The sequence below is a fragment of the Acinetobacter pullicarnis genome, assembly GCF_006352475.1.
Classification (GTDB): Bacteria; Pseudomonadota; Gammaproteobacteria; order Pseudomonadales; family Moraxellaceae; genus Acinetobacter; species Acinetobacter pullicarnis.
In genome coordinates this window covers 980415-1095757 of record NZ_VCMZ01000001.1, presented here as the reverse complement: position 1 = coordinate 1095757, position 115343 = coordinate 980415, and the positions used below count along the sequence as shown (strand labels likewise).

Here is a 115343-nt window from a genome sequence, read left to right as displayed (position 1 = left end):
TTAAAGCTAAAATTTCGCCTGCATGAACTTGCAGACTCATTTTGTTATTTGCGACCAAGCCACCAAATTTTTTGGTCACCTCTTTTGCGGCCAATACCACTTCACCTTTTGATGGCATGGCATGCACAGCTAACTTTTCAGTTGTGTCCGTAATTTGAATATGACGATCTTTGGGTTTTAAGTTTTTAGGCATGATTTTCATCAGCATTGGCCATAAACCTGTAGGAGCTTTTTGCATCAATGCCACGATCAGTAAACCAAATACAATCGTTTCATATTGTCCTTGGCTGCCAAAAATAATCGGTAAATAATCTTGTAGCCATTGGCGCATCATGGTGAAAATGCCCGAGCCGAGTATTGCGCCCCAAACACTGCCCACACCGCCAAGTAATGCCATAAAGAGATAATCAATCCCCATTTGCAGACTAAATGGCGTCGGATTAATAAAGGTTTGATTATGGGCGTACAACCAACCTGAAATCGAAGCAAAAACAGATGCAATAATAAATACTGCCATTTTCGATCTAAAGGTATTTACCCCCATCGATTCAGCCATGACTTGCCCACCTTTTAAGGCACGAATGGCGCGACCTTCTCTGGAGTTCAACAAGTTTTTAGTCAGTACAATGGCGATTAAAACGATGAACCATATGAGGTAATACATTTTATTACCGGTATCAAGACCGTATCCAAATATCGAAATACTCGGAATATTGGCGATCCCGGAATGCCCGCCTAAACTCTCTAAAGTCGAGAAGAAATAATATAGTGAGATTCCCCAAGCAATGGTTCCCAGCGGTAAATAATGCCCAGACAGTTTTAGGGTTAAACCACCGACAATGAATGCCGACACGACGGTAATCACAATACCTACCAATAAGGCAATCCAAGCAGAGCCATCGATGAGGGTCAAATAACTTGGCAGTTGATCCGTCGCGGTTAAATAAGCCGTGGTATAAGCGCCAATCCCCACCAATGCGGCTTGACCAAAACTGGTCATGCCACCGACACCGGTTAATAGAATCAGCCCTAAAACCACCAAGGCATTTAAACCAATATAGTTAAATAAAGTGACTTGGTATTCTGGTAAGAACATCGGGCAAATAAAAACAATCACGGCGAAAATAAAGAAATAATGGATGCTTTTCATTCGCTTTCATCCTCCGTTTGGCGGGTGGTCAGTGATTTCCACAACAGGAATGGAATGATTAATGTGAATACAATAATTTCTTTATAATCACTGGCCCAAAACATGGAGAAGGCCTCAACCAACCCCACCACAACCGAACCGAGTGCAGCCACAGGAAAACTCACTAAGCCGCCAATAATTGCACCGACAAAACCTTTTAAACTAATTAAAAAACCAGAGTCATAATATAAAGTAGTGATTGGTGCGATTAAAATACCGGACAATGCACCCACAAATGCAGCAAAGGCAAAGGTGATTTTCCCTGCAAAAACAGGCGAAATACCCATTAATCTGGCACCAACGCGATTAATCGCAGTGGCTCTTAATGCCTTGCCATATAGGGTCTTACTAAAGAAATATGAAAATGAAATCATCAACACAACAAATGCAAATAAAATCCAGAGCGTTTGGCTGTTAATACTCAACACCCCCACTTCAAAAAACTTATCAGTAAATGCCGTGGTTTGCGCACCATTTGGCCCGAAAATCAGCAACGCTGTACCCACCAATGAAACGTGTACCGCAATCGAAACGATTAATAAAACTAAAGAGGGTGCAGCAACAAGGGGTTGGAAAAACGTTCTATAAATTTGTGGACCCAATGGCGTAATAATCGCGAGTGTCAAAATAATTTTACTGAACAGTGACAAGTCTGAAAGTGGTAAGAAATAAACCGCAGCAACCATCAATAAGGCATAGAGCAGCATCGCCAAATGTTTTTTCCCATTCAAGCCGTGGCGTGTTTTTATTTGCTGATAAACATCCAGAAAAAAGTTAAATATCACCAGCCCCAATAGCAGCCAAACGATCTTGGTCGGTTGCCCTTCTTCAATCGCAGCCATGGTTAAAGCGCCATAAACTGTAAACTCACCAATTGGAATCAGTAAAATCCGTGTGACGGTAAAAACCAATAAAATACAAAGCGCTAATAACGCATAGATTGCACCACTGGTAATACCGTCTTGACCTAGGATTAAAGCAGTAGCCAAATCCATAGAACCCACCTCCTGTCTTTGAAGACAAAAATCCCTTAGATGCGATGCTTTCGCATCGCATGCACATTGAGTTATTTAGCGTTCTACACTAAAAGTATGTTTTATTTAAGCAACGTCCATTTGCCATTTTTAACGGTAATCATGACGCGGCCACGACTATCAAAACCACTGTGATTGTCTGGCGTCATGTTATAAACCCCTTGCGTTCCTGCAAGATTTTTGGTGTTTTCCAAGGCAGTACGTAATGCCACTCTAAACTGAGGGGTACCTGGTTTTGCGGTTTTTAATGCAACAGGCACTGCGCTTTGTAGTAGCAAACCTGCGTCATACACGTTGGCGCCAAAAGTTGCGGGGAATTGACCATTTAGTTTTTTATAATTATTCATATAAGTGCTGGCAACAGCCTTAGAAGGATGGCTCGCTGGAACTTCATTAATCACCAACATTAAGCTTGCAGCCAAAATTGTATTTTCTACTTTCTTACCACCAAGTTTTAAAAACTCATCTAATGCTGCGCCATGCGTTTGATAAACCTGACCTTTATAACCACGATCAAATAACGCAACTTGTGGTGTTACCGCAGAACTACCTGGTGCTGCAACCAAAATTGCTTGCGGTTTTTTAGCCACCAATTTCAGTGCTTGTCCCGTTAAAGAGGTATCTTGTCTTTGAAAACTTTCTTTAGCGACCAGGGTAATGCCCTTTTTACTGGCTAAACTTGAAAATACTTTGTACCAGTTTTCACCATATGGATCTGCTGTTCCAATAAACCCAACGGTTTTAAAACCACGTTTAACCATGTCATCAATCAATGCCGATGCAATTAAGTCATCATTTTGTGTGGTCTTAAATACCCATTTTTTTTGTGCATCCATCGGTACAACCACCGATGCTGTTCCCACAGGCGCCAATAATGGTACGCCTGCTTTTGCGGCAATCCCAATCACTGCCATGGCATTTGGAGAACCCGATGGACCAATAATGGCATCGACTTTATTTTCAGTAATCAGTTTATTGACTGCTTTGACTGCAGCAGTTGGATCACTGGCATCATCCAATGAATAATAGGTAACCGATTGGCCAGCAATGGTTTTAGGTAATAATGCAATTGAGTTTTTTTGTGGAATACCGACCATTGCAATCGGGCCAGATGATGAGGTCACCACACCAATTTTAATTTCCGCATTTGCATAGCTGGTCAATCCACTAAATGCAGCAACAAATACAAGCTTTTTAATATCCATTAAACTTTTCCTTATTCCATGATAGGGCGGCAAAGTGCTCCGCAAGGTTGCATGCGAAGCCCTGCCATTTCCACGTTGTTTAAAATAATTCCATTTATGACGAAATGTCTTTTCTATGCAAAAAGACGTTGCATGTTCAATTAAAATTTATAGGTATAAGTGGTAATAAATCTATTTTCGATAAAATCAGCGCCTGGGGTATATCCCGCACCATATTTTGTGGTGGTACGAATATGTCTCCATTCTAGACCGAGCCCTTTTAAGCGACCTTCTGGCACCAAATAACTTAAAATAAAGTTAGCCTCGGTTTCCTCATTGTCTTTTAAACCTGGGCGCGCAATTCCACTCCCGTTTAAATAACGAACTGTCATTTTTAAACCATCATAGCCATAGCTTTTAAAGTCGTGGCTATAGAGAAAATGCCAAGTCAACTCTTCCGGTTTAATAAAACCTAAGGTTGACCACGTATGTAAAAATGGCTGTGGTGCATAACCTGCCAAGGTTGGGAAGGTACTGTCTCCTTTATTTTTTTGTACACCCGCAACCAAGGTATGCGGACCATTATTCAATGTGCTTTGCACACCAAAAGTTTGGCTATCAATTTTTCCATAATATGCATCACCAGCTTCTGAGTTATTGAAATAGCGTGCATCTAATTTAAGTTTGGTCTTATCAATTTGGGTACTGTAAGCCGCATTTAAATAATGCTGTTGATAAATATCTTCGAGCTGACCATACCAATATGAACCGAATACTTTGGGCGTAAAGTTATAATCAAAGCCGATAAAATTTAAGCCATCGCTTTCATAACGAGGTGCGTTACCAGCAGATAAACTCAGTTTTCTGAAACGGTCATCTGCCCGGCCATTAATATGTGTGATTCGACCAGCTGAAAACTTGAGGTTTTCAACTGCCTTGCTTTCAAATAAGGCACCCGCATAGGTGGTCACTAGCTGTCTAGAATCATCTATCGATGCGATAGGTAATCGCGGATAGAGTTCACCAATTTTTAATTCTGAATCTTTATATTTAAGTTTTAGCGTTGCTCCGAGCTTGGTATAGTCACGGACTTGCTTGTGATCATCTTTATCATAGGGAATCACCGCATCTAAACGCGATGCATTGTGATCCGATAAACGTATTGCATACTGCATGCCCAGATCCAAACCCACTTGAACTGGCGTGTCGGTATAACCTGATTCAAATCGTCCCGATATGCCCTGCGTCCAACTTCCAATATCTGGATTAGGCACATGTGAGAAATCTCGCTCCATATAAAAATTACGTAGATAAAGCGAGCTTTTACTGTCTTGAATAAAATCTGCATAAACTGGGCTGATACAAGCGGCGCCCAAAAATGTACAGAGATAGGCTTTCTTAAATGAAACGAGGTGGTTTAAAACTTTCATGGAATTCCTTTCCTTAAAGTATTTAATTTTTTGAGCGCAGTTTCGATACTGAGTCAGCTTTTTTACAGCATAAAAATAGAAACTTGCTCCCTGCTGCTGTATGACGAAAATGTTTGAATGTTGACCATTTTCTAACGGTTATTGTTCACGTTGAGCACAACCACATTGATCCCCTTTTTCAATGTTCTGCTCAAGCTTAAAACGATTATTGTTTTTTTAAATGTAATTTTCCATGACTTTATAGGTATAACTTTATACCTTATATAAACAAATAATCACGTCCACTTTACAATCATGTCCAAATGAGTCGACTAAAAAAAGCATATGGGAAGCCTGTGGCCTCCCATAATATCTGCAACAATTGACGACTTTTCCGTCCAAACTACTTTCGATCTAAAGCATTGTTATAAATCAATTAATATCGAATCATCACCGACTTTAATTCGGTATAATCATCAATAAAAGCATCTGAAAACTCACGCCCTATTCCCGAAGCTTTCATTCCACCAAATGGCACCGCCGGATCCAAGAAAGTATGCATATTAATCCAAAGCGTTCCAGCTTCGATTTGCGGAATCATTCTTAAGGCTTTAGATAAGTCATTGGTCCAAAGACTGGCCGTTAGACCAAAGCGCGAATGGTTCATCATGCTTATCAGTTCTTCTTCATCATCAAATGCAATCACATCCACGACGGGTCCAAAGGTTTCCTCAATGAATAAAGGATCTTCAGTTCCAGTGACGCTCAGTAAGGTGGGCTCAACAAAATAACCAGTGCCTTCCAATACCCGACCACCCGCAATCACTTGATTGTTTTGCTTGGCCAAATCTAAATAATGCTTCACTTTTTCAAAATGCACTTGATTGGATAATGGTCCAAACATACTGCTTTCATCCAGTGGTGAACCAACTTTAATCTGTTGTAATGCAGCCGTAATTTTCTCAATAAACTCCGCATACTTAGAGCGATGTACAAAGAAGCGTTCTGGTGCAGCACAGACCTGGCCTTGGTGTACAAAGGTCGCTTGCAATAAGGTCGGTAACACTTGATCAAGGTCTGCATCAGCCAAAATTGCTGCGGCATTTTTCCCCCCAAGCTCTAAGCTGACCCGGGTTAAATCACAACTCATGGCCAATTTACCAATCGCCATCCCTGTTGGCACCGAACCGGTGAAAGAAACTTTTTTAACCAGTGGCGATTCAATTAAGTGCTGCCCCGTTTCACCTTTGCCTGTCACCACATTAATCACGCCTTTAGGAATACCTGCCTCAATTGCAAGCTCAGCCAAACGTAATAATGATAAAGTGGTAAATTCACTTGGCTTCAGTACGATGCTACAGCCTGTGGTCAACGCAGAACCGATTTTCCAGACCCCAATCATCAAGGAGAAATTCCATGGCACAATTCCGCCAACCACCCCAATCGGTTGCCGTAAAGTGAAGGCTGTATATTTTTCTCCCTGCATCGATGGAATTGATGGTTGCATGGTTTGACCATTAATCTTGGTAGACCAACTGGCAAAATAACGAAGAAAAATTACGGACTGCGCCACTTCTAAATGTCTAGCAAGATTAATCAGCTTGCCTGTGGTTAAGGTCTCAAGCTGAGCCAGTTCTTCCCCATGCTGTTCAATCAGGTCAGCCAGTTTATTCAGTTTTAAACCGCGCTCATAGGGAGAGGTCTGCGCCCAAGCCCCTATAAATGCCTGATGCGCGCTTTGCACGGCATGCTCAACATCCGTTTGATTACCAATCGCAATATGTGCAATCACTTGCTCTGTGGTTGGATTGACAATTTCGACTTGAGCTCGCCCCACGGATGCGCACATTTCACCATCAATAAAATGACCATGTTGACGTTTTAAAAATGCGTTTACACGCTGTAAAATTTGAACTTCACTCATTTTAATTTCTCTATTTAAAGCATTAACTTGTATTACGTCTTATGCCACATCATTTAAAATAAATGCTGCACCACGCTCAGCAATCATGATCGCCACTGCATTGGTATTGCCACTGGGCACTTGTGGACAAATTGAGCAATCAACCACTCTTAGCCGCTCAATCCCATGTACTTTTAATTGTTGATCTGTAACTGAATCCTGAGCAGAGTCACCCATTTTGCAAGATCCCGCAGGGTGATAGACCGTTTTAATGTTCTGACGCATCCAGCGATCGATCGCGGCATCATCATCTAGATCAATGTTGGCAGGTTCAGTGACTTCTTTCACAATGGCTTGTAATGCGGGCTGTTTTAACAATTTAAGCCCTGCTTTCACCGCTCGGATATTGGCATCGATATCGTCTTGATGACCCAAATAATTGGGATCAATGATCGGTAAGTCACTTGGGTTTTTACTGCGTAGACGCAACACACCGCGAGCTTTCGGCTGTAAATGCCCAACCTTAATGGTTAAGCCATGTTCTTGTGCCACGGCTTTTTCACCGGGGGTATTATCGAAATTATCCAGTACTGGCAAAAAGTGGAACTGCACATCAGGCCGTCCCAAGTTATGCGTGTCAATAAAACCCGCACCTTCTAAAATATTTGAGGTCAACAAACCTGAACGGGTGAAATACCATTGCAGCCCATGTTTTAGTGCTTTAAACCCTTTATCTTCACCCAAGAAGCTATTGTTGGTGGTGACCGTTGCATTAATCGACATATGTAAATGATCATGGAAATTTTCACCAACAGGAAGATCTTGCTGACATACAATATCTAATTCTTCTAGATGCGATTTAGGACCAATCCCCGACAATAACAACACTTTAGGACTACCAATGGTGCCTGCACTAACAATAATTTCTTTACGAGCTTGTATTGAAACAAGCTCTTGCGCCTGTCCTAAACTATATTGCACACCAACTGCAACATTGTTTTCTAGCTCAACTTTATGCACCAAAGCATCGGTAATCACACACAGATTTGGATTGGTTTCGACCGATTTTAAATAGGTTTTTGAGGTACTGGCACGTTCCCCATTTTTAGTGGTGGTTTGATAAAAGCCGACACCATCTTGGTCCCATCCATTGATATCATTGACATATTTCATTCCCATCTGCTGACCTGCTTGTATACATGCAAGGGTCAGTGGATGACGGAATCGATTTTCACTGACTGGCAATACGCCATTCTGACTGTGAAACTCGTCTGCAAGGCTTTCATTATTTTCAGCTTTTTTAAAGAAAGGCAATACCGCTTGATAAGACCAATTTGAACAGCCCCATTCCGATGCCCATAAATCATAATCGTGTCTTTGACCACGACAATAAATCATGCCGTTCACAGCACTACCGCCACCAAGCACTTTACCTTGCGCTAAAATCATTTCACGCTGATTGCAATGTTGCTGTGGCGTAGTCATGTAAGCCCATGACTTCTGTTGAAATACTTTAACCACTGTGGCGGGAATCTTATGCAAAATACTGCTGTCTTTGCCACCTGCTTCAAGTAATAATACGCTGCCTGCTTTTGCTTCAAGCAAACGCATCGCAACAACACAACCGGCTGATCCTGCCCCGATGATAATATAGTCATATTCTTGTTTCATCATAAACCTCGTCCTGAAATCTATTGCCTAATCTGTTTGATTTGATCATTTTTCCCCAAATGCAACTTGTCTCTATATGACATCTCATCAGTCTCGGAATGACATTTATTTTTGTTTTTAACCGCTTTATTTGAGAAACCGCATCAGCTTCACAAATTTCAATCAAACAAGCTGAATTTCATGTTTTAGGCCGACTCCGCTTTGGCTTTCACGACTACTAACGTCCCCAGTAACCTCCTTCAAAAAAAATCAGCACGATCATAAGATTGCACGTGCTGATTGTAATACCTAAACCATTTGAGCCAAGATCATGCTGTTCTAAGCAACTCAATGCGGGGCTTAAAGCTAGATCTGCTAACGATGCTGAATAGAATTAAACCTAGTAGGTGTACTGCAATAACAATTGGCTATAGGTATTGAGCTTATTATTGGGCATTTGATTGCCACCATCACTTAAATCATGTTTTGGTTTATAAAAACCAAACAATGGAATAATGTTAATGTTTTTATTCACTGACCAAACCGAATAAATATCAATTTCAAAAGCATTTAAATCGATAGGCTGCTTTTTCAAACTGTCAAACTTATAGACCAATGCGCCAAACATGAGGTTTTCTCTTGGACTCATACTCAGCGAAATCTGATGGATATTGGCATTACTGTTAAAAGGCCCTGCATAATTTCCAGCCACCTCACCTTGGAACCAGGTACCAAAACCAACCGTATTGCCATAGAACATTGGATCATAATGTTCAGAAAAACGACTATAACGATAACCAACACTAGGTTTATAGGCGAGATCACTAAAGTTATAACTAAGTCCTAAATATCCTGCATGCTCCGTGGCGTTTGCTTGATCTTGAATCACATATTCACTCTTAAATTCGAGCGCTGGATTAACACTATAATTAAAACGCAAGGCATAGTTTTTTAAGTTTTGACGATTAGAAACATGCTCTTCGTCATCTAAACTTAAAACATCTAAGTAGGTAAAACCAACACCGATTTTGTCTTGCTGATATTTCAAATCGGTCACAAATAATTCTGGTGAAAATTGTGCTTTATTATTTGATTTTAAATAGGCAAATTCAGTGCTAAGTTGCTCCCAAGGTCTAAACTTCAACACCGTAGTAAAATCAAAACTTTTTCTTGCCGCCAAATAATAAGCACCACCACGATTTAACTGGCCATCTGCTGGTGGTTCACCAAGATTCAGTGCATCGCCTGCCACAAAGAAGCCATCACCGATCACCACATTCTGGCGTCCAACACTGAAATCATATTTTGAATATGCTTCTTTGCCATGGGTGTCTTTAATCCCCAAAGTCCATTCACCGATATTGGTTTTCCGCTCATGACCATTGGTATTGTCGGCGGCATCTCCATCACCAAAGGTGGCTGAACTGACTCCAATCAAGCTACCATAAACACTGGCTTGACTAAGTTCTATAGTCCCTTTTACCCCATATTGAGCACTAAGCTCCTGCCAGGTTTTTTTAGATCCATCCTCAGGATTGGCATAACTTTTCTGGCTGTTGAATATCCCATAAGTGACATCTACAAAAGGTTCTATTTTATAATCCAAATCCGCGGCATGTATCAGACTTGCACTTGCTGAGAGTGATACAAACACTACGGTTGATACTTTTAATCTTTTATTCATACCCCATCCTTGTATTTTAAAAATCATTACTGGCGCTCAATATCCTATTCGCCCCATTCTTCAATTTAATATTAGCGATGTCCGTGTTTTTCTTTTCCAGTGTCGATATTCAACGTTGGCGTACTGTCAAAGAAGTTCCAAGGCTTTAACAAGGTATTTACCCATTCAGTCGGCATAATTGGCCATTCTTCAGCACGTGCAACATGAGTGGTTCCTGTCGTTAACCAAACCACCAAGTCTTTATTTTGAATATTCTGATCATTTTGAATAAATTGCCCTAACCCCGTATCACTGGTTGAACGATTTGAATATTTACCTTCTGGATAACGTTCATTAGGATTGTATTGAGTCACCCAAATTTGTTTATCCATAAAATTGAGTCGCTTAAATAACCATTCATCTTCAGCAAAATTAGCACCTTTGGCAATTGGATGCGTTCCGCCTGCAAATGGAATCAACTGATAAGAAACGGGATTACCCATTTTATTTTCTTTGTTTAAGTTGCTGATTAAACGAATGGTAGAAGGGTCAAATTTCTCTGCTGCATTTTTCTCACTATCGAGCACTTTGCTATTAATTTGCATGGTACTAGTACGTACACCACCATTTTCGTTTGGTTTTACCACGGGATCCATATGTACAAAACTATTGGCACCACCATCGATATCAAAATCTAAGCGGTAGTTATAAATATGTTGATGTGTGGTTCCCACAATATTATGGTCAATTAAAGTGCCATATTTAGTATCATCTTTGGCCGTTTTATCATGCATAGTTTTGGTTTTAACACCTTTCACGGCTTCAATACCGGTTGCACCCGCATTAATACCAATCACACCATTTTGAGAAAATACCCAGTCAAATATATAATCATAGTTTCCAACCGTGCTAATCCAACGTACCACCAATTCACGACGTGCTTCTGATGCATTTTGATCGCCAAAAATCTCTTGATGTTTATATTCAGGTCCTGCATAACGCTCAAAAATAGCAATTGCATTGGGGATCACTTGTGGCTGACCTTTATAATCTGCAATCACCGCATCTAAAATAACGGCATTATCTGGTGCATCTGTTCCAGGATGAATAGATGAGGTTAAAGTCCCCATTCCATATTCCCCTGAGTCTAAATACGATTTGAAATACCAACCCATATCTGGATCACCATATGGCACCACCATTCCACCTAAGCTGCCTTCATATAAAATTTTGCGCTTCACATCTTGATCTTTATAGGTCACAGTCGAGAGCTGTAAACCAACACGTGAATCGAGTGAAACATGCATGCACCAGTTACCCCAATGGATGGTTTGACCGGTAATTTCAAAGTTTTTACCTTCGGGCTCAACAATATTTAGTGGTTTAACCGCTGCTTTGGTATTTTTACTTACATATGGGGTATGCGCCATTGGTACTGGAATCAAAGAACCCTCTTCAATCCGAATAACTTTCTTTTTATCTAAATCAACAATGGCAACTAAATTTTCAATTGGATGCGCCCAATAATTACCATCCCCCGTATCTAAATAAGAAACTACTTTTAGTACATTGAGTTCTTTTTCTAAACCATCTTTTCCACCGAAATAACCCACCGTCAATGGATTGGCAATCACTTTTTTAACATCGGGAATGCCGCGTTTTTTCAGGGCTCTAATATATTCAGGACTAGCTTCAATTGCCTTTTGTACTGTTTCAAAATCATCTAATAAAATCATACCGTGGGTATTGTCTAAAACACGCCACTCGGTAACGCTATTATTTTGGAGATTCACTTCCCCTTCGATCACTTGTTTACCCTTTAACAGAATAAAACTCACAATACGATCTTCTTTATAAGCTTTATGATTTAAAAAAAAGTCCCAGACTTTTTCTTTATCAGGTGCTTTAAGTTTTAACTCCGCGAAACGCATATTCTCATAACCATACTGAGATTGAGCAATAATATCGTAGGCCTTTTTAATCTCAGCTGTGTTCATACTGTTCAGCGGGTGCGCATCACTTTCTACTCGAAAAGTTTGGTCTAAACCGGATTGAAAAACTTCATTAATAAAGGTTTTGCTAATCACTGGCTGACCATCTTTTTCTATAAGCGGAACACTCAGCTTTAATGGTTTACCATTAACCAAAACTGAATCTGAATTTGGTTTTGCTCGAACGGTTAATGACCCTTTTGAAATAATATAACTGTTGGTGAATTCATCTTTTTTAACATTCGCGCCAAAATCACTCATATTCTGATATAAGGGCACTAATTCAGCCGCTTGGCTATGTGCATAAACCTGCTGAGTGGCACCTACCAATGCCAAAGCACTGATCGCAGTTAAATTCACCCCAATGACTTGCTTGATTGCTTGCAATAATTTATTTGTTTTCATCATCCACATCCTGTTTTATATGATCCATTGATTAGACTTTTTCATAAATATTCACACCCACTTTTTTCTTTCTTAGCAAGAAATAAAAAGGAATTTATGAAAGAGTGCTATTCATTGTTTGTTTTTAAACTACATTTGATCTGCATTTAAAAACAAACAATCATGCTCAAATTCGCAATATAGGTTCAGTCTGGAATATGCTCATATTTATTGCCTAGGATACCCAAACTAAAATACCTTGTTGCTTATATTGATTTGATCATGTTTATGCGAAACTGACTTGTCTGTGTATGACGTCAGCGATGTGTAAAAATGACATCAAGTCAATATGCTTTGGCAGAAAGCAAAGAATGGATTAAATGGGAGATTAAAGTAAGAAATTTAGAAGAGAGAACAAAAGCCTAAACGACCTAATGAGCTACGTGTTTATTTTTCCTACTTCTGCTATTTATTTTAATATGCCACGCTATGGATATTCCCCAACTGTCTCTCTAAACGCTCTCGGTGAAATACCATAGGTCTTTTTAAATATTTTAGAAAAATGTGCACTGTCCCAAAACCCCCACTTCAAGGCAATATGAGTAATTGATAACTTACTATTTTTTAAATCTTTCAGTTCACGTTGAATTTCTTCTAATCTTTTAAACTGTATATATTTATTGATCGATTGTTTTTCATCAATAAATAAGCGATACAAATGCCGCAGTGAAATCCCAACATGGTCGGCAATCAATTGTGGTGAAAGATTCGGTTGTGCCAAGTTTTCAATAATAAAACGTTCGGCTTTGGCTCTTAACCGATCAAAAGATTGAATGCTTTTATAATTAATGGTCGGTTTAATCAGTGCAATTAATGCCTCTTCAAATGCATTACCATCTTCTTCCGAATACCACAGATGGATATTTTCGGGTGACATGGCTTTCAACATATTCTTGAGTAAATGACCACTCATATTATTGGTCATCAACTTACCAAAATGTTCATGACTAATCCCATGTTTAAAAAGTTTCTCTCGAGAAAGATGCACGGAAATATGACTAAACAAGCCATGTGGAAACATACTAATCGTTTCTTCAGGATCAAGTAAAATAATATCGCCTTCACAGAGCGTGAGTGATTCATCCGTATATTCGATTGAAATTTTTCCAGTGTGCTGCAAGATTAAAAAGCAAAAGCGATCTTTTACTCGATCTGGTACACCTTTTTTTCGAACAATGACATTGGCATTACTTTTAATAAAAGCAACTTCGGTCTGACCCAACAAATAGGATTCGACCTCACCAATAAACAGTGAATCTTGTCCATCAAAAGAGGTTTCAAAGACCCCACACACATTTTGTAGATGCTGTGTCCATTCCATGACTTCTTTTTTTACATATTTGAGCATACTCACCTCATTATTCAACTTCCTGTCGAATATAAGCATCGAAACTTTTATTATTTGCTTGCTGGCTAAGCATATAAGTCGCAAATAATAAAATAGCTTATGCCAGAGAACTCACAATTTCATCATCCTTAAGGACAATTTAAATGCAATTCGCCCAAATAACGTGATCTCCGTTATTCAGGCGCTTTAAACATCACATCGACATGTCATAGAGACATCTCGTATAAAAACCAACGTCAAATATAAACAAATAAAAGTGTAAAAAAACAAGATTCACTATTCAATGTCTTTTTACACTATTTGCTTAAATTTTTTAATTAGGCACTAAGCTTTCCCACATGATGATAGCTGCGATTAAAATAAATCAAACCTGAGTGCTCACCTTCAGTATTGGTTTGAATGGCTTGAACTTCACAATAAAAAATCGTATGGGTTCCGACTTCATTCATTTGCTTTACTTGGCAATCAAAACTTACTAAAGCATCTTTTAAGACTGGCGAACCTGTCGCAAGCGTGATCCACTCACCAAAGTTAAAGCGCTCATCCATCGAAATTTTAGAGGAAAATGCTTGGGAAACATCTTGCTGTTGTGCCCCCAAAACATTCACCGTTAAAATTTCATTGTCTTTAAAATGGCAATGTGAGCTTGAAGAACGATTCATACACACCAACAGGGTTGGTGGTGTATCGGTTACGCTACATACGGCTGAAGCAGTAAAACCAAAACGGCCAGATGCACCCGCAGTGGTAATCACATTCACTGCACCGCTTAACAATGACATTCCATTTCTAAAATCTGTTATATCGACCATGACTTATCCCCTGTCATTAAATATCTAAAACTAATCGGGCTGATTTAGAACGCGAGCAACACACAAGAATCTGTTCATTGCTGGCTTTTTCTTCATCTGTAAAATACACATCGCGATGGTCTGGTTCCCCTTCAATCACATCGCACATACAGGTTCCACACACCCCTTGTTCACACGACATTTCAATTTCAATGCCTGCTTTGGCCAATGCTTGTAAAATGGTTTCTTCTGCATTGACCATAATAATTTTACCGCTGCGCTCAGCAACAATTTCAAAGGCATCCCCCGAAGTTTCCACTTCGACTTGGAAATACTCTTTATGAATCTGGTTTTCTGGAAAGTGCTGAGTTTGGGCTAAATTAATCACCCAATCCATAAAACCCACTGGACCACAGGTATAAATATGACTTTCTGGTTTTATATATTGAATCGCACTTTCAAAGAACTGACGATGACTCGCCCCTTCCGATTTAAAATGGAACTGGGTAAATTCGGCCAATAATCCATTTTTTATTTCATCAACAAAGGCACATTGTTCTGGGCTGCTGCCACAATAATGCAATTCAAAAGAAGCACACTCATTTGCAAGCTGATAGGCCATGGTAATCAAAGGGGTAATTCCAATCCCGCCACCAATCAGTACCGTATGCTCGGCCTGTACCAGTGGAAACAGATTACGTGGTTCACTGACCTGTAACTGCTGCCCCACTTGAATATCATCAAAAGCTGAGACTGAACCACCACGTGATGCTGGATCTTTTAAAACACCCAATCTAAAAATGCCATGTTGATTTGGATCTTGGCAAAGTGAGTATTGGCGGATCATCCCATTTGGCAAATGCACATCAATATGTGCACCCGCAGCAATGTTCGGTAATGGTGTTGCCGTTGCAGATTCAAATGCGATGACTGCAATATTCGCACCTTCTACATGTCTATTTTTCACTACAACATCATATTGTGCTGTCATTCTAAGCTCCCTCGCAATGCATTAAGCGCAAGGCTTAACGCATAAACAATCCACCATTAATATCCCAAGTTGCACCCGTTACAAAGTTTGCATTTGGACTCGCAAGCAGTGCACAAGTTTCAGCAATAAATTCCATGCTGCCCAAGGCTTTTACCGGAATATTTTGGATGAATTGATCCATTTTTTCATCGGATACAACGCTATGTACAATCGGTGATTCCATCGGACCTGGTGCAACAGCATTCACCGTAACACCTTTCGCTGCAAATTCTTTGGCAAAAATTTTGGTAAGCGTCACAATCGCACCCTTGGTCGCCGCATAATGTGCGCCAGTTGCCGTGCCACCATTTTGTCCAGCCAATGATGCCATATTAATAATCCGTCCATAGCCTTTGCTTGCCATGTATTGACCAATAATTTGACAAGATTGGAAAGTACCACGTTGATTCACTTGCATAATCCAATCAAAATCACTCGCAGTGATTTCTAACACAGGCGTTGCTTTAGTCACCGTCGCATTATTAATTAATACATCCAGCTTAGAAAACTGCTGTTCAATGACCTGAACCGCATTGTGAAAATCAGCTTCAACCGAAATATCCAACTTCAGCGCAAACATATTTGCGGCATGTGGGCTGTTCTGCTTAGCATTTTCTGCTTTCTCTAAGCTACTCGCAGATAAAATGACTTGATGCCCAAGTGCTGCAAAATACTCTGCAATCACATTGCCTAAACCCGATGCTGCGCCTGTTACTAAAACAACCTGTGTCATGCAGTCTCTCCTAAAGAATATAGCTAATACCCGCCAAGGTATCGGTCGAGTTGACTAAATTGATGATCTTACGCTTAATCTTCAACTCACCCGGTGCTTGGCGTTCTAAGTGATAAGTCACATCAGCGGTATAATGTTTTAGGTTTTCCTTACGGAATTCACGTAAATTTTGCGCACAACGTAAGATGATTTCATTGTCTTGTTCTTGAATCACGCGCACCCGTGAAATACTGCGCACGGTATTGGCTTTGGGTGCAGTGGAAATCGCTTCCCCATTTTCCAAACGCTGTACCCGAAGGTTACGCATATGATGGTTGTCATAGGCATAATTCAAACTGTTTTCATAATCAGTTTGGGTTGGATCGATTGGGATAATATACACCCCAGCTTCATTCCATAAACCCAACCAATCTTGATATTCAGCATGGTCGAGCATGTCTGCCTCTGCCCAAATAAATGCAGTGACTTCATTGAGTAAATTTAAATTAATTTTCATTGCTCGCTCCTTAAGCCGTCATCATCTTTTTCCACTGCTGATATGCCGAACGCATACCCGTTTCTGCACTGACATCACTTTTTAGACCATCTTCGGTTGCCACTTCACCCGGCAAACCGCGGTTCAACATAATCCATAAGTCATTGCCAGCATTGGCACCGTGCTGTACCCGTTCCCATGCTTCGGCATCGTCTGGCGTCCCAAAACCGAACGGGCCTTGGAAATGTTCATGTAAACGTAAGCGATATTGGTTCGCTACTTGTGGTCCGCCATCCATAGTAATAACAGAATGGTGAATTTCAGTTTCATTGACCGACAAGGGTTGCATCACGCGGAAGAACGCCATTGAACAAGCAATGTTCGGGAACATATTTAAGTTAAAGCCAGAGCCTCCAACGGCACGCACAATTCGACGAACTTGTAATTCTTCATGACCTTCGTCACGTAAGGCTTGTGCCAATTCTTCAAAACGTTCCTGAATCGGACGTTCCATCAAGTCTTCTTCAAGATCAATTAGCTCTGGAATCATCACCATCACACTGTGGCCATTGCCGAGGTCTTCAACAAAGCCTGGTTGATTCTCAAAGTTAAACAGTTCTTCGGTTTTTTCATCGACTGAACTTAAGAATGACTTATGCACCAATGGAAAATGATAGGCATCAGTAGTGTTTTCCAACTGAATTTTCCAGTTACCTGGGAAAGTAAAACGATGTTCACCGAGGACTTTGATTGGATAACCGGCCCCTTGTTTCATGAACAAATCAATCCACTTTTTCGCAGGCCCTAAGAAGTCTTCAAGCGGTTGAATATCTTCTTTAAACGACGCGAAGATCATGCCGTTATATTCTTCAACGCGTAAGCTGATCAATGGATATTCAGATTTTTCTAAGCATTCGCCATAACTTTCAGGTGAAGGTACGCCACGTAAGGTGCCATCGAGTGCATAGCTCCAACCATGGTATGGACAAACGAAACTGTTGGTTTTGCCTTTTTTCTGTTCACACAGGGTTGCCGCGCGGTGACGACAGCGATTGAGCAACACATGGACTTTCTTTTTACGGTCACGCACCACCACCACAGGCTGTTTACCAATCTTCATGGTTTTATAGCTACCTGCATCAGGGATTTCACTGGCATGTGCCACCCACACCCAAGTGCTATAAAAGATTTTTTCCATTTCATCGTCAAAGATTTTTTCATCTTTATACAAAGAGGTATGTACGCGGTCACTTTGTACCAGTGCGTTATAATCCACGTCGATATTTTGCATTGGAATAATACTATTCATCTTAATCATCCTGTTCATACGGCCGGTTCAGGTATCAACCTACTGAGGCTTGGTCCTTTAGGGCATCTGTTTTAGGCACTGGCAATTCATCTGTACTATGCCAATGTGTTACTGGGCGGCTAAAAATATTTTCAGTTTGGAAATGTTTGATTTTCCATCCACCATCACTTTGTTTTTTAAAGGTCACACGCAGCTTGGCTGCATTTAAATGACTGGCTTCCGATTGGAAAGTCGAGCATTGCAACATCATCCATGTGCCAAGTGCTTCTTCCCCATCCTGATTACTATAAATTTGAATTTGTTCAGAATTTACAAAGTGCGCATTCATGACAAAATGAGATTGTGCTTGGGTATAGCCTTGAAACATGTCATGGATGGCTTGCCATGAAGCATAACGACCAAAGGACTTGGCATATTTTTCACCAACGCCTTCCCAAATGCTGTCTTGATCAAACAAATCCATCAACGCATTCAGATCGGTGTTGGCATCTAAATCATCGCAAATTTGCATATAGCGATTCATACAATTGCGAATCGCGTTATGCGCTTCCAAATGTTCCAACCGTTTTAAAATCAAGCTCAAATCCATTTTGTCATTCCTATCAAATGCGCTTAGCGTTGAATAATTAATTCACGACCAACACGTGCTTCAACTTTGCAATATTTCCAAAGTTTATACGGACCTTCACCGACCACCGTGGTTCTAAATAAATTACATGCCGCATGTACCGTTTCAATATTCGGCACATCCGCAAGTAAATAAGTGGTCCATGGTGCGCCTGTACTTGGGCCAACCATACTTTGATCATCATCCATATTGCCAAAAACGGTTACACCTGGCAGATCATGAATCCCATTCCACATCTCACCAAATGCCGCCCAAACTGCTTTTGCTTCAGCAGGCTCGGCATCAAAGAAGTTTTGGTTAATTCCCATGCAGAATAAAACACGTAGCGTTTTTGCAGTTTCCATACTCATGTCCCTTTAAGACCATAATAAAAAATTGTTAAAACCGAACTTTAAAACCCAATTGAAACCCATACACCTATAAATAGCCTGGTGTTGGATTGAGCCCAAAGCTCATCGCACCGGCATTTTGCAAAGTGGCATCGCCCATAAAGGCATGTTGAGTCACCACATTGGTGTCATTGACAAAACGGCTAAATGGATTGTTGGTATAAATCGCAGTCATACCCGCCAGCATTTGCATTTTGCGTGCAACGCGTGCTGATACCCGAGCAGCATGAGTGCTGGATAAACGCATGGCACTGATGTCTGCTGCACTTGGGGTACGCCCTGCAATAATTTCTTGCCAGACCACGTCCATGGTTTGATAGAACCAAGTCCGCGCTGCTAAAAACTCAGCTTCAACTTGCGCAAACTCATATTGGGTTACAGGGCGATTGGCAATTTCAGCACCACCAGTAATGGATGCTTTGCCAGGTGCCAACAACTTAAATTCTGCTAATGCTGCTGCCGCAACCCCAATGCCCACCACGGTGAGTACTTGTGTTGCTAAAGACAACGATGGATATTTAAAAAAGGGCTCAGGCAGTTTAGACGCTTCACCGCGAACAAAAGTCCATTCATTGGCGACTTCTACATTTTCAACCACCAAATCATGGCTACCCGTGCCTTTTAAGCCAACGGTATCCCAAGTCATTTCAATTTTGGCTTTATTTGCAGGCATCACCGCCAAGCGTGGTAAGCCCTGCACTTCATTGTCTTTACGTGGTGCAATCCCAACGCCAATAATATCTGCGCCCATACAACCACTTGAGAATTTCCAACGACCTTTGACGACCACGCCTTGCTCAGTAATTTCAGCAGGTTGTGGTGGGAAAATCCCTGCGGCAAAAACGATGTCAGGGCCATTTTTATACAGTTCATTTAAGGTCGTTTCTGGCAAACTGCCCAAATAAGCGGGGCTCATACCAAAGCTTGCCACCCAACCCACAGAGCCATCGGCCATCGATAATTTTTCAATCAGTTCACAAAATGCACGCGGGCTGACTTCATCACCACCAAAACGTTTTGGCAGTAATGCACGATACACACCGATCTGTTTTAATTTATCAATAATGTCTTGGCTTACAAATGCTTGTTGGTCAAACTCCCCCGTACATGCACGCTCACGAATTTCACGACACAATGCTTCTAATTCGACTTTCTGTGTTTCCTTCGCAGGTGAAGCCATCTCTACTTCCGTTGTCATCGAACTGTTCATTCGCTATTTCCTTATTCATTTATCTTTTTTGGTTTATTGCGCTGCGTTCACGACATAATCTGCGATTGCACATAACAGCGCGTCGGCATCTTGCTTTGCGATCATCTGTAACCCAACTGGAAATCCTGTTTCCATTTCTAAAGGAATGCTAATCGCGGGATGACCAGATAAATTAAATGGTCGAACCAATGCGGTTAAATTTAAAAATGCAACAGTATGCTCGGCATCACTTACTTTGGGTGGGATTTGCGGTAAGGTCGGTAACACCAAGGCATCATAGTTTTCTAACAGTGCATCAATTTCTTGCTTAAATTTGACTCTTATTTTCTCAGCCTGCTGCACTTGTGTGAACGTGGTTTCCGCTGATTTTAATAAGCGATTATTCACGTCAGGACTGACTTTTCCTGTTTTGGTCAGTTCAGCATAGGCTTGCCAATTTTCAAAATTGATAATTTGCATGCCCGCAGCAAAAGCGTCTTCAAAGCTGTTAACAGCAACTTCATCAAGCTGTAAATTGGCTTGGTTGAAGTAATGCTGAATGCAATCCCAAATCATCGGATCGGCATCAACCTTTAAAAATGCCAACTTTGGTGCAGCCTGCAAAGCATCTATTTTTTGATAGCTTGGATCAATAATTTGCATTGCGGTTTCAATCATCGCAACCGATGCGGCAAAAGGCCCAACACAATCTAAACTACTCTGTTCAGGCTTTACCCCAACCCGACTGACGCGGCCATAACTCGGCTTTAAACCAAATACGCCACAACAGGCGGCAGGCATACGAATCGAACCACCGGTGTCGGTGCCTAAACTAAAGTCAGCCAATCCCGCAGCAATCGCAGCAGCAGAACCACTCGATGAACCACCAGGAATCAATTCTGGATATTTAGAGTTGATTGGCGTCCCGAAGTTTTTATTAATGCCTGTGATGCCAAAAGCCAACTCATGTAAATTGGTTTTTGCGGTAATTGTGCAATCAGCTGCAACAATTAAATCAATAACTTTTGCATTGCTGGTTGCAGCGGCTTGATCCTGCAATGCTTTGCATCCAGCTATTGTTTTCATTCCTTGAATATCAATAGAGTCCTTTACCATTACTTTCAATGTGCCAGTACCCAGTGAGACTTCTTGAGCGACTATATTCATGCACTTTTCCATGTATTTTTATCCTTAGGTCTAATATCTGAAAAAGCCATGTATTTGTCAAGAAGTTTTTCAATATCTTAATTAAGTATCTGTTTCAATTCTTTGTATAATGGGTCACCCCCTTTTCTCAATTGCTGCCACGCTATGCTTAATCGACTAGATCAGTTCCTCCCCAACAATGAGCCGAAGAGCCTGCAAAACTTTCCTTTTTTCTGGATTTCTCAGGTCAATGGTAAGTATGGGCAACTTATTGAAAAATCGATAAAAAAACTTGGTATAGACAATACCAGAAGAAAGATTATTTTAAGCACCAATGCCTTGGGTGAGGCCAGTATTACTGAAATCGCAAACTTAGCGACCTTGAAGCTTACCACTGCAACCAAAGCGGTTTATCGCTTAGTCGAAGATGAAATAGTTGAAGTTTTTTCTTCTGAACATGATGAACGTATATCGATGGTTAAATTAACCGATAAAGGCTTGAAACTGGTTGAGCAGATTAATTCGATTAGTGCGGTCACGCTCGCAGGTATTTTAAATGCCTTTGATGAAGATGAGTTAAATGCCTTGAATGCACAATTAAAAAAACTATTTGATTTAATGCCGTCGAATTAATACACCGCATCCATCATTATCAACATCCTCTTTTATTTATTCTTTTTCTCAAGGGAGAAAACAAAGAGGATGTAAAATCAAATAAGTACTGCCCAATAAAAAAACACCGAACCCATTTAATATAAGTAAGGTGTTTTTATTGTGTGACTAGATTTCTTGATCCTCAACGGTTCACAACATCAAATACTGGCTTTAGATTCGACATTTCTATTCGATTCGAAAAGGCTTTTAAAACACCAAGTTTATAAGCATCAATATCCATATCGACATAATTATAAAAGCCTTGTTTTTCACGGAGGCCATTACGATTATTCTGCATATTTTCACTAATAATCTTTGGTGCGCTATAACGCGAACCTAATTCTTTTTCCAAATATTGTGAGGCATAAAATAAAATATCACCGCCCCCCCAATCAATAAATTCCAATAAACCTAAAACTGAAAAGCGTAAACCAAAGCCAGTCCGTATCGCGATATCAATATCTTCAGCTGAAGCAACTCCTTCCTCAACCATTCTTGCAGCTTCATTCATTGCCAAGGCTTGTATGCGTGGCACAATATAGCCTGCACGTGCATTACATACGACTGGTACTTTTCCAATTTTCTTTAAGAAGGCTTTTAAGCACTCAACGGCATCATCTGAAGTAGTTTCCATCCGACTTAATTCTACCAACGGAATTAAATAAGCAGGATTGAGCCAATGTGCATTCACCACCCGTTCTGGATGGCTGAGCATCTCGGCAATATCCGACACCAAAAAAGTAGATGTGGTTGAAGCAACAATACAATCCGCAGCAATATATTGATCCAACCAAGCAAAGATTTCCTGTTTAGCCTGTAGCTGCTCAGGTACTCCCTCCATAATCAGATCACAAGTTTGCAGAAATGCATGTGACTGTTCTCTTGCTAGTACCTCAATTCGCTGCACAACTTGCTCGATCTGTGCGGGCTGCATAAAATCAACTTTTTCCAGCAACATGAGGTCTTGGCGAATATCCTCAAATACCTTGCTTTGATAGGTAGAGAAATCATCAGCATGCCGCGTTTTTGCATCAATCAGTTTTACATTCAAGCCTGCGTAAGCAAAGGCAATCGCGATGGCTTTACCCATACGACCTGCTCCAACAACTCCAATCTGTTGAATTTGGCGCATATTACACTCCTTGTTGAAGGATTTCGTTGAGTTCAGCTTTGGTCTTTTGCGCAAGGCCTAGTTTTTCAAAACTACGCCCTGTCTCATATAAGTTATTGCCCGTTACCGCCGACGCAATATTTAACAGACCTTCAGCGACTGGGGTTGCGACACCTGCCCAACGCCCCACAGAAACCAAGAAAGAAAGTCCTAAGCGCGTATCTTCTAGCATATAACGATGTGTTGTAAGGTTAATGTCTTCACGCCAATCACCACTGTCGGTCAGCTTGCCATGTGCGCCGCGACCATACATCCATTCGTCGCCTTCGCCATCTTTGTTGTAATGATCTGCCAAAGGAAAATGCGGTGCGCCATAGCCCAATGCTTCACGGACTTGCATACGCTCCAAATCCAATTGATTGGTTACACGACGAATCGCTGGCTGGGTGCCTTCATTATGAATATCCCATGATTCAAAATGCTCTAATGGACCGGCATTCATCAAAATCAAAGGTGGATGAATAATCGGGCCAGCATTCATTAAAGCACCACTTAAGCCATCTTCAATCGCTTCAACACTTGGATAGGCTTGCTTTAAAATCGCGAAGGCATGTTCTGAAAGCGAACTTGGGAAAACCCCTGTTGGTAGACGCGTTGCATAGCCACTCACTACAATATTATTTACGCCATGTTTACGGACTAAATACGGCAATGTCCCAGTTTCTGCAAATGCAACTTTTGCTGTATTACCAACCAATTTCATTGCACTGGCAAAAATATAACTGCCAAATGTACCAGGCGGTAAGAACACCACTTGGCCTTCTTTAAAATGGGCTGCGGCTTGTTGTGCTAAATCTTCATGTGTGGTTGCAGGCAACGGAATAACGACTAGATCTGCAAATTGAATCGCTTGTTCTAGATCTGATACTAAATTAATTTGGCTATTTTCAAAACCAACAGTGACTGAGCGTGTACCTTGATAGTCTTTAATTTCGATATGCCCTGCAGCGCTTAATTCCTGCAACGCTTGTGTATCACGGCGCCATAACACAACCTCATGTTTTTTTTCTGCCATTTCAACAGCTGCAGCATAACATCCGTGACCACCACCCAATACTGTAATTTTCATTTTGAATCTTCCTGATCAATTGAGTATTGATAGTGCAGGATCTATTCAAAATCTACGTATCAAAATACGAATTGATATCCCCATTTGCGAAGAAAAATCTCGTCAAAGAATCAATGCATTTTTAAAGTTTGTGAGGGAACACAGCCATAACGTTTTTTATAAATCTTGGAAAAATGGCCAAAACTATTAATGCCATTTCTTAGCATAATATCCGTCACAGTTTCATCACTAGAACCGAGTTGCAATTGCAAATGAATCAGTTCTAAGCGCTGATCGCGAATAAACTCGATTGGGGTTTGATTAAAGTACTGGTTAAAACCCTTTTGTAAGGTTCGTACCGAAACGCCACAGCGTTCACTCAGCTCGCTCAGAGTGATATTCATCTTTAAATTCTGAGCAATATAGTGCTTGGCTTTTTTCATATAATGCGGCAACACCAATTGTGATTTTGCATTGAGCTTCTGACTATAGTTATTCGGTACTTTAAGTAAAATTAATTGGATTAAATAATCAGTAAAACTCTCTGAAGTGAGCTGCCAGTTTTGAATCTTGTAATAGGCATGACAAAGATAATCGATGGTTTCAATAATGGAAGTCATTCCATCAGAGCTGCAAGGCAAATAAGGATCAAATAATAACGGTGCTGATGATGAGTATCCCAGCATTTTAGCCAGTTGTGTCTCAACATCTGTTTTGGTTAATTTTAAAATAATATTGCGACAATGATGATTGGTGGTAATACGATGCTGACTATTGGGATGCGAAACGGTCATCACCCCTGGCGATTGATGAAACTGATGTTGTTCTTGCCAGATGTCGCACTGCCCTTCAATACTGATTCTAAACAAATAACTCTCAGAATCCTTATTCATCACGATTTCTACAGGCGCACTATATTTTAAGTCATACAATGCAGATGAGCCAAACTTAAAACCATTCAGCCTGACATCTAGTTTTTTTGGTGTCTCCACCTCAAACTGATGCGGGCATAAATAATGGCTAATCTGTTGTTTGATCGTTTCATAATCTTTAGAGTTAAATAATAAAAACTCATCTAAATACTGCAAATATTTTAAGGAAGAAGATTGAAGCATGACTCAGTACTCTTCTAGCAATAGTGTGAAAGACAAATAGCCCATTAAAATAATAGGCTATTTTTCATACGACTGGGTAATTAACTCGGATATTCTTCGTTCATACTGTCAACAAAGGCTTTGCAACCTTTTTTCAGTAAAATAAAGGAGAGCACACAAGATAAACCACCAACAATTGAAATTGACATACCTACCATTAACGGATTGCCAAAAACCTTATCGGTAATTAATGCAACCAAGGTTGTACCTATCCCCAGTGCAATCAAATTACTAATCAATAAGAACATCGCTGAAATCTGAGCACGTAATTGATTTGGTGCCAGCATTTGCATTGCAGTGGTCGAAATAGGTAATGGAAAGGATGCAAAGAACATCGCTGGAACCAATAAAGTCACCGATAACCACAACTCAGAAACTTGAGTAAATGCAATCATTGGAATAATTAAACCAATAATACCAATTACACCAGTAATCATCGGTGCATCTTTACGACCTTTTTGGATAAACCAATCATTTAACCAACCAGCACAGAAGACCCCTAATGTATTTGCAACCAATAATACCGTACCCAACATATAACCTGTCTCTGTTGGGGTTAAACCAAACTTACGCATAAAAAATGCAGGTGTCCAACTGGTTAAGCAAAACAACGCCATTGCATAGAAAGTAAAACCTAAATAATGACAGGTAAAAGTTTTGCGATGTTTAGAAAGAAATTTAAAACTCGCGTTAAAGCTTACTTTTTCAACTTCTCCTTGTGCATTTAAACGTTGCCCTTTACGTTTCGGATCTCTAACAGTCAAAAGCACCAGCAAGCCAATAAATACGCCAGGTAAACCAACCAATATAAAAGCAACTTGCCAAGATTTCAGCATGCCAAACAGCGGTACACTCATCAGGGTCATATCTTTTAATAGGCTAATCACATAACCGCCAACTAAAAATGCAACACCACCGCCAACAAAGGAACCAATCGAGTAAACCGCAACAGCACGCCCCAGTTTCTCTTTGCTAAACATATCACTAAACATTGAATATGCGGCTGGTGATAATGCAGCCTCTCCTACACCAACCCCCATACGACTCAAGAATAACTGAAAGAAGTTTTTACTTAAGCCACAAAGAGCGGTCGCAATACTCCAAAAAACAATACCGATCGCAATCAGTTTTGGTCGTGAAAAACGGTCTGCGATATAGGCCAGTGGCAATCCCATAAATGCATAAAAAAGTGAAAAAGCTAATCCATGTAATAAACTAAATTGTGTATCAGAAAGACTTAAATCGGCTTTAATTGGCTCAATCATCAATGCCAATATTTGTCGATCAATAAAGGAGAAAATATAAGCCAACATGCAGAGTAATACGACATACCAGGCATATGCCCCAGATTTTGTTTGCGACTGTTCCGTATGATTTTTAAAATCACTCATCGACTTGCATCCTTGTAAGTGTACTCATTAAAAGAAATTAATTTTGAGTAACGTTGAATGAATGACCTGATCTATATTTGGCTAGTGTTATAAATAAAAATAAAATCCACTTTATAATTCATCTACCTACAGCACAAAGTATTCGGACATTCCTGCGACCTTAATTATTTTTATCACTTTGATATGTAATTTTCCATTACTTTTTAAGTTTAATTTTATACTTTTAAAGTCTTAACACACTAAACTTGCTTAACAAAAATTAAATAAATAAACAAATAATTTATTCTATAAGCAGTAAACAAATATACCAATAGCAGCCCCTGTCTATTCTAAAATGGGATGAATCAAGGCCGTATTTTTTGAGGTTATTTAGTTGTTACTCAGCATAAATCACAAGTAGTTTATTTTAAAATACCTTTCATTTTTTAATATGCATCATTTTTTAATTATTCGAACTACAGCCCAATCAGTGCTACAGTCATCGTGGCTTGTAAGTACTTTTTTATAAACAAACAGACTAAAAAATAAGCCTGTTCAATTAAAATGAGGGAAACAATGTTTAATAAAATACTTTGCTTGGCTGTTATTGCTGGGCTTTCTGGTTGTAGCACGTTATCAGGTCAATACGAATTACAAGCTTATAATGCAAATGGACAAGTAGATACTGGTCTACGCATGTTAACCACAGGCCCTGGCCTCTCTCGCAGTAAAAACATGCTGTGCAATATTTCTCCGCAGGCACGCTTAAAAGTAATGAATACGGCAACTGGTGCTGAAGTGCCAAGTGAAGCTAGAAACTGTGGCGGTAAAGCAAATGTCATTAGCTTTACTCCTCCAGAAACTTTTGATTTTGATGGTCAAAAATATAAACTTGCCCACCAACAAAGCGCAGGCAATAAATCTAGATTTGAATATACGGTCGCCAATGAGAATATTCAAAATTGGCAGCAGCTGATCACCTTAGACTATTCAAAAAACACCAAATTGACGCCAGAACAATGGAAAGCTGCTCAAATGCAGAGCTTAAAACAGCAAGGTGCCTATCAAAATGTAGTGTTCGCAACTGAAGGACAAGTCTCTTATTTTTCGGTAACTTACCTTCCAGTTGATACCAAGTTACCCAATCCAATGCTGTCCATGTATGAAGTAAACGTACAAAAAAGCTTTTTCCAATGTACTGACTTTATTAGCTTAGCAGCCGCTCAACGCTTTTCAGCCACCACTAAAAACTTAGCCAGCGTGTTAAAACAAACGACGGATAAACTCAAACTTGAATTACAGCAGAACACTTGGCAGCCAAACTGTCGCTAAACTGATTAGTAATGTCATCATGCTAAAACCCAATCCACATAGCACCATAAAAACAGCCCGAAATGCAGTGCATTTCGGGCTGTTTAAAATCGGGAATATTGCCCCGAATAATTGAGCGACTCAACTATTTCGCTGGCAGATCATGCTTGCCAGATTCATTCTGCGTCAAACTCGGGGTTTGATCAAAGAAATTCCATGGTTTAAGCAACACGTTGACCCACTCTGTTGGCATCATTGGCCATTCTTCCGAACGCGCCACATGCGTGGTTCCTGTGGTGAGCCATACCACCAAGTCTTCATTTTTAATGTTTTCATTGTTGCCCGCAAACTGGCCTAGCCCTGTGTCATGGGTTGAACGGTTTGGATAATCGCCATCGGTATACAATTCATTTGGATCATATTTGGTCACCCAAATCTGTTTATCCATAAAGTTTAACCGTTTAAACAACCATTCATCAGCTGAGAAGTTCGCGCCTTTGGCAATCGGATGGGTTCCGCCTGCAAATGGAATCATTTGATAAGACACAGGATTACCCATCGCATTTTCGACATTGTAATTACTGATTAAACGAATAGTACTTGGATCAAAGCGCTCACTGGCAGCACTTTCGCTGTCTACCACTGAGGTTTCAATCTCCATCGCACTCTTACGTATGCCTTTTTGATTTGGATTCACCACAGGATTCATGCGGGTAAAGCTATTTTTCTCGCCATCGACATCCATATCTAAACGGAAGTTATAAATATGTTGATGAGTAGTGCCGACAATATTGTGGTCGATCAAGGTGCCATAACGGGTGTCTGCTGCCGCAGTCGCATCGTGCATGGTTTTGGCTTTCACGCCTTTAACTGCTTCAATTCCAGATGCGCCAGCGTTAATCCCAATGGTGCCATTTTCAGCCAAGACCCAGTCAAAAATATAATCATAGTTCCCAATATTACTCACCCAACGCACCACCAATTCACGACGCGCAACACTGACATTCGGTTGCCCCATTTCCTGATGCTTATAGTCCGGATTGGCATAGCGTTCAAAAATGGCAAAGGCGTTTGGAATGGTCATCGGATTGCCTTGGAAGTCTGGAATCACTGCATCAAACATCACTGCATTTTCAGGCACATCGGTACCACGATCTAGCGATGCGGTTAAAGTACCCATGCCATAGTCACCCGAGTCGAGATACGACTTAAAGTACCAGCCCAAATCTGGATCACCATAAGGCACAATCATCCCACCCAAGTTACCGGCATACATGATTTTACGTTTTTTGCCTTGGTCTTTATAGGTCATGGTTGAAAGCTGAATACCTACGCGTGAGTCCAATGCCACGTGGAAACACCAATTGTTCCAATGTACATATTGACCCGACACAGTAAAGTTTTTGCCTTCTGGTTCTGTGATTCTTAAAGGTTTTTTGCTGTTGGCTTTTTTATCACGACCATCATAAGGACGTGCTGCCATTGGAATTGGGACAATCTCCCCATCTTCCACTTTCACCACTTTTCTTTGACTTAAATCGACAATCGCCACAATATTTTCAATCGGATGCGCCCAATAGTTGCCATCACCAACATCTAAATAAGAAACAACTTTTAGATAATTCAGCTCTTTGCTTAGACCATCTTCACCGCCGAAGTAGCCCACCGTCAGTGGCGTGGCAACCACTTTGCTCATATCGTTAATGCCACGTTTTTTCATGGCTGCAGCCAGTTCTGGACTTTCTTTAATGACCTTTTGCACCAACTCAAAATCATCAAGCAGCACCATGCCGTGCGCATCTTTCACCACTTTCCATGTGACGATTTTCTTGGTCTTTAAGTTGACCACACCTTCAATAATCTGGTTACCATTTAAAATGGCAAAATTGGCTTCACGCTCAGTTTTTAAAACGGAATCGGTGAGTACTGCATTCCAAACTTTGGTTTTATCGGGGGCTTTAAGTGCTAAACGGCTAAATCTGAGTTCTTTCGGAGCACGGCGATCTGCTGCAATAATCGAACGCGCCAGTGTAATTTCTTGCGCAGATAAGCTGTTGAGTGGATGCACCACGCTTTCAGTGACAAAGGTTTGATCGAGGCCAGATTGGAATATTTCATTGGCCAAGGTGCTCGAAGCATAGGCTTGACCATTTTTTTCAATCACCGGTACGGTTATTTTTAGGCTTTTCCCATTGACTAAAATGGTTTCTGCATTGGGTTTAATTTTGACATAAGTTGAGTTTTTACTCACGGTATACACATCGGTATAAGCATCATGCTCAACATTGGCACCCGCTGCTTGCATCGCTTGTGTAAGCGGAAGCATTTCTGCGGCCTGCCCATGCGCCATGGCCTGTTGTCCCATAAATAACATCGGCAGCGTCATTAACCACGCTTTTAAATGCAGATTGGATTTGATTCCTTGGCTTATTTTGCTTAACTTCATTGTTAAAATTACCTATAGATCCATCATATTTAAATCTAAAGTAGCCAATCTATGCACAAAAAAAATCATCCCTAGGGATGATTTTAATAGATGCATCTGACCCTACACTCGATTAAGTTGCAGCAATTTAGATAAAAGCTGATGTTTATTTTGCACCTGAAGTTTCTGAAAGATGTGCTGAATATGGGTCTTCACCGTAGACTGACTAATATATAAGCCGGCTGCAATCTGTGGGTTATCCATACCTCGGCAAATCAAATCGATCACCTCAAGCTCTTTTTTAGTCATTTCAAACTGTTCAAGATGCTTAACTTGCATCTGTGCCTGTACGGTCTGATGCTGATTAATATAAAAATCAGCCAAGTGATAAAAGCTTTTTAAGCGAATTAAATCATCATCAACAAATTGCCCATGCTGCGCAGAACGAATCAGGCTAATCCCTCGAATGGGAACGTGCTGGTATTTAAAATACAGCTCCAAATTATCCCCAATCTGTTGTTCTTGTAAAAAGGTATGATACTGATCTGGAATTACCTGTTGTGATAACAACAACATTTCACCCAAATCACCATTATGGTTTTTAAAAAACAACGGATCATAAGGCTGTTTCTCAGTTAAATACTGCTGCATCGCCTGTGCTGGAAGATTCCGATAATGATGTTGTGAGGTTTCTAGATTAGCTTCAATTTTATAACTATAAAATGCATCCACTTCTACTGTGCTCATCATCGCCGCAATAAAACGATCGACAAAAGCGGACCAGGTCTGAAAATCCATTTTTCTCCCCTTTTAATTCGGGCATAAACACATGAATAAGCTTGTGTTCACACACCATTTTTCATTTTAATACAGGCCAGCATCCAATATGCCTATTCGGGCATCATGTCAGAATTCGCGATGACTTGATGCTGTTCTACTTCATCCTCAATTGTTATTTTACTTTTACTGTCCAATCTTCCTGATTGAAACAATATAAACACTCCCTGTCAAAAAATTAATTTCCTATATTTTATTCAGCTCTTCATCGATCAGTATCTATTCATTTAAGCCCACTTATCTCAACTGCCAAAACTCCGTGATTACTTCGGCTTAATTTGATGAGTGGATTGAAAGTCTTTATAGGTCTTACGCATGGCGAACTGCTCGGTCAATGGTGCGACTTCAACCAAACTGTGGATACTGCGCTTGGTCAATGTAATATATTCATCTGTGCCTTGGTTTTTCCAATGCAACTCTTGCTCAGATAGGTTTCGACTGACTTTGGCTGGACTGCCCATTGCCAAAACATTGGCGGGAATAATATCCTTGGTCTTAACCAAACTATTGGCACCGATAATGCTGTTTTCACCAATATCTGCCAAGTCCAAAATCACGCTATTCATGCCAATCAAGGCATTTTTTCCAACTCGACAACCATGTAAAATCGCGCCATGTCCCACATGACCGCGCTCTTCAATGAGCGTCACACAGTTGGGAAAGCCATGCACAATACAGCCATCTTGGATATTGGCATCTTGCATCACATGAATCCGACCAAAATCGGCACGTAGTGACGCCAGTGGTCCAATATAAACACCCGTCTCGATGATCACATCACCAATCAGCACCGCAGTCGGATGCACATAGGCCTCTGGGCTAACCACTGGAATCACTCCATCAATTGCATAACACGGCATCATCACTCCTTGGGTAGCTACGCTACTTGTCCTTTCATCTGTTATTGTTAAATTTTCAGCGTTTTAACTGATTGCTGGAATATCTTTAGTTCTCGAAGCAATCCCTCCCTTGCGCCATATATGGCTCATCTTTTCCAAAGAGGGGAATTTCCATTGAATACCATACTGAGTTTGATACACAACGCTCCTTCCTTTGAAAAAGGAAGGTTGGGATGGATTTTTTCGAATCACAAAGCTCCTAGTGATCAGCAATTTAACTGAGTCACACCGCACAACAGTGTAACTAGATAAAATCTCCCCCTTGCGCTATATATGGCTCCTCTTTTCCAAAGAGGGGAATTTCTTTGAAACTGATACCGAATATATGCTACACAACAAAAATCTCCCCTAGCCCCTCTTTTCCAAAGAGGGGAATTTCCATTGAATACCATACTGAGTTTGATACACAACGCTCCTTCCTTTGAAAAAGGAAGGTTGGGATGGATTTCTTTGACTGTAAAACATCTTTGAAACCAATACCTAACCTATACCACACAACAAAAATCTCTCCCTTGCGCCATATATGGCTCATCTTTTCCAAAGAGGGGAATTTCCATTGAATACCATACTGAGTTTGATACACAACGCTTTCTCTAACCCAACGCTTCCATTTTTAAGCCACCAAAGCGTTTGAAAAACTGTGGGTGTGCGGGTGGCATGGAGCCTTCGGAAGTGCGGGCAATTTCAAAGAAAAACTCATCGCCAATCGCACACACTGCTTGATAGATATTACTGCTGAGATTACGCGCTGTAAGCGACAGCCAATTCGGTGGCAACAATTCAAACGGTAGATTGGGATCTTTTAATAAAATACGACGGTATTGATGAATTAATAAAATCCTCACCTGAAATGCCTGTACCGCATCAAGCTGCTCATCGGCTTCAATTAAGTTGAGAATTTCTCTGAAATCACCAATAAATGTTTCATAACGTGCATGTAAGTCTTGGATTGGCCAATTAATTTCAACCATTCGTTGAATGGTGGCATAGGAATCTTGCCAAAACTGCAGCGTTTCCGCTTTGAAAATGACCACTTGATCAGTCATTTGTAGATTGAATAATAAGTTTTGCAATTTGACCTGGTCACAGCCTGGATAGGCCATCACATTGGTGGCGATATTGGCAAAGCCCAACCATTCCAATTCTTTTTTCAAGCTAATTTTATTTTCAAGCTCGGCAGAACTCAGTAAGACCAAGTCCCATTTTTTATTCCATTCCGACTGACTCAAGCTATAAATTTTATAGTCGGCTTGCACAAAACGCTGGCGGCTATTTTCAGTAATTCGATAATAACTGGTACGTCCGATTTTCTCTGAACTGAGCCAACCATTTTGCACCAAACGAAAGACCGCGGTACGTACTGAACGCTCATTAAATCCAAACACATCCATCAATTGAATCAAACTGGCCAAACTGATAATGCCACCCCGGTGAAAAATACAGTCACCAAAAATGGTCATGATCAGTGACGTGCCACTGAGTGATTCATGTTGAACAAAATCGTCAATAACTTGCTTAAGCTTCGCGTTCATTACGTTTAATTTATACCTTATGAAGCAAGAAGATTGACCTTTTGATCAATCTTCTCAAGGAGTTCTATGCGGACTGTCGAAGATCAAAAACACGTTGTGCTTTGCCTTCTGAGCGCGGGAGTGAACCAGCACCCAACACCTCGACAGAAACACTAATACCCACCATGGTTTTAATACGGGTTTTCAATTGTTGCGCCAATTGCGGGCCCATAGTTGCAGGCATATTTTGCTGCATTTCTGTGCGAATATGCAATGCATCCATATGCCCTTTCTTGCAAATATGAATCTGATAATTTGGAATCAGCCCCGGAACGGTTAAAATCTGTTCTTCCAATTGAGATGGGAACACATTTACACCACGGATAATCATCATATCATCACTGCGGCCCATGATCTTGTCCATACGGCGCATCGTACGTGCAGTGCCTGGCAATAAACGGGTTAAATCACGGGTACGATAACGAATCACCGGCATGCCTTCTTTGGTAATCGTGGTAAATACCAATTCACCCAACTCACCATCCGCCAAAACTTCACCTGTATCTGGATTGATAATTTCAGGATAGAAATGATCTTCCCAAATGGTTGGACCGTCTTTGCTTTCCAGACATTCCATCGCCACACCGGGGCCCATCACTTCAGACAAACCATAAATATCTAAAGCATCAATACCCATACGCTCTTCAATTTCACGGCGCATTTCATTGGTCCACGGCTCTGCACCAAACACACCGGTTTTAATCGAACAGTCTTTGGCTGTGCCAAACTTTTCTTCTAAAGCTTCAATAATATTAAAGCAATAGGATGGCGTCACCATCAATGCAGTCGGTTTAAAGTCATGAATCAACTGTGCTTGACGGTCGGTTTGTCCACCTGACATCGGAATCACCGTTGCACCAAGACGCTCTACCCCATAATGCGCCCCCAAGCCACCGGTAAATAAACCGTAGCCATAGGAAACTTGGATAATATCTTTGTTGGTCAAACCCGCTGCACGCAATGAACGCGCCACCATATCCGCCCAAGTATCGATGTCTTTTTGGGTGTAACCCACCACAGTCGGCTGACCTGTGGTGCCCGAAGATGCATGAACCCGCACGATTTTTTCTTGCGGTACTGCAAACATATTAAAGGGGTAGTTATCTCTTAAATCACTTTTGGTGGTGAATGGAAACTTCGCTAAATCATCCAAAGATTTTAAATCTTCAGGATGTACTCCTGCGTCATCAAATTTCTTTTTATAGACTGGGCTATTTTGATAAGCATGTTGCAGCGTTTGCTTCATACGTTGTAATTGCAGGCTACGTAGCTCGTCTATCGATGCTTTTTCAATGCTTTCTAATGCATTATTATTCATGTTCTCAACTCCTTGAACAGTCGTCCTGACTGTTAAATCAACTACAGACTATGCTCAGCCCACATTTTCTAAAATTAGTGCAACACCTTGTCCAACACCTACACACATGGTGCAGAGCGCGTATTTCCCATTGTTTCTTTTTAATTCATGCATGGCAGTGATCACCAAACGCGTCCCACTCATACCTAAAGGATGACCTAAGGCAATCGCACCGCCATTGGGATTCACCCGTGGGTCATCATCTTTTAAACCTAAACCACGCATTACTGCAAGTGACTGTGCTGCAAAAGCTTCATTTAATTCAATAACATCGATTTGATCGAGGCTGAGGCCTGTCTGCGCCAAAACTTTTTCCACCGCAGGCACTGGTCCAATGCCCATATACTTGGCTTCAACACCCGCACTGGCAATGCCCAAGATTTTGGCCATTGGGGTTAAACCCTGTTCAGCCACAAAGGCAGCATTGGCCAGCATTACACAGGCTGCGGCATCATTGACACCCGAAGCATTGCCTGCGGTAACACTGCCCCCTTCACGACGGAACGGTGTTTTTAAGGCTGAAAGGGCTGCCAAAGTGGTATCTGCACGTGGATGTTCATCTTGATCAAAAATACGCGTGGTTTTTTTCGGTCCTGCGACCTCAACGGGCATAATTTCAATATCAAAAATGCCATTTTGCTGGGCTTGTGCGGTTTTTTGTTGACTGCGATAGGCGAATAAATCTTGATCAGCACGGTTAATCTGATATTTTTCAGCAACATGTTCAGCCGTTTCTGGCATGCTGTCCACCCCAAAATTGGCTTTGAATTTTGGATTGATAAAACGCCAACCTATGGTGGTATCAAAAATTTCTGGTGCGCGTGAAAAAGCACTGGTCGGCTTGGACTGCACATAGGGTGCGCGGCTCATCGACTCAACCCCACCAGCCAAAACAAACTGTGCTTCACCCGCTTTAATACTACGTGCGGCAAAACCAATGGCATCAAGCCCTGAAGCACACAGTCGATTTAAAGTAATCGCAGGTACAGATTCGGGTAGCCCAGCCAGCAAAGTTGCCATACGCGCAACATTACGGTTGTCTTCACCGGCTTGGTTAGCACAACCGAAAATCACTTCATCTAGCTGATCCCACGCTAAATCGGGATGTTTATTTTTTAAATATTGTATCGGCAAGGCAGCCAAATCATCAGGACGAATCCCGCTGAGTGCACCGGCATAACGGCCGATTGGCGTACGAATTGCATCACAAATAAAAACCTGTTCCATGTTCTTCATCCTTGGCTTGCCTGCTGCGCCTGCAAGCTTTGCAGTGCGATGTTTTGTGAAGCCATACCCTGCTCAAGTGCGGCTTGTTTCTGTAGATATAAACTCGGGCGATAACGTTCTTCCGCATAGATGCGATACAAGTTATTCAATACGGTTAAAATCGTGGCATACCCCAATTGATCTGCCCACTGGAATGGCCCTTTGGGATAGTTCACGCCATATTTCATCGCCAAATCAATGTCTTCGGCTGTGGCAATTTGATGCAACACCGCCTCACTGGCTTCATTGACCAACATTGCAATGCTGCGCATGGCATATAAGCCCGGATGGTCTTGAGTCCAAATGACGACCACATTGAGGGCTTGAAACACACTGTTCACTTTTGCGCAGTCTGCATCATTACAAGCCACCGATGCTACCAACACTACGGCTTTGGCTTGCTGCCAATCACCATGCCAGTCCATCAACACCACTTTGGCTTGATTGTGATCCAGATCGACTGAATCCCCTTGAGTTAAACGTAAGTCAATATCATCAATACGGATTTGATTTGTTATCAGCGTATTCGTTGCATGCTTGTCTGCATGGTCGGAAGCCGTCGCAGAGGACGCAATGCTGTCTGTACTTAACTGTGCCACCAAAGCAGGACAGTCCAAAATACGTTGCTTTAATCCCTGTAAACAGTCTGAGAGTCCAGAGATATCAAGCTGTAATTGAGCAAGGTTCAGCACTTCAACCGCTTCAACGCTTTCTAGCTGATACTCAGGTTGACGCACCGCAGTGCTATAGTCATAAAAACCTTGACCCGATTTACGGCCGAGGCTGCCTGCATCGACCAACTCTTTTTGTACCAGTGATGGACGATAGCGCGGCTCATAAAAAAATTCTTGGTAAACACTTTGCGTCACTGAGAAATTGATATCTTGACCAATTAAATCGGTGAGTTCACATGGTCCCATGGCAAAGCGACCACATTCACGCAGAATAAAATCAAGTTCTGCGGTCTGGGTGGCATGTTCCTGTAGCGCACGAAAAGCTTCGGCATAATAGGGACGCGCGACCCGATTCACAATAAAACCAGGGGTCGATTTGGCCAGTACTGCCACTTTATTCCAGCCCTGCATCAAGCTTAACAAACCTTGTGCAATCGCATCACTCGACTTTAATCCACGAATAATTTCCACCAGCTTCATCACTGGTGCTGGATTAAAGAAATGCAGGCCGATCACCCGTTCAGGCTGTGGCACTTCCGCAGCAATCGCGGTAATTGAAATCGAAGAGGTATTCGATGCAAATACACAGTTGCTCGCGCATATTGCTGCCAATTGCTGAAACAGTTGCTGCTTCACCGCTTTATTTTCAACAATCGCTTCAACGATCAGATCACGATCTGCCAATTGCTGAATGTCAGCTGTGATGCTCAAATTCGCCAAAGTCAGATCACGCAGTTCCGCCGTCATTTTACCGGCAGCGACGCGTTTGGCTAACTGCTCGGTCAACTGGGCCACGGCTTGTTCAGACTTGCTGCGATCTAAATCGAATAATGCGGTGGCATGCCCATGCATGGCTGCCAATTGCGCAATGCCAATGCCCATGGTGCCTGCACCGATCACCGCCACTTTGGCCTGTGAAAAGTCGATTGCTTGCATGCTTAACATCCTGTGTATTCAGGGGTACGTTTTTGCATAAAGGCTTGTACACCTTCACGATAATCACTGGAACGACCCGCTAAACGCTGTAGATCACGCTCCAGTATTAATTGTTCATCTAAGCTATTGTCTGCTGCGGCATGAATGGCTTTTTTAATCAAAGACAACCCATAAGTCGGTTGCTTAGCCAAATGCTCTGCCAACTTTTCAGCTTCGGTGCTCAATTGATCATCTTCGACCACTTGCCAAATCATACCCAATTGCACCGCACGCTCTGCGGGAATTTTATCGCCCAACATTGCCAAGCCCATCGCCTGCGCACGACCAACCAAACGCGGTAAAATCCAGGTCCCACCAGAGTCTGGCACCAAACCCAAACGACAAAAGGCTTGGATAAAACTGGCTGACTTGGCTGCAATCACGATGTCACAGGCCAAGGCAATGTTGGCACCTGCACCTGCGGCAACACCATTCACTGCGCAGATCACAGGCTTTGGCATTTCGGTGATCATTTTGATCATCGGGTTATAATATTTTTCAATCGATAGACCCAAGTCTGGTGAGGCTGAGTTTGGATCAACCACACGATCATTTAGGTCTTGTCCTGCACAGAAACCACGGCCTTCACCGCTAATCACCACCGCACGAATCGCAGGGTCTTTAGACCACGCTTTTAAGGTCTGTGCCACAGCTTGATGCATGATTTCATTAAAACTATTGAGTTGTTTCGGACGGTTAAAAGTCAAGTATCCGACTGCATTGCGAACATCTACACGTATGGTTTGGTCGTCCATTACACACCTCTAAATTGCGGTTTTCTTTTTTCTAAAAAAGCTTGAATGCCTTCGTTACGGTCTTGTGTGGCGGCCAACCAGACAAAATGCTGACGCTCCATTTTTAGGCCTTGGCTGAGCGTGACTTCATGAATACTTTTTAAGGATTGTTTGATGGCACGAATGGCCAGTGGCGCTTGCTTGGCAATACTGTTTGCCAAATCTTGCGCATATTGTACGGTTAAATCGCTCGGACAGACTTGACTGACAATGCCATGCTGCAATGCCACGCGCGCTGAAATCATTTGCCCGGTCATCGCCCAACGCATACACAGTTGTGTGCCCACCAAGCGGGCTAAACGCTGCGTTCCGCCTGCGCCCGGTAACATGCCCAAGCCAATTTCAGGCAAGGCAAACTGTGCATTTTCACCACAAAGCACGATATCGGCATGCAGTGCCAGTTCGAAGCCAGCTCCCAAAGCATAGCCATTGACAGCCATGATCAATGGTTTGGAAAATTCATCGATGCGTTTCCACAACAATGGACGCGGATCTTGTTGCAAGCTGACCGCATCCATTTGCGCCAATTCATTTAAATCGGCACCGGCCGCAAAACATTGCACATTTCCAGTTAATACCACGACGCGTAATGCAGGGTCTTGCTCAATCTCACTCAGCAAATCCGCCAATTGTTTTAAGGTGGCATTGTTGAGTGCATTGCGCTTTTCGGGGCGATTTAATTCAATCAACACCACGCCTGCATCGTTGCTACTGCTGCGTATATAGTCCATCTGCATCGTCCTTGTGACTCAAGTCATCCTTATGACTTATGGTTTTACAGTTATGTTACTGCTCTCTTACTCTTCTCTTACGACGCTCTTACTGTTCGCTTACGGGTCTGTTACTGCTACTCATCAAAACTTAAACGAACATTGGCGGTGACTGGGCGTGCTTGGCAGCTCAACACATAGCCTTTGGCCAATTCTTCGGCTTCTAAACTGTAGTTGATCGCCATTTCCACTTCACCTTCAAGCACCTTACATTTACAAGTCGCACATACCCCACCTTTACAGGCATAAGGCAAATCCGCACCTGCACGTAAAGCGGCATCTAAAATGCTGTCATCTTCTTTTGAGACTTCAACCAAAAGTTCACGACCATCAAGCAGTACATGCACCAACTCATCCGAACGTTGCGCAATTTGCGCAGCAGTGGCTTTAACCACAGGCCCAGTATTGAAGCGTTCCGTGTGAATTTTATGACGTTCAATCCCCAGTGCGGGCAATACCGTTTCAACTGCTTCCATCATTTCTTCTGGACCACAGGCAAAACAATGATCGATGTCTTGGGTAATCAAACCATTTTGATAAAGCAACTGGAGTTTCTCGGCATCAATACGGCCATTAAACAATGGGCTGTCATTCATTTCACGCGAGAATACATTGATCAGTTGAAAACGCTCTTTAAAGCGATCTTTTAAATCCATGATCTGTTCAGCGAACATGGTTTGCTTCCATGTGCGATTGCCATAAATCAAAGTAAAACGCGCATCATCTTGTTGTAAGAGCACCGATTTTACAATCGATAAAATTGGGGTAATGCCACTGCCTGCCGCAAAACCTAAATAACTTTTACCACCGGTTTTGGCGGCTTTTTGAAAGAACACACCTTGTGGTGGCATTACTTCAAGCACATCACCCGCTTTTAGGTTGTCATTGGCCCAAGTTGAAAACTGACCTTGCTCAATTTGCTTAATCGCAATACTCATGTCTTCTTGCACATCGCTGCAAATTGAATAGCAACGACGCAATTCTTCGCCTGCGCTGATATGGCGAATGGTCAAATGCTGGCCTGGCTGATATGCAAAGCTTGAACGCTGTTCTGGTGCCAGCTCAAAGGCGATACAAATGGCACGATCGGTCTGGGCACTGATTGATTTTATGGTTAATGGTACAAATTGACTCATGTGAAATTCCTTTTTTCGATTGCTCAAATGCGGTTTAAATACATTTGAAATAATCGAATGGCTCTAAACAGTCGCGGCATTGATATAAAGCTTTACAGGCTGTAGAACTAAATTCGCTTAATAGTTTGGTGTCGGTACTGTGGCAGTGTGGACAGGCAATGCCATCAACCAAAGCCACATGGGTACCGCAGTTATGTGCTTCACCTTGTGGTGGTGCAATGCCATATTGTTGTAACTTAACTTTGCCTGCAGCACTCATCCAGTCCGTGGTCCATGCTTCAGACAGATCCACCACCACTTTCACTGGGCTAAAGCCTTTGGCTTCTAGGGCTTGAGTGATTTCTGTGGTTAATAGGTCTGTGGCTGGACAGCCGCTATAGGTTGGCGTGAGACGCACAATCAGTTCGTCATTTTCATTTAAATCCACACCGCGAATCATGCCCAAGTCGAGCACAGACAAAACTGGGATTTCTGGATCAGACACGTCTGCCAAAATATCCCAACATTCATCTAAACAATGTCGAATTAATTTCATGCTGCCCACTCCCTGTGATGCTGCTTAGGATTGAATTACCACGTCATATTGGGGTATGAACGTTGGATATACTGAAGCTCTGCCAAAATAAAGCCCAAATGCTCGGTATGCAGCCCTTGTTTGGCACCACTGCGATAAGCACCAAGTGCTGGAATAGTCAACTCAAAACGGCTGAGTTCCGCTTCAACATTGCTGCTCCATGTTGCTTTCAGCGCTTCCACATCGGGAATCACGCCTTCAGCCACCAATTGTTTTTCAGCATCGGTCAAGGCAAACAGCTCTTGGGTATAGCGCCATAAGTTATCTAGACCTTGTTGCATTTTCTGATGGGCTTCTTCGCTACCAAGGCTTAAACGCTCCATCCATGCCGTTGAAAAACGAATATGGTATTTGACTTCTTTCAGCGATTTGGTCGCAAATGCTGCCACTGCTTTGTGTTGACTACCCGTCAATGCGTCTAATAACAAAGCATGATAATGATCCATCAACCATTGACGCACGATGGTTTGCGCAAAATCACCATTCGGTTGTTCACATAACAACAGGTTAAAATATTCACGCTCGCCACGGAAATAAGCCAATTGGTCTTCATCACGGCCCAAGCCTTCAAGCTCACCCGCCAAGGTCAAGGCATTACGTGCCTGGCCCAACAAATCAAGACCAATATTGGCAACTGCGATATCGAGTTCAAGCTCAGGTGCGTGACCACACCATTCAGACAAACGATGCGACAAAATTAATTGACTATCGCCAATATGTAATAGGAACTGTGCTAATACTTGCTGATTCATGATGCCGTCCCCTTACATGTGCTCAATGCCATCTGGAATATGATAAAAAGTTGGATGGCGATAAACCTTGTCTAAAGACGGCTCAAAAAACTCTTCTTTTTCATCTGGTTGAGATGAAGTAATCAATTCAGATTTAATCACCCAAATACTGATGCCTTCATTACGACGGGTATAAACATCACGTGCATTTTGCAATGCAATTTCTTCATCTGGCGCACGTAAGCTACCGACATGACGGTGACTGAGGCCTTGTTTGCTGCGTACAAAAATTTCATACAGCGACCAATTGTTTTTATTTTCCATGCCTTTCATCCTTCCCTATTTCAAATCTTAATTAAATCTTGGCTTGCTTAAGCAACTTTTTGATCTTGCTTGGCTTGCTGTTTACGCGCATAGATTGCAGCAGAATCACGGACCCATTTACCGCCTTCCCATGCTTTGCGACGTGCATCAATACGTTCTTGATTACATGGCCCTTTACCCGCGATCACATCGAAGAACTCCGCCCAGTTAATTTCACCAAACTGATAATGACCGGTGCTTTCATCCAATTTTAAATCTGGATCAGGCACCGTTAATCCAAGCTGCCATACTTGAGAAACGGTGTTATCGACAAATTTCTGACGCAATTCATCATTGCTAAAGCGTTTCACTTTCCACGCAATACTCTGTGCACTGTTTGGTGAATTGTCATCATTTGGCCCAAACATCATCAAAGCTGGCCACCAAAAACGATTGACTGCATCTTGCGCCATTTGTTTTTGTGCTGCTGTGCCATTGGCAAGCACCATCATGGCTTCAAAACCTTGACGTTGATGGAAGCTTTCTTCTTTACAGATTCGCACCATGGCACGGGCATATGGGCCATAAGAGGTCCGGCACAGCGCCACCTGATTGACAATCGCAGCACCATCAACCAACCAGCCAATCGCTGCAACATCCGCCCAACTTAAGGTTGGATAGTTGAAAATCGACGAATACTTCATGCGACCCGCAATCAGTTTATCCATCATGTCATCACGGTCTGCACCCAAGGTTTCAGCTGCGCTGTATAAGTACAAACCATGTCCCGCTTCATCTTGAACTTTGGCCAATAACACGGCTTTACGTTTCAAGGTTGGGGCACGGGTAATCCAATTCCCTTCAGGCAACATCCCGACGACTTCCGAGTGCGCATGTTGTCCAATTTGACGAATTAATGTTTTACGGTAAGCCTCTGGCATCCAGTTTTTCGGCTCAATGGAAACATCCTGTTCAATAGCGCGATCGAAATCTTCCGCACGATTTGTCATTTTTCCCTCACTTATCCCAAGTGTCTATGCTTATAAATCTATACGATACACAGTTAAAATCAATATCTATTTTTAGGTATCATATTTATTTTCCAATCAAAATAATATAAGTTTATGATTTTGAACGTTTTTAAATTTAATATTTTTTTATATAAAACTTTAACCCAACAAATATGATTGACTTCCTCTGTATTTTTCTCCAAATTATGAAACAATATTTAATATATTTATTTAAAAACGTATCGTAAAAGGAGTTTTAGGATGCTTGTTACTGAAAACAAGGAATCGAATGCACAACACAGCGCTCAGCCCAGTGATCAAATCACCCGTTTAAGCTCATTGGTCTGTGGACAGGAATATTATGCTGATCAAGACTTAAGGACGGTCTATCACGCCATTACAGGCGAAGCAGTTTATCAAGTCAGCAGTTATGGAATCGACACCCAAGCCATTGTAAATTATGCAAAAACCAAAGGCGCAAGCATTGCACAGTGGACTTTCCATCAACGTGCCAATGCCTTAAAACAAGTTGCGCAATACTTATTGGAACGCAAGGAAGACTATTACACCTTGGCCAAAGCCACAGGCTGTACCCGCAAAGATGCATGGATTGATATTGAAGGCGGAATCGGGACCTTATTTGCCTATTCAAGCTTGGTTCGTCGTGAACTCAGTGATGAAACTGCATGGGTTGAAGATGCATGGTTGCCTTTGTCCAAGCAAGGTAACTTTGGCGCCAAGCATATTTTGACTCCAAAGCCGGGGGTTGCATTACATATTGATGCCTTTAACTTCCCGATCTGGGGCATGCTGGAAAAAATTGCACCCACCCTATTGGCAGGTGTGCCGTGTATTGTCAAACCTGCCACTGAAGGTGCGGAACTAACCCATGCTGTGGTCAAAGCCATTCATGCATCGGGCTTCCTCCCTGAAGGTTCACTGCAATTAATCTGCGGTCAAACCTATGATTTATTTGAACAACTTGGCCCACAAGACACCGTAACCTTCACAGGTTCTGCCTCGACTGGTCAAAAGCTACGTGCCCATCCCCACCTCAATCAATATTCAATTCCATTCACCATGGAAGCCGATTCAGTCAACAGCGCGATCCTCACCGAAGACGCCAGTGACGAAACCATTGATTTGTTTGTACGTGAAGTATTCCGTGAATTGAGCACCAAAGCGGGACAGAAATGTACTGCAATCCGCCGTGCCTTTGTGCCTACTGCACTGATCGATACCGTGCAAAGCCGCCTCATTGCCAAGCTTGATAAAATCGTGGTCGGTGACCCTGAACGCGAAGGCGTAACCATGGGTGCATTGGCCAGTGTCAAACAAAAACATGATGTCGCAGCACGAGTTGAGTTGCTCAGCCAAGAAGCACAAATTGTCTATGGCGGACACCTCAATGCAGGCAAAGCAATTGATGCTGCCCACCCAGAAAAAGGGGCCTTCTACCCACCAACGTTGTTGCGCTGTGATCAACCGAGTCAAGCACCGTTGTTACATCAAGTTGAAGCCTTTGGCCCAGTCTGCACACTGATGCCTTATGAAAATCTAGCTGAATTGTCTGACTTGGTTGCACGTGGCGAAGGTAGCTTGGTCGCGTCGATCGTACGCAATGTTGAGCAAAACATTGAAGCGCTGGTCAGTAAAATTGCCCCATGGCATGGTCGTTTGCACATCCTCGATCGTGACAGCGCCAAAGAAAGTACTGGACACGGTTCACCGCTGCCTTATTTGGTCCACGGTGGCCCTGGTCGTGCTGGTGGTGGTGAAGAACTCGGTGGCTTACGCGCAGTCAAACACTATATGCAACGAACTGCGATTCAAGGCTCGCCAAACGTAATGACCCAAGTAGGTCATAGCTGGACGGCAGGCGCACAGGTATTTGAAGACCGCGTTCATCCATTTAAAAAATCATTTGATGAATTGCGTATCGGTGAGCGTTTACTGACTGCCCGTCGTACCATTTCTGAAGCAGATGTGGTGAGCTTTGCAGGCCTCAGCGGTGATTTCTTCTACGCGCATATGGACAAAATTGCAGCAGCAGAATCCCTGTTTGGTGAACGTGTGGCACATGGTTACTTTGTGGTTTCAGCCGCAGCGGGGCTGTTTGTGGATGCCGCACAAGGCCCTGTAATTGCCAACTACGGTATGGACAACTTACGTTTTGTCGAGCCAGTAAAAATTGGCGACACCATTCAGGTCGAACTGACCTGTAAGCAAAAGACTCCGAAAATCTTACGTGACCCAACCCAAAAACCGCATGGCGTGGTGGTTTGGGACATCAAGGTGAAAAACCAACATCAAGAACTGGTCGCAACCTATGACATTTTAACCTTGGTTGAACGTGGCGAATAAACCCTCGTCTTCGATCTAAGCCCAAAACAGAAAAGGAATCCAAGAGATTCCTTTTTTGTTTTCTTGTTTTCTAGTTTTCTGGTCAAAGCACTGCAACGAGACTTTCTCAATGAAAGCCCCTCTCCACTTTGGGCATAGTTATCGACACAAATATTTAAGAAATATATGTAGTCGAAATATGTAATCTATTTGAGCTTAATACAAGGTATTTAAGTCCTCTTTAGATTTGGAATTTAGGGCTGAATGCAAATTTCATTGAATTTTCAGCCCCCCCCCAATCTCCCCTAGCCCCTCTTTTCCAAAGAGGGGAATTTCCATTGAATATCATACTGAGTTTGATACACAACGCTCCTCCCTTTGAAAAAGGGAGGTCGGGAGGGATTGTCTTGAAAAGCGAAGCAGTGGCACAAGACTGCGTAAGAATCCATCCTCATAATCGATACACAACCATTAAACCCTTTAAAAATTAATAATTTTGATTGACGAATAGCCTGCGACCTTTTACAGTGCGACAAGACGATACATCAATTAAAAATATATTAAAATTTGAGTATCATATTATTTCACTAATCATGACAGGAAGTTCAATGATGAATGATGAATCTTTAGCCGTGGCCAAAGTGGATGGGAATAACTTGGAACACGCCGCTCCAGAGCCTAGCAATCCACAAAATACCGCATCTACTCCAAACACACCGGAGCCACCGGCTTACACCAGCCGCTATCAATGGTATGTGGTGGTGATTTGTATGGTCGCCTACATCATGTCCTTCGTAGACCGCCAAATCTTATCCTTAATGATTGAACCGATTAAGCAAGACTTGATGCTCAGTGACACCCAATTCAGTTTATTACAAGGACTGGCTTTTTCTTTGTTCTATGCCTTTATGGGCGTACCAATTGCAGCATTAGCCGATAAAAAATCTCGAATTAAAATTATTGCCGTTGGCATCGCCTTTTGGAGTTTGGCGACTGCAGCCTGTGGTTTGAGTAAAAACTTTATTCAAATGTTCTTGGCCCGTCTCAGTGTGGGTGCAGGTGAAGCGGCACTCTCCCCTGCTTTTTACTCGATCGTGGCAGATTTATTTCCGAAAGAGAAAATTGGTCGTGCCTTGGGGGTATTTGCAATTGGTGCCTTTATCGGATCTGGCCTAGCGTTTCTGATTGGTGGTTATGTCATTGGTCTATTAAAAGATTTTGATAGCATCGTGCTTCCTGTAATTGGTCAAGTCAGAACTTGGCAATTGACCTTCTTTATCGTTGGTCTACCTGGTGTACTGTTGGCTTTAGCCATGATTTTGACCTTAAAAGAACCACATCGTAAGGGCTTAAAAGTCGGTGCGGATGGTCAAGTCATGAAAGCTTCATTCAAAAACTCTGTCGCTTTTATTCGCACCCATAGAAAAACGTTCTTCTGTCATTTCATTGGTTTTTCTTTTTATACCATGATGCTGTATTCACTTTTAGGCTGGGCACCCGCATTTTATATGCGCCACTTCGGTTTAACCGCCAGTGAAACAGGCTATGCCTTGGGCAGTATTATTCTCATCGCCAATACCTCAGGTGCATTATTCTGTGGTTGGCTGATCGACTTCTTCTCAAAACGTGGCTACAGTGATGCCGCCATGCGTGCTGGTATGATTGGTTGTGCCGCCCTAATCGTTCCAAGTGTGTTGTTTACCCAAGTCGATAATATCTATCTGTCTTTTGGCTTAATTTTTGTGGCGATGTTCTTCTCGACCTTCCCAATTCCTGCGTCTGCTGCTGCAACGCAAATCCTCACCCCCAATCAACTCCGTGCTCAAGTTTCAGCCAAGTTCTTGCTGATTTCAAATTTGATTGCCTTGGGTGTTGGTACTACGGCAGTGGCTTTAATTACCGATCGTTATTATGAAAATACCTTACTTGTGGGTAATTCAATTTCGATTGTAAATACCGTTGCAGGCATTATTGGCGTGTTCTTATTGTACAAGGGCTGTGGTTATTACCGCGAAAGTATCAATAAAGAAAAACTGCATGATTAAGGCTTAAAGCTTAAGTGCAAATCCCCCCCTAAACACCTTTAGTTTTAGGGGGATATTGCCAACCTTCGATCTCTATTGCTTTACCAGCTCTACCAATTCCAAACGTTGCACCCCGAATCATTGCTACACGATTTTTTCGTTATCGATCATTTTCATCTTTTAAACGGATGAGGTGATCTGTTCAGCTTGCATAGAGCGCTGTATCGCGGGGTCAACCACAGCGAATTTAACCCAGATAATTTTCTCTTAAAACTTGGCTTTAAATACGAAAGAGGCAAAATCTCGATCATCTAATACACTAAAATCGTTCGAGCCAAAAAAAGTGTTGTAGGCCAGTTCAGCTGTATATTTTTTTTGATAAGTTGCTGACAATCCTACTGCAACGCCCATTTGTCCTTCTTGAAAGTTTGGACCATAACCATGCACATCATGACGGAACATCAAACTTGGCGTGATCACCGTTGAAGGAACTAAGTCGTTATAACTCAATGCTGCATGCACACGATAGCCGAGAGACCAGTCGCTATAAAAACCCTTTCGATTACAGTAAAGCTCATTAATGCGATCAACTTCTTCATTGCTCAGGCTGCCCGATCCATAAGTCGTACATTGAAATTCGTGGGTTTCAGGATTATAAGCCCCTGTCGAGAGTTCACTCCGCCCAAAAGCCCCACTGCGACCAATACGATGATTGCCAATATTCGCAATATGATTGACCCCAAGTTCGGCATGTAAACTCATGCTTTCTGCACCGAGTACATTGCTAAAACGATCCGTTGCTGCAATCGAAAACTGAGTTACGGGTAAGCGCACATAGCCATTCACCAGCTCATTAAACCCAAGTTGTTGCTCCGGTGGGGTAAATGGTGTGTCATCAAATCGAACTTGCGAATAGACCATATCGGTACTGTTAAAATGCAAGGGCATATTTGGCTTATGATTTAACTCAGCAGAAATCATAGTGCTGCCGACTTTGCCACTCAAACTCATCCCATACATTTTAATGTCTTCGGGATAAACCGAAAAAATAGTCGCGGTATTAAAGTTCGCAGGCCCCGGTGCAGTCACGCTGGTGCCATCAAAATGCGAAAGGCGGCTGTGGTAGTTCGCAAAGTAAACACCCCATTCGGCATTGTTTAACCAAGGCAACGTCTGTTTTAACGCAATCCCATACTCACCACCATTTTTGGCTTTCTGGCTGGCCGTTCGTGGTAAAAAACTGTTGCGCTCTATGGCTGCATCGGATGAACCAGCGCCTGCAACCAACAGTGGACCGCAGTTCTCCGGGAAAATATCCGAAATCGCAAAGAAGGTGCCACAACCATCCAATACCGATGGTCTCGCTTTAAATTGATAAAAAGCTTCAACTTTTAACTTGTCATTAATACCCGCAGAAAATGAGAGCATCTCAACGGGAATGATTCTTTCCCGAACATCACCCCCCGGTCTATTCATTGCCGCAAAATCAAATGCACTGACCGAGTTAAGCCCATTTTGGAAAAACTGAGATTTGCCCCAATTTAGGCTGTGCTTCCCGAATTTAGCATTTAAAGTTTGCCCATTACTCAGCGCAAAATCCTTCCAAATATAGGCATCCCACAAATCAATCCCTTTAAATTTTGCCAGTCTTGGCCAAGCAGCATCATCAAATGTTTTTAAATCACCATTTCCAGTCTCATAAGCATGGTCATACCAATACTTGCTACTCAGTACCGCACCTTGCGCTACCCCATTTAATTTAATTTCGGTAAAACCTTTGATAATTTGTGAGATGCGATCATGTTTTGCAAAGTTCATCCGACCATCGTCACCATTCACATCAATGCCATTGCCAGATCGACCTATTTTGTCAGCATCCGGTTTAAACATTAATGCCGCGGACGGATCTTGCATACTCCAACTCGCACCTAAACTTAGGCTGGTATTGGTTTCCAGTTTCCAATCTGAATTCACCTCAAAACTGACGGCATGTCCTTTTGTCATTGCACAGACCAAGCCACATGCAACACTGAGGTGTTGCATGGTTTGTAAATTCAGTTTTGTGCTTTTGACCGTGGTTCCATTAACGTAAATCGCTTTATTGACCATACCAGCTCCATTTAGATATGATTTATTTGGCTCAAAAACCAGCCGTTTTATTTAAAAGCACAGCCATGAATCACTTCATGTGTTTGCTTTAAATATCCATATTTGTTGTTGTAACTTGCCGCTAAAAGAATTTTTTTATTGCATCTGTTCTAGCGTCGCATGATCTACAAAGATCAAAGGAAGCCGTGGTACACCCTGTACCCGCAGGCTTCGCAATACCGCTTTACATCACTTTTATTGTTTGAATAACCACGCTGTCCGCCACTTAGCTCAGCGCAATTCCAGCCTCGATCAAGCTTTGCGCTCAACCTTCAACTGAGGTTGCTCGCCCCTGATCCAGCTGATGAATAAACTGTTCAGCTTGCGGCCAAGGACCAAAACCAGCGGCAGGATTGAGATGCCCAACTTCCCCCAAGTTCACCAACTGGCTGCCCCAGGTATTTGCCATATCCGTCACTGCGGCTAAACTGGCTAAGGGGTCATTGGTACTGGCGACAACAATGCTTGGAAATGGCAAGATTTGATTGGGTAGAGGATCCCAACCTTCAAGTCGAAGCGTATCTGAGCTTGGATATTTTGCAGGCCAACGGATGTTTAAATCTGGTGGTGTCACCAGCAATGCACCTTGAATTGCATGCTGATGCTTGGTTGCCCAATGCACGGTCATTAACACACCAGCACTGTGTGCAACCAAAATAACCGGGCCTTCAATACTAGCCAATTGTGCTTGAATCGCAGCAACGCGTTGCGCACAATTGAGCTTGTTGGTTTGCACAGGCGGTACAGAACGCACCTTAACCAAACAAGCTTCAAGTATGGTTTGCCAATGTTCGGTCACGTGATCACGCAAGCCCGAAATAATAAGTACGGTTGCCTTGGTCTGTATTTTTTCCATCTCGATTCCTTCGAACTCACTCGCGAGTAAGTGCAACAAATGTTATAAATTTGATATCCACAATAGAGACTCGGCTAGTCAAATAATGTACATTCAATGCCACTCACTTATCATTTGATGACAGCCACTTTAAAAGCTTCGTTAAAGCAGCAAAATCCTCTCAAATCAGTGCAATAAGTTATAAAATCGAAAAATACCCAGTCATAGTTTTGTGATGTCGTGGGTTACGACTTCCCCAGACGTGGCAAGTTGGATATAAATAAGTTCTGACCAGGTAAGGTTAATTAAAAAATAAGGAGATGATGAGTGATTCCTCTAGCGCATAGAGCAGTGCTGACAAATTATTTGGACGTTACCCAACGATTGGACCTTAACGCATACCATTTACTGTCTAGTGTCGGTCTCAATCAATCGCAACTAAATGACAGCAAACAGCGCATCCCTGTAGACAAGGCGATTGCGTTATTGGAACAATCCGCGCAACTCAGTGGCTGCGAAATGTTCGGATTACAGATGGCAGAAAACCGCCAACTTTCCGATCTTGGTGAAATTAGTTTATTGCTCAATTATCAGCACACGTTGCGTGACGCACTGCAAACCATGATTCGTTATCGCAACGTTCTCAATAATGCCTTGGCGATTTATATCGAAGAGGATGGCAATACCGTGATTATTCGACAAGAAGTCGTCACCAATGCCTCGATGTATAGCCGCCAGTCGACAGAACTGGCGCTCGGGGTGATGCATCGTCTCTGTGCATCATTGTTGTTTCAAAAATGGCAACCATTAAGCATCCACTTTACCCACAGTGCACCGAATGACCTCTCTGTGCATCGTCGAGTTTTTGGTTGTTCATTAAAGTTTGGCAGTGAGTTTAATGGGATTGTCTGTACCGCAGCTGAACTTGATTCGGCCAATCCGCAAGCCAATACCGCCATGGCAGATCATGCCCAGCGCTATCTCGACCTCCTCCAAACCGAAAGCCCATCTTCGATTATTTTTGATATCCGTAAAAGCATCTACTTACTGCTGCCAATGGGCCGTGCCACCTTAGACCAAATCGCGCAAACACATGGCATTAATGTACGGACCCTACAACGTCGATTAGAAGCAGCACAGACCAGTTTTAGCGATTTAATTAATGATGTACGGCGCAACTTGGTGTTTCGTTATTTGAGAAATATCAATTATTCACTGAGTCATGTTTCTGATATTTTGGGTTACTCAACCCCAAGTTCGTTTACCCGTTGGTTTATCAATCAATTTGGAATCGCACCCACTGCGTGGCGCGATAGTAATAAAGCACTACTGGCCTAATTTCCCAAGACCTTGAGCTTAAATAGGCTTTGCTTTGTGTTGATGAATCTCCGTCAAAGCCCATTTTAAGCTGAGATCAAGCTCAGAAGAACCAGTGCATCAATAGCAATACCAGCAATACCAGAAATACGCTTTCGCCCAACATCAATAGAATCGGTTTGATCCCCACAGCAGCCAAGGCTTTTAACTGGGTTTTCATCCCCAAGGCACTAATCGCAATCACCAAACACCAGCGAGATAAATCGTTTAACCCAGCTTGAATCACCACCGGTACCCAGCCCGTACTGTTAATGCAGACACACACGATAAAACCAACCGCAAACATCGGCAATAACGGTGGACGTTTCCCCGTTGAACCCGCACCTTGCATCCGAGTAATCATTGCCGCACAAACAATCACGGGCAATAACATTGCAACACGCATTAGTTTGACCACGGTGGCAGTATCACCTGTTTCAGTCGACATGCTATACCCTGCACCCACGACCTGTGCCACATCATGAATGGTGGCACCTAAAAATACCCCAGCAGCAATCGGTGATAATTCAAGCCCATTGGCAATCATCGGATAGACAATCATGGCAATGGTTGAAAATGCGGACACCACAATGACGGTAAATAACGTCGCTTGCTCTTTTTGTTTATGACTTGGCAACGCGGCCGACAATGCCAACGCTGCCGAAGCGCCACAAATTGCAGTCGCCCCACCGGTCAACATGCCAAAGATTCCTTTAAAGCCCAACACTTTTGCCGCAGCCATCGAAACCAAAATGGTCACGACCACCGAGGTGATCACCAAGGCAGTCATCCCCCAACCAAGTGAGGCGATCTGCTCCAAGGTGATTCGCATCCCCAACAAGGCAATCCCAAAACGTAAGATGGTGCGTGAAGTAAACTCGATTCCGGCAGTACATTTGCTGTCTGTCGATAAAAAATTTAGTCCCATGCCGAGCAACAATGCAAATAACATCACGGGAGCACCATAATGCTCCGATAAAAAAGTGGCAGCAGCGGCAACGACCAAACTCACCAAAAAACCGGGGAGTAATTCGCCTATACGCTGACGCAAATTTATAAGCGTTGCATTATTCATGTCGCGCTCCAGCATCGATCACAATAAATACTTGCTCGCTCACCACTTCTACTGGATAAGTTGCAACTTTAAGCTGGGTAGAATTCAACAGATAACCACTGGCGACATCAAAACGTAAACCATGCGCACAACATTGGATGGAACGCCCCTGTAATTGGCCTGTGTATAGTGACGCGCCCTGATGTGGGCAGCTGTCATCAATCGCATAAAATTGCGTATCGATATTAAACAGGACAATCGTTTTATCGCCAATTTTCAGAAATGTACGCATACCCGACTTCGGCACTTTTTCTAATGGCACTTGAAAATGGCTGCTCATATTGACTGTCCTTGTGTTGCCAGTGCTTCAAGCATTGCGTGGTACAGTACATTGGCAGGCTGAGCACCTGCCATAGCCAAACGACCATCAAAAATAAAGTAAGGCACCCCATTTCCATTTGTATTTGCAGAAATAAAAGCGTCATCCAACGGGCTCAAAATATAGTGAAGCGCCTCACCAGAGAAACCACAAAATGCAGCAATCTTCAGGAGATCTGCACGATCGCCAATATTTTTGCCATGATGAAAATATGCGGCAAATAACTGTTCAAGCAGCATATCGCATTGCGCAGCCGTTCCAACGCTTAAGGCACGTTCAAATAAATGATGTACCTTTGCGGTATTTGGCATCCGCTGAATGCGATCAAAATTAATCTCAAGACCAACTGTATGTGCAGATTGACGAACTTGTTCCTGTCGCATCTGTACTGCGGTGATACTGCCTAATCTTTGTAGATAAAACGTCTTAAAAGCAACCCCATCAACGGGTATATCGGGTATTAACTGAACGCCACGCCAAACCAAGTTCACATCAACATTCGGATCATGCTGATGCAATTGTATGATGGCGGCCTGTAACTGACGCTTTCCAATCAAGCACCATGGGCAAATAAAGTCAAAAAACACCTCTATCTGTAGTTGACGGGTCATAATTTTTCATCCACGTTATGTTCAAATTTGTTCATCACACGATCCATTGGGCTGCTGCATATACCGCCCATTTAATTGCTCCACATCTGCTTGATAATGGCGTCTAGCGTAAAAGAACATGGCTGCAGCGGCGATGCTCATCAATGGCATGATTTGAAATGCAGCATGTAAACCGATCACATCAGACAATCGCCCAATCAGCATCGGTCCAAGCGCCAGCCCTAAAAAGTTATTGGCTAAGGTTAATGCGGCAAAAGCGGTACTATGCACCGCGTAATGGGTTAAATTGGCAACCATGGCAATGGTTGGCCCATTGGTCCCAATCACAATGAATGCTCCAAGGCAAATCATGATCAACTGCGCACGGCCTGCGGGTAAAGCAAAGGCAATCGAAAGCAAAACACAACTTCCAAGGCAAAAAGCAATGGCTAAACTGACTTTACGATCTGGACGAGTACGCCCAAGACGATCACAAAGTATGCCGCATAAAACCGCCCCAACGGCACTACACAGCACAATCACCGCGGCAACACCGCCAGCAGTATCCGTACTCATGCCGTAATAGCGGTTGAGATAACTCGGAATCCATACGATCACCGTACCCGCAACAAACAGTTGTAAGCCACTGGCAATATAGGTTGCAATGACAGAACGACTTGAATACAAAGTTTTCAGCGGTGACTTAATTTGAGCGAGCTTCTCTCCTGTCGGAGTCATTAAGTTGGGCGAAACAATTTTCTTTTCTTTGACAATCAGCGGATATAGCGTCGCCAAAACTAAGCCGAATAGCGCCATGCCACCGAAGGCCCAGCGCCAACCATAATGTTCGGCCAACATCCCACCTAATGCCATGCCAAGAAATGAGCCGACCATGCCACCGGCCATAAAAGCACTGGCAAGCGTTGCTCGCATCTCTTTAGGAAACACAGCCACGACCACAGCAATACCCACACTGCCATAAGCCGCCTCACCCACGCCCACCATAAAACGGGCAACAAACATTTGCTGATAACTTTCGGCAAGCGCACAGCCAAGCGTGGCTAGGCTCCACAACACCGCCATGATGGTTAAGCTTTTGACACGACCAAAACGGTCAGCCAATAATGACAAAGGTAAAGTCAGTAAACCGACCATTAAAGCCACAATGCCACTTAGTAAGCCGAGTTGACTATCACTGAGTACCCACTCGCTTTTAATTAAAGGAAATACTGCATTTAATACTTGCCGTGACATGTAATCTGAAAGCAGCAAACCAAATGTGAGGGCAAAAACCAGCCAAGCATAACGGCGAGAAATACCCATCGAGGTATCTACATTCATTCGCTGGGCAGTAGGCTGTTTGGCATTCATACGGACTCCTTGTATTTTTATCGTCGCAACTGCGCTCACCTTGTTCAGATCAGCCAACGACGCCTATGCGTTGTGTATGTATGGGCATCCATCGCCCGCCTTATATTTCTTATAATTTATATTGACTTAACGACGACTACATAAGCGTTTGGCAATGTAGTCATCGTCTTAGTTGACTCACTTCAGTCTAACTGCTGACTGACCTAGATCATTTACGTTGCGGTACACCTTTTTGCCCAGGCTGGCGATTTGGCGCCATGCCGTTGGCAAGTAAGGTTTCTTCGATGGTGTCGTACTGCACACCAATACGATAAATTTCACGCGCTTCTTTACCGGTTGCAATCTCACGACCTAACTCATGTGCGATGCGTACGGTTTGCTCAATTTGCTGTACAGATGAGAAACGCTTGCCTTGATGATCAATGATCGTATCTTCATTACCCACACGCGCATGCAGACCCATTGCCATAGAGATCGTATTGATTGGCAATACATTTTTCAGCAAAGATTCTGAGGTTAAGGTACAACCATCAGGTACACGATGAATAAAATTGAAGAAGTTAAATGGATTTGGACCATCAAAACCACCACCAATCCCGATCCAAGTCAAATTCAATGGGCCTTTATACAGGCCTTTACGTACCATACGCTCTAGCGTTTCAAGACCATGCATCCCGGTTAATTGGAAATGCGGTTGAATACCATTTTGGCATAGACGTTTAAGATGCTCTGTCAACCAGCCCGGACCTGCTGGCACAGTCATTTCAGCATAAGCGGCTTGAATGCCAGGATGTTCCAATGAGGTGCCAGCCAAATATTCAGGATAGAGTAACTCCATGATATTCATTTGAGTGGTATTTACGGCAACGGTAACTTGGTCTGGTTTTGGGGTTAATTCAGCCAACATATGTCGGGTATCATCACTTAGCCACAGTGCTGCTTCGCCTTCACTTTCAGGTGCAAATGAAATCGAACCACCCACCTGAATAATCATCTCAGGTACAGCTTCACGCACACCAGCAATCAATTCATTAAACTTAGATAGACGTTTAGAACCTTTACCATCTAGCTCACGGACGTGTAAATGCAAGACGGTCGCACCGGCTTCATAACACTCTACTGCTTTTTGAATTTGCTCATCCATCGTGACAGGAATGTCTTCTGGAAAGTCTTCTGGCATCCACTCTGGCCCATAAGGCGCAACGGTAATAACCACTTTATCCATATTTTCTGGGTGCAAAGAATCATCAAAGAATTGCATCGCTCTTTCCTTTATATTGACTTGAGTTGTTAATTAAATTGTTTGATTTAACCTAGCGTCTCAGTAGGTTGCATCACCAACAATGCCTGCTCGTTCCATTTTTCGATGGCAGGCGGGATAATCCATTACCGCATAATGCTGGGTACTGCGATTATCCCAAATCGCAATACTATTCGGCTTCCAGCTCCAACGGACTTGGAACTCTGGAATTTGCGCTTGGGTAATCAAATAACGTAATAGATCTGCTGCACCAGGATTGGCATCTTGCCCAAAACGTACGCGCTCTTTGGTATGGAAGTTACTAAAATGGGTCGCAAAGGAATTGACGAATAGAATTTTCTCGCCCGTTTCAGGATGGATACGCACCACTGGATGTTCAGCATCTGGAAACTTGGCCTTGAGTTCTAAGCGTTTTTCGATTGGCATTGCGGCACCAAAACTGGCTTCAATACTGTGATATGCACGCAAGTCAGCAATTTTGAGTTTGATTTCTTCAGGCAATTTGTCATACGCCAACACCATATTGGTCCACATGGTATCGCCACCAACCGTTGGGCATTCCACACAACGGAGGACCGCACCCATCGGTGGGATCTTGCGCCAGCTTGCATCGCTGTGCCACGCATTCTCATAACGGTCAATCGGACTATCAGGATCTTTATAGATCTGCACCAATCCGGGGTGATCAGGATGACTTCCCACAGCGGGATGATCTTCTAATGGCCCGAGACGTTCTGCAAATGCGACATGTTCGGCACGTGTCAACTGTTGATCACGTAAGAATAAAACCCGATGTTGCAGCAGTTGTGAGCGAATTTCAGCAAACAAATCATCATCATGAATCGCATCTGCCAAACGTACACCATGCAGCGCTGCACCAATATTGCAAGTTAACTGTTCAATTTGCATAAGAAGTCCCTTCAAATTACAAAGATTGATGATCCTATTGTTTTACGTGCTTCCAAATCACGATGGGCTTGTACAGCATCTTCTAAACGGTAGCGCTGATTAATTTCAATTTTGATTCGGCCACTGCTGACGTGATCAAATAATTCTTGTGCCAGTTCAGCTTTTTCCGCTGGATCAGCAATATAATCGGCCAAGGCTGGACGTGTGATATACAGCGAGCCTTTCATGGCCAACAACACGGGATCAAAAGCAGGAATCGGCCCAGAAGCAGTGCCCACGCAGACCAATAATCCACGGCGTTTTAATGCATCGAGTGAACCCATAAAGGTGTCTTTGCCAACGCTGTCAAACACCACATTGACGCCAACCCCGTTGGTTAATTCGCGAACGCGCTCAGCCACATTTTCATGACTGTAATTAATCACATGGTCACAACCATGCGCACGTGCAACAGCCGCCTTCTCTTCTGAAGAGGTGGTACCAATCACGGTCAAGCCCAGTAATTTGGCCCACTGTGAAACGATTAAACCCACACCACCTGCAGCGGCATGCAGTAAAATCGTATCGCCCGCTTTAAAGTCATAAATACGGCGCATTAAATAAGCCGCAGTTAAACCACGCATGGTCATTGCCGCAGCCGTTTCACATGAGATTGCATCAGGAAGTTTAATCAATGCATTCGCAACGATTAGACGCTCGCTACTATAAGCACCCAACGTATTTAAAAATCCGGTATATGTCACGCGATCACCGACCGCAAACTGAGTTACACCTTCACCAACTGCCTCAATCACACCAGATGCTTCAACGCCCATGCCATTTGGCACTGGAATTGGATAAGTTCCATTTCTAAAATAAGTATCTGCGTAATTCAAACCAACAGCGACATGGCGTAAGCGTACTTCTCCCGATCCAGGATTACCTACTTCCACATCTTCGTAGCGCAGCACTTCTGGAGTTCCTGCTTCATAGAAACGTATTGCTTTAGTCATCGTCATTTTCAAATCCATTTTCTAGTTTTTTACGCAATAACCAAAATTACAATACTTTATCGTTCGCCCCATGACTTAAGACGACGCGGACTTATCTTTTTACGACACGCGCTTTTTTCAGCTGTCTAAAGCTTACGGACGAGCATAACTTCCCGCATTCCACTGCTTCGTGGTGGAGCACCAAAGTGATCAGTCATTTATAAGTATTAGAATTCCAGCGCACAGTGGTGGAATTAGAAAAAAATCAAGCTGTCATAAAATTGAGTATTTGGCATACAAAACCACCCAACTGCGAAAGGAATAAGAGAAAGTAAATCTTTATTATTAATCGTTTTTTATGATCGAATTTCATCTTATTCTTCTTTATAATTAAACATAGGCAACAAAAAATAATGATGTTCAATTCCTACATATAAAAATAGACCTGAACTGGATTGCGTCACTTTTTCTATTGAATGAGCCGACTTTATAAAACAACCGAAAAGGATAATAAAGATGCAATGGGTCCAGCAGTTTTTAGATGAATTCCCAATAAATTCGACATTTGTTTTTTGGGGAATACTTATTTTATTGAGTAGCTCAGCATATGCTGGAAAGTATTTTTTTAAAAACCATCATACGAAAATCAATGACGATCAAGCCAAGATTGTACTCGGTGCAATTTTATCGTTATTAGGTTTACTGATCGGCTTTGTACTTTCAATTTCGATTGGTGGCTATAATGATCGGCAAAAAACAGAAGAAAATGAAATGATCGTGATTGGTACAGCGATGCAACGTACTCAGCTTTTGGCGCCAGATCAACAGGAAAATGCAGAAAATTTATTAGGTGAATATTTAGACGCTAGAATTGAGTTTTTTAAATCGCAAAATCAACTTGAAAACAAAAAATGGCGAATCATTTCAGTAGAGAAACAAAATAAACTATGGGAAATTGCAACGCTTGAAGCCAAAAAAACACCTAATCCTGTAATAACTTCGGTACTTACCGCATATAGTGATTTATATACTTCTCAAGAAAAAACAACCGTGAGTTGGCGTGATCAGATTCCCAATATCGTTTGGTATCTCCTTATTTTCTTTGCAATCGTTTCTAATTTCCTGATTGGGTACAATGCACGCAAAGAACAAGGCATGAACCTTTTAATTCTAATTTTACCTTTTCTAATTACTTTGGCACTATTTATTATTTATGAAATCGACATCCCAGGAAAAGGCGTAATTCATGTCACCCCTGATGATCTAGTCTCGCTAAAAGAAACGATAAACTATCAAATAAAAAGATAAACTTCACCGGAATTATTTAAAACAGCTTAGTGAGATTTATCTCTATTCACTAAGCTCTCGCGGTTAAATATTTTTAAGTATCCTTAGGAAGTGTGTTGAACATACTTTTCTTGTTTTCTGATCGATGATAATCCGTATTGCTATTTTAATGAGGAATGATTTCGGTTGTTGATTAATTATAGAAATATTTATTTAGCGTATTGCCAAACATCAGGGTCAACATAGCTTTCATCGATACGATAACCTTGAGCAATCGCATCCTTTTCCTCCGTTTCTCTTAACCTCTTATATCTTTCTAAATTACTTTTAAATTTTTGTTCTAATTGTTGAGCTGTCATTTCAGATGAATCTGAAATTAAATTTCGTTGATTATAACGAGCTGTTTGGAACGCATAACGAACCATATATTGCTCTCTACCATCTTTATTTTTTTCAGTTCGATTTAAGCTAATACCCAAAATAATGCCATTCGCATATAGACGATAACCGATTGAGTTCGTCGTAAGAGAATTTATTATTTTTTCCCATTCCTCATCATTAAATATATAACTCAGATCAATTACATCATGCCCTTCCATCAAATATCGAATATTGTCTTCCTTCGCTATTCTAGGATCATACCTGACAACATAGTTTTTCCATCCAGCCTGATTTAATCGTTTCATTAACTCGACATAACCTTGATAGGCTTGCTTAGGGCTAACAAACTCCTCCTTATTTAAGCCTGCATTTATAGAAAGTTTTTGAATACCATCATCCTTAGAAAAAGATGTCCCTAATACGGAAAAAACATGGTCAATCACCAAACTGTTTGTACTATTTTCAACTTTAATTTGACCTAAGTTAGGTGGCGTAAAATCCAACTCTCTAAAGTCTGCACCAGAAGGGTGGCTATCTGTACGACCTAGATTGTATTGAGCAAAATCCTTAAATCCCTGTTGACCAAAATGTAAAATATAAGGCTGTTGATTCATTGCGCTATTCTCTATGTTTTTTGTGTTTGGTTGACATGCAGAGAGTAGCCACCCAAAAATTAAAAGGATGATGAAATAAACAATACGATTAAATTTTTCCATCATTGCTGTCCTTGCCGGTTTTAAAGTCCGCCTTGCTATTGCCCCATCCTGCAATAATCTTCAGTTCTTTTTCTAAAAAAGAACGCCCTTTTTCGTCTAACATTAATTCATGATATTTTTCTGACGCTTTTTGAATCCACTCCCTACGACTATCATAATTTTCAACTTTAGTTTTTGCTAAAGGCTCGCTATAAACTGTTGTAGGTAACTGTTCCAACACCCCAGCATGGCGCCCTTCATATATTTTTTCCATGCCCTTCATGTTGTAAGCACTCGGTAAAATACGCTGTGATTTTCTTACAGGTTTAACTGCATCAACAAAATAATCACTTGAAAGCACTAAGGTACTATCGGGTAATCTTGTAACTCGTTGTACAGTCGCTTGCGCATCAACTTTCCAATCGTTCCAAACTAATTCTTGTAAAATATTTCGTTGCTCTTGTACTGCGATTGCTTTCAAGTGATCGAAAAGGTTTTGTTGTGAATCATCAAAATTTTCTTTCCTTGTTTTTCCTTTTCTTTTAAAAATAGCTTCAATTTTTAGTAAATATCCAAAAGCCTTTGTAATCTCTGGCGTACTTTGTAAATGTTTAATAATAGGTAAGCAATTTGACCAAGGTAAGTTGCTGACTTCTTCTTTAATGTGGGTGTATTTTGAAACATCACGTTGAGTTTGACATTGATTAAATGATGCTGATGACATGCTCCAAGCATAATGCCAAGGTGCAATATCCATAAATAACCATAAGTTCCCTTTAGCAAATGAATGTACAGGATCTCGAACGACGCTCAGTGGAACCCATTTATACCCCCATGCTGTAAGTCCGTGTTTAAAAATCGCTGCCACTGTTTTTGAAGCGAATGCACCGAAGCCCATCCAATAGTAGCGACCAACAAATTGTTTATTTCCATGATTTTCTTGTTCTAAATAGATGTTTGCATATACAGATGCAACTCTTCTCGCTCTCGCCTCATATCCTGGTTCTAATTTATATCGATTTTTTTTTGCATCTTTTAAATTAGAAACTCGTTTCATTGCCTCTTGTTGGTGTATTTCCCAAAAAGTTAAGCAATTACACTGTAAGTGTTTTACAGCTATTTTCTTCTGTATTTGTATTTCCTTCCCAATCTAATCCCCCCATGATTATTGATCTCCTTCATCTTCTTTTTCCAAAGAAATCCAATGTAAATCAACTTTTAAATTTTTCTCAGAATCTGTATTTACACGTTTTGAAAGACCTTTACGATCTGTAATTGCGATGAAACTTTGATCAGCATTCGAAATTTTATAACCAACATGAGACATTACTTCCCCCGAAGGTGAAAGCATTTGAAATTTTTCATTATATGATTCATAAGAAGGAAGCCCTCTTAAATTAACTCCCACTTCAACTGCTTTTTCAAACTTATGCTGTCCTGCTTTAAATATAACTTTTCCATTTGTTGTAATTATTATTCCTTGATTATTAATAACTATTTGTGATCCACCTGCCATAATTATTGCTCTTTTTGTGAAATTATTATTTTTTCAAAATACCACAAAACCACTAATTTTTGAACAATCTAATTATAACGATGATCCTCTCAATCCATTGGGGAGACTGCATTGTTATTGCAGCAGATAAACGCTCAATGATATGCAATATAGAAACAGGAACATTAAGACTTCATACCGATCAAGAACAAACAAAAATCCCGCAGGTTCAGACACAGCGGGATTTTTTATTTAGGCGATTTGAACCGATTTAAACAGCTTAGCGATAGACAATACCGCCATCGGTTAAAATCGATTGACCAGTAATATAGTCCGAATCTTCACTGGCGAGGAAGGCCACCAAAGCCGCGACATCTTCTGGGGTTTGTGCTCGACCTAAAGCAATGCCATCCACATATTTCTTGTAGGTTTCGCCCTCAGGTGCACCGGTGATTTCCGCAAAGCGTTTATCTATTTCCACCCACATATCGGTACCGACAATCCCCGGACAATAGCCATTTACGGTAATCCCGTGACTGGCATACTCTTTGGCAGCAGATTGGGTTAAGGCACGGACTGCAAATTTAGTCGCGGAATAAACACCTAACAAAGCAAAACCATCATGACCTGCAATTGAGCAAGCATTGATAATTTTACCCTTTTGCTTTCTTTCAATAAATTTCTTCGCTGCCGCTTGGATACCCCAAAGTACACCACCGACATTAATATCCATAATGCGGCGGAAAGCTTCTGGTTGCACTTCGCTAATCGCTTGCACTTGGGCAATACCCGCATTGTTGATGATGATATCAAAACCACCCAACTGTTGTTCTGTATGCGCAATCGCTTGGGTGATCTCATCTAGTTCAGCAATGTTGGCTATAAAGGTGGTCGCTTTGACACCCAAAGCTTCAACTTCGGCTTGCACCGCTGCAAGTTTGTCTTGGTTTAAATCGACCAAACCCAAATGCACGCCCTCTTGTGCCAAGCGCAATGCAATTCCACGACCAATACCCTGTGCGGCACCGGTAACTAACGCAACTTTCTGGTTTAGACCTCTAGGCATGTTGTACTCCGTGCTGCTGTTTTACAGTAAATTGTGTGCAGTGAATGATCTGCAATGAATCATGTCTCGTAAATCATCGAATTTTAGGGCGAAAGCACATCGAAATGCGCTCCGCTCAAAGAAACTTTAAATCAATGCTTAAACATGAATCGCACGTTGCATGGCTGCCAAAATTGACTCATGCATCGCTTCAGACAAAGTCGGGTGTGGGAAAATCACCTGAGATAAACTTTCATCGGTGGCTTCCAAGTATTTGGCAATCGCAAAGCCTTGAATGTGTTCAGTCACTTCATGACCGACCAAATGTGCCCCCAACAATTCACCCGTTTCGCTATTAATGATGGTTTTCACAAAACCTTCAGCTGCGCCCCGTGCTAAAGCTTTACCATTGGCCTGAAATGGGAATTTTCCAATACTCAAGTGATAGCCCGCTGCTTTGGCTTTTTGTTCAGTTAAACCAATACTGGCCACCTGTGGATGGGTGAAAATACAGCCCGGAATCTGAGTACGATCCAGTGCATGTACCGTTTTCACCCCTGCAATTTTTTCCACACAAAGCATGGCTTCATGACTGGCTTTATGTGCTAAACACGGTGCGCCAGCGACATCACCAATCGCATAAACACCCGCGACATTGGTTTTACACCACGGATCAATTTTGATGAAACCAGCTTCGGTTTCAATCCCCAAAGCATCTAAGCCAAGTTCAGCAAAATTGGCTTTCACTCCAACCGCAGACAGCACATGTTCAACCTGTATCGTTTCAATGCCTTTCGCAGTTTGAATCTCACAGCTGACTAAACCATTTTCAATCACAATCGAATTGAGTGCGGCTTCGGTCAGTACCCGCATACCACGCTGTTCGAATTGCTTCTGCATGTAGTTGGCAACTTCGAGGTCTTCGCTTGGCAAAATCTGCTTGGCAATATCCACCAAAGTGACTTGGCAGCCCAAGTCCTGATACAAACTGGCAAACTCACTGCCAATTGCGCCAGAACCGACTACCAACAAAGATTTTGGTAATCGTGTTGGGACCAAGGCCTGCTGATAGTTCCAGACATAGTGGCCATCGACCGGTAACTGCGGCAAATTGGCGGCTTTCGCACCGGTAGCCACAATAATATGTGCGGCAGTTATCTGCTGTGTTTGGCCGGCTGCATCGGTCAGTTCAAGTTGCCCTTTGGCCTTAAACTTGGCGGTTGCCGTAAAAACCGTGACCTGATTTTTTTTCAATAAGTGCGTGACGCCTTGCACCAGCTGTGCCGACACCTGTCGGCTGTGCTGCACCAAAGCATTCATATCAAAATTGACCTGATCGATTTGAAAACCAAAGCGCTGACTATTTTTCAACTGATGTGCCAGTTCTGCACCACTGAGCAAGGCTTTGGTTGGAATACAGCCCCAATTCAGGCAAATTCCACCTAAATGAGTCGATTCAACCACTGCCGTTTTCAGTCCCAATTGCGCTGCGCGGATGGCAGCCACATAACCGCCAGGTCCCGCACCGATCACGATAAGATCAAATTGTGTATCTGACATGCGCGTGCTCCTAAACCAAAATCAATGCAGGATTTTCAACAAACTGCTTAAAGCTGGCGAGGAATTTGGCACCCAAGGCACCATCAATTACACGGTGATCACAAGACAAGGTGGCGGTCATGATTTGCTGTACTTGTACTGCGCCATTCACCACCACTGCACGTTGCTCTGAAGCGCCCAAGGCTAAAATTGCACCTTGTGGCGGATTGATAATCGCATCAAATTGCTTCACCCCCAACATGCCCAAATTCGAGATACTGAAACTGCCGCCTTGGAATTCATCCGGTGCCAATTTGCCAGTTTTGGCACGTGTGGCCAAATCACGCATGTCATTGGAAATCTCAGCCATCGACTTGCGATTTGCTGCTTTGACAATTGGGGTAATTAAACCTGAATCAATCGCCACTGCAATCGAGATATCCGCTTGGTCGAACTGTAAAATTTGCTGATTTTCTTCATCAAATTGCACGTTTACTTGTGGCACTTTCATTAAAGCTGCCGCTGCTGCTTTAATGAGCATGTCATTGATCGACAGTTTAACCTGCGGCACGGTGCTATTAATTTGCCCACGTAATGCTTGCAGTGCTTCAACATTAATATCCGCAATCAGACGAAAATGCGGTGCATTGCGTTTCGCGGCCTGTAAGCGCGAAGCAATCGCTTTACGCATGCCGTTCATTGGCGTTGCAGTGACTTTCGCAGTTGCAACACTGTCTACAACGACTGCTGTAGCTGCTGCGGTGACTGCATGTTCACGTTGATAAACTGCTTCAACATCTTCTTTGCAGACCCGCCCACGTGAACCTGAACTGCGGCAGTCATTTAAGTTAATGCCCCATTCTTTGGCCAAACGACGGGCAACTGGGGTGGCCAATACATGTTGATCATCAGCATTGGATTTTTGTGCTTTGCCACTGGCCTGATGACGCACATCTGGCCACTGTCCGCCTGCAGCCTGTACTGCCGTTTGTAGATCGCTAACACTGATACGATTTTCACGCCCAGTGCCTTGAACTGCGGCAAGATTGAGATTGTGTTTTTCAGCCAATTGCTGGGCATGTGGCGTGGTAAACAAACCATGCTCAGCCTGATAACCTTGCAATGCTGCTGGGATTACATGATTTTGTGCAGAAACCTGTGCAGAGACTGGTTTTTTCACCGCAACGGGCGCGACTGCAACGGCGGTCACACTGGCAACGGCCGCTGCCGCAGCAGGTGCAACAGGTTCAGCCACTGGTGTGGTTGCCGACGTTGTTGCAGGCGCTGCTGCCGTGGTCTGACCCAAAGTCGCAGCAAACGCCTCGATCTCTGCATCAGAAACACTGCTGTCCGCACTGATCGCAATCAAGCCACCCACCAATAAGGTATCGCCCGCTTGCGCTAAAATTTTACGTAAAGTGCCATCAAATGGCGCTTCAAGTACATTGACGATTTTGGTGGTTTCAATTTCACAAATTTCATCGCCCTTGGCAAAGCTTTGCCCTTCGGCAATCAGCCATTGTGCGATGGTGCCTTCTTCCATGGACAATCCCCATTTTGGGATCTCCAATGTTTTAATTTCACTCATCCTAAGCCTCCAAGGTTTTACGCACAGCGAGCTCAATACGTGCAGCACTTGGTAACCATTCTTGCTCTAACACTGGCGAAAATGGCACTGGGGTATGCGGTGGTGTGACCAGCTCAATTGGTGCTTTCAAATAGTGGAAGCCTTTTTGTGCAATCAATGCTGCCACATCATGACCAAAACCACAGCGTGCTGCAGACTCATCCACAATCACCACACGACCTGTCGATGCCACCGATTCTAAAATGCCGTCTTCATCCAATGGCGAAATGGTCCGTGGATCGACCACTTCAACCGAGATGCCTTCTTTGGCCAATTTATCTGCAACTTCATTGGCGCGATGCACCATCAAACTGAGCGCAATAATGGTGATATCGGTGCCGTGACGGGTATAATTTGCAACACCAAATGGAATGGTATACGACTCATCTGGCACTTCGCCTTTGATGTCATACAACAGTTTATGTTCACAGAACACCACTGGATCGTCATCACGAATCGCTTGGGTGAGTAAGCCTTTGACATCATATGGGCTCGATGGCACCACAACTTTTAGACCTGGCACCGCAGCAAAAACGTTATACGGTGATTGCGAATGCTGTGCCGCTGCAGAGAAGCCTGCACCGATCATGCCGCGTACCACCATTGGCGCTTTGGCTTTACCACCGAACATATAACGGAATTTTGCCGCTTGGTTATAGAGCATGTCATGACACACGCCATAGAAATCCATAAACATCAAATCTGCCACCGGACGTAAACCGGTTGCCGCAGCACCTGCCGCCATCCCAATAATCGCAGACTCAGTAATTGGGGTATCGATTACCCGTGAGGTCCCAAATTCAGTCCATAAGCCTTTGGTCACACCCAATACACCACCAAAACCTTCGAGTTGGTTGTCATCGGTATTTTTACCGCCATGACCACCACGAACATCTTCACCCATCACCACAACGGTTGGATCACGGCGCATTTCAACTTCAATCGCTTCTTTAATCGCGTTTCTATAACTTTTTATAGGCATTGCTTTACTCTTCCTTTAGTAAGACACGTAAACGTCAGTCAATAATTGTGATACGGCTGGATATTCAGCAGCGCGTGCTTTGGCAACGGCATCATCGACATTGGCTTTCGATGCAACATCAATGGCATCGAGCTTGGCTTCATCAATTTGGCCTTTGACTTTTTCACGGAAAATTTTCAAAGGATCATGATTGGCTTTGACATCATCCAATTCTTCTTTAGAGCGAATTAACCCCGGATCACCTTCGAAGTGACCGTAAAAACGGTTGGTCACACTTTCAATTACACTTGGCCCTTCGCCATTGCGTGCACGTGCAATCGCACGTTGTGCTGCTTCATAAACAGCAAAGAAATCGGTGCCATCTACTTTTTCAGCCGGCATCCCAAATGCCGCTGCACGGCCTGCGATATCTTTACTGCCTACCGCGTAATCATGCGCAGTCCCTTCACCAAAACCATTGTTTTCAAAAACAAAGATAACGGGTAATTTCAATACCACCGCCATGTTCATGGCTTCAAAAGTTAAGCCTTGATTGGAACCACCATCACCAGTAAATGACAGGCCAACCCCACCCGTTTTTAAGGTTTTTGCGGTAAGTGCCGCACCGACTGCCAATGGGGGCCCACCACCAACAATCCCGTTGGCACCGAGCATGCCTTTGTCCAAATCGGCAATATGCATCGAGCCGCCTTTACCACGGCATAGCCCGGCATCTTTACCAAAGATTTCCAACATCATCCCATGAATATCACAGCCTTTGGCAATACAGTGACCATGACCACGATGGGTTGAAGTAATAAAATCTTGATCGGTTAAGTTTTCACAGACACCGACTGCAACCGCTTCTTCACCGCTATATAAATGAATAAAACCAGGAATATCACCGGTATTGTTCTCGTCGTGAAGTCGATCTTCAAACTCACGAATGTCGCGCATACGTTGATATGCTGCGAGCAATTGTGCTTCCGTTAATTGCATAAAATGCTCCTTTTTATATTTTAAACAAACTCAATATTCAGATTTAATCATTCAAGCTCAATCGCGAACCATGTATTAAAGCCGCCTATTTATATAAAAGCATTTCGATATAAATTAATATTAGACTAAAAACTTTTTATTATTTTTTTACAACAAAATCATATCAAAACAACGACTTAAAACCTCAAAATTATTTAATTATTTTTCATAGATATCAGATAGATAGAAAAACAAACCTTTAACCAACCCACATCTTATACACTGGATTATTTACATCAAGCTTTTTATTAACTTACTTTCTACTGGCTATATAAAATCAAACAAATAAATTTAAAGTAACCCTTTAAATTAACCCACATCAACATTTTAGATATTATTTAATAATCAAATAACTGGTATTTTAAATTAAATACCAAAATATGTTTGACATTATAAGCAAACAGCTTATTTTAGATTTAAATCATTTTTATTATTGTTTTATTATTATTTTGACCAAGAGTTTTTAAAATGGATTTGAAACGCGCTCCAGTGACTGGAACACCGGTTGGAACAAAATTACGTGGTGCTGAGAAATTGGCCCGTATTCCAATTAAAGTAATTCCCACACACGACACCCCAAGCAAACCCGAATGGATTCGTACCAAGATTAGTCATCCAGATGAAATTCAACGGATTCAACGTTTATTACGCCAACAGAAATTACATACCGTCTGTGAAGAAGCCGCCTGTCCCAATTTACCGCAATGCTTTGCAGGGGGGACTGCGACCTTTATGATTATGGGCGATATCTGTACCCGCCGCTGCCCATTCTGTGATGTGGCACATGGTCGCCCCAATGGTCTAGACCCCGATGAACCCCAAAATTTGGCCGAGACCGTGGCCAATCTCAACTTAAAGTATGTGGTGATCACTTCGGTCGATCGTGATGATTTAAAAGATGGTGGTGCACAGCATTTTGTCGATTGTATTCGTGCCATTCGTGAACGTAGCCCCAATACCTTAATTGAAATTTTAGTGCCTGACTTTCGTGGTCGGCTTGATCTGGCTTTAGAGATTTTAAGCCGCGAGCCACCCGATGTGTTTAATCACAATATTGAAACCGTGCCACGCCTGTATCGTGCGATGCGTCCCGGCTCTGACTATCAACATTCACTCGACTTGCTGAAACGTTTTAAAGATTATTGCCCTGATATTCCTACCAAATGCGGTCTGATGGTCGGTTTAGGTGAGATTGAAGCAGAAGTGATTGTATTACTGAATGATTTAAGTGATCACTTGGTTAACTACATCACTATCGGTCAGTACTTACAACCCTCCAAGTCACATGCCCCAATTCATCGCTTTGTGTCTTTGGCTGAGTTTGAACATTATCAACAGCATGGCCAACAACTGGGCTTTCGAAATATTTGGAGTGCACCGATGGTACGCTCAAGTTATTTTGCCGATCGACAATATTATGGTGAAGCTGTACCGAAACCTTTTTCACGTGATGAACTCAGTAGCGTAAGCTAAAAAACAAGCACCGAACCAAGAATTAAAATTAATCCATATTTTTTATATGGATTAATGCCTTATAACTGTATTTAACCTTTGTATTCTTTACAATTCAGGCTAAAGTAAGTGAGATTACTCTTGCTGATGGTGCCCCAATAAAGTTGGGCATCTCGCAATCGTCCTCATGGCCTTAGCTGCAATAAATGGTATTTTATCTGCAATATTTTAAGGCCAAAGTTGTGTGACTCGACTGATCTGATCAATCTCATGATTCGTTGTGAGTCGCTGGTTTAATGGTCTTTGTTTTATGGATGAACAATGCTGGATATCAAGTGATGTTGAACTCAACAAAGGATGTTGAGCACTTTGAAATGCAGTATTCAAGATAAAGGAATATGCAATGAACCAAAGCAATAACAGTATAACCACCGCATTACAAACCACGCATTTAATTAATCCCAGTCATTTAGATGCAGCACCGATTTTGGCTTTAGATCGCAGTGAATCTCCTTCTTTATTTGATCGCTCTTTACCGCACTGTTATCAAGACCTCATAAAAATTGCCGAAGACTCTGGTATGGCAATTGGTGTAACCGATCACCAAGGCACCTTACTCTGGACGTGGAGCAGTCAACCGATGCGCTCTTCAGCAGAGCAAGTGCATTTTGTTGAAGGCGGTCATTGGTCTACCCAAGCAGTCGGCACCAATGCGATTGGACTGGCACTCAATCAACATGTCGCCAGTTGTGTTTTTTCACATGAAAACCACATGAACAGTGTGCGGGATTGGGTCTGTTATGCCGCGCCAATCTTAGATCCACAGTCAGGGCAATGTCATGGCATTCTCAATTTATCAACTAAATATCAGAAACATAACACCCTAGGACTGTTAGCTGTTGAGCGCTGCGCCGCATTGGTACAACGTGCGATTCAATTTGAACAACAGCATGTGCTGTATTTAAATGTCTTCGGTACCCCACGAGTTCAGTTCAATCACCAACGGCTCAATCTCAGCCATCGCCAAGTCGAAATCTTATGTATTTTGGCACTTTGTCCAGATGGGATTCACTTAAATGAATTGCACTATGCGCTGTATGGTGACCGTCAGGTTAGTGTCAATACGCTAAAAGCCGAACTGTCACAACTGCGTAGCCTGATGCCCGATTGTATTCAATCACGCCCCTACCAACTACGCTGTGAACTGCAATGTGATTTTCTCAATGCAGAACGTGCCTTAGATGCAGGCATGCTGGCCAGTACCTTTGCGCTGTATAAAGGCAGTTTTTTGGCCAAATCTGAAAGCCCATTTCTCAGTGCATGGCGTGACTGCTTCGATGCAAGGCTGAGTCACATGATTTATCAAATGCAAGAAGTCGACTTATTGTTCAAACTGATTAGTCGTATTCCCGACCGTATTGATGCCGCGCAGCGCTTATTAGAATTGCTGCCAGGCGACAGTCCACATCGGGAAAAATTACTAAAATTGTTGAATTAATCCGACCGTACCGGAGACACAAGTCAATCCCCATCCCTTGCAGGATGAGGTTTCATTTCAGTACCCACGCATTAATTACCAATAATATTTCACACTAACATTGGCTTCACGCGCTGCACCACGGAAAGTTCCGGCATAGTATTTACGGTCAAATAAATTACTGATGTTCAGTGCCACACGATATTGAGGTTGTTCATAGGCTATGGCCAGATCAGCCAAAGTTCGAGCATCATTCATAAATAGTTGACCCGATGACGTCCCCGGTGTTTTGCTTTTATAGCGTGCGCCCGCGCCAATCAAAAAACCCTCCAAAAAATCGGGGCGATAATCAATCCAGATATTGGCCATTTGCTCTGGGGTTTGGTAAGCCCTGCGCCCAATTTCTTCTGGCTTATTACTTTTGGTGGTTCGTGCATTGATGTGGGTATAACTGAGCATGAGGTTGACTTGCTCACTCACTTTTAACTTACTTTCTAGTTCATACCCTGTTGAGCGGACTTCTCCAGTTTGAATCTGTTTGGTTGGATGATCTGGATCTGCCGTTGCAACATTGGTTTGATAAATATCAAAGGCCGATGCGGTAATCAATAGATCACTGTCCTCAGGCTGATATTTAATTCCGATCTCATATTGCGTCCCTTCTTGCGGTTTAAATGCTGTGCCATCAGCCGTCATGCCCACTGCTGGATCAAACGATGTGGCATAACTTAAATACGGTGCAACCCCTGCATCAAACAGATACAACAGCCCAATACTGCCTGTGGTGGCATTGTTGTTAATTTTAGGTTGAGTGACACTGTCTTGCTTGGTTTTCGCCTGATCATGACGCAAACTGATATTTGCAACCCAATGATCGAGTTTCAATTGATTAATCGCATAGATCCCCATCTGGGTTACATCGGTGCGATTGGCTTCTAACTCAGGTACAGGAATATCTTGACCGTATACGGGATTGTAAATATCTAAATTCGGCACATCCCAACCAAAACCCAAACCACCACGCTCTTTATATTTTAAATAATCGACGCCCACGGATAAATTGTGCTTCAACTCCCCCCAATTCAATTCTTTTTCGCCCCGACTATCGACCGAGAAGGTTTTACCATTGGTTTTCTGCGCCAAATTCGCGCGAGTAATGCTACGTTTATCCTCAAGTAGTTTCTGCGCATAGATATGTTGATAATCAACATCGATTTCCGAATAGCGTAGATTTTGAATCAGCTTCCAACCATTCTCCATCTCATGTTGCAAGGCATAACCCAGTGACTTTGTATCCCGATTAAAACGGTCAAAGCTCGGATCACCAGCCGTTCGATCTATCGGCATTTCTTTGATTTCAGGATAAATATATAAACTTGGCCACCAGGTCAATGGGGTACCCCGTTCTTCAGAGTAATTCCCCAGTATCGTGAGTTGGGTCTGATCTGAAATATTCCATGTAAACGCAGGTGAAATTGAGAAACGGTCATCTCGAGCACCAATTAACTGAGCATCACTATTTCGTTGTGTCACATTTAAGCGGTAGAGAAACTGTTCAGCATCATCAATTGCACCACCAATATCCGCATTAAACTGTAGTCGTTCATAACGACCATAAGAAACACCCAATGCATTTACATGATCTGCTGTTGGCCGTTTAGAAATCACGTTGACGACACCACCGGGACGCGCTTGCCCATAGAGCACCGATGCTGGGCCTTTTAGTACTTCAACACTGTCTATTTCATCAATGTCATTGTTCCATGTGGCATAGGTGCCAGCCGATAACTGCTTCAAACCATCTTTATAATAGGCACCACCATCACTAAAGCCGCGAATAAATCCGCCCCCCGTCATCCGAATATCTGTTCCAGAAACATCCGTTGCAACCCCTGCGGTATAGGCCAGTGATTGTTCAATCGATTTTGGTGCCAGCACTTTGATTTGCTCAGCACCGACCACAGAGACTGAGCGCGGTGTCTCTAACAGCGACGCATCACCTTTGAATAGCTGGGCCGTCTTCACAATATAAGCGGGTGGCTGATCTGTATTTGCATTCACCACAATCGTTGGCAGTTGTGTTAGTGCTTGCGTAGTCGGATTTGCTGATGCTTCCTGATCATTTGCCACAGCCTGTTGCGGGTCAATCTTATTCGCTGCTACGCGCTTTTTAGCTACCAAGGTATATGCTTTCTGGCCTTTTTCAATTTGGTAAGGGCTATCTTCTAACAAGGCATTAAAGCCTTGTTCAATCCCATATTGCCCATTGAGTCCGGCGCTGCGAATACCCACTATTTTTTGATGGTCCGTACTAAGCGTGACCTTGGCTTGCAAGGCAAAGCTCAGCAATGCATCACTGAGTTGCCCTGCTGGAATCTTGTAGTCGCTGGTTGCATTTTCCGCATAGACGGTCGCACTGAACAGCACGCCACTGCCAATCAGCATCATGCTTAAATGCATCGATAAGGCGAGCGGCTTTAGTTTTCCCCAAGCATGGTGTTGCATTTTTATACCCCTTTATTTTGCAATCCTTATAAAGACGGATGAAAATGCAAAGTGCGCAAAGTTTTTTACGGTTTTTTAGAAATTTTGATATAAAAAGGAACGCTATTATTGAGTTTTAAATTCAATTCTTTGGCCAATATTTCTAAGGACTCATCCACCCGATCTAAAGGCAAGGTGGCTGTCAGTTTTAGACTGGCCAATGCAGTACGATCAAAACTTAATTTGCCATCATAATATAAAGCCAAAATATCTAAGATCTCGACCACAGACTCGCCATTGGCCACCAAAATATGCTGCTGCCATGCCTGCTCAAACAGTTGCGGGTTAATTGGGGTCGGATGATCTTCAACAAAACCTGCTGCATTGATTCGAATTTGTTGCCCAGCCTCCACCACAATTGGTGCTTGCGATTGCTGGGTACTTTGTACTTCAACCCGAGATTCCAACATGGTCAATACCGTTTGATCTACAGTATGGGTCACCATAAAGCGCGTACCTAATGCCTTAATTTGCACATGTTCAGTTTGAATAATAAATGGCCGTGCTGCATCTTTAGCCACATCAACTAAAATCGCCCCTTGCAGTAATTGCACCACGCGTTGTTGCGCATTGTATTGAAGGTTATAGGCACCTTTGCCCGCAATCTGAATTTGAGTGTGATCACTCAAGCGATGCTGTTGCCAAGATTGACTGCGGTTACGGGTATCGGCGGTCCAATAATCCAACGGTGCATATTGTAAGGCCCCCAAAATTCCAAAGCCTATGGCCAGCACCAGACTGAATAAGGTTTTTGTCGAAAGCTTTCTTGTTGAGCGCTGCTGCGTTGGGGTTAAGGCTTGCTGCAAAATGTGCTTCGGCACTTGAAGATTTGCATATTGCACAGTCAGTTGCTCAACCGATCCAATCAACTGCTGCAAACGCTGAATTGCTTCAGCATGCCGTGGATCTTGAGCCAACCATGTCTGATACGCTTTTAAGGTCTGCTCATCGGGCTGATCATCTAGGCGAACGATCCATTCTGCTGCCTGCGCGGCAATGCGCTGTGCCTGCTCAGCGGTCTTGTCGGATGAATGCAATTGCGACATATTAGGATGCCGTTAAAATCACATCGCAATGCTGCAATGCTTTGACTAAATCGAGTTGTACGGTACGATGTGAAATCCCAAGATCAGTTGCAATTTTTGTTTGTTGATGGCCATCTAAATAACGTGCTAAAAATACATTTCTTGCCCGTTCTGGCAAGCCATTCAGCATCAAAGCGATTCGGTCTAAGGTTTCTATTGCGAGTACAATCTGTTCTGGATCGGCCTCATCATAAGGTTGACTATTTAGCTGTAAATAATCCAAATACGCTTGCTCAATTACTTTTCTTCTTTTTTGATCGATGATGACCCGTGTTGCTGTTTTAATCAGAAATGATTTCGGTTGTTGAATATTTAAAACATTACCAGCACGCAAAATTTTCACAAAGGTATCTTGCACCACATCTTCAGCCTGCGCCACGCCCTCAACTCTTTTTAAGAGCCAATAATACAGCCAGGTATAGTGCGCTTGATAGAGCAGTGCAAATAGATGCTTTTCATCTGCATTCGCGTTGACTTGAGTGATATGGCTAGAAAGTATCAAAATAAAACTTCAATCACGATAATGAGAATCGTTACTATAATCAATTTTTTGGTTTATTTAATTTTATACAGCGTGAAGACAATTAGACGACTGCCAATTTACGGTCTATAAATCCTAGACGACAACATCAAATTTGGAAATTGAGGCCAGACGTAGTTTGACCTCAATCATCTAATTAATTAAATTTAATCACTGTAATCACTCGTCCATCAAATCGGCATATCAAGGTCATCAAACTCTTTTAAACCATCCCCTTGCTGACGTAAGCCTGCATAGTGCTTCAGACGTACCTCATCAATTTCACTGCTGCTGACGCCTTTTTTCCAATAGGCAAATGCATGCATATCCGCTTTTTCTAGACCATAATCATTTAAAAAATATTGACGTAATTGACGTGCTTGTTGACGTTCACAGGCGGCCCATACGGTAATCGCTTGAGATGGTGCCAAGGCTTTTGCGGCATCAATCAATGCATGCGGCTGCGTGGTTTCGATATCATCACTCTGTAAAAATAAATGGATTTTCACGCCATCCACTTCTGGCAATTCAGACAAAATATCCGCTTCAAAACTCTCCACAAAAACCGTAGCTTGTTGTCCCACTGGCCATTGTTGCAATAGGCTATAAAGCGCAGGAATAGCGGTATCATCGGCAAACATCAGCACCTGTTTTTGCTGCGCTGCATCCGCTTCACTATAATTTGGTAAATCGTGTGGACGCGGCCCTGTCAGGCTAATTTCACTGCCGATCTGCGCTTGATTCAACCAACGCATTGCAGGACTATCAGTGTGATGCTTGACAAAATCAACTTCAATTTCATTGCTTTGTGCATCATAACTACGCACTGTATAAACCCGTGAAATTGGTCGTTTCTCACCAGCTTCAACTTCTAGTCGAATCGCAAGATTTGGGCGCTGCCATGCCGTAGGATTGAATTGATTTAGCTTGGCTTTAACTCGAACAATACTTGGAAATGGCTGCGTGATTGCAGTCACCGTCATTTGGGTATGTTGCATGTCCTGCATATGATCATCTTGTTCTAACAAGTCAGTGTGATCTACATGGGCTTGAGTCAATGTATTCATTCTATTTTTTCCAATATTTAAAAAACATTTAAAACAGGCTTAAGCTTGTATTGCAGCGAGCTCAACTTTTTCATTTCGCATCATTTTTGGCAAGATCAACAAAATGCTAAGCAGCAACAGTGCTGCAATCCAATACGGCAATTCGTTTTGAGTATGGTATAAGGCCGTGGCAAACAACGGGGTGATCATCATCGCCAAGCCTTGTGCTGCAGAAATCAACCCGGATGCCGCCCCTTGTTCATGTGCGTCAACCCGATTTGCAGTGATAATATTAACCATCGGTAAAATCATGCCACCACCAACACCAATCAATACGGCACTGAAAACAAAGAGGAATAGACCGTGGGTCAGGGTTAAACTCAGCGTACCGACTGCCATAAACAGGATGCCAATGGCGAGGCAGCGGAAATGACGTTTGGGCTTTAACTTCGACAGTGCAATTTGCACAATAATGAGGGTCAAACCAACCGCACTTAAGGTCATGCCGGCAATCGATGCCCCTTGTTGTTGACTACTGAGTTGTAGATGATCGTAACTATAAAAACCGATACACATGTTAAAGGTCAAAATACAGTTCATGGCCAAGAACATCATCAATACGCTAAAACGTACCCGTGGATCGCTCATTTTTAAATTGACAGGCTTTGCACTGTCCTGTTGAATGATTCGCGGACTTTCTTTGACCTTAAACATCACCAAGCCTGAGGCGATCAGTGGGAGTACGGCAGCAAAATAAAATGGCAGACTTAAACTGGTATTGACCAGTACCCCACCAATAAATGGCCCGATAAACAGCGCTACACCAGCAACAGCACCCATGCCCGCCAAGTAGCCCGCACGTTGCTCCCCTTGATAATGATCTGCAATATAACCGACCACAATCGGGTTAATACCTGAGAAGAATGCAGCATTAACACAACGTAACAGCACCATGCCGACTAAAATCACCACGATACTCAGCGTATTTTGTAAGCTATACGCAATGAAGATTGCCCATAGAAAATAGCTCACAAAAAAACCTATCGTTAAAGGGAGAAAAACTTTTTTACGGCCCAGATGATCACTCTTTCTGCCCCAGAATTTGGCGGTGAGCATCCAAAGTAATCCCGATAAACTGACGATCAAGCCAGCATGCCATTCTTGTAAACCTTGGGTCCGTACCACAGGTCCAATGATCGGTAAGATCATCATAAATGACATCTGCAGCAGCATATAACTCAGAAAGAGCATTTTCATTTGGTTCATTGTTTCGTATTACTCTGGTGTAATGCATTGAATTCAAGCGTAATGACCAACGTGAAAATTAAACATACAGTCAAAACCCTAATACCATAATACGCACCAAAACCACAATTGCAAATGATAATTAATAGCATTAGTGGTTTTTAATCGAACTTCGCACAATTTTTAATGTTTAGATTATGGCTTTATGTTTTTAACAGTTCTAAAACCAACATGACTCATTGCAAGATCAGCCTCTTGCGCTTGGCGCGCGGTTGCTCTGTAGCGAGCACAGTAATTATCCGCACATAGATAAGAACCACCTTTGATGGTATAGAAATTAGCGTTTTTCTCTTTTTGCTGAGCAAGTTGTTGATGATTTCCATGATGATCATCATGGCTACCTTGAAAAGGACCGCTGGTATATTCCCAAACATTGCCGATGCTGTCGTACAACCCAAAAGGATTTGCAGCAAAACAACCGACTGGTGCAACATCTAAAAATCCATCTTCCACTGCATTGCGATACGGAAACTCACCCTGCCAAACATTGGCATTAATATGATTACCCTTATGGTTGGCAACCACATCTCGTTCCTGAGCAAAACCTTTCGCGGCATATTCCCATTGTTCTTCTGTAGGCAAATCACGGTCTAACCACGTGGCATAAGCAAGCGCATCTTTTAAGGTAATATAACGTACTGGCTCATTGGCTAGGATTTTTCGTTCGGCACCTTTGCCCCACGGATAGCGCCATGAAATACCTTTTTCAAGTGTCCACCACGCCAAATCTTTGCTCAGTTGCGTAGGCTGTACAAAAACAGCCGCTTCATTGTTTTTCTCCGCCTCAGTCACATAGCTGGTCGCCTGAACAAATTGCTCAAATTGTGCATTGGTCACTTCCGTCACATCCATATAAAAATCATCAACTTGGCGTTGACTGTTGATGAGAGACTTTTCTTCTGGATAGCCATTATTGTTACCCATTTCGAAAGCTCCACCCTGAACATGGATCATTCCTGCGGTATCTGATTTCATCCATTGCGGAGGTAAGCCTGAATATTGCTTACAGCTTGCTAAACTACCTAAATTTGCTTCTGCCAGCGCTGTAGATGGTGCAGAAGACTGTTTATCTTTGTCTGCTATTTGCTGATTCGCTGGCTGACAGGCTGCCAAACTCAGTATCAGGGGGAGAAATATTATTTTATTGTTTTGCATCATTCATCCTTTAAAATCACTTTTCTACTTATTGTTAGATTTCACCCCAAGCGAACACAGTGCCCATACAGCCACCATAATCAATCTGTCAGCTTAGGGTGATTTTAAAAGTAATGCCAGCTCATCACCTTATCTTTACAGCTTATGCCTTGTTTTTATGTATGGTTATTCCCTATTGAATTATGGATTGTAGAGACAGATAAATGTTTGATGCCATTGATGTATTAAAACAAAAATTAGATCAGCAGCATCCGCTTCCTCCTGCAATCGTTAAAAATCTACAAGAAGATCTGATCTTACGTTGGACCTATCATTCCAATGCGATTGAAGGTAATACCCTCACCTTACTCGAAACCAAGGTGGTGCTTGAAGGCATTACCGTTGGTGGTAAAGCATGACGTGAACATTTTGAAGCGATTAACCACCATGATGTGATTTATTACGTAGACGATATTATTCGCAAATAAGTGCCGTTCTCTGAATGGTAAATTCGGAATATCCATCAACTGATTTTATAAATATCGATGATGAAAATGCGGGACGTTATAGACAACAAAATGCATTGATCCCTGGTGCTTCTATAACGCCACCTGACCACACCTTATTAAATGACAAAATGGCGCAGTTTATCGATTGGTATACACATGAAGCCAATCAACTGCATCCGATTGAACGTGCTGCTAAAATTCATGCCGACTTTGTTGGCATTCACCGGATCTAGGATGATGCTCATGGATGGTCTTATATACAGCATGTCTCCCGTATAGCCAATTATATTCGTTTATTTTTAGCCAATAAAAAAGCCCTAAATCATTAAGATTTAAGGCTTTTTTACATCCAGTCAGACTGCACTGGATTAGGAATTTGGTGGAGATGGCGGGAGTTGAACCCGCGTCCGCCAACACTACACTCGAGAATACTACATGCTTAGATATCGTCAATTATTTTAACCCTTTGTGACCCGACGAACAGGGTACAAAGCGCGATCCTCTTAGTTTGGTATAAAGCCCCAAGGCTTGACTTTATACGGACTTGTGTGCGTGCGCTTCAGTCGGATTCACTAACCACAAGTATTCAGTGAGTCGGACAAGCTGCCCTTAGGCAGCTAGAGCGTAAGATTCGTCGTTTGCGACTAAAAAAATGCAAATTTGATTTACGAGAGGAAATGCGCTCTCGGCATGCATCTATAAGCTTCATCATCAGCGTCGAAGCCAAAAACATCCCCATATAGTACCCGTGCATCATAACAGATTTATTGAAAAATACGACACTTTTCCTCGCCAATCGCACAATTATTCGCTGCCGCATAGAAAATCGATTCGACTTGCCTGCCAAATACGCTAAAATCAGTCGTTTATCACTGCAAGAATAACAACATATGAGCTATCTACTTGCACTCGACCAAGGCACCACCTCTAGCCGAGCAATTATTTTTGATGAGCATGGCAAAGTCCATGCCACGGCGCAAAGAGAGATTCAAATAAAAACACCACATTCCGGTTGGGTGGAACAAGATGCACAGGAAATTTGGACCACGCAAATTTCAGTGGTTCAGCAGGCAATGGCTTCTGCACGTATATTAGCCAAAGATATCAAAGCAATGGGCCTAACCAATCAACGTGAAACCACGGTGATTTGGGATAGACAAACAGGACGCCCACTCGCCCCTGCCATTGTTTGGCAAGATCGTCGTGCCGCCACGTGGTGCAACCAGCTGATCGAGCAAAATCATCACGATAAAATTCATCAAAAAACAGGGCTTAAAGTTGACCCCTATTTTAGTGCTGGAAAATTAGTCTGGTTACTCGATAACATTGAAGGGCTACGTGCGCTAGCCGAACAAGGTCGTGTGGCTTTTGGCACCATCGATAGTTGGTTGATCTGGAATCTGACGCAAGGTGCCGAGCATGTAATTGAAATGAGCAATGCCTCACGCACCATGTTGATGAATTTAAAAACGCAGACTTGGGATGAAGAACTACTGCAACTTTTTAATATTCCAACGTCAGTTTTACCCAAAATTATCAGTTCAGACTGCTATATCAGTGATACAGCACCCGGCTTGTTGGGTGCAACCATTCCCATCACCGGTATTTTAGGCGATCAGCAAGCGGCGCTATTTGGGCAATCTTGCTTCGATGAAGGTACGGCCAAAAACACCTATGGCACAGGCTGTTTTATGCTGTTAAATACTGGTGCTGAAATCAAATACAGTCACAATCAATTGCTCAGCACACTGGCTTGGCAATGCCAACAGCAGCAACGCTATGCGCTTGAAGGCAGCGTGTTTATGGCGGGTGCCATTGTACAATGGCTACGTGATGGTCTAGGCATTATTAAACATAGCAATGAAGTTGAAGCTTTAGCCAATCAGGTCAAAAGTACAGAGGGCGTGGTTTTGGTGCCCGCCTTTACAGGATTGGGAGCGCCACATTGGGACAGCGAAGCACGTGCCCTGTTATGCGGCATGTCACGCGGAACCCATAAAGCGCATATTGCACGGGCAGCCTTGGAATCAATTGCTTTTCAAGTATCTGATGTTTTAACCGCGATGCAATCCGATATTGCCAAACCCTTAAAAGAGTTAAGAGTGGATGGTGGTGCCAGTGGCAATGATATGTTGATGCAGTTTCAAGCCGACTTACTCAATGTTCCGGTACTACGTCCTAAACTTTTGGAATCAACCGCATGGGGCGCAGCAGCCATGGCAGGTCTACGTATTGGCGTCTTTTCAAATTTAGATGAGATACGTCAGTCTTGGCAGCTTGACCGTGCCTTTGAACCACAAATGAATGAGGATCAACGCCAAGTCCGATTGGCAGAATGGTCATCGGCACTTAAACGCGCCAAGTCGGATGCTTAATTAAAACGCAAAAACATATTTCTTTGGTGGACGCGGGTTCAACTCCCGCCATCCCACCAAACGCACACCGTAACAGCATCTTTCTTACAGTTTAGTCGTTTAACCCAACTGCAAGAAAGATGCTGAAGATCAATGCATCTGATCCAAGCCAACCGTTCGTTTCGGTCTAGGGCAGAGCCAAATCAACAGGCTTGCAAATAAGAAGATCAATGCAAAGATTAAAAACACATGATTCACTGATAACGTTAAGGCTTCTCTATCGACCATTCCAGATATCGCTCCCAATGCCATTTCAGGACTCATACCACTGCCAACAAGCGCTTGTTGACTGTCCTGAATATGCATACTCGACACCATTTCACTACGTGCGACTTTGGCATGATCATCCCAAAAAGTGACTGCAATTGAAGCACCGATTGCCCCTGCCATGGTTCGCAAGAAATTCATCAATCCCGCTGCCGAGGCAATCTCCTCTGGTCGTACTGAGGCCAATGCCATATTGGTCAATGGGATAAAGAAAAATGGAACAGCAAAACCCTGAATAATCTGTGGCCAAGCCAAGGCCATAAAGTCAGCATTGCTGGTCCAGAAGGCCCGCATTAAGGTGACCCCTGACAATAGAATTAATCCGAAACAAGCCAAGGCACGCTGATCATATTTGCCCGAAAGTTTCGCAACGATGGGTGACATGGTCAGGCTACCGATGCCCATCGTCGCAGTGAGATAACCGGCCCAAGTTGCGGTATAACCTAAATTGATTTGCAGCCATTGTGGAATCAGTACAATACTGCCAAAGAAGGCACCGAAACCAAATGCCAAGGCAATGGTTGCTACGGTAAAACCTCGGTATTTAAAGATTTTAATATTTACCACGGGATGTTCTTCGGTCATCTCCCAAATGATAAACACCACAAACCCGATCAATGCAATAATCGCCAAACTGACAATTAGACCGCTGTTAAACCAATCATGATCATGTCCCAAATCTAGGATTAATTGCAGCGAACCAATCCAGATAATCAGTAAAGCCAACCCAATACTGTCTATTTTGAGTTTTTCAATTGCAGTTTCAGCTGGTTTAAGCAGACGCATTGCAGCCACGGCACAGAAGATACCGACAGGAATATTGATAAAGAAAATCCAGTGCCAAGAGAGATTATCACTGATGGTACCGCCCAAAATTGGTCCTAAAATTGGACCAACCACCGTGGTCATTGCCCAAAGCCCCATCGCCTGCCCATGCTTTTCCGGTGGGAAAATGCGCATCAACAACATTTGGCTGAGTGGCATGATTGGCCCACCGAATATGCCTTGACCAATACGGCAGATCACCAACATAGCTAAACCCGTAGAGAGCCCACACAATATCGAGAAAATCGTAAAGCCAAGTAAACAGGTACTAAAAACTCGAACTGCGCCAAAGCGTGCAGTGAGCCATCCAGTTAAAGGCACACAAATCGCCTCGGCGACTGCATAAGAGGTGATCACCCAAGTTCCTTGAGAACTTGAGACTGCTAAACTTCCAGTAATATGCGGCACAGAAACATTGGCGATGGTCATGTCGAGCACCACCATGAAATTTGCCAAGGCCAAAACAAAGGCCGCAAGCAGTAGTTTCCCGCCTTTTAGGTCGCCATAAATCGCTGTATTATTCATCAGCGTTTACTTCGAACGTGTATCGATCGTCGCATCCATCGACAATCCCACACGTAGTGGGTGTTGGGCTAATTCTTTGGCATCCAGTTGAATTCGTACGGGTAAGCGTTGCACCACTTTAATCCAGTTTCCTGTGGCATTCTGTGCGGGAATCAAAGCAAAGGCTGATCCTGTCCCGCCCGAAAAGCCGACAACGGTGCCATGATATTCAACATCTTTGCCATATAAATCAGAGGTAAGCGTGACTTTCTGCCCAACGCGCACTTGTTCCAACTGGCTCTCTTTAAAGTTGGCATCGACATACAATTGTGAGATTGGTACGATTAACATCAAAGCCGTACCTGGAGCAATGCGCTGCCCCACTTGAATATTACGTCTGGCAATTACGCCATCCAACGGCGCTTTAATTTCAGTACGTTGCAAATCAAGTTTGGCCTGATCAACTCGGGTTTGTGCCACCAATACATCGGGCGCTGTTGATTGATCTGCACCTTTAATCAAGGCTTCATTGGCTGCTAAATTACTTTGCGCAGCATGACGTTTAGATTCTGCTTGTGCCAAAACAGCTTTAGAGACATCAAGATTGGCCTTGGCTGTGTTCAATGCACTCTTGGCTGTGGCCAGTTCTTCTTTTGAAATCGCACCCGATGCATCCAGTTTCACCCGACGACTTAACTCGTCTTGGACCTGATCAACTTTAACCTGTGCCTGCGCCACTTGCGCTTTGGCACTATTAATGTCATCACTACTCACCAGAACTTGAGAAGTTAGTGAGCTACTATTGGCAAAGCTTTGAGTGTATTGACGTTTGGCTTTGGCCAGCTCTGCTTCGGCTTGCGCCAAACCAATTTGTGCATCACGTGGATCAATCAATGCTAACAGGTCACCCTTTTTCACTATTTGGGTATCACGGACTCTAACCTCAGCCACTTGCCCTGTGACCATCGAAGTGATTTCTGCAGTTTCAGCACCAACATAGGCATTGTCTGTGTTGACACTGCCAGCAAAAATGAAGCTATAAATTGCGTAAATGATCGCCATCACAATGATAATTACAGCAACGATAGTGAGAAGTTTTTTGCGCTTGGTTTTCATATTTGAATTATTATTGAGTGTTTCTACTTGATTTTGATCATCATTCACGTGTTGAGTACCTGTCATCGCCTATTCCTACTTTAGACTGCTCATATCCATCACTTCACCCTAAAGTCACACGATAAAATGACCATTATAAAAGAGTGAAATCGGCAGTATTTGCTTTAACGTATTGAAATGAGTAGTGCTTTATTCTAAAAAGAATGTCGCTTAAGTTTACAACCAAAAATCATTATATGAGAATAAAATCATGACGCACTGGTTTATTTTGAATAATCAGACCATTAAAACCAAGTCAAAAAAAAATCCATAAAAATGAATATTATGGATTTTTTAAACACTGCTTTGAAAAATCTAAACTAATAGACATGATTAATAGACATAGTTAATAGGCGTAGGATGCAATCGCGGTTGCAATCGCTTTGCCTTCGTCATTAAACATGGTCATACGCATGGTGCAGCCTTTACGCCCCATACGTAAAGTCTCAGCTTTAGCCACAAAATACTGACCACGACCAGGCGCCAAATAATCGACACGCATATCAACTGTCGCCAATCGAGAAACTTTTTTCAAAGTATCTGGCAACTCCTCTGGCGCAGCCTTTTGATATAACTCGGCCATTGCGACAATGCCGCCAATACTATCTAGCAATGTTGCAGCAACACCACCATGCAAAATTTGAAAGGCGATATTACCAATCAAAAAGGGTTGCATCTCGATATAACCTTCGATCTGCCCCTCAACAACACGCATCTGCATCGCATTATGGGAGAAATAAGGCGACGTATTAAAGGCGAGGGTTAATTGATTGAGGACGACATCCAGATCAGCTTTTGTACCGAGATGAAGATTGCCAGTCCATTTCTTTTGCGATTCACTCATAAAACACTCAAACTCTCTAAAGTGTGAAAAAACACCCGGCTTTCTCACAAAAAACTGATTTAGGGGGCTACAATACGGGCAAGTTTAAATACCGAACATCGAGATTGTTATGACTTATGCGTTTAATCGTCCCGCTTTTCCTGCCACTCGTATGCGTCGTATTCGTAAGAATGACCAACTCAGAGCAATGGTGAGAGAAACTCACCTCACAACAGATCATCTTATTTATCCGGTCTTCGTTTTACCGGGGCAAAATCAATGCCAAGATATTCCAAGTATGCCGAATGTCCAGCGTTTATCAGCAGATTTACTTTTGAAAAAAGCTGAAACGCTGATGGAACTTGGTGTATCTAAGTTGGCATTATTCCCCGTTACCCCTCAAGCGGACAAGAGTTTAACAGCTGAAGCCGCTTGGCGTGCAGATGGCCTCGTACAAAATACACTACGACTGCTTAAAAAAGAATTACCTGAGATGGTATTGATTACAGATGGTGCACTTGATCCCTATACCACACATGGTCAAGATGGCATCCTCGATGAAAGCGGTTATGTCCTCAACGATGAAACCGTTGACTGCTTAATTCAACAAGCCTTAAGTCATGCTGAAGCGGGTGCAGATGTATTCGCACCGAGTGATATGATGGATGGTCGGGTCGGTGCTGTACGTCAAGCCCTAGAAGCCAATGGCTTTATTGATACCAGTATCATGGCTTATTCTGCTAAATATGCATCTAATTTTTATGGTCCATTCCGTGATGCGGTTGGTTCAGCCAGCAACTTAAAAGGTGCCAATAAAAACACCTACCAAATGGATGTCGGCAACCGTGCCGAAGCCTTACATGAAATCGCACTCGATATTCAAGAAGGCGCGGACATGGTGATTGTCAAACCAGGCATGCCTTATTTAGACATCGTTCGTGAAGTCAAAGACACCTTTGGTATTCCAACCTTTGTCTACCAAGTCAGTGGTGAATACGCCATGTTGGCAGGCGCCATTCAAAATGGTTGGTTGTCTGAACAAGTGATTTTAGAGTCTCTACTTTGCTTCCGTCGTGCTGGCGCTGATGGGATCTGGACTTACTTTGCGGAAGATGCTGCACGCATGATCAATGCTGCACGCTAAACACCTACCTTCGATGTAATACACTTCAGGTGATGAATCCTAGGGTTCATCACGATCTGATTTATTCTCATCCATCTTTAAATTGAGTGCATGATGCATATCGCCATAATTGGAGCAGGCGTTAGTGGTCTGTTATCTGCTTTAGAACTTGTAGAACAGGGCTGTTCCGTCAGTATTTTTGATCAACAACACGCAAATCAATCAGCCTCATGGGCAGGTGGTGGTATTCTTTCGCCAATGTACCCGTGGCGCTACCCGACTGCTGTGAATCAACTGGCACAGTTTGGTAAAGAAGCTTACCAAGCGTGGAATCAGCAACTGGTTGAAACGACAGGCATTGACTTCCAAATACACCATACTGGCATGCTAATTTTTGATGAGGATGATTTTAAGCAAGGTCTTGCCTATAAAGACCGTTATCAAGAACCCATGCAACAATGTCACTCTGTGGCCAATACTCGTTTACAGCAACTCAATCCACGTGTCTCAAGTCAATTTAAACAAGCCATCTATTTCCCTGAACTGTCTAATATCCGCAATCCACGCTTACTCAAATCATTATTTTGCTATTTAGCACAACACCCTCGCGTGCAATTTCATCATCAGCAATCCATTCACGATTTTGTAATCAAAGCCGACCGCGTCCATGCTATTCGCAGCACCACAGGACAGACTTTTCAGGCAGATCAGTTTGTAATCACAACGGGGGCTTGGTCAGGGCATTGGTCAGAACAGCTGCAATTGGAAATCCCTGTGACACCTGTGCAAGGACAAATGTTGTTGTTTAAAACCCCAAAAAACTGGCTTCCTACCATGTGTATGCACCGGGTGATGTACTTGATCCCACGCCAAGATGGTCATGTGGTTTGTGGTTCTAGCGTTCAACATCGTGGTTTTGATACGACGCCCCAAGTCGAAGTCCGTGCCAGTATTTTAAAAGCCAGTATTGAAATGGTTCCAGAACTCGCTCAATTTCCGATTGTGCAACAATGGGCTGGTTTAAGGCCGGGTTCTCCAGATGGCATTCCGTACATCGGGAAAATGCCAGAACTTGATAATCTGTGGGCCAATTTTGGCCATTATCGCAATGGATTATGTATGGGGCCTGCATCAGCACAATTACTCAGACAGTTGATGTTAGCGCAAAAGACTGTGGTCGACCCTACCGCCTATTCAACATCTCGGTTGCAATCCAATGCATTCGCAATGACTCCGCTTTAAACACACGAACCATTCGATTTTAACCAACTGAATCATGCGCTTGAATTCACTTCAAGCTCAATCTACTCGCCTATTTCTGAGAGAACCTCATCAGAATATATTTTTGTAACAAGTAAATACATATAAAAACAAATACATACAAGTATTTAGGAAACATTTAAAAACATTATATTTTATAGCACCTTGAGGTCTAAAAAAAACCTGCTAGACTGAAATGGCTTGTACTGTTTGTTTAATATTAGAAACATAATAAAATAAGAGAAAATCATGCGAATTATTGAAATTGTTATCACCTTAGGAATGATGTTTATGATATTCACTTTAATACTTTACAGTCTGGGAGGGATGGTCAGATACTAAAATTAAAAATCAAACGCATAAACTCGAAAAGAAATATAAAATACGCTCATCAATATAAATTAACTTACTTTACACTGGGTCGGGATATTGATTTGATTTGGTGATGCATGGCGCATCGTATTCGACATTATTTGCAAACTCACTTGATGCTGATAAGCTCAATGGCGCAATAATGGCTTAACTTTTGGGTAGTAACTAAAAATAGACAATAGAATGTTGGGTCTAATCACATCTGTCGTGTACTTGCGTAGAATAAGATGAATTAATCCAATTGCTTGGAATATAACTTAGCGTTTTCGAGTTTCCATAATCGGTTGGTCTGTGTATCAAACGTTTGCCCAGTAGCACTGGACTCATTGTTATGAAATGACCAGCTTTGACCTTGATCCGTACTGATCAAATACATATCCTCAAAACGTAAATAACTTTCAGATACTTTCGAACCGACAATAACCAGCACACCATCTTTCCCTTGGTATAAATGCCCCAACATTAAGCGATCACCAAGCTCCACCAAATGCTGCTTTTTATCTTTAGATAGATAAATGAATTGAGCAGACTTTTTATTCGACTGTAAATTAAAATCAGAAAAATCGAATTTCTCTGTTAATAAATAAAGACCTTGCTCAGGCGCAGATTGGATCGCAGTAATATATACATCAGCAATGACAACAATTGGTTTTAACTGATTCATGTCCGTTAATGCTTCATTCCAAGGCAAAGCATAAACTTCATTCCTACTTTGCTTCGGATCGTATTTAAAACAAGATAGATAAAGCATTTTGGTTTTTTCATCTAGATAATAGGCATCAAAAGTCTTTACGATATTATTTGATATATCATCATCCGTTTCTGCTTTAAGTATCCACTGCTGAGGGATTACTATTTTCTTCCATGTTTCCCCAGCATCACTGCTACGCCAGAGTTCTCTATTCCCTCCAATTACATAACCATATTGCCCCGTTTGATCAAATAGAACCTGTATAATAGGTCTAGCTTTGGGCCAGTGGATTGGTTTAAAATTTAAGCCACTATCAACTGATTTAAACATTTTATAGATACGAGCATTGCCTAAAATTTTATCCACCGGAATCACACCCTGCTTGTGATAATCATTAAAAATCACACTGATATAAATTTTAGATAAATCCTGATTAGTCCACCAGCTACCTTTCTGTGCAAAGATACTAAATATAATTTCAGCTTTTTGATTTAAGTTGCCTTTAATCAGTCTTATTTGATCTCGATTTAACCATTCAGCAGTATCCTTCATCCATTCTTCTGCAAAACCTCGTCCAATTACTTCACCTTGAGTATTATATTGATCTGCCATTCTTAAAGGTTCACTATAAGATAGAAACATCAAACCTTTAGATTGATAAAGCCTTAAATCTCCACCTTGTAGATCAACCATATTTTCTGCAAAACTTGTATTTTCATCTGTCCATATCCCAAAGTACCCCTGCAAGGCCAATAAAATTGATAGGCATACGTAAATAAGTATTTTTTTGATTTTGCGTTAAGTCCTTTTTCTAATTATTTGACTAGCATCTGGCAAAGGTAAAAACCTTTATATTATTTTTATTTCTTACCATATTTTTCAGCATCATCTTTTTGAGCAAGATCGATTCGGTAGGTATAGTCTTTCCAACGCTCATTAAGTTGATTATTAGCTGGCTCAGTCGAAAAAATAGAATATTTATTTAAACTCATCATGGTTGGTTTATAAAATCCTAGCTTTTTAAGAATAGCTTCCAATTCGATGCTTTGCTCATCAAAACTTGCTCCAACTCTCCATCCTATAAGTAAAGATAGAGATAGAGTGAATACACAGAAATATACTGTGACTATATGTCTTAGAGATTCAAAACCACCAATAACCCCAAATAATAGAAATATAAATACCAATCCAACTAAGCAGATTAGTCCAAATGATTTAATACAAAAAACTCGATATCTATAACGACCTCTTTCTACTTGTTGACTGGTCCATATATAATTATTTTTAATATCAATAATTGCAGAGACATAGCCATAATCTGTTTTAAAGGGGTGTGCAATGACTTTGACCTGATCACCTTTTTTAAACACCACCTCAGGAAAACAACCTTTAAAAAGATGCGTCATCCCAGCATGATCAGTCAGTTCTATCGCAAACTCACTGACGTCGACCCCATCATCACTGGCAGCAATACCAGCTAAAGCAGCGCTGCCGAGTTGACCTAATAGTGTAGAACCTGCTGCAATTGCACTGGCATGCGATTGTCCTTGTGCATTCAAATTCTCTAAGATTTGACGGGTGATTAAGTCTGTAATCTCACCTTCAACAATAAATAGCTCTGCGGTAAACTCTTCTAGTATTTGATTGGCATTATTGAAAATCATTTTATTCACTTTTCAGTTATTATTTTAAATACTTTAAAAACTAATCCGTGTTAATTTTTTATTTCTTCCCATATTTTTCAGCATCATCTTTTAATAAAACTTGCGGTCTATATTTTTATCTATACGGTTAATCAATCTACATTATTCCTTATTTGTCACTTCTAAATACCAAATCGTTTCTCCCCATGTATTGTTCTTAATTTCAGGAAAAATGTCGCCTTGTTTAAAATAACGAGATTGCGATTCATTTGCTAGACTCCACCAATTGCCAGATTGAGTGCATTTCTGACCTACAAAGCCTTTCAATGCGCTTACGTTCATTGTTGCCAAGCTTCCTCCTTCATCGGCAATACGTTCAACTAATATCCATTTAGTCGGCTCTTTATGGTCATACTGTATTCCACCATATTCTGCATCTAGCCCAACCAATGCTTCTGATGCATCATGCCCTTTCAGCATAAACTGAGCACATGCATCAGCGATGATGGGGATATAGAAACCATCTTGTGGCACCGTTTCGTCTGTTTTTATAGAAATAGTAGGATGTTGACGATAAATCGGTAGAGATTCAGGAAGATTTAATTCACCTAAATAATCAGAATTATATTTTTCAGTTAAAAAAGTAATAGGCCAACTTCCAAAAATAGTGGCCTTTATATTTGTGGCTAATTTACTTGCTTTAGCTTGCCATTTATCAAATAAAGCCAAATTATCCTCATCCATCCAGTCAGGCCAGAAATCAATCCTTTGAGCCCTGAAATCTGTTAGAACATTGCCTGCATACTGTAAAGCAGAAAGATCTCCCTCTAACAGCCGCTGATAACCATAATTCAATGAATCCATTGTAGATCTGAAATTTGGTAAAACCATTTCCCCCCAAACCACATCAGATTGTTCAGATATATGTCGATCTCGATAATTATCGGGCAAATCCAATATAAACACATCAAGCGCACGTTCTGCGGCATCTAACATATTTTTAAATGCACCAACCAATTGCTTAAAATATTCAGCAGAACTGTAGCGTTCTAATAAATATATTTCTTGTGGTCTTATTTCAAAATTATTCATTATTTTTATTTCTTCCCATATTTTTCAGCATCATCCTTTTGAGCAAGATCGATGCGGTAGGTATAGTCTTTCCAACGCTCATTAAGTTGATTATTAGCTGGCTCAGTCGAAAAAATAGAATATTTATTTAAACTCATCATGGTTGGTTTATAAAACCCGAGCTTTTTAAGAATAGCTTCCAATTCGATACTTTGCTCATCAAAACTTGCACCTACCCGCCAACCTATAAATAAGGAGATTAAGATCCAAACTAAACTCGTTATTTGTATATGCATTTCGCTAAATAACATTTCATCAATAGAATTAGCATTAAGGAAATCAACAACAAATACGACAAACAATATAAAAAAACTGGACCAAACAATTAATTTCATACCAAATATTCGATATCTATAACGACCTCTTTCTACTTGTTGACTGGTCCACATATAATTATGTTTAATATCTATAATTGCTAAAACATAGCTATAATCAGTTTTAAAAGGGTGTGCAATGACTTTAACCTGATCACCTTTTTTAAATACGACTTCAGGAAAGCAACCTTTAAAAAGATGCTTCACCCCAGCATGATCTGTCAGTTCTATCGCAAACTCACTAACGTCGACCCCATAATCACTGGCAGCAATACCAGCTAAAGCAGCGCTGCCGAGTTGACCTAGCAATGCGGAACCTGCTGCAATTGCACTGGCATGCGATTGTCCTTTTGCATTCAAATTCTCTAAGGTTTGACGGGTGATTAAGTCGGTAATTTCCCCCTCCACAATAAATAGCTCTGCTATAAATTCTTCTAATATTTGATTGGCATTATTGAAAATCATTTTATTCACTTTTCAGTTATTATTTTAAATTCTTTAAAAACTAATCCGTGTTAATTTTTTATTTCTTACCATATTTTTCAGCATCATCTTTTTGAGCAAGATCGATACGGTAGGTATATTGCTCCCATCGATCTGGATATTTAATATCCTTTTCTTTATTTCTTTTTTTCACACTAAATATCGTGTAATCATTTAGGCTTATAACTGTTGGTTTATAAAACCCGAGCTTTTTTAGTATTCCTTCTAATTCAACACTTTGCTCATCAAAACTTGCTCCCACTCGCCAGCCAATGAATAAAAATATTATATTTAAAAACAATATTGGTATTAGCATTTCAATATCAAAAATAAACATTTGAGTAAAATATTCTCTATTAAAATAATCCATCACTAAAAAAACAAATAAAACAAATACCCCTCCCCCCCCCATTAATTTCATACCAAATATTCGATATCTATAACGACCTCTTTCTACTTGTTGACTGGTCCACATATAGTTATTTTTAATATCAATAATCGCAGAGACATAGCCATAATCTGTTTTAAAGGGGTGTGCAATGACTTTGACCTGATCACCTTTTTTAAACACCACCTCAGGAAAGCAACCTTTAAAAAAATGTTTAACTCCATTCGTATCTGTCAGTTCTATCGCAAACTCACTAACGTTGACCCCATCATCACTGGCAGCAATACCAACTAAGGCAGCGCTGCCAAGTTGACCTAACAGTGTAGAACCTACCGCGATTGCACTGGCATGCGATTGTCCTTTTGCATTCAAATTCTCTAAGGTTTGACGGGTGATTAAGTCAGTAATCTCACCTTCAACAATAAATAGCTCTGCGATAAACTCTTCTAATAATTTATTTATTTTATTAAAAACCATTTTTCTTACCTCTTAAGCTAATAATTTTTGAAAATCTTCTATTTCTTGTTTTTCAGACATAATTTGGTTACTTGCAACTTTTCTAAAAGTGCAGTATTCACACCAACGGCTTAATTGAGTCAAATTCATATAGATTAGAACGCCGATTTCGGTAATAGTGAGAATTAAACCAACCCCACTTAACCAAGCAATTCCTCTTAGCACCCCCATTCTAATTGCATCTTTAGTTAATATTGTTACTAACTGAGTAGCTCCTAAACGTGCAATTATGGGGCTTGTGCCGATACGGCTAACATAGTTTACAACTGGACCGATATACGTCAGTGTTGAAAGAACTCCCAAAAAGGCAGTAAAGCCTCCACTAATACTTCTCACTAAATAAATCTGTTCCAATTTTTTATTTGATTCTCCTACTTTATTTTCTTGTTCTTGTTTTTTGGAATAATCCAGCCATGCAGTAATACTTCCTGCGATGGTACTAAAACCTACGGCTGCGAACTTTATTGCACCACGTTGAATATTTGCTGCACCACGGGTTGAAGCAGCACCAGCTGCGGTATAACTACTTTGTGCTGCAACTTCTCTTACGCCTTTTGCAAGTCCATAGAAAATATCGAGACCAAATGCAAATAGGCCAGAAACAGAGGCAACCAATGCTGCAACTTGCTCTATACTTTTATATTTCCCTGATTCAAGTGCAGTAGTGAGGTTAATCACTTCCAATAAGACTAAGATGCCCGATGCTCGAACCTGATGATAGTTATTGGTGGCATCTTTCATATCCTTACCAATCACAGCCTCTATTTTTTTAGGAAGCTCCCCTTTTTTCACTATGGCATCATCAATTAATACATCTAAGGAATTCAACGTTGCTGCTTTGGCATTGGCTGCAACCTGAGGCCCTACACGTTGCCCAAATTCAGGACTCAATTTAATTGAACTGGGACCCTGTTTTTCAGGATCAAGACGATGTACCAACTCGTCAAACCTTAGCTTCTCAGCCAAATCTCCCATTTGTACAAAAAGTAACTTCTGTGAAATTGCTTTGACAAACACACGTTCTGCCTGTGTCCCCATACCTGCTCTAAATACAGCACGCGCAAAATTAGAGGTAAATAACATCACTCTTTTTTCTACACCCGTAAAAAGAATATTGCCTTTCAGTTTGGTGGGATTACCATTTTTATCAACGACAGTATGTACCCGTGCCCATTCATCCCATGCAGAATCGGTTTTCTTTAAAAAGTCGACTACACCTTTTAACGTCTTAATTCCGACAGCAGTCGTATCCGTAGCTTGACTAACAACTTGCTCATGCAGTGCTTTGGCTGCATCTTGATTACTGTATAAACCACGAATAAATAAATTTTTCCTTTCAAAGCTAGGTTTTTTTATCCAACTATCTAATTTATTTTCAGAGGCTGTTGCCCCCTCCATCCCAGACAGCAAAGAGGCAATATGCGCTTTAAAAGCACAACCATTTTTTAAATCTTTCGTGTCATAAATATCTAAAGCACTCAGTAGACTATCTGAATTAATCCAGTTTAAATGATCTTGAGCACGTTGATTTGCAACCTCCATTGCATTATCTAACTTGACCGCTACTTCCTTTTTGAAATCTGCTACCGCTTTAAGATCAACATTATCTTCAACAGTTTGAAAGTCTGCTTTTATGCCATTCTCTGAGTGCTTATTCATTACCGTAACTTGCTCAGTTCTTTTTTTCATTAATCGCGCATGATCTTCTATGGCAACTTGTCTACTACGCTGTAATTCCTTTACTTCATCTGCATCTCCACGTTTTTGTGCAGCTTGAATTTGCTTATCCATAATATCTATTTTTCGTTGATCCCGGCTGTCTAGATAAGGTCGTGTATCTGCATCAAGCTTTGCGTTATCTTTTAATCGATTTTCTAATTTTTGATTCAGTGAGCCTTTTAATGTATCTATCCGCTGTACTGCATCTAATTTTCGTTGATTACTCAGGCCACTTCGATCTTTTAATGCCAAGAACTCATCGACCGAAATATAAGCTTCGTTGCGATAATCATTTAAATTAACGCTAATTCCAATTGGGTCAAATAAGGCAATCCCTGCATATTCATTGGGTAAAGCATCAAACTGTTTCAGTGCTTGACTTATTCGATCACCAAAGCGATTAATATTAAAAATCGAAGACTTCAAGTTTGTATTATTTAAACAATGCGGTTGACTATGAGTTCCCCCTTTCCATGCAGCAATATCAATTTTTTGCCATATTCCCTTACTGGCAAATCCATTTGGATTATTTTCTAACTCTTTAATTTTATTTTGGGTCAGCTCAACATGCGAATAGAGAATATAAGTAGTTTTTTCTAAATCATTAGGATTGTTTGGAACCGTAATAACTGAGCCATTGAATTTATGATTGGCAGACTGACATGCAAATTCTGGCACAGTCACTGGCACTTCTTTGCCAATGGGAAACAGAGATAAATAACCAAGCGGTGTCACTTTATAAGCCCACCATTCTTTTTTCCCAGAACTTCGCAGGATTAACTGGTAAACATAGCCAGAATCCAACATTTCAACGACATATTTAGAATGTGTCAGGCTAATATTTTTAACTTTATCACCTAGATTTGCAGGCATGCTCGAAGCATTTTTCTGGGTAATCGCATATCTTAAGGGCAAAATATGAAAACCTTCACTTCGGCAAAATGTTGAGCATTTTTTTTGCTTTGTATTATTGTTTAAGTTGGTCGCTAATATCTTTTTCGATAAATCTGAAATGGTATTGTCAGGTGAGGAAATCTCTTTTAGTTTTTGTTCCTTTTCTAGTCTTTTGGTGAGACCACCAGTATTTTCGGGGTCATAATATTTTTTATTTAATTTATTTTTATCATTCATTTAAACACCCTTCTTCACTCAGAAGTTCATTTCTAATCGTGCCCCACCAATCTTCCGATACACCATTCATGGCAGCAGTAAAAGCTTCTGCGGCATCACGTTCAATCCAGTTTTGCGCTAAAACATCAATGATAGTTGGGTGCTGCATAAACTGTGGATGTATCGCAATGCTATACAACGCATAGGCAATGAGATCGATATTATTTTTGATTTGATATTTTTGATAGGCCGTTTGAATCGCTTTAAAAATATGGGTTGGTTCTATTGCCTCTTGCCTTAAACCTTCTAAATGAAAGCTTTGTTGATAGGCTAAATTACTTATTTCAATTAAATCTAAATCAATAGATTCACTTTGATTAATCAGTATGCTTTGAGCTTTAATATGCGGTTTATTCGCTTGATCTACTTGGTATTGACCACTCACATGATAAAATGCCCAATGCTCAAAGATATTCAATACCGACAACAACCGTGCATCATCTAAAATATGATTTAAGTAAATAAGTACTCTTGGATCAAACCATCTAAAAAAAACCGGTTGCCCCAGATCATTGAGGGCGATGGATTTAGTAACTTTATAGCCAAGTACATCAAGCGAATATTGGGATGCACCATAACCACAAACAAGATATCGATCATTATGTGTATTAAAATTTTGTTGAATACAAAAAATAAGATCACTTTTGATTTCTTCTAATTGATTAAGTTTCTCCAATCTTAAAATATAAATGAAACTCTTTTTACTGTGTTTAGCAACTGATAAATGATATGCCTCATCCTGATTCAAAGCTTGGATAAAGTCGGCTAAAAAACTTTCATCTAACGTGCTGTCTATCAATATAATAATATGTTGGAATTTTTTATAAACCCCAAGCATATCTTCCCAAATTTCTTTCTCGTCCAGTGGCCTATTCATTATTTTTTTAATGAGCATTTTTATAACTCCACTTTTGCTGAGCCATTCTGTGCCGCTTGGGTTTGTTTAGCAGAACAATCTGGCAAATCTATAGCTGGTGGGTTTACAGCAGCAGCGGACGTAAAAACATGCTGCCCCGCCTTACACAAAAAGGTCATATTGGTGGTAAAAAAAACGCCAGCATCATTTAGGCTGAGTTGTGAACCACCTGCCGTCAGCTGAATTTCTTTGGGGCTGCTAATCTCGATTCGATCTTCTGTTGAGGTGATTTTTATGCCTTGGCGGGCGATCAGATCCATGCCATCACCTTGGGCTTGAATTTCGACTTTGCCTTTGGCTGCCATCAATCGCGCGCCTTGTTGTGCAGCGAATAAACTAATTTTAGAACTGGCATGTGCGAGCAATGATTTTTGCGTACTTAAATTAATACTTTCTCCAGCACTGTGACTAATTTGCCCAGCGGAAGATAGATGTAGATCGGCTTGCGCACTCAAGGTCATGCTATCGGCTGAAGCCAAAATCATCACTGCTGATTTAAATTCTGCTGCTTTTTTAGGATCTTGTTGGGAAAGATGATCAATAAACCCTTTGAGTTGGTCTAGGGTTTCGAGGGGATCCGTTTGTTGATGCTTTGCTACTTCGCTGAGTGCTTTTGCGCTATTGAGATTACTTTCAAGCTGTTGCTTTGCGGTACTGGCCTCTAGATGTACCCCGCCCGCTTGATCTTGTGCATGGGTCGAGATGAGTAGCCCACGCCCCGCACGTAATGCCCCCCATTGGTCGGTTCTGAGTTCAAAACCATCACCACGACCATCACTTTCAGCTTGGTCTTTGGGATGGCTTAAGTTACCTAGATTAAGCTGGGTTGCACCATGACTGCTTTGCAATTGGCTGCTGATTTGTCCCGTGGTATCGTCAAAACGTAGTTGGCCAAAACCGCCACCACCGATTTCTTGCGAACGGATACCGCTGAGTTTATGCGTTGCAGGTAATTGACCTTTGACATCAAATTGCGTCGGTGAGCGCTGTGCTTCATGAATTCGTCCAAGCACAAACGGTCGGTCAATATTGCCGTCAAAGAAATCAATCACCACGATCTCGCCTACACGCGGTAAGAAGCGTGCGCCATAGCCCTCACCTGCCCATGGCGTTAATACATCGACCCAAGCCGAGTCGGTATCGTTGTCATTTGTGCCTGCACCACCATCGTGGCTATGATTTTCAGCACGGGCAAAGAGAAACCGAACTTTAATCCGCCCCCATTCATCAACATGGATGGTTTCACCAGTTGGACCGACCACGCGAGCACGTTGTGGATGGGCTGCGGGTCGATGTTGCAAAGGGTTATATTCGGGCGGCATGGCAATATTACGGCGCTGTAAAACCAAAGTATTGCCTTGACGTTCTGCATCATTGTTTAAAATTTTATCTTGCTCAACCTTAAGTAAACTCTGATTAAGCAGTTGTTTAAACAGCAGATCTAAATCTTTGGGGAGGTTGTTTTGGTTATAAAATGTTTTAGAGACGATCAGAAATTCTTTATCGGCACCTTCATGTGAATCTATTTCTGGATGTTCATTCAACTCAAACCAATAACCGACTTGCGCATCCCGCACCGTGGTTTGTGCAATAAACTGTTTCGACTGCGCATTATAATAATTGGATAAATTTTGATTGATACGTTCAACCTGACGATTCCCCGATGCTGTTGCCTGATCGGCACCGTTTAAATCTTGCATCCATGCCGGACTAAAATGCCATGCTTGCTCTAGAAAAAGACCATCATTATCAATATTTTCACTGTGCTTTTGTGTGCTCTGCACCTGACCTGCGCCAACATCATAATCGAGCACATCGGCCTGCCAACGCTGTACATGCACGGCTGTCGGTTGCAATGATCGTTGCGCAATTAAACTGCGCATACTGTCTTGCCGTTCAGTTGCACTACTCCGATGAAAGCGAATACTTCGACGTGCTAAGGCTTGGTATTGGCTATTGTCATCGATCAAGCGTAACTTCTGTGGCTGAATTGGGTCAGTCAGACGATCCACCATCAGTTGTGCTTCATCAATTAACCAACTGATCCCTTCTTGGCGCATTAAACGGGTTAAAAAGTCATAATCAGATTCGAGGTTCTGCATAATAAATGGACGCACATCATAATCTTGCGTCACCCCACTAAGATCAAGGCTTAAACTGGCTGCAAATAAGCTGTTATTTTGCTGCCACTCTTTAAACAAGGTTTCAATCACCTCGACCACTGACTTATTCATAAATACTCGGCTATTACGACGTTTCTGCCAAAGGGAAGTCGCATCTTCCACACTGAGTTTATAAATAGTGAGCGCGCCATCTGAAGCACCCGCTGCCGCTTCGGTGATGATGCCCGTACTTCGCAATAACTGCCCTAGATCGGAAATGATATCAACTGCAACTTGGCAGCCAATAAATTGTTTTAATTGAATATGCGCATTGTTTGCGAGACAAATCAGTTGTGCTTTAAAACCTTGATTTAAGCCATGTTGCCCATCAATGCGCTGCAAATAGACTTGCTGATTCAGGCTTGAATTGGAAAACTGGATATGGATGGCACGATTTTCAGTCGTTAAACCGAGTTGCGCGAGTACACTCGAAATTGTATTTAGCATTTTTATAATAACCAATTTATTGTATTTAATTGTTGAACTGGCAATCGCCAAACTTGTTTTTAATTTAGATTTTTTTAATTTTATTGCAGCTGTTATCGTTTTCTATAGCTTTTTATCGTAGGTGCTTTGTAGTAGAAACCACTTAAATTTACACATTAATTTATAGCATTCCCCCCTACCTGTGTACAGTTCAGTGCAATGCTATATTTATATTTTTACACAGCAAACGCTTCCTCTTTCTTTATAAACCGTACCAGAACAAATACATGCTAAGGCATCAAGCCATCAAAAGAATAAAAACGTAAGCTGTTATTTCTAGAATTTAACCAAACATTTTATTGGCCATACGTTGCGCTTGTTTACCATGGAACCAATAGGTGATCAGAAAGAATGTCACGGCATAAACCAGTGCCATCGCCAAAATAATCATTAAAAATTGTTGGTTTTGAATATATATAAGAAAGTCTTGCCAAATTTGTGGATCTTGCTGAGCAAAAACATAAAGGCCAAGCACCACGCCAATTATATTAAATAAAGCTAAAACAAAGGTATATCCGAAAGCTAAGCGTAATCTTTCAGGCTGCGTCGGTGCACGGCCTTGTTGCTTTAAAAAAATGTAAAGTACTGTGATCATCGCAATTATATAAGGTACGGCAATAAACCCTTGTGCAATCGCATTCGGAATCATCGGAGCAATCATTCCACTCACGATGGTGAAAATTAAACAACACAGAAAAAAGTAGAGATAATATTTACTTAGCGCAAGCATAGCTGCTACCTATGGTTAAAGTTTCACTATTATAGAAAAAAATTGAACTTTTTAAAAATTATTGTCAACCAATCTTAAATAGACGTCGTTATAGATGTATAAGGTCAGCAGCAACCGTGTTTATTTGCATCGGCATCCGCAAATAATATCGGTGACCTTCTTTTTTCGAATTAGAAAAATAATGCATGCTTCGCGTCTAGATTGGCTAAACAAGCTAGGCTAATTTCACGAAGCACTTTGGCCGGCGATTTTCTCATCACTCGAATCGTCGGCTTTTATTTGTCTGCAGTTTCTATCGCTCAATCGTAAAGCCATGATCTCTACGCTTCACGTTTAAACATTAAAAATACTTTAGGGCTGCTCATCTTACAACAGCGACAGCTCAAGCCACGAAGTACATCACCCCATATTCAGCTCTCAAAAGCCCAATGCTTGGTTACTACATTTCGCCCCCCCTGTGTACATCCATAGTCTTCTATTCACTTTTTTCTAAAAAAATATCTAAGATTATTTTTATAAATAAAACTTGCTCAATATAGTGTCATTATGACACTATATGTTTATTGGCAATAAGCCACTATAAGAGAGCACAATCATGCCCATTCAAATACAAGATCAGTATGCACAGACCATCGCGGTAAAGTTCTCTCAATTTTCTGGCGGAGAGCGACATGTGCAAGTTGCTGCATCGACCCTACAAGGCTTAACTGGCACAGTAAAAATACGTGCGAACCTCCAGCAAAGTTCAGACTGGTTTGATTATTTATTATTAGAAAATGTCCTGCTCGCACAAGGCCTCAACATTGAGCTTGAAATTCCATATTTCCCTTATGCACGCCAAGATCGTCATTGTGCACTCGGACAGGCCTTTTCATTGGAAATGATCACCAAATTACTTAACCTCAACACCGCACCATCTGCGCAACAACGCAAAACAATAATGGTGTGGGATGCGCACAGTGCAGTCACCTGTAACTTACTCAAACAGAACACCCAGTTTAGTGCAGTCATCAACCTCAGTGCTGCAGAAATAATGCAACAAAGTCAGGCATTAAGCCAAATCTTATGCGCTGAAAATAGCGTACTAATTTGCCCAGATGCCGGTGCAGTAACCCGCACCCAAGCGATTGCACAGGCCATGAATGCACAACGCTTCAATCCTCTAGAGATCGTTTATTGTGAGAAACAGCGTGATCCACTCACTGGAAAGATTGTACGAACCCACGTCAATACCACCGATATGACCGGCTTAACCGCCATCATCAGTGATGATATTTGTGATGGTGGTGCAACCTTCATTGCCATTGCACAGCAGTTACGCAACTTAAATTGCAAACAGATCATTTTGTATGTCACTCACGGTATTTTTAGCCGTGGCCTATCGGTTTTTGATGGCTTAATCGATCAAATTTTCTGTAGCGATAGCATTGCGAAAACAGCGACATCGCCCCTGACGACTAGCCTGAATATTATTCCAGTTCATTCAAATGCAGGAGTATCCGCATGAGCCTTAAAATCAATCCCTTACATGCGATCGACTTCTATAAAGCAGACCACAGACGTCAATATCCGGTCGGCACCGAATATGTATATGCCAATTTCACCCCACGTTCTTCACGTTTGGCAAAAATGCTGCCTGACTTTGACGACAAACTGGTCTTTTTTGGCCTACAAGGCTTTATCCAACATTTTTTGATTGAAACCTGGAATGAAGGATTTTTTCAGCAAGATAAACATAAAGTCGTCGCGGCCTATAAACGTCGTATGGACAATGCATTAGGAATTGATGCTATTCCTGTTGATCACATTGAAGCATTGCATGACTTAGGCTATTTACCATTAAAAATTAAAGCCTTGCCAGAAGGCAGTCGAGTCAATATGCGGGTACCCTTGTTAACCGTGGTCAATACCTTGCCTGAGTTTTTTTGGTTGACCAATTATATTGAAACGGTGCTCAGTGCTGAACTTTGGAAGCCTTGTACCACAGCAACCATTGCCTATGAATACAAACGTTTACTCACACAATATGCGCTTAAAACGGGTGCAGATTTGGCTTTTGTCCCCGTACAAGCACATGATTTTAGTAGTCGTGGCATGAGTGGTATTTATGATGCAGCCCAAGCCAGTGCTGGTCACCTCACCAGTTTTATTGGCACTGATGCGATCTTAGCCATTGATTATATGGAAGAATACTATCAAGCAGCGGATGTGGTTGGGGTGTCTGTACCTGCCACTGAACACAGCGTGATGTGTATGGGAACTGAAGACGATGAACTAACGACTTTTAGACGTTTAATTTGTGACTTGTATCCAAGTGGCATCGTCAGCATCGTTTCCGATACTTGGGATTTCTGGCGCGTGATCACCGAGTTTAGCGTTGCGTTAAAAGCGGAAATCCTCGCACGTACCCCCAATGCGATGGGGCTTGCCAAATTGGTTTTTCGTCCAGATTCTGGCGATCCAGTTAAGATTATTTGTGGTGATCCTGAAGCGGCTGTTGCTAGTCCGGCATATAAAGGTGCTGTCGAATGTTTATGGGAGATTTTTGGCGGAACAACGACAACCCTAGGCTATAAAGTACTCAATGAACGAGTGGGCTTAATTTATGGTGATTCGATTACCTTACAACGTGCCCAAGCGATTTTGATCGGACTTGAAGCCAAAGGCTTTGCCTCAAGCAACCTGGTCTTTGGGATTGGCAGTTATACCTATAACTATTTGACTCGTGACACTTTTGGTTTTGCAGTCAAAGCCACTTGGGGCCAAGTCAATGGCAGTGCCCGTGAGCTGTTTAAAGACCCAATCACCGACAGTGGCATTAAAAAATCAGCCAAAGGTTTATTGCGTGTTGAGCAGTCCGTCGCTGGATTTGAACTGTTTGATCAGCAAACGGCAGTACAAGAGCAACAAGGGGAGCTAAAAACAGTATTTGAAAATGGTCAGTTCCTGCAGCAATGTAATTTAGCGCAGATTCGCAATAGATTAGAACTGGCTTTAGCAGCAGCGACTGTAACGACTTAGACTGTTTACCAATTGCCCATCATGCCTTGAGGTCGGTACAATGCCCATACCGACCCTCTTTACTTATTTATACTGAGTCTTTGCCATGAGCGCTTGCAGTGAACAAGAATACCTAGCCAACTATCAAGCCAATCGCTATCCAACACCGCTGCTCACGGTAGATATGGCGATTTTCTCGATCAAAGAAAGCCAATTGCAGGTCTTGCTCATTCAACGTTCCAATTTTCCTGCCAAAGGGCAATGGGCGCTACCAGGTGGCTTTGTCGATTTGACCCAAGATGCCGACCTGCTGGCCTCGGCAAAACGTAAATTGATTGAAAAAACAGGAATTAAAACCCCCTATTTAGAACAAGTGGCGAGTGTCGGCAATGCCAAGCGTGATCCGCGGGACTGGTCGGTCACCGTCGTTTATTTTGCCTTGATCGATTTCAATGCAATCGCCTCGCAATTGAGCGCGACAGAACAAAGCCAATGGGTCCCTGTACATGAGGCACTACAACATGAGTTGGCCTTTGACCATCGTCATTTATTGACACTGGCCAGCGAACGTCTCCGTAGTCGCACCCGCTATACGGCGCTGCCAATCAGCTTAATGCCCCCGCTGTTTACCCTGACCGAGTTACAGCAAATTTATGAAATCATTTTGGGGCAAAGCTTAGAAAAAAAATCATTTAGACGGCGAATGCTAGATGCAGGTGTGGTTGACGAGACCGATCAAAGTAAAATTGCTGGCAAGCGTCCAGCCCAGTTATATCGTTATGCTTTAGCGGACTACGCTTTTCAGTTCCCACGCATATTAGAATACCCAAGAAGCAACAACGATGCGCAAAGCCTTTGATCTCACCGCATCAGCTCAAGCTTAATCACTTGGATGGATTTAAAGCCATCCGCTGCGTAACTGCATAGCGCAATTTATGCTACCTTATCCTTTTCCGCTTTTTAAGCTTGTGGTAAATCAATGACTGTACGCTTTTTTCATACTTCAGACTGGCACTTGGGACAGTACTTTTATCACCATTCACGCCAATATGAACATGAACAATTTCTTGCTTGGTTATTGCAGCAAATTGAAGCACGTCAGCCCCATGCGCTGTTAATTGCAGGCGATGTATTCGATGTCATTAACCCTGCCTCACATGCACAAAAACAACTCTATCAGTTTTTAGCCGATGCCCATCAACGTGCGCCACATATGCAAACCTTGATGATTGCGGGCAATCATGATTCAGGCTATCGCATTGAACAAGTTGAACCTTTACTGGAAAAATATCAGGCCAAAGCCGTTGGGGTGATTCGACGCAATGCCGAAAATCAACTTGATCTCAATCGGCTCCTAATCCCCATTTATAATGAAAGCCAACAGGTGGTGGCATGGTGTCTGGCATTGCCGTTTCTACGCCCTGCTGAAATCACGGGACTGAATGAACAGAGTCAAAACAGCCAAGCCGCAATTGCACATATTCATCAACAACTGATTGCACTGGCGAAGCAGACTAAAACCGATGATCAAGCCTTGATTTTAATGTCGCACGCGCACATGCAAGGTGGCGAAACCTCAGATTCCGAACGTCCGATTATTGTGGGGAACGAAGAAGCGCTGTCTACCGCCCTATTTGATGATGTGATTGACTATGTCGCACTCGGCCATTTGCACAAACCGCAAAAAGTACAGCATCCACATATTCGCTATAGCGGTTCACCAATCCCACTTTCCTTTAGTGAGATTAACTATAAGCATCAGGTGGTTGAAGTCACAATTGATCCGAGCAAACCCGATGAATCACGGGTGCAGTTTGAGGTATTGCCGATTCCACGCAGCATACAATTGCATAAAATTGCGGATGAATTAACAGACGTTTTTAATGCACTCAAAGCCTTACCAAGTGGTGAAATTGAACAGATTGATCAACGTCCTTATCTGGATATTGAATATCACAGTTCGACTCCGCCACCACCTAATTTACGCCAACAATTTGAAGATGCTCTCCCCCCTAATCGCTATCGTTTGGTGCGTATTGCGCGTAAATATTTAGCCAATGAAAATACACTAAGCAGCAGTGACAGCATCAGTTTAGAACCACCAACGCCAGCCAAACTGTTTCAACAACTGTGGGATAAACAAGGCTACAGCCCCGACGACGACGTTTTAAAAGACTTTATTTCTCTGGTCGATGAAGCTGAAAAATCACTTGAAGAACAACACGGCGCTTAGGGTTCTGCTATGAAAATTTTATCAATTCGTATTAAAAATTTAGCCTCACTTGCCGGTGAACATTTTATTGATTTTGAAAGTGATCCCTTGGCCAGCGCAGGTTTAATCGCGATTGTGGGAAAAACTGGTGCGGGTAAATCCACCATTTTAGATGCCATGTGTTTGGCATTGTTCAATAAAATGCCACGTTTAAAAGACAGTGATGGCAAACTGAAAGATGTCGATGGCTCTGAATTACTCGCCAACGCGCCACAAACCGTGTTACGCCGTGGCACTGCACATGGTTATGCTGAATTGTGCTTTGTCGCGCAAGATCAGAAACGTTATTTGGCCCGTTGGGAAATTAAACGTGCACGGGAAAATCCAACGGGAAAACTACAAGCAATACAACGATCATTGACCTGCTTAAGCGATGGTATTGTGGTTGCAGATAAAATCAAGGCAGTCGATGAACAGATTAAGCGGATTACCCAACTGAGTTTTGAGCAATTTACCCGTGCGGTATTGCTCGCACAATCCGAAGTCACTGCATTTTTAAAAGCCAGAGACAGTGAACGTGGTGAACTACTGGAATATCTGACCAATTCCAGTATTTTTGGGAAAATTGGTGAGTTGGCCTTTAGAAAGACCGCTAATATTGCCAAACAACGCAAGCAACTTGAGGAACTGATCGGACATATTGAAGTATTATCCGAGGAAGATCTCGCCTTACTCAATAGTGAATTAACATCATCGAATCAAGCCCTGCAACAGCTTGAGGCGCAAAAGCAACAGCTAGCGCAACAACAGCAATGGTATCAACAACAACAGAAATTAGATGCTGCAATTGCAGAAAAGCAGCTACAGCATGATGCTCAGCTGCAACAGCAGCAGCGCTTAGTCCCTGAAAAAGTACGCTTAGAGCAATTAGAGCAATTTGCATCAATACGCTCAGTGGTGTTTCAACAGCAGCAACAGCAAGCGGCACAACAACTATTGGCCCCACAACGCCAACAGGCACAGCACAGCTTTGATCAATTGGCACAACAATTTGAGCTGAAAAAACAACATTATCAACAAGCTGAACAGGCACTCACCCAGATACAAGCCTTTCAACAACAACATGCACTTGCTATCAAACAAGTTCGACAATGTGTTGAAAAACGTGATTTTATTAAAGAACCCTATACCAAAACCAAGATGCTGCTCAGCCAACTTGAGCAACAGCAACAACCGCTTGAGCAACAACAGCAAGCACTCAACACGCAATTGCAACAGCAACAACTCCAGCAAATTGAGCTGCAGCAACACTTGCAGCAGAGTGCTGGATTTTCCAGTTTAGATCAGGGGCTTGCAGCACATCTGCAACAGTTAAAACAGTTTATTCATCAGTATCAGCCAATTGAGCAACAATTTGGCCATCTCGATGCTGCCAAACAACAACTCACGCAAAAACAAGCTGAATTGACCCAGTCACAACAGCAATACGGTAATCTTGAGCAGATCGAAACCAAGCTGGTAGCGCATCGCACGCAGCTTGAGCAAAAGCTTGCACAATGCAGTCAATTTGAACGGCTTGAACAAATCGTAGAACGCGATATCGAACAACAACAGCAACTGATGCAACTCACCAGCCAAGTCGTTCCCTTGCAACAACAAGTCAAGCAGCTTCAACTGGATACCCAACAGGCCGAACAACAATATCTAACCGCTAAAACCAAACGCAGCCAACTGCAACAATTTTTACAGCAGCAGCGCTTACTGCATAGTGAAAACATTGAACAACTACGTGCCGAGTTGGTGCCAGGTCAGGCTTGTATTGTCTGCGGCAGTAGCGAACATCCTTATCGCCAAGCAGATTCTGAGCTTTCTCATACATTGTTTGTATTACAACAACAGCAACAACAACTGGCTGAAACTCATGAACAAACAGCACTACTCAATTGGCAACAGCAGCAACAACAACTGAGTCAGTGCCAAAGTAAACTGGAACAACTGAGTCAGCAACAACAAATGGCGAACAACCAGCAACAACAGCTTAAACTCAAGTTAAAGCAACAACTTGAAGCCGACAAATTACAGCTTGATTTACAGCAGACCGCTGAAGCGCTATTTGCCAGCATTCAGCAAGAAAAAGTTGCTTGCCAACAGCAGGTCGTACAATTAGAACACGCAATACAGCAACTACACCCTGTCATGAAACAACAACAGCAAGACAGCCAGCAACTGCAACAGTTACAGCACTCGATTGCCAATGCCACGCAATTGCTCAGTCAAGTTGCGCATATCTTTGCCTGTGTAAGCCCCGAGCAACAGGCCAAGCCAAATCAAGCAATGACCACGTTGGCACAGCAGATACTGCAAAGTCTGAGCCAACGCATGCAGCAATTGGAACAGCAACACAGTCTACAAAAACAAATTGAGCAACAGCAACAACAATTGGACTTAGTTATTGCCGATCAAAAAAATCTAGCGGCACAACATGCCAGTACCCAGCAACGCTTGGATGACATGGAATTACAAGGCAAACAAAATCAGAATATCGCCACGCAATTGATCTTGGAGATGACTGGGGAAACTGAAGTTAAATTTACGGATTGGCTGACTCAACAAGACCTGCAATTGCAACAAGCCCAAACAGCTGATCGTATGGCAAGACAAGCTTTTGAAAAAATACGCCAGCAATTTGAGCAACAAAAAAGTGAAGTTGATCAGCTCAATACCCAATGGCAGCAGCATGAGAAAAATCTTGCACAATACACCACAGACATTCGTGCATGGCTCAAGCAGCAGCCGAACTTTGACCTAACGCTGCTGACCGAGTTAATCAAGGTTAGTCCAGCTCAAGAACAGCAAATCCGACTTAAACTGCAACAGGCTGAACGTTTGCTGAATGAATCTGCTGCGGTCTTAAACACCATGCAAGCGCAATTGACCGAACATCTGCTGCAACAGCCTGAACTTGCTTTAGCAGAACTGCTGGAACAGATCGCCCTGAACCTCAGTCAGCTCAATCAACAACTTGAGCAACGTGATCAAGTGAAGTTGAAACTCGAACTACATCAGCTCAATCTACAGAAACAATACGAGTTTGCTGAGCAGATTCAAGCTGTACAGCAACAAGAACATCGTTGGAGCAAAATTTCAGGCTTGATGGGCGATGCCAATGGGAAACGATTTCGAGACAGTGCACAGCAATATCATCTTGATATCTTAATTGAATACGCCAACCAACAATTGGCACTGCTCTCACAGCGCTATACCCTACAGCGTTTAGACAATTCCTTGAGCCTCGCGATTATTGACCATGATATGGATGGCGAAACTCGCTCAGTGGCTTCACTTTCAGGTGGTGAGTCCTTCCTAACCGCATTGGCGCTGTCTTTGGCAATTGCCAACATGGCGTCGGGTTCAATGAAAATTGAATCGTTATTTATCGATGAAGGCTTCGGTACGCTCGATGCTGGCTCGTTGCATCTGGTGATGAATGCGTTGGATCAATTACAAGGCCAAGGCCGTAAAGTTGTGCTGATCTCACACATCTCCGATATGCATGAACGTATTCCTGTACAAATTCAGGTGAATCCACGCGGTGCGGGTGCCAGTTCGATTGAGGTGGTGGGTTAAATCAGTTACTTGATCCGAATCCATTGGTAGAGGTCGAAGCTGTGGCCAAAATAAAGCCAGTCAATTTAAACTGGACTGGCTTTATTTTTAGGCACTTCAATACCATTATTTTTTATCTGCAGGAAAGGCATTTGGGCCTGGTGCATATTTGGTTTTCGGTTGTTCGACTTGTTCTTCTGTTTGTAGTTCATAAATCACGGTGCCTAAATGCTCACCTTTAGTTTCAGTCGCATTGGCATGGTCTGCTGCCTCAACGCGCTCTGCTGTAGTGGCAGTTGTCGTCTCTGCGGTATTTTCTGAACTGGAAAATCTCTACTTAACCAGAAAGCCCTTTAATAAAAGTCCTTTCTGGTCATCTGTATTAATCTGCAGGAAAGGCATTGGGTGCCGGTGCATATTTGGTTTTCGGTTTATCTGACTGCACGGGTGCTTTCAGTTCATAAATCACAGTACCAATAATCCCTGTGTTTTTAATCGAGCCACTGGTGGTGTTTGCAGCATAAGCATCACTTGGTTGGCTAAAGGTAAATGAAGCCACGGCAGCTTCACTCTTTCTAAAACCTGCAATATTTAAGCTTGAATACGGTTTTAAAACATAACCACTATTACGACGAGAAGCTTGAGTGCCATCCAATACATCTAAACCATCAACACTGGCCACCACTTCAAAGGTCTTGCCCGTATTATTTTCATATTGCAGTTGATAACTTTGGCCCGGCTTTCCTGCCAAATAATATTCTTGCCCCACACGATAAATCGGCAGTGGATTGCTTTGGTCGTCGACCAATGCAAAACTGACTTTACCTGCAGCCATCGAAATACTATTCACAGCACGACCGTTATAATCTTTATTGGCATAACGCACAGATGCTTCAGCAATCGGTTGATTCGATACACGTGAAATGTAGACCTCCCGTATTTGTGAACTAATATCATCCCCCCATTTTGTCCCCAAACGTTCAGCTTGTTTTACATCTTGATTCGCTGCATTGAGCGCTGACGCTGGTTTCGAAGACTGCTCTACTTGTGTTGCTATATAGGGCTGACTACAGCCTGTCAAAAACCAAGCCCCGAGTATTCCAAATAAAATATTTCGTTTTAACATCGCTGTACTCTACATTCTGTTTATTGGCTATTTCTTTCGTACATTTAGATTCGGTTCAGCAAGATTGGGCTGAGTCACATTACTGCTCTCAGCCACTTTACCTTACAACATACATGGTATAAGTTTTAAATTCTCATATTTCATCATGTTAATTTTAAACAGTCGCGTAGTTGCGTTGACCAAATAAAGCGGTTCCGACCCGAACCATCGTCGATCCTGCCGCAATTGCTTCAGCTAAGTCAGCTGACATGCCCATACTCAGCGTATCCCAGTCAGCAGGCTGTGCATGTAAACTTTTAACCTGTTCAAAGAGTTGTGTTGCTTGTGCAAAGGCTGTGGTGTTATCTGGCGCAGGAATCACCATCAACCCACGTAATTTCAAATGCGGCAATACACTGATCTGTTGCACTAAATCGGCAACTTCGGCTGGTTGGCAACCATCTTTACTGGCTTGATCATCAATATTGACTTGAATACAAATATTCAAAGCCGCTTGGGTCGGTTGACGTTGCTGCGATAACCGTTGCGCAATCAGCAATCGATCAACCCCATGCACCCAAGCAAATTTCTCGGCCAAATGTTTGGTTTTATTACGTTGGACATGCCCAATAAAATGCCATTCGATATCCAAGTCTTGTAGGGCTTCAATTTTCTCCAATGCCTCTTGCAAATAATTCTCGCCAAAAGCACGTTGCCCAGCATGATACATCGCCGTTAAGCAGTCACTTGGCTGCATTTTAGAAACAGCTAAAAGTTGTACTGTATTTTCAGCTCTGCCTACTTTCGCACAAGCTTGTTCGATTTGCGCTAATACTTCACCACGGGCCACAACTAAATCATTCATTCAGGCTTTTCTCTTTTCAAAAATACACGTATTTCAATCAATTCAATGATTGGTTAAGTGAGGTGGAAACCGTATCATTTTTCTAAATTTTTCAATAAAAAAGGACCATCCCGAAACCAAATGGATATTACAGAATTACTCGCATTTTCGGTTAACAATGGCGCTTCTGATTTACATCTTTCAGCAGGTTTACCCCCCATGATTCGCGTAGATGGTGATGTACGTCGCATCAACTTACCCGCTTTTGAACAGAAAGATGTGCATCAACTCATTTACGACATTATGAATGATAAACAACGGCGTGACTTCGAAGAACAGTTAGAAACTGATTTTTCTTTTGAAATCCCCGATATTTCACGTTTTCGCGTCAATGTCTTCAATCAAAATAGAGGGATTGCTGCCGTATTTCGGACCATTCCCTCCAAAATTCTCACTTTAGAAGACTTGGGGCTGGGTCAAATCTTTAAGGATATCTGTAATTATCCTCGTGGGATCGTCTTGGTCACTGGACCAACAGGCTCTGGTAAATCAACCACCTTGTCAGCCATGCTCGATTATATCAATGGCACTCGCTATGAGCACATATTAACAATCGAAGATCCAATTGAATTTGTGCATCCATCCAAAAAATGTCTGATTAACCAACGTGAATTACACCGCAATACCCATAGTTTTAGCGCGGCATTACGCTCTGCCTTACGTGAGGACCCCGATATTATTTTGGTTGGTGAATTACGTGATCTAGAAACCATTCGTTTGGCGCTGACCGCAGCAGAAACTGGTCATTTGGTCTTTGCAACCTTACACACCACCTCCGCGGCAAAAACCATAGATCGTATTATTGATGTATTCCCATCTGAGGAAAAAGGCATGATCCGTGCAATGTTATCTGAATCATTACAAGCGGTGATTGCACAAGTGCTTTTAAAGAAAAATGGTGGTGGTCGTGTTGCTGTACATGAAATCATGCTCGGCATTCCCGCAATACGCAATTTAATCCGTGAGAATAAAATCGCGCAAATGTACTCTGCCATCCAGACAGGCGCTCAACACGGCATGATTACCTTAGACCAGAGTTTAAAAAACCTCATTAATGACAACCTGATAAATGCGGACATCGCACGCACCGTGGCAAAACAACCCGACTCATTTTAAGTACCATACAATAGGATAAAAAATGGATTTTAATGGCCTACTCAACTTAATGCTTGAGCAACGTGCGTCTGATCTATTTATCACAGCAGATGTGCAACCCTCCTTAAAGATTAATGGTCAAATTCGACCGATTGGCAAAACCAAGCTCACGGCCACGATGATTGCACAACTGCTGCAAAGCATTATGAATGAAAAGCAGCGACTCGAGTTTGCAACAACACGTGAAGCCAACTTTGCGATCAACAATCAAGATCGAACAGCACGTTTTCGGGTCAGTGCCTTTCAACAACGTGATGCGCCAGGCATGGTATTGCGCCGTATTGAAAATAAAATTCCGGACATTGAAACCTTGAACTTACCGCCTATTCTGAAAGAACTCAGCATGACCAAGCGCGGTATTATCATTTTAGTCGGTGCAACAGGTTCAGGTAAATCAACCTCTTTGGCCGCAATGATTGGTTATCGTAATCACAATGCGCAGGGACACATAATTACCATTGAGGACCCCATTGAGTTTATTCATGAACATGCGGGTTGCATTATTACCCAACGCGAAGTCGGTATTGATACCGATTCTTTTGAGGTTGCACTAAAAAACACCTTACGTCAGGCGCCCGACGTCATTTTAATCGGTGAAATTCGCAGTCGAGAAACCATGGATTATGCACTCAGTTTTGCCGAGACAGGACATCTGGTCTTTGCCACCCTGCATGCCAACAATGCCAATCAAGCACTGGAACGCATCGTCCATTTTTTTGACAGTGATCGACATCAACTAACCTATATGGCGTTGTCTTTAAACCTAAAAGCAGTGATTGCACAACAACTAATTCCAAGTATCGATGAAAGTCATCGCTGTGCTGCGATTGAAATCATGATCAATAGCCCCCTAACCATGGAGTTGATTCGTAAAGGTAAAATAAGCGAAATTAAAGACTTAATGAAACGCTCTCGCGAAAATGGGATGCAGACCTTTGACCAAGCTTTATTTGATTTATATCAGTCCGGGCAGATCAGTTATCAGCAAGCGCTCTTGCATGCCGACACCCCCAATGATCTACGTTTACAAATTAAACTCTCGGGTTAGAACCGTCTTGGGGCATTCAGGGTTCAGCCGCATAACTTGCAAGATCGCATTGTGCCTAAAGCGATTCTAGGACGGGACAGGCAAAAGAAAAGGAGGTATCAATTTGATCCTCCTTTTCTTTTTTTCTTGCAAAGATAAAGCCTTACTTCTTTTTTGAAATCTCTTGGCATTCTGCATCACTGCAATAACCGTAGAGGTTTAAAGAGTGACCCGTCAACGTAAAGCCAAACTTCTTGGCGACTTCATGTTGTTCATGCTCAATCACATCATTGGTAAACTCAAGGACTTTATTACAGCCTTGGCATACGAGATGATCATGATGATCTTCTTGCATAATTTCAAAAACTGAGTGATTATTCTCAAAGTGATGACGTTGGATAATACCAGCAGCTTCAAACTGTGTTAACACACGGTAAACCGTTGCTAGTCCAACATCTTCACCTTGTTCAAGTAAAGTTTTATAAATATCTTCCGCGCTCAAGTGATGTTGTCTTGAATTTTCTAATAATTCCAAAATCTTGATTCGTGGTAGGGTAACTTTCAGTCCAGCTTTGCGTAAATCTTGATTTGAAATAGCCATATACAAAGGTCTCTTAACAAATTTTAAGTTGGAATATGCAACAGAGTTTAGATGCAGTATGATCTATGGTTGGATCAAATGCATCAAAATTAATTTGGGATAGTGTAGCAAAATGCAAAAAATCATACTGACCGTATTCCTCGCTTCGCTGCTTGGTGGCTGCTCAATATTTGGCGTATATAAGGTTGATATTCCTCAGGGAACACCATTAACCAAAGCGCAAGCTTCAAAAATTCAAGTCGGTATGACTTATCAACAAGTCCGCTTTTTGTTGGGTAGTCCGACCATCACTGATCCAATGAACCAGCTTCGTTGGGACTACATGTATAACTACATCCCTGGCACTTACGCTAAAAAAGCCAAGATTCCAGCAGCACATGGCCAACACTTAAAAGTGTATTTTAATGAGTCAGGGATTGTGAACAAAATCGAAGGAATTGAAACTATTCCAGAAACTCAACCAGGCTTACCATCGTCTAAAGAAGCGATTTTAAATGCTCCTCCACTATAGCCAATTTAATTAAAAAAACCACCCCTCACCAGAGGGGTATTTTTTATTTTTTCAGTTGTTTAAAGCGATTTCCGCGACAATAGCGCCCAACCGGGTTAGCCGCTGCTCGCTGACGACGTATTTCTTTTGGATTTATACCAAGTGGTCTATAAATCTCAATACGATCTCCAGCTTTGAGCAAATGCATCGGGTCATTCAATTTCACCCCAAAAAT

General features: G+C 42.2%; 92 protein-coding genes, 1 other RNA gene and 4 pseudogenes (2 of these 97 cut by a window edge). 20 read left to right on the top strand and 77 right to left on the bottom strand.

Translation table 11 applies throughout. From position 1 onward, the window contains the following. The 18 genes from FD716_RS04630 to FD716_RS04545 all read right to left on the bottom strand — a co-directional run. On the bottom strand, positions 1-1150 hold the 5' portion of the coding sequence (locus tag FD716_RS04630) for a branched-chain amino acid ABC transporter ATP-binding protein/permease (protein WP_139851188.1). It extends 653 nt beyond the left edge of the window; only the first 1150 of its 1803 coding nucleotides appear in the window; it begins with the start codon at positions 1148-1150; its stop codon lies off the left edge, out of view. Further along, positions 1147-2184: a branched-chain amino acid ABC transporter permease gene (locus FD716_RS04625; protein WP_139851187.1), complete on the bottom strand. Its 1038-nt coding sequence runs from the start codon at positions 2182-2184 to the stop codon at positions 1147-1149. The genes FD716_RS04630 and FD716_RS04625 overlap by 4 nt, the downstream gene beginning before the upstream one ends. 101 nt (positions 2185-2285) lie before the next feature. Continuing rightward, a complete protein-coding gene (locus FD716_RS04620; protein ID WP_139851186.1) occupies positions 2286-3428 on the bottom strand; it encodes an ABC transporter substrate-binding protein in 1143 nt (380 codons plus the stop codon). A gap of 140 nt (positions 3429-3568) precedes the next feature. Next, positions 3569-4837 carry an OprD family outer membrane porin gene (locus FD716_RS04615; RefSeq protein ID WP_139851185.1) on the bottom strand — a complete coding sequence of 423 codons (1269 nt, stop codon included), beginning with the start codon at positions 4835-4837 and terminating at the stop codon, positions 3569-3571. A 415-nt stretch (positions 4838-5252) separates the two neighbouring features. Next, on the bottom strand, positions 5253-6740 hold the full coding sequence (locus FD716_RS04610; RefSeq protein ID WP_139851184.1) for an aldehyde dehydrogenase family protein: 1488 nt from the start codon (positions 6738-6740) through the stop codon (positions 5253-5255). Between the two features lie 39 nt (positions 6741-6779). Next, a complete protein-coding gene (locus FD716_RS04605) occupies positions 6780-8390 on the bottom strand; it encodes a GMC family oxidoreductase (RefSeq protein WP_139853607.1) in 1611 nt (536 codons plus the stop codon). 379 nt (positions 8391-8769) lie between these two features. Next, the gene (locus tag FD716_RS04600) at positions 8770-10053 is read right to left on the bottom strand and encodes a hypothetical protein (protein ID WP_228714903.1); all 1284 of its coding nucleotides are present in this window, start codon (positions 10051-10053) and stop codon (positions 8770-8772) included. 71 nt (positions 10054-10124) lie between these two features. Continuing rightward, positions 10125-12428, bottom strand: a complete 2304-nt coding sequence (gene tynA, locus FD716_RS04595; protein WP_139851183.1) for a primary-amine oxidase — start codon at positions 12426-12428, stop codon at positions 10125-10127. 466 nt (positions 12429-12894) lie between these two features. Beyond that, positions 12895-13815, bottom strand: coding sequence for a transcriptional regulator FeaR (gene feaR / locus FD716_RS04590; RefSeq protein WP_139851182.1), 921 nt, complete (start codon positions 13813-13815; stop codon positions 12895-12897). A gap of 317 nt (positions 13816-14132) precedes the next feature. Beyond that, a complete protein-coding gene (locus FD716_RS04585) occupies positions 14133-14627 on the bottom strand; it encodes a flavin reductase (protein WP_139851181.1) in 495 nt (164 codons plus the stop codon). Positions 14628-14643: 16 nt separating this feature from the next. Next, a complete protein-coding gene (locus FD716_RS04580; protein ID WP_139851180.1) occupies positions 14644-15597 on the bottom strand; it encodes a PDR/VanB family oxidoreductase in 954 nt (317 codons plus the stop codon). Between the two features lie 34 nt (positions 15598-15631). Continuing rightward, positions 15632-16369 carry an SDR family NAD(P)-dependent oxidoreductase gene (locus FD716_RS04575; protein ID WP_139851179.1) on the bottom strand — a complete coding sequence of 246 codons (738 nt, stop codon included), beginning with the start codon at positions 16367-16369 and terminating at the stop codon, positions 15632-15634. Positions 16370-16379: 10 nt separating this feature from the next. Then, positions 16380-16865, bottom strand: coding sequence for an aromatic-ring-hydroxylating dioxygenase subunit beta (locus FD716_RS04570; protein ID WP_139851178.1), 486 nt, complete (start codon positions 16863-16865; stop codon positions 16380-16382). A 10-nt stretch (positions 16866-16875) separates the two neighbouring features. Then, positions 16876-18153 (bottom strand): aromatic ring-hydroxylating oxygenase subunit alpha, encoded by a 1278-nt coding sequence (locus FD716_RS04565; protein ID WP_139851177.1) that lies wholly within the window; start codon positions 18151-18153, stop codon positions 16876-16878. A gap of 34 nt (positions 18154-18187) precedes the next feature. Next, on the bottom strand, positions 18188-18742 hold the full coding sequence (locus FD716_RS04560) for a nuclear transport factor 2 family protein (RefSeq protein ID WP_139851176.1): 555 nt from the start codon (positions 18740-18742) through the stop codon (positions 18188-18190). Positions 18743-18765: 23 nt separating this feature from the next. Further along, positions 18766-19125, bottom strand: a complete 360-nt coding sequence (locus FD716_RS04555) for an IacB protein (RefSeq protein WP_139851175.1) — start codon at positions 19123-19125, stop codon at positions 18766-18768. Positions 19126-19198: 73 nt separating this feature from the next. Continuing rightward, positions 19199-20350: an acyl-CoA dehydrogenase family protein gene (locus FD716_RS04550; protein ID WP_228714980.1), complete on the bottom strand. Its 1152-nt coding sequence runs from the start codon at positions 20348-20350 to the stop codon at positions 19199-19201. A 63-nt stretch (positions 20351-20413) separates the two neighbouring features. Continuing rightward, entirely contained in the window at positions 20414-21526 is a 1113-nt protein-coding gene (locus FD716_RS04545; protein WP_139851173.1) for an amidase, read from the bottom strand. Positions 21527-21670: 144 nt separating this feature from the next. Here FD716_RS04545 and FD716_RS04540 point away from each other — a divergent pair, with 144 nt between their 5' ends. Next, complete coding sequence (locus FD716_RS04540) at positions 21671-22138, top strand: MarR family winged helix-turn-helix transcriptional regulator (RefSeq protein ID WP_139851172.1); 468 nt, start codon at positions 21671-21673, stop codon at positions 22136-22138. A gap of 163 nt (positions 22139-22301) precedes the next feature. Here FD716_RS04540 and FD716_RS04535 read toward each other — a convergent pair whose 3' ends face one another. From FD716_RS04535 to FD716_RS04520, 4 genes are all read right to left on the bottom strand, one after another. After that, positions 22302-23291: a 3-hydroxybutyryl-CoA dehydrogenase gene (locus FD716_RS04535; RefSeq protein ID WP_139851171.1), complete on the bottom strand. Its 990-nt coding sequence runs from the start codon at positions 23289-23291 to the stop codon at positions 22302-22304. A 1-nt stretch (position 23292) separates the two neighbouring features. After that, positions 23293-24399: an NAD/NADP-dependent octopine/nopaline dehydrogenase family protein gene (locus FD716_RS04530; RefSeq protein WP_139851170.1), complete on the bottom strand. Its 1107-nt coding sequence runs from the start codon at positions 24397-24399 to the stop codon at positions 23293-23295. A gap of 110 nt (positions 24400-24509) precedes the next feature. After that, positions 24510-25493 (bottom strand): helix-turn-helix transcriptional regulator, encoded by a 984-nt coding sequence (locus FD716_RS04525; RefSeq protein ID WP_139851169.1) that lies wholly within the window; start codon positions 25491-25493, stop codon positions 24510-24512. Between the two features lie 80 nt (positions 25494-25573). Next, the gene (locus FD716_RS04520; protein WP_139851168.1) at positions 25574-26923 is read right to left on the bottom strand and encodes a spinster family MFS transporter; all 1350 of its coding nucleotides are present in this window, start codon (positions 26921-26923) and stop codon (positions 25574-25576) included. 555 nt (positions 26924-27478) lie between these two features. On the opposite strand from FD716_RS04520, the gene FD716_RS04515 reads away from it, so the two are divergent. After that, the gene (locus FD716_RS04515; RefSeq protein WP_139851167.1) at positions 27479-28234 is read left to right on the top strand and encodes a hypothetical protein; all 756 of its coding nucleotides are present in this window, start codon (positions 27479-27481) and stop codon (positions 28232-28234) included. Positions 28235-28358: 124 nt separating this feature from the next. Here FD716_RS04515 and tynA (FD716_RS04510) read toward each other — a convergent pair whose 3' ends face one another. From tynA (FD716_RS04510) to paaA, 14 genes are all read right to left on the bottom strand, one after another. After that, positions 28359-30599, bottom strand: a complete 2241-nt coding sequence (tynA, locus tag FD716_RS04510; RefSeq protein WP_407641917.1) for a primary-amine oxidase — start codon at positions 30597-30599, stop codon at positions 28359-28361. A gap of 162 nt (positions 30600-30761) precedes the next feature. Beyond that, positions 30762-31436, bottom strand: coding sequence for a helix-turn-helix transcriptional regulator (locus FD716_RS04505; protein ID WP_139851165.1), 675 nt, complete (start codon positions 31434-31436; stop codon positions 30762-30764). Between the two features lie 302 nt (positions 31437-31738). Further along, a complete protein-coding gene (locus tag FD716_RS04500) occupies positions 31739-32335 on the bottom strand; it encodes a gamma carbonic anhydrase family protein (RefSeq protein ID WP_139851164.1) in 597 nt (198 codons plus the stop codon). Positions 32336-32967: 632 nt separating this feature from the next. After that, positions 32968-33906 carry a phenylacetic acid degradation operon negative regulatory protein PaaX gene (gene paaX, locus FD716_RS04495; RefSeq protein WP_139851163.1) on the bottom strand — a complete coding sequence of 313 codons (939 nt, stop codon included), beginning with the start codon at positions 33904-33906 and terminating at the stop codon, positions 32968-32970. A gap of 64 nt (positions 33907-33970) precedes the next feature. Next, entirely contained in the window at positions 33971-35263 is a 1293-nt protein-coding gene (gene paaK / locus FD716_RS04490; RefSeq protein WP_139851162.1) for a phenylacetate--CoA ligase PaaK, read from the bottom strand. Positions 35264-35317: 54 nt separating this feature from the next. Then, a complete protein-coding gene (gene pcaF / locus FD716_RS04485; RefSeq protein ID WP_139851161.1) occupies positions 35318-36529 on the bottom strand; it encodes a 3-oxoadipyl-CoA thiolase in 1212 nt (403 codons plus the stop codon). Positions 36530-36534: 5 nt separating this feature from the next. Then, a complete protein-coding gene (locus tag FD716_RS04480) occupies positions 36535-38178 on the bottom strand; it encodes a 3-hydroxyacyl-CoA dehydrogenase (RefSeq protein WP_139851160.1) in 1644 nt (547 codons plus the stop codon). Between the two features lie 2 nt (positions 38179-38180). Beyond that, positions 38181-38972, bottom strand: a complete 792-nt coding sequence (gene paaG / locus FD716_RS04475) for a 2-(1,2-epoxy-1,2-dihydrophenyl)acetyl-CoA isomerase PaaG (protein ID WP_139851159.1) — start codon at positions 38970-38972, stop codon at positions 38181-38183. Continuing rightward, entirely contained in the window at positions 38972-39742 is a 771-nt protein-coding gene (locus tag FD716_RS04470; RefSeq protein WP_139851158.1) for an enoyl-CoA hydratase-related protein, read from the bottom strand. The genes paaG and FD716_RS04470 overlap by 1 nt, the downstream gene beginning before the upstream one ends. A 116-nt stretch (positions 39743-39858) precedes the next feature. Next, on the bottom strand, positions 39859-40917 hold the full coding sequence (gene paaE / locus FD716_RS04465; protein ID WP_139851157.1) for a 1,2-phenylacetyl-CoA epoxidase subunit PaaE: 1059 nt from the start codon (positions 40915-40917) through the stop codon (positions 39859-39861). Positions 40918-40951: 34 nt separating this feature from the next. Further along, a complete protein-coding gene (gene paaD / locus FD716_RS04460; RefSeq protein WP_139851156.1) occupies positions 40952-41452 on the bottom strand; it encodes a 1,2-phenylacetyl-CoA epoxidase subunit PaaD in 501 nt (166 codons plus the stop codon). A 35-nt stretch (positions 41453-41487) separates the two neighbouring features. Further along, positions 41488-42243 (bottom strand): 1,2-phenylacetyl-CoA epoxidase subunit PaaC, encoded by a 756-nt coding sequence (gene paaC, locus FD716_RS04455; protein ID WP_139851155.1) that lies wholly within the window; start codon positions 42241-42243, stop codon positions 41488-41490. Between the two features lie 12 nt (positions 42244-42255). Continuing rightward, entirely contained in the window at positions 42256-42546 is a 291-nt protein-coding gene (gene paaB / locus FD716_RS04450; RefSeq protein WP_139851154.1) for a 1,2-phenylacetyl-CoA epoxidase subunit PaaB, read from the bottom strand. A gap of 47 nt (positions 42547-42593) precedes the next feature. Next, positions 42594-43535, bottom strand: coding sequence for a 1,2-phenylacetyl-CoA epoxidase subunit PaaA (paaA, locus tag FD716_RS04445; protein WP_139851153.1), 942 nt, complete (start codon positions 43533-43535; stop codon positions 42594-42596). Positions 43536-43796: 261 nt separating this feature from the next. Between paaA and paaZ the strand changes: the two genes are divergently transcribed. Further along, positions 43797-45899: a phenylacetic acid degradation bifunctional protein PaaZ gene (paaZ, locus tag FD716_RS04440; protein WP_139851152.1), complete on the top strand. Its 2103-nt coding sequence runs from the start codon at positions 43797-43799 to the stop codon at positions 45897-45899. Positions 45900-46486: 587 nt separating this feature from the next. Further along, positions 46487-47923, top strand: coding sequence for a spinster family MFS transporter (locus FD716_RS04435; protein ID WP_139851151.1), 1437 nt, complete (start codon positions 46487-46489; stop codon positions 47921-47923). Between the two features lie 246 nt (positions 47924-48169). Here FD716_RS04435 and FD716_RS04430 read toward each other — a convergent pair whose 3' ends face one another. Together FD716_RS04430 and FD716_RS04425 are read right to left on the bottom strand one after the other, a co-directional pair. Beyond that, positions 48170-49945: a DUF1302 domain-containing protein gene (locus FD716_RS04430; protein WP_407641916.1), complete on the bottom strand. Its 1776-nt coding sequence runs from the start codon at positions 49943-49945 to the stop codon at positions 48170-48172. A gap of 370 nt (positions 49946-50315) precedes the next feature. Further along, positions 50316-50906 (bottom strand): RBBP9/YdeN family alpha/beta hydrolase, encoded by a 591-nt coding sequence (locus FD716_RS04425; RefSeq protein WP_139851149.1) that lies wholly within the window; start codon positions 50904-50906, stop codon positions 50316-50318. 306 nt (positions 50907-51212) lie between these two features. Between FD716_RS04425 and FD716_RS04420 the strand changes: the two genes are divergently transcribed. Then, positions 51213-52223 carry an AraC family transcriptional regulator gene (locus FD716_RS04420; RefSeq protein WP_139851148.1) on the top strand — a complete coding sequence of 337 codons (1011 nt, stop codon included), beginning with the start codon at positions 51213-51215 and terminating at the stop codon, positions 52221-52223. 82 nt (positions 52224-52305) lie between these two features. On the opposite strand, the gene FD716_RS04415 is transcribed toward FD716_RS04420, so the two are convergent. The 7 genes from FD716_RS04415 to FD716_RS04385 form a co-directional block, all read right to left on the bottom strand. After that, positions 52306-53316, bottom strand: coding sequence for a YeiH family protein (locus FD716_RS04415; RefSeq protein WP_139851147.1), 1011 nt, complete (start codon positions 53314-53316; stop codon positions 52306-52308). Then, complete coding sequence (locus tag FD716_RS04410; protein WP_139851146.1) at positions 53309-53635, bottom strand: Rieske (2Fe-2S) protein; 327 nt, start codon at positions 53633-53635, stop codon at positions 53309-53311. Before FD716_RS04410 ends, FD716_RS04415 begins: the two co-directional genes overlap by 8 nt. Then, positions 53632-54288: a DsbA family oxidoreductase gene (locus FD716_RS04405; protein WP_139851145.1), complete on the bottom strand. Its 657-nt coding sequence runs from the start codon at positions 54286-54288 to the stop codon at positions 53632-53634. Before FD716_RS04405 ends, FD716_RS04410 begins: the two co-directional genes overlap by 4 nt. An 18-nt stretch (positions 54289-54306) precedes the next feature. Beyond that, positions 54307-55635, bottom strand: a complete 1329-nt coding sequence (locus FD716_RS04400) for an MFS transporter (protein ID WP_139851144.1) — start codon at positions 55633-55635, stop codon at positions 54307-54309. A 208-nt stretch (positions 55636-55843) separates the two neighbouring features. Then, complete coding sequence (locus FD716_RS04395) at positions 55844-56896, bottom strand: BKACE family enzyme (RefSeq protein WP_139851143.1); 1053 nt, start codon at positions 56894-56896, stop codon at positions 55844-55846. A gap of 60 nt (positions 56897-56956) precedes the next feature. Further along, positions 56957-57805, bottom strand: a complete 849-nt coding sequence (locus FD716_RS04390) for a TauD/TfdA dioxygenase family protein (RefSeq protein ID WP_139851142.1) — start codon at positions 57803-57805, stop codon at positions 56957-56959. An 11-nt stretch (positions 57806-57816) separates the two neighbouring features. Continuing rightward, positions 57817-58803, bottom strand: a complete 987-nt coding sequence (locus FD716_RS04385) for a quinone oxidoreductase family protein (protein ID WP_139851141.1) — start codon at positions 58801-58803, stop codon at positions 57817-57819. Positions 58804-59292: 489 nt separating this feature from the next. On the opposite strand from FD716_RS04385, the gene FD716_RS04380 reads away from it, so the two are divergent. Then, on the top strand, positions 59293-60084 hold the full coding sequence (locus FD716_RS04380) for a bestrophin-like domain (protein ID WP_139851140.1): 792 nt from the start codon (positions 59293-59295) through the stop codon (positions 60082-60084). A 188-nt stretch (positions 60085-60272) separates the two neighbouring features. On the opposite strand, the gene FD716_RS04375 is transcribed toward FD716_RS04380, so the two are convergent. The 9 genes and pseudogenes from FD716_RS04375 to FD716_RS04335 all read right to left on the bottom strand — a co-directional run bounded on the left by FD716_RS04375 (position 60273) and on the right by FD716_RS04335 (position 68805). Then, positions 60273-61163 carry a hypothetical protein gene (locus FD716_RS04375; RefSeq protein WP_171476986.1) on the bottom strand — a complete coding sequence of 297 codons (891 nt, stop codon included), beginning with the start codon at positions 61161-61163 and terminating at the stop codon, positions 60273-60275. After that, positions 61147-62305 (bottom strand): annotated as a pseudogene (locus tag FD716_RS04370) (DUF2515 family protein). The gene FD716_RS04375 and the pseudogene FD716_RS04370 overlap by 17 nt, the downstream one beginning before the upstream one ends. Continuing rightward, positions 62305-62655, bottom strand: coding sequence for a DUF2345 domain-containing protein (locus FD716_RS04365; RefSeq protein WP_139851137.1), 351 nt, complete (start codon positions 62653-62655; stop codon positions 62305-62307). The pseudogene FD716_RS04370 and the gene FD716_RS04365 overlap by 1 nt, the downstream one beginning before the upstream one ends. A gap of 259 nt (positions 62656-62914) precedes the next feature. Then, positions 62915-63700 carry an acetoin reductase gene (locus FD716_RS04355; protein WP_139851135.1) on the bottom strand — a complete coding sequence of 262 codons (786 nt, stop codon included), beginning with the start codon at positions 63698-63700 and terminating at the stop codon, positions 62915-62917. A 138-nt stretch (positions 63701-63838) separates the two neighbouring features. Next, entirely contained in the window at positions 63839-65239 is a 1401-nt protein-coding gene (lpdA, locus tag FD716_RS04350; RefSeq protein ID WP_139851134.1) for a dihydrolipoyl dehydrogenase, read from the bottom strand. A 10-nt stretch (positions 65240-65249) separates the two neighbouring features. Then, positions 65250-65933, bottom strand: a pseudogene (locus tag FD716_RS19485) (dihydrolipoamide acetyltransferase family protein); the annotation flags it as partial. Between the two features lie 111 nt (positions 65934-66044). Next, positions 66045-66806 (bottom strand): annotated as a pseudogene (locus tag FD716_RS19480) (biotin/lipoyl-containing protein); the annotation flags it as partial. A gap of 1 nt (position 66807) precedes the next feature. Further along, positions 66808-67827 (bottom strand): alpha-ketoacid dehydrogenase subunit beta, encoded by a 1020-nt coding sequence (locus FD716_RS04340; protein WP_139851132.1) that lies wholly within the window; start codon positions 67825-67827, stop codon positions 66808-66810. Positions 67828-67842: 15 nt separating this feature from the next. Beyond that, positions 67843-68805, bottom strand: a complete 963-nt coding sequence (locus tag FD716_RS04335) for a thiamine pyrophosphate-dependent dehydrogenase E1 component subunit alpha (protein ID WP_139851131.1) — start codon at positions 68803-68805, stop codon at positions 67843-67845. Positions 68806-69312: 507 nt separating this feature from the next. Between FD716_RS04335 and lipA the strand changes: the two genes are divergently transcribed. Beyond that, positions 69313-70317, top strand: coding sequence for a lipoyl synthase (gene lipA / locus FD716_RS04330; RefSeq protein WP_139851130.1), 1005 nt, complete (start codon positions 69313-69315; stop codon positions 70315-70317). Positions 70318-70699: 382 nt separating this feature from the next. Then, entirely contained in the window at positions 70700-71794 is a 1095-nt protein-coding gene (locus tag FD716_RS04325; RefSeq protein ID WP_139851129.1) for a sigma-54-dependent transcriptional regulator family protein, read from the top strand. A 75-nt stretch (positions 71795-71869) separates the two neighbouring features. Here the strand turns inward: FD716_RS04325 and FD716_RS04320 are convergent, their stop codons facing one another. The 6 genes from FD716_RS04320 to FD716_RS04295 all read right to left on the bottom strand — a co-directional run bounded on the left by FD716_RS04320 (position 71870) and on the right by FD716_RS04295 (position 79428). Then, complete coding sequence (locus tag FD716_RS04320; protein WP_215895449.1) at positions 71870-74278, bottom strand: TonB-dependent siderophore receptor; 2409 nt, start codon at positions 74276-74278, stop codon at positions 71870-71872. Positions 74279-74343: 65 nt separating this feature from the next. After that, positions 74344-75363, bottom strand: a complete 1020-nt coding sequence (locus tag FD716_RS04315) for a FecR family protein (RefSeq protein ID WP_139851128.1) — start codon at positions 75361-75363, stop codon at positions 74344-74346. 1 nt (position 75364) lies between these two features. Further along, positions 75365-75904 carry a sigma-70 family RNA polymerase sigma factor gene (locus tag FD716_RS04310; RefSeq protein ID WP_171476985.1) on the bottom strand — a complete coding sequence of 180 codons (540 nt, stop codon included), beginning with the start codon at positions 75902-75904 and terminating at the stop codon, positions 75365-75367. Between the two features lie 209 nt (positions 75905-76113). Then, the gene (locus FD716_RS04305; protein ID WP_139851126.1) at positions 76114-76989 is read right to left on the bottom strand and encodes a siderophore-interacting protein; all 876 of its coding nucleotides are present in this window, start codon (positions 76987-76989) and stop codon (positions 76114-76116) included. Positions 76990-77028: 39 nt separating this feature from the next. Then, the gene (locus tag FD716_RS04300) at positions 77029-78225 is read right to left on the bottom strand and encodes an MFS transporter (RefSeq protein WP_228714902.1); all 1197 of its coding nucleotides are present in this window, start codon (positions 78223-78225) and stop codon (positions 77029-77031) included. Positions 78226-78408: 183 nt separating this feature from the next. After that, positions 78409-79428 (bottom strand): SUMF1/EgtB/PvdO family nonheme iron enzyme, encoded by a 1020-nt coding sequence (locus tag FD716_RS04295; RefSeq protein WP_139851124.1) that lies wholly within the window; start codon positions 79426-79428, stop codon positions 78409-78411. 203 nt (positions 79429-79631) lie between these two features. On the opposite strand from FD716_RS04295, the pseudogene FD716_RS04290 reads away from it, so the two are divergent. Continuing rightward, positions 79632-80140 (top strand): annotated as a pseudogene (locus FD716_RS04290) (Fic family protein); the annotation flags it as partial. 153 nt (positions 80141-80293) lie between these two features. On the opposite strand, the gene ssrA reads toward FD716_RS04290, so the two are convergent. Continuing rightward, positions 80294-80653: a transfer-messenger RNA gene (gene ssrA, locus FD716_RS04285) on the bottom strand. 153 nt (positions 80654-80806) lie between these two features. Here ssrA and glpK point away from each other — a divergent pair. Next, positions 80807-82291 (top strand): glycerol kinase GlpK, encoded by a 1485-nt coding sequence (glpK, locus tag FD716_RS04280; RefSeq protein ID WP_139851123.1) that lies wholly within the window; start codon positions 80807-80809, stop codon positions 82289-82291. A gap of 129 nt (positions 82292-82420) precedes the next feature. Here the strand turns inward: glpK and FD716_RS04275 are convergent, their stop codons facing one another. The 3 genes from FD716_RS04275 to FD716_RS04265 all read right to left on the bottom strand — a co-directional run bounded on the left by FD716_RS04275 (position 82421) and on the right by FD716_RS04265 (position 85925). After that, complete coding sequence (locus tag FD716_RS04275) at positions 82421-83947, bottom strand: DHA2 family efflux MFS transporter permease subunit (RefSeq protein WP_139851122.1); 1527 nt, start codon at positions 83945-83947, stop codon at positions 82421-82423. Positions 83948-83953: 6 nt separating this feature from the next. Beyond that, complete coding sequence (locus tag FD716_RS04270; protein WP_407641915.1) at positions 83954-85090, bottom strand: HlyD family efflux transporter periplasmic adaptor subunit; 1137 nt, start codon at positions 85088-85090, stop codon at positions 83954-83956. 337 nt (positions 85091-85427) lie between these two features. After that, entirely contained in the window at positions 85428-85925 is a 498-nt protein-coding gene (locus FD716_RS04265; protein ID WP_139851120.1) for a thioesterase family protein, read from the bottom strand. Positions 85926-86034: 109 nt separating this feature from the next. Here FD716_RS04265 and hemB point away from each other — a divergent pair, with 109 nt between their 5' ends. Both hemB and thiO read left to right on the top strand, forming a co-directional pair. Then, a complete protein-coding gene (hemB, locus tag FD716_RS04260; protein WP_139851119.1) occupies positions 86035-87048 on the top strand; it encodes a porphobilinogen synthase in 1014 nt (337 codons plus the stop codon). A 90-nt stretch (positions 87049-87138) separates the two neighbouring features. Continuing rightward, positions 87139-88269, top strand: coding sequence for a glycine oxidase ThiO (gene thiO, locus FD716_RS04255; RefSeq protein ID WP_407641864.1), 1131 nt, complete (start codon positions 87139-87141; stop codon positions 88267-88269). 622 nt (positions 88270-88891) lie between these two features. On the opposite strand, the gene FD716_RS04250 is transcribed toward thiO, so the two are convergent. The 9 genes from FD716_RS04250 to FD716_RS04210 all read right to left on the bottom strand — a co-directional run bounded on the left by FD716_RS04250 (position 88892) and on the right by FD716_RS04210 (position 101008). Continuing rightward, complete coding sequence (locus tag FD716_RS04250; RefSeq protein ID WP_139851117.1) at positions 88892-90043, bottom strand: beta propeller repeat protein; 1152 nt, start codon at positions 90041-90043, stop codon at positions 88892-88894. A gap of 167 nt (positions 90044-90210) precedes the next feature. After that, complete coding sequence (locus FD716_RS04245; RefSeq protein WP_139851116.1) at positions 90211-91014, bottom strand: putative type VI secretion system effector; 804 nt, start codon at positions 91012-91014, stop codon at positions 90211-90213. Between the two features lie 141 nt (positions 91015-91155). Further along, positions 91156-92085, bottom strand: a complete 930-nt coding sequence (locus FD716_RS04240) for a hypothetical protein (protein ID WP_139851115.1) — start codon at positions 92083-92085, stop codon at positions 91156-91158. Positions 92086-92090: 5 nt separating this feature from the next. Then, on the bottom strand, positions 92091-92903 hold the full coding sequence (locus FD716_RS04235) for a putative type VI secretion system effector (protein ID WP_139851114.1): 813 nt from the start codon (positions 92901-92903) through the stop codon (positions 92091-92093). 58 nt (positions 92904-92961) lie between these two features. Then, entirely contained in the window at positions 92962-93786 is an 825-nt protein-coding gene (locus tag FD716_RS04230) for a putative type VI secretion system effector (protein WP_139851113.1), read from the bottom strand. Between the two features lie 12 nt (positions 93787-93798). After that, positions 93799-96675: a T6SS effector BTH_I2691 family protein gene (locus FD716_RS04225; RefSeq protein ID WP_215895448.1), complete on the bottom strand. Its 2877-nt coding sequence runs from the start codon at positions 96673-96675 to the stop codon at positions 93799-93801. After that, on the bottom strand, positions 96668-97609 hold the full coding sequence (locus FD716_RS04220; RefSeq protein ID WP_139851112.1) for a DUF4123 domain-containing protein: 942 nt from the start codon (positions 97607-97609) through the stop codon (positions 96668-96670). Before FD716_RS04220 ends, FD716_RS04225 begins: the two co-directional genes overlap by 8 nt. Before the next feature lie 2 nt (positions 97610-97611). Beyond that, positions 97612-100239: a type VI secretion system Vgr family protein gene (locus tag FD716_RS04215; RefSeq protein ID WP_139851111.1), complete on the bottom strand. Its 2628-nt coding sequence runs from the start codon at positions 100237-100239 to the stop codon at positions 97612-97614. 322 nt (positions 100240-100561) lie between these two features. After that, positions 100562-101008 carry an ABZJ_00895 family protein gene (locus tag FD716_RS04210; protein ID WP_139851110.1) on the bottom strand — a complete coding sequence of 149 codons (447 nt, stop codon included), beginning with the start codon at positions 101006-101008 and terminating at the stop codon, positions 100562-100564. Positions 101009-101603: 595 nt separating this feature from the next. Here FD716_RS04210 and FD716_RS04205 point away from each other — a divergent pair. The 5 genes from FD716_RS04205 (at position 101604) to FD716_RS04185 (ending at position 109847) form a co-directional block, all read left to right on the top strand. Further along, a complete protein-coding gene (locus FD716_RS04205) occupies positions 101604-102515 on the top strand; it encodes a phosphoribosyltransferase family protein (RefSeq protein WP_139851109.1) in 912 nt (303 codons plus the stop codon). Further along, a complete protein-coding gene (locus tag FD716_RS04200; RefSeq protein WP_139851108.1) occupies positions 102512-104029 on the top strand; it encodes a nicotinate phosphoribosyltransferase in 1518 nt (505 codons plus the stop codon). The genes FD716_RS04205 and FD716_RS04200 overlap by 4 nt, the downstream gene beginning before the upstream one ends. Before the next feature lie 85 nt (positions 104030-104114). Further along, the gene (ntrR, locus tag FD716_RS04195) at positions 104115-104867 is read left to right on the top strand and encodes an ADPR responsive transcriptional repressor NtrR (protein ID WP_139851107.1); all 753 of its coding nucleotides are present in this window, start codon (positions 104115-104117) and stop codon (positions 104865-104867) included. Between the two features lie 120 nt (positions 104868-104987). Then, a complete protein-coding gene (gene sbcD / locus FD716_RS04190) occupies positions 104988-106241 on the top strand; it encodes an exonuclease SbcCD subunit D (RefSeq protein WP_139851106.1) in 1254 nt (417 codons plus the stop codon). Between the two features lie 9 nt (positions 106242-106250). Then, the gene (locus FD716_RS04185; RefSeq protein WP_139851105.1) at positions 106251-109847 is read left to right on the top strand and encodes an AAA family ATPase; all 3597 of its coding nucleotides are present in this window, start codon (positions 106251-106253) and stop codon (positions 109845-109847) included. Between the two features lie 361 nt (positions 109848-110208). Here the strand turns inward: FD716_RS04185 and FD716_RS04180 are convergent, their stop codons facing one another. Both FD716_RS04180 and FD716_RS04175 read right to left on the bottom strand, forming a co-directional pair. Further along, positions 110209-110952, bottom strand: a complete 744-nt coding sequence (locus FD716_RS04180) for a hypothetical protein (RefSeq protein WP_139851104.1) — start codon at positions 110950-110952, stop codon at positions 110209-110211. A gap of 154 nt (positions 110953-111106) precedes the next feature. Next, positions 111107-111796, bottom strand: a complete 690-nt coding sequence (locus FD716_RS04175; RefSeq protein ID WP_139851103.1) for a YggS family pyridoxal phosphate-dependent enzyme — start codon at positions 111794-111796, stop codon at positions 111107-111109. Between the two features lie 120 nt (positions 111797-111916). On the opposite strand from FD716_RS04175, the gene FD716_RS04170 reads away from it, so the two are divergent. Both FD716_RS04170 and FD716_RS04165 read left to right on the top strand, forming a co-directional pair. Next, the gene (locus FD716_RS04170; protein WP_139851102.1) at positions 111917-112951 is read left to right on the top strand and encodes a type IV pilus twitching motility protein PilT; all 1035 of its coding nucleotides are present in this window, start codon (positions 111917-111919) and stop codon (positions 112949-112951) included. A gap of 22 nt (positions 112952-112973) precedes the next feature. Further along, the gene (locus FD716_RS04165) at positions 112974-114038 is read left to right on the top strand and encodes a PilT/PilU family type 4a pilus ATPase (protein ID WP_139851101.1); all 1065 of its coding nucleotides are present in this window, start codon (positions 112974-112976) and stop codon (positions 114036-114038) included. 142 nt (positions 114039-114180) lie between these two features. Here FD716_RS04165 and fur read toward each other — a convergent pair whose 3' ends face one another. Further along, positions 114181-114618 carry a ferric iron uptake transcriptional regulator gene (gene fur, locus FD716_RS04160; RefSeq protein WP_139851100.1) on the bottom strand — a complete coding sequence of 146 codons (438 nt, stop codon included), beginning with the start codon at positions 114616-114618 and terminating at the stop codon, positions 114181-114183. A 112-nt stretch (positions 114619-114730) separates the two neighbouring features. Here fur and FD716_RS04155 point away from each other — a divergent pair, with 112 nt between their 5' ends. Beyond that, positions 114731-115129, top strand: coding sequence for an outer membrane protein assembly factor BamE (locus FD716_RS04155; RefSeq protein ID WP_139851099.1), 399 nt, complete (start codon positions 114731-114733; stop codon positions 115127-115129). A 43-nt stretch (positions 115130-115172) separates the two neighbouring features. Here FD716_RS04155 and FD716_RS04150 read toward each other — a convergent pair whose 3' ends face one another. Beyond that, on the bottom strand, positions 115173-115343 hold the 3' portion of the coding sequence (locus tag FD716_RS04150; RefSeq protein WP_139851098.1) for an RnfH family protein. Its footprint extends 156 nt past the window's final position; the window shows 171 of its 327 coding nt (coding positions 157-327); its start codon lies off the right edge, out of view; its stop codon occupies positions 115173-115175.

What these genes read in the sequence shown, in the direction of transcription:
- FD716_RS04225 (WP_215895448.1), bottom strand. Translation starts at nt 96,675, where the DNA reads ATGAATGATAAAAATAAATTAAATAAAAAATATTATGACCCCGAAAAT.
- FD716_RS04335 (WP_139851131.1), bottom strand. Translation starts at nt 68,805, where the DNA reads ATGCAATTAACGGAAGCACAATTGCTCGCAGCATATCAACGTATGCGC.
- FD716_RS04400 (WP_139851144.1), bottom strand. Translation starts at nt 55,635, where the DNA reads ATGAATGCCAAACAGCCTACTGCCCAGCGAATGAATGTAGATACCTCG.
- FD716_RS04320 (WP_215895449.1), bottom strand. Translation starts at nt 74,278, where the DNA reads ATGCAACACCATGCTTGGGGAAAACTAAAGCCGCTCGCCTTATCGATG.
- FD716_RS04520 (WP_139851168.1), bottom strand. Translation starts at nt 26,923, where the DNA reads ATGAGTGATTTTAAAAATCATACGGAACAGTCGCAAACAAAATCTGGG.
- sbcD (WP_139851106.1), top strand. Translation starts at nt 104,988, where the DNA reads ATGACTGTACGCTTTTTTCATACTTCAGACTGGCACTTGGGACAGTAC.
- FD716_RS04435 (WP_139851151.1), top strand. Translation starts at nt 46,487, where the DNA reads ATGATGAATGATGAATCTTTAGCCGTGGCCAAAGTGGATGGGAATAAC.
- FD716_RS04615 (WP_139851185.1), bottom strand. Translation starts at nt 4,837, where the DNA reads ATGAAAGTTTTAAACCACCTCGTTTCATTTAAGAAAGCCTATCTCTGT.
- thiO (WP_407641864.1), top strand. Translation starts at nt 87,139, where the DNA reads ATGATGCATATCGCCATAATTGGAGCAGGCGTTAGTGGTCTGTTATCT.
- FD716_RS04380 (WP_139851140.1), top strand. Translation starts at nt 59,293, where the DNA reads ATGCAATGGGTCCAGCAGTTTTTAGATGAATTCCCAATAAATTCGACA.
- FD716_RS04505 (WP_139851165.1), bottom strand. Translation starts at nt 31,436, where the DNA reads ATGGATTTTCAGACCTGGTCCGCTTTTGTCGATCGTTTTATTGCGGCG.
- lpdA (WP_139851134.1), bottom strand. Translation starts at nt 65,239, where the DNA reads ATGTCAGATACACAATTTGATCTTATCGTGATCGGTGCGGGACCTGGC.
- FD716_RS04305 (WP_139851126.1), bottom strand. Translation starts at nt 76,989, where the DNA reads ATGAATACATTGACTCAAGCCCATGTAGATCACACTGACTTGTTAGAA.
- FD716_RS04610 (WP_139851184.1), bottom strand. Translation starts at nt 6,740, where the DNA reads ATGAGTGAAGTTCAAATTTTACAGCGTGTAAACGCATTTTTAAAACGT.
- FD716_RS04535 (WP_139851171.1), bottom strand. Translation starts at nt 23,291, where the DNA reads ATGCGCCAAATTCAACAGATTGGAGTTGTTGGAGCAGGTCGTATGGGT.
- FD716_RS04365 (WP_139851137.1), bottom strand. Translation starts at nt 62,655, where the DNA reads ATGGCAGGTGGATCACAAATAGTTATTAATAATCAAGGAATAATAATT.
- FD716_RS04180 (WP_139851104.1), bottom strand. Translation starts at nt 110,952, where the DNA reads ATGTTAAAACGAAATATTTTATTTGGAATACTCGGGGCTTGGTTTTTG.
- FD716_RS04295 (WP_139851124.1), bottom strand. Translation starts at nt 79,428, where the DNA reads ATGCAAAACAATAAAATAATATTTCTCCCCCTGATACTGAGTTTGGCA.
- FD716_RS04550 (WP_228714980.1), bottom strand. Translation starts at nt 20,350, where the DNA reads ATGGCTTCACCTGCGAAGGAAACACAGAAAGTCGAATTAGAAGCATTG.
- FD716_RS04390 (WP_139851142.1), bottom strand. Translation starts at nt 57,805, where the DNA reads ATGCAAATTGAACAGTTAACTTGCAATATTGGTGCAGCGCTGCATGGT.
- paaE (WP_139851157.1), bottom strand. Translation starts at nt 40,917, where the DNA reads ATGAGTCAATTTGTACCATTAACCATAAAATCAATCAGTGCCCAGACC.
- FD716_RS04530 (WP_139851170.1), bottom strand. Translation starts at nt 24,399, where the DNA reads ATGAAAATTACAGTATTGGGTGGTGGTCACGGATGTTATGCTGCAGCT.
- FD716_RS04525 (WP_139851169.1), bottom strand. Translation starts at nt 25,493, where the DNA reads ATGCTTCAATCTTCTTCCTTAAAATATTTGCAGTATTTAGATGAGTTT.
- FD716_RS04575 (WP_139851179.1), bottom strand. Translation starts at nt 16,369, where the DNA reads ATGACACAGGTTGTTTTAGTAACAGGCGCAGCATCGGGTTTAGGCAAT.
- FD716_RS04425 (WP_139851149.1), bottom strand. Translation starts at nt 50,906, where the DNA reads ATGGAAAAAATACAGACCAAGGCAACCGTACTTATTATTTCGGGCTTG.
- paaC (WP_139851155.1), bottom strand. Translation starts at nt 42,243, where the DNA reads ATGAATCAGCAAGTATTAGCACAGTTCCTATTACATATTGGCGATAGT.
- FD716_RS04375 (WP_171476986.1), bottom strand. Translation starts at nt 61,163, where the DNA reads ATGATGGAAAAATTTAATCGTATTGTTTATTTCATCATCCTTTTAATT.
- FD716_RS04170 (WP_139851102.1), top strand. Translation starts at nt 111,917, where the DNA reads ATGGATATTACAGAATTACTCGCATTTTCGGTTAACAATGGCGCTTCT.
- FD716_RS04565 (WP_139851177.1), bottom strand. Translation starts at nt 18,153, where the DNA reads ATGAATAGTATTATTCCAATGCAAAATATCGACGTGGATTATAACGCA.
- FD716_RS04175 (WP_139851103.1), bottom strand. Translation starts at nt 111,796, where the DNA reads ATGAATGATTTAGTTGTGGCCCGTGGTGAAGTATTAGCGCAAATCGAA.
- FD716_RS04585 (WP_139851181.1), bottom strand. Translation starts at nt 14,627, where the DNA reads ATGGTCGATATAACAGATTTTAGAAATGGAATGTCATTGTTAAGCGGT.
- paaK (WP_139851162.1), bottom strand. Translation starts at nt 35,263, where the DNA reads ATGAATAATAATGCATTAGAAAGCATTGAAAAAGCATCGATAGACGAG.
- FD716_RS04340 (WP_139851132.1), bottom strand. Translation starts at nt 67,827, where the DNA reads ATGCCTATAAAAAGTTATAGAAACGCGATTAAAGAAGCGATTGAAGTT.
- lipA (WP_139851130.1), top strand. Translation starts at nt 69,313, where the DNA reads ATGGATTTGAAACGCGCTCCAGTGACTGGAACACCGGTTGGAACAAAA.
- FD716_RS04230 (WP_139851113.1), bottom strand. Translation starts at nt 93,786, where the DNA reads ATGGTTTTTAATAAAATAAATAAATTATTAGAAGAGTTTATCGCAGAG.
- FD716_RS04215 (WP_139851111.1), bottom strand. Translation starts at nt 100,239, where the DNA reads ATGCTAAATACAATTTCGAGTGTACTCGCGCAACTCGGTTTAACGACT.
- FD716_RS04620 (WP_139851186.1), bottom strand. Translation starts at nt 3,428, where the DNA reads ATGGATATTAAAAAGCTTGTATTTGTTGCTGCATTTAGTGGATTGACC.
- FD716_RS04605 (WP_139853607.1), bottom strand. Translation starts at nt 8,390, where the DNA reads ATGAAACAAGAATATGACTATATTATCATCGGGGCAGGATCAGCCGGT.
- hemB (WP_139851119.1), top strand. Translation starts at nt 86,035, where the DNA reads ATGACTTATGCGTTTAATCGTCCCGCTTTTCCTGCCACTCGTATGCGT.
- glpK (WP_139851123.1), top strand. Translation starts at nt 80,807, where the DNA reads ATGAGCTATCTACTTGCACTCGACCAAGGCACCACCTCTAGCCGAGCA.
- FD716_RS04385 (WP_139851141.1), bottom strand. Translation starts at nt 58,803, where the DNA reads ATGACGATGACTAAAGCAATACGTTTCTATGAAGCAGGAACTCCAGAA.
- FD716_RS04545 (WP_139851173.1), bottom strand. Translation starts at nt 21,526, where the DNA reads ATGAATATAGTCGCTCAAGAAGTCTCACTGGGTACTGGCACATTGAAA.
- tynA (WP_139851183.1), bottom strand. Translation starts at nt 12,428, where the DNA reads ATGAAAACAAATAAATTATTGCAAGCAATCAAGCAAGTCATTGGGGTG.
- tynA (WP_407641917.1), bottom strand. Translation starts at nt 30,599, where the DNA reads ATGACGCTGCCGATGTTATTTATGGGACAACAGGCCATGGCGCATGGG.
- FD716_RS04415 (WP_139851147.1), bottom strand. Translation starts at nt 53,316, where the DNA reads ATGAATAATGCAACGCTTATAAATTTGCGTCAGCGTATAGGCGAATTA.
- FD716_RS04155 (WP_139851099.1), top strand. Translation starts at nt 114,731, where the DNA reads ATGCAAAAAATCATACTGACCGTATTCCTCGCTTCGCTGCTTGGTGGC.
- FD716_RS04315 (WP_139851128.1), bottom strand. Translation starts at nt 75,363, where the DNA reads ATGTCGCAATTGCATTCATCCGACAAGACCGCTGAGCAGGCACAGCGC.
- FD716_RS04570 (WP_139851178.1), bottom strand. Translation starts at nt 16,865, where the DNA reads ATGAAAATTAATTTAAATTTACTCAATGAAGTCACTGCATTTATTTGG.
- paaG (WP_139851159.1), bottom strand. Translation starts at nt 38,972, where the DNA reads ATGGACGACCAAACCATACGTGTAGATGTTCGCAATGCAGTCGGATAC.
- FD716_RS04480 (WP_139851160.1), bottom strand. Translation starts at nt 38,178, where the DNA reads ATGCAAGCAATCGACTTTTCACAGGCCAAAGTGGCGGTGATCGGTGCA.
- FD716_RS04240 (WP_139851115.1), bottom strand. Translation starts at nt 92,085, where the DNA reads ATGAATAATTTTGAAATAAGACCACAAGAAATATATTTATTAGAACGC.
- feaR (WP_139851182.1), bottom strand. Translation starts at nt 13,815, where the DNA reads ATGCTCAAATATGTAAAAAAAGAAGTCATGGAATGGACACAGCATCTA.
- FD716_RS04540 (WP_139851172.1), top strand. Translation starts at nt 21,671, where the DNA reads ATGCTTAATCGACTAGATCAGTTCCTCCCCAACAATGAGCCGAAGAGC.
- paaZ (WP_139851152.1), top strand. Translation starts at nt 43,797, where the DNA reads ATGCTTGTTACTGAAAACAAGGAATCGAATGCACAACACAGCGCTCAG.
- paaA (WP_139851153.1), bottom strand. Translation starts at nt 43,535, where the DNA reads ATGACAAATCGTGCGGAAGATTTCGATCGCGCTATTGAACAGGATGTT.
- FD716_RS04265 (WP_139851120.1), bottom strand. Translation starts at nt 85,925, where the DNA reads ATGAGTGAATCGCAAAAGAAATGGACTGGCAATCTTCATCTCGGTACA.
- FD716_RS04235 (WP_139851114.1), bottom strand. Translation starts at nt 92,903, where the DNA reads ATGATTTTCAATAATGCCAATCAAATATTAGAAGAATTTATAGCAGAG.
- FD716_RS04250 (WP_139851117.1), bottom strand. Translation starts at nt 90,043, where the DNA reads ATGGTTGATCTACAAGGTGGAGATTTAAGGCTTTATCAATCTAAAGGT.
- FD716_RS04210 (WP_139851110.1), bottom strand. Translation starts at nt 101,008, where the DNA reads ATGCTTGCGCTAAGTAAATATTATCTCTACTTTTTTCTGTGTTGTTTA.
- FD716_RS04355 (WP_139851135.1), bottom strand. Translation starts at nt 63,700, where the DNA reads ATGCCTAGAGGTCTAAACCAGAAAGTTGCGTTAGTTACCGGTGCCGCA.
- FD716_RS04200 (WP_139851108.1), top strand. Translation starts at nt 102,512, where the DNA reads ATGAGCCTTAAAATCAATCCCTTACATGCGATCGACTTCTATAAAGCA.
- paaB (WP_139851154.1), bottom strand. Translation starts at nt 42,546, where the DNA reads ATGGAAAATAAAAACAATTGGTCGCTGTATGAAATTTTTGTACGCAGC.
- FD716_RS04275 (WP_139851122.1), bottom strand. Translation starts at nt 83,947, where the DNA reads ATGAATAATACAGCGATTTATGGCGACCTAAAAGGCGGGAAACTACTG.
- FD716_RS04430 (WP_407641916.1), bottom strand. Translation starts at nt 49,945, where the DNA reads ATGCAACACCTCAGTGTTGCATGTGGCTTGGTCTGTGCAATGACAAAA.
- FD716_RS04245 (WP_139851116.1), bottom strand. Translation starts at nt 91,014, where the DNA reads ATGATTTTCAATAATGCCAATCAAATACTAGAAGAGTTTACCGCAGAG.
- fur (WP_139851100.1), bottom strand. Translation starts at nt 114,618, where the DNA reads ATGGCTATTTCAAATCAAGATTTACGCAAAGCTGGACTGAAAGTTACC.
- FD716_RS04165 (WP_139851101.1), top strand. Translation starts at nt 112,974, where the DNA reads ATGGATTTTAATGGCCTACTCAACTTAATGCTTGAGCAACGTGCGTCT.
- FD716_RS04600 (WP_228714903.1), bottom strand. Translation starts at nt 10,053, where the DNA reads ATGAATAAAAGATTAAAAGTATCAACCGTAGTGTTTGTATCACTCTCA.
- FD716_RS04205 (WP_139851109.1), top strand. Translation starts at nt 101,604, where the DNA reads ATGCCCATTCAAATACAAGATCAGTATGCACAGACCATCGCGGTAAAG.
- FD716_RS04500 (WP_139851164.1), bottom strand. Translation starts at nt 32,335, where the DNA reads ATGCCGTGTTATGCAATTGATGGAGTGATTCCAGTGGTTAGCCCAGAG.
- pcaF (WP_139851161.1), bottom strand. Translation starts at nt 36,529, where the DNA reads ATGGAACAGGTTTTTATTTGTGATGCAATTCGTACGCCAATCGGCCGT.
- FD716_RS04325 (WP_139851129.1), top strand. Translation starts at nt 70,700, where the DNA reads ATGAACCAAAGCAATAACAGTATAACCACCGCATTACAAACCACGCAT.
- FD716_RS04580 (WP_139851180.1), bottom strand. Translation starts at nt 15,597, where the DNA reads ATGACAGCACAATATGATGTTGTAGTGAAAAATAGACATGTAGAAGGT.
- FD716_RS04300 (WP_228714902.1), bottom strand. Translation starts at nt 78,225, where the DNA reads ATGAAAATGCTCTTTCTGAGTTATATGCTGCTGCAGATGTCATTTATG.
- FD716_RS04470 (WP_139851158.1), bottom strand. Translation starts at nt 39,742, where the DNA reads ATGGACTATATACGCAGCAGTAGCAACGATGCAGGCGTGGTGTTGATT.
- FD716_RS04560 (WP_139851176.1), bottom strand. Translation starts at nt 18,742, where the DNA reads ATGGATTTGAGCTTGATTTTAAAACGGTTGGAACATTTGGAAGCGCAT.
- paaX (WP_139851163.1), bottom strand. Translation starts at nt 33,906, where the DNA reads ATGAACGCGAAGCTTAAGCAAGTTATTGACGATTTTGTTCAACATGAA.
- FD716_RS04410 (WP_139851146.1), bottom strand. Translation starts at nt 53,635, where the DNA reads ATGAGCAGCCATTTTCAAGTGCCATTAGAAAAAGTGCCGAAGTCGGGT.
- FD716_RS04220 (WP_139851112.1), bottom strand. Translation starts at nt 97,609, where the DNA reads ATGCTCATTAAAAAAATAATGAATAGGCCACTGGACGAGAAAGAAATT.
- ntrR (WP_139851107.1), top strand. Translation starts at nt 104,115, where the DNA reads ATGAGCGCTTGCAGTGAACAAGAATACCTAGCCAACTATCAAGCCAAT.
- FD716_RS04185 (WP_139851105.1), top strand. Translation starts at nt 106,251, where the DNA reads ATGAAAATTTTATCAATTCGTATTAAAAATTTAGCCTCACTTGCCGGT.
- FD716_RS04515 (WP_139851167.1), top strand. Translation starts at nt 27,479, where the DNA reads ATGTTTAATAAAATACTTTGCTTGGCTGTTATTGCTGGGCTTTCTGGT.
- FD716_RS04395 (WP_139851143.1), bottom strand. Translation starts at nt 56,896, where the DNA reads ATGCAATTCTTTGATGATTCTTTGCACCCAGAAAATATGGATAAAGTG.
- FD716_RS04625 (WP_139851187.1), bottom strand. Translation starts at nt 2,184, where the DNA reads ATGGATTTGGCTACTGCTTTAATCCTAGGTCAAGACGGTATTACCAGT.
- FD716_RS04555 (WP_139851175.1), bottom strand. Translation starts at nt 19,125, where the DNA reads ATGGAAACTGCAAAAACGCTACGTGTTTTATTCTGCATGGGAATTAAC.
- paaD (WP_139851156.1), bottom strand. Translation starts at nt 41,452, where the DNA reads ATGAAATTAATTCGACATTGTTTAGATGAATGTTGGGATATTTTGGCA.